The sequence below is a fragment of the Aliiroseovarius sp. ABM4_368 genome (assembly GCF_056161205.1).
This window is the reverse complement of record NZ_JBSWYR010000003.1, coordinates 1-111421: the sequence shown is the minus strand read 5'-3', so window position 1 is coordinate 111421 and position 111421 is coordinate 1. Positions and strand designations below refer to the sequence as shown.

Annotated in this window: 107 protein-coding genes, 3 tRNA genes and 3 pseudogenes (1 of these 113 cut by a window edge); 46 read left to right on the top strand and 67 right to left on the bottom strand. The window is 58.7% G+C overall.

Annotated elements, in window-relative coordinates; genetic code table 11:
- From ACXAH3_RS09895 to ACXAH3_RS09800, 20 genes are all read right to left on the bottom strand, one after another.
- Window positions 1-229, bottom strand: the 5' portion of a protein-coding gene (locus ACXAH3_RS09895; RefSeq protein WP_474861921.1) for a glycosyltransferase. 860 nt of this gene lie to the left of the window's left edge; only the first 229 of its 1089 coding nucleotides appear in the window; it begins with the start codon at window positions 227-229; the stop codon falls past the left edge of the window.
- A 4-nt stretch (window positions 230-233) separates the two neighbouring features.
- On the bottom strand, window positions 234-1262 hold the full coding sequence (locus ACXAH3_RS09890; protein WP_474861920.1) for a glycosyltransferase family 2 protein: 1029 nt from the start codon (window positions 1260-1262) through the stop codon (window positions 234-236).
- Complete coding sequence (locus ACXAH3_RS09885) at window positions 1259-2221, bottom strand: NAD-dependent epimerase/dehydratase family protein (protein WP_474861919.1); 963 nt, start codon at window positions 2219-2221, stop codon at window positions 1259-1261. The genes ACXAH3_RS09890 and ACXAH3_RS09885 overlap by 4 nt, the downstream gene beginning before the upstream one ends.
- A gap of 8 nt (window positions 2222-2229) precedes the next feature.
- Window positions 2230-3474, bottom strand: coding sequence for a class I SAM-dependent methyltransferase (locus ACXAH3_RS09880; RefSeq protein WP_474861918.1), 1245 nt, complete (start codon window positions 3472-3474; stop codon window positions 2230-2232).
- The gene (locus tag ACXAH3_RS09875) at window positions 3471-4574 is read right to left on the bottom strand and encodes an acyltransferase family protein (protein ID WP_474861917.1); all 1104 of its coding nucleotides are present in this window, start codon (window positions 4572-4574) and stop codon (window positions 3471-3473) included. The genes ACXAH3_RS09880 and ACXAH3_RS09875 overlap by 4 nt, the downstream gene beginning before the upstream one ends.
- Window positions 4571-5776, bottom strand: a complete 1206-nt coding sequence (locus ACXAH3_RS09870; protein WP_474861916.1) for a DegT/DnrJ/EryC1/StrS family aminotransferase — start codon at window positions 5774-5776, stop codon at window positions 4571-4573. The genes ACXAH3_RS09875 and ACXAH3_RS09870 overlap by 4 nt, the downstream gene beginning before the upstream one ends.
- A gap of 22 nt (window positions 5777-5798) precedes the next feature.
- Complete coding sequence (gene rfbG, locus ACXAH3_RS09865) at window positions 5799-6923, bottom strand: CDP-glucose 4,6-dehydratase (protein ID WP_474861915.1); 1125 nt, start codon at window positions 6921-6923, stop codon at window positions 5799-5801.
- 8 nt (window positions 6924-6931) lie between these two features.
- Complete coding sequence (rfbF, locus tag ACXAH3_RS09860) at window positions 6932-7738, bottom strand: glucose-1-phosphate cytidylyltransferase (RefSeq protein WP_474861914.1); 807 nt, start codon at window positions 7736-7738, stop codon at window positions 6932-6934.
- 114 nt (window positions 7739-7852) lie between these two features.
- Complete coding sequence (locus tag ACXAH3_RS09855; RefSeq protein WP_474861913.1) at window positions 7853-9502, bottom strand: ArnT family glycosyltransferase; 1650 nt, start codon at window positions 9500-9502, stop codon at window positions 7853-7855.
- Complete coding sequence (locus tag ACXAH3_RS09850) at window positions 9499-9927, bottom strand: GtrA family protein (RefSeq protein WP_474861912.1); 429 nt, start codon at window positions 9925-9927, stop codon at window positions 9499-9501. The genes ACXAH3_RS09855 and ACXAH3_RS09850 overlap by 4 nt, the downstream gene beginning before the upstream one ends.
- Window positions 9924-11153, bottom strand: a complete 1230-nt coding sequence (locus ACXAH3_RS09845) for a glycosyltransferase family 4 protein (protein ID WP_474861911.1) — start codon at window positions 11151-11153, stop codon at window positions 9924-9926. Before ACXAH3_RS09845 ends, ACXAH3_RS09850 begins: the two co-directional genes overlap by 4 nt.
- A gap of 5 nt (window positions 11154-11158) precedes the next feature.
- The gene (locus ACXAH3_RS09840; protein WP_474861910.1) at window positions 11159-13294 is read right to left on the bottom strand and encodes a polysaccharide biosynthesis protein; all 2136 of its coding nucleotides are present in this window, start codon (window positions 13292-13294) and stop codon (window positions 11159-11161) included.
- A 641-nt stretch (window positions 13295-13935) separates the two neighbouring features.
- On the bottom strand, window positions 13936-14760 hold the full coding sequence (locus tag ACXAH3_RS09835; protein WP_474861909.1) for a sulfotransferase family protein: 825 nt from the start codon (window positions 14758-14760) through the stop codon (window positions 13936-13938).
- Window positions 14761-14764: 4 nt separating this feature from the next.
- Window positions 14765-15937, bottom strand: a complete 1173-nt coding sequence (locus tag ACXAH3_RS09830; protein ID WP_474861908.1) for a glycosyltransferase family 4 protein — start codon at window positions 15935-15937, stop codon at window positions 14765-14767.
- A gap of 16 nt (window positions 15938-15953) precedes the next feature.
- Window positions 15954-17183: a polysaccharide biosynthesis/export family protein gene (locus ACXAH3_RS09825; RefSeq protein WP_474861907.1), complete on the bottom strand. Its 1230-nt coding sequence runs from the start codon at window positions 17181-17183 to the stop codon at window positions 15954-15956.
- On the bottom strand, window positions 17180-18523 hold the full coding sequence (locus tag ACXAH3_RS09820) for an O-antigen ligase family protein (protein WP_474861906.1): 1344 nt from the start codon (window positions 18521-18523) through the stop codon (window positions 17180-17182). Before ACXAH3_RS09820 ends, ACXAH3_RS09825 begins: the two co-directional genes overlap by 4 nt.
- A complete protein-coding gene (locus ACXAH3_RS09815) occupies window positions 18520-19875 on the bottom strand; it encodes a lipopolysaccharide biosynthesis protein (RefSeq protein ID WP_474861905.1) in 1356 nt (451 codons plus the stop codon). The genes ACXAH3_RS09820 and ACXAH3_RS09815 overlap by 4 nt, the downstream gene beginning before the upstream one ends.
- The gene (locus ACXAH3_RS09810; protein WP_474861904.1) at window positions 19875-21317 is read right to left on the bottom strand and encodes a hypothetical protein; all 1443 of its coding nucleotides are present in this window, start codon (window positions 21315-21317) and stop codon (window positions 19875-19877) included. The genes ACXAH3_RS09815 and ACXAH3_RS09810 overlap by 1 nt, the downstream gene beginning before the upstream one ends.
- Window positions 21277-23139: a GumC family protein gene (locus tag ACXAH3_RS09805; protein WP_474861903.1), complete on the bottom strand. Its 1863-nt coding sequence runs from the start codon at window positions 23137-23139 to the stop codon at window positions 21277-21279. Before ACXAH3_RS09805 ends, ACXAH3_RS09810 begins: the two co-directional genes overlap by 41 nt.
- Window positions 23140-23326: 187 nt before the next feature.
- Entirely contained in the window at window positions 23327-24466 is a 1140-nt protein-coding gene (locus tag ACXAH3_RS09800) for a glycosyltransferase (RefSeq protein ID WP_474861902.1), read from the bottom strand.
- Between the two features lie 201 nt (window positions 24467-24667).
- On the opposite strand from ACXAH3_RS09800, the gene ACXAH3_RS09795 reads away from it, so the two are divergent.
- From ACXAH3_RS09795 to ACXAH3_RS09725, 15 genes and pseudogenes are all read left to right on the top strand, one after another.
- Entirely contained in the window at window positions 24668-25279 is a 612-nt protein-coding gene (locus tag ACXAH3_RS09795; protein WP_474861901.1) for a sugar transferase, read from the top strand.
- Window positions 25276-26193 carry a methionyl-tRNA formyltransferase gene (locus ACXAH3_RS09790; protein ID WP_474861900.1) on the top strand — a complete coding sequence of 306 codons (918 nt, stop codon included), beginning with the start codon at window positions 25276-25278 and terminating at the stop codon, window positions 26191-26193. The genes ACXAH3_RS09795 and ACXAH3_RS09790 overlap by 4 nt, the downstream gene beginning before the upstream one ends.
- Window positions 26190-26894 carry a PIG-L deacetylase family protein gene (locus tag ACXAH3_RS09785; protein ID WP_474861899.1) on the top strand — a complete coding sequence of 235 codons (705 nt, stop codon included), beginning with the start codon at window positions 26190-26192 and terminating at the stop codon, window positions 26892-26894. Before ACXAH3_RS09790 ends, ACXAH3_RS09785 begins: the two co-directional genes overlap by 4 nt.
- An 11-nt stretch (window positions 26895-26905) precedes the next feature.
- Window positions 26906-28069 (top strand): DegT/DnrJ/EryC1/StrS aminotransferase family protein, encoded by a 1164-nt coding sequence (locus ACXAH3_RS09780; protein WP_474861898.1) that lies wholly within the window; start codon window positions 26906-26908, stop codon window positions 28067-28069.
- 11 nt (window positions 28070-28080) lie between these two features.
- Entirely contained in the window at window positions 28081-28899 is an 819-nt protein-coding gene (locus ACXAH3_RS09775) for a metallophosphoesterase family protein (RefSeq protein WP_474861897.1), read from the top strand.
- Between the two features lie 167 nt (window positions 28900-29066).
- Window positions 29067-30275 (top strand): aminopeptidase P family protein, encoded by a 1209-nt coding sequence (locus ACXAH3_RS09770; protein WP_474861896.1) that lies wholly within the window; start codon window positions 29067-29069, stop codon window positions 30273-30275.
- 356 nt (window positions 30276-30631) lie between these two features.
- A complete protein-coding gene (locus tag ACXAH3_RS09765; protein ID WP_474861895.1) occupies window positions 30632-31732 on the top strand; it encodes an ABC transporter ATP-binding protein in 1101 nt (366 codons plus the stop codon).
- Window positions 31733-31847: 115 nt separating this feature from the next.
- Window positions 31848-32954, top strand: a complete 1107-nt coding sequence (locus tag ACXAH3_RS09760; RefSeq protein WP_474861894.1) for an extracellular solute-binding protein — start codon at window positions 31848-31850, stop codon at window positions 32952-32954.
- A 116-nt stretch (window positions 32955-33070) separates the two neighbouring features.
- Window positions 33071-34345, top strand: coding sequence for an ABC transporter permease (locus ACXAH3_RS09755; RefSeq protein ID WP_474861893.1), 1275 nt, complete (start codon window positions 33071-33073; stop codon window positions 34343-34345).
- Window positions 34346-34350: 5 nt separating this feature from the next.
- Window positions 34351-35202 (top strand): annotated as a pseudogene (locus tag ACXAH3_RS09750) (ABC transporter permease); the annotation flags it as partial.
- Between the two features lie 238 nt (window positions 35203-35440).
- Window positions 35441-36073: an ATP-dependent Clp protease proteolytic subunit gene (locus ACXAH3_RS09745; RefSeq protein ID WP_474861892.1), complete on the top strand. Its 633-nt coding sequence runs from the start codon at window positions 35441-35443 to the stop codon at window positions 36071-36073.
- Between the two features lie 176 nt (window positions 36074-36249).
- On the top strand, window positions 36250-37518 hold the full coding sequence (gene clpX / locus ACXAH3_RS09740) for an ATP-dependent Clp protease ATP-binding subunit ClpX (RefSeq protein WP_474861891.1): 1269 nt from the start codon (window positions 36250-36252) through the stop codon (window positions 37516-37518).
- A gap of 183 nt (window positions 37519-37701) precedes the next feature.
- Window positions 37702-38073, top strand: coding sequence for an NADH:ubiquinone oxidoreductase subunit NDUFA12 (locus ACXAH3_RS09735; RefSeq protein ID WP_474861890.1), 372 nt, complete (start codon window positions 37702-37704; stop codon window positions 38071-38073).
- Window positions 38074-38118: 45 nt separating this feature from the next.
- Window positions 38119-38577: an outer membrane lipid asymmetry maintenance protein MlaD gene (gene mlaD, locus ACXAH3_RS09730; protein ID WP_474861889.1), complete on the top strand. Its 459-nt coding sequence runs from the start codon at window positions 38119-38121 to the stop codon at window positions 38575-38577.
- Complete coding sequence (locus ACXAH3_RS09725) at window positions 38574-38933, top strand: DUF2155 domain-containing protein (protein WP_474861888.1); 360 nt, start codon at window positions 38574-38576, stop codon at window positions 38931-38933. The genes mlaD and ACXAH3_RS09725 overlap by 4 nt, the downstream gene beginning before the upstream one ends.
- Here ACXAH3_RS09725 and aat read toward each other — a convergent pair.
- From aat to ACXAH3_RS09700, 5 genes are all read right to left on the bottom strand, one after another.
- Entirely contained in the window at window positions 38897-39490 is a 594-nt protein-coding gene (aat, locus tag ACXAH3_RS09720) for a leucyl/phenylalanyl-tRNA--protein transferase (protein WP_474861887.1), read from the bottom strand. The two genes, ACXAH3_RS09725 and aat, sit on opposite strands and share 37 nt — an antisense overlap.
- 63 nt (window positions 39491-39553) lie before the next feature.
- Window positions 39554-40906: an acetyl-CoA carboxylase biotin carboxylase subunit gene (gene accC / locus ACXAH3_RS09715; protein ID WP_474861886.1), complete on the bottom strand. Its 1353-nt coding sequence runs from the start codon at window positions 40904-40906 to the stop codon at window positions 39554-39556.
- Between the two features lie 10 nt (window positions 40907-40916).
- Window positions 40917-41420, bottom strand: a complete 504-nt coding sequence (gene accB / locus ACXAH3_RS09710) for an acetyl-CoA carboxylase biotin carboxyl carrier protein (RefSeq protein ID WP_474861885.1) — start codon at window positions 41418-41420, stop codon at window positions 40917-40919.
- Between the two features lie 128 nt (window positions 41421-41548).
- Window positions 41549-41995, bottom strand: coding sequence for a hypothetical protein (locus ACXAH3_RS09705; protein WP_474861884.1), 447 nt, complete (start codon window positions 41993-41995; stop codon window positions 41549-41551).
- Between the two features lie 117 nt (window positions 41996-42112).
- Window positions 42113-42655 (bottom strand): LuxR C-terminal-related transcriptional regulator, encoded by a 543-nt coding sequence (locus tag ACXAH3_RS09700; protein ID WP_474861883.1) that lies wholly within the window; start codon window positions 42653-42655, stop codon window positions 42113-42115.
- A 120-nt stretch (window positions 42656-42775) separates the two neighbouring features.
- On the opposite strand from ACXAH3_RS09700, the gene ACXAH3_RS09695 reads away from it, so the two are divergent.
- Window positions 42776-44281: a class I adenylate-forming enzyme family protein gene (locus ACXAH3_RS09695; protein WP_474861882.1), complete on the top strand. Its 1506-nt coding sequence runs from the start codon at window positions 42776-42778 to the stop codon at window positions 44279-44281.
- Between the two features lie 66 nt (window positions 44282-44347).
- Here the strand turns inward: ACXAH3_RS09695 and ACXAH3_RS09690 are convergent, their stop codons facing one another.
- Entirely contained in the window at window positions 44348-44632 is a 285-nt protein-coding gene (locus ACXAH3_RS09690) for a glucose-6-phosphate isomerase (RefSeq protein WP_474861881.1), read from the bottom strand.
- A gap of 291 nt (window positions 44633-44923) precedes the next feature.
- On the opposite strand from ACXAH3_RS09690, the gene ACXAH3_RS09685 reads away from it, so the two are divergent.
- The 8 genes from ACXAH3_RS09685 (at window position 44924) to ACXAH3_RS09650 (ending at window position 53721) form a co-directional block, all read left to right on the top strand.
- On the top strand, window positions 44924-46264 hold the full coding sequence (locus ACXAH3_RS09685) for a short-chain fatty acyl-CoA regulator family protein (protein ID WP_474861880.1): 1341 nt from the start codon (window positions 44924-44926) through the stop codon (window positions 46262-46264).
- Window positions 46265-46379: 115 nt separating this feature from the next.
- Entirely contained in the window at window positions 46380-46748 is a 369-nt protein-coding gene (locus ACXAH3_RS09680; RefSeq protein ID WP_474861879.1) for a response regulator transcription factor, read from the top strand.
- Window positions 46749-46755: 7 nt separating this feature from the next.
- Entirely contained in the window at window positions 46756-47046 is a 291-nt protein-coding gene (locus ACXAH3_RS09675) for a hypothetical protein (protein ID WP_474861878.1), read from the top strand.
- Window positions 47046-49784 (top strand): ATP-binding protein, encoded by a 2739-nt coding sequence (locus tag ACXAH3_RS09670; RefSeq protein ID WP_474861877.1) that lies wholly within the window; start codon window positions 47046-47048, stop codon window positions 49782-49784. The genes ACXAH3_RS09675 and ACXAH3_RS09670 overlap by 1 nt, the downstream gene beginning before the upstream one ends.
- 45 nt (window positions 49785-49829) lie before the next feature.
- Window positions 49830-50810, top strand: coding sequence for a FliM/FliN family flagellar motor switch protein (locus ACXAH3_RS09665; RefSeq protein WP_474861876.1), 981 nt, complete (start codon window positions 49830-49832; stop codon window positions 50808-50810).
- Between the two features lie 74 nt (window positions 50811-50884).
- Window positions 50885-51211, top strand: a complete 327-nt coding sequence (locus ACXAH3_RS09660; RefSeq protein ID WP_474861875.1) for a TraR/DksA family transcriptional regulator — start codon at window positions 50885-50887, stop codon at window positions 51209-51211.
- 81 nt (window positions 51212-51292) lie between these two features.
- Window positions 51293-51505 carry a hypothetical protein gene (locus ACXAH3_RS09655; protein WP_474861874.1) on the top strand — a complete coding sequence of 71 codons (213 nt, stop codon included), beginning with the start codon at window positions 51293-51295 and terminating at the stop codon, window positions 51503-51505.
- Between the two features lie 131 nt (window positions 51506-51636).
- Window positions 51637-53721: a 3-hydroxyacyl-CoA dehydrogenase NAD-binding domain-containing protein gene (locus ACXAH3_RS09650; protein ID WP_474861873.1), complete on the top strand. Its 2085-nt coding sequence runs from the start codon at window positions 51637-51639 to the stop codon at window positions 53719-53721.
- Between the two features lie 44 nt (window positions 53722-53765).
- Here the strand turns inward: ACXAH3_RS09650 and ACXAH3_RS09645 are convergent, their stop codons facing one another.
- On the bottom strand, window positions 53766-53981 hold the full coding sequence (locus ACXAH3_RS09645; RefSeq protein ID WP_474861872.1) for a hypothetical protein: 216 nt from the start codon (window positions 53979-53981) through the stop codon (window positions 53766-53768).
- Between the two features lie 153 nt (window positions 53982-54134).
- On the opposite strand from ACXAH3_RS09645, the gene ACXAH3_RS09640 reads away from it, so the two are divergent.
- Window positions 54135-54392: a DUF2312 domain-containing protein gene (locus ACXAH3_RS09640; protein WP_247094318.1), complete on the top strand. Its 258-nt coding sequence runs from the start codon at window positions 54135-54137 to the stop codon at window positions 54390-54392.
- A 44-nt stretch (window positions 54393-54436) separates the two neighbouring features.
- Here the strand turns inward: ACXAH3_RS09640 and ACXAH3_RS09635 are convergent, their stop codons facing one another.
- Window positions 54437-55315 carry a hypothetical protein gene (locus ACXAH3_RS09635; protein WP_474861871.1) on the bottom strand — a complete coding sequence of 293 codons (879 nt, stop codon included), beginning with the start codon at window positions 55313-55315 and terminating at the stop codon, window positions 54437-54439.
- 87 nt (window positions 55316-55402) lie between these two features.
- On the opposite strand from ACXAH3_RS09635, the gene ACXAH3_RS09630 reads away from it, so the two are divergent.
- A complete protein-coding gene (locus tag ACXAH3_RS09630; protein ID WP_474861870.1) occupies window positions 55403-57064 on the top strand; it encodes an ABC transporter permease in 1662 nt (553 codons plus the stop codon).
- Window positions 57065-57110: 46 nt separating this feature from the next.
- Window positions 57111-57186 (top strand) — tRNA-Thr (locus ACXAH3_RS09625).
- A gap of 55 nt (window positions 57187-57241) precedes the next feature.
- Here the strand turns inward: ACXAH3_RS09625 and ACXAH3_RS09620 are convergent.
- The 8 genes from ACXAH3_RS09620 to ACXAH3_RS09585 all read right to left on the bottom strand — a co-directional run bounded on the left by ACXAH3_RS09620 (window position 57242) and on the right by ACXAH3_RS09585 (window position 66750).
- Window positions 57242-60598, bottom strand: coding sequence for an error-prone DNA polymerase (locus ACXAH3_RS09620; RefSeq protein ID WP_474861869.1), 3357 nt, complete (start codon window positions 60596-60598; stop codon window positions 57242-57244).
- Window positions 60595-62088 carry a Y-family DNA polymerase gene (locus tag ACXAH3_RS09615; protein WP_474862317.1) on the bottom strand — a complete coding sequence of 498 codons (1494 nt, stop codon included), beginning with the start codon at window positions 62086-62088 and terminating at the stop codon, window positions 60595-60597. The genes ACXAH3_RS09620 and ACXAH3_RS09615 overlap by 4 nt, the downstream gene beginning before the upstream one ends.
- Window positions 62030-62596, bottom strand: coding sequence for an ImuA family protein (locus ACXAH3_RS09610; protein ID WP_474861868.1), 567 nt, complete (start codon window positions 62594-62596; stop codon window positions 62030-62032). Before ACXAH3_RS09610 ends, ACXAH3_RS09615 begins: the two co-directional genes overlap by 59 nt.
- A 104-nt stretch (window positions 62597-62700) precedes the next feature.
- The gene (locus tag ACXAH3_RS09605) at window positions 62701-63555 is read right to left on the bottom strand and encodes a ferredoxin--NADP reductase (protein WP_474861867.1); all 855 of its coding nucleotides are present in this window, start codon (window positions 63553-63555) and stop codon (window positions 62701-62703) included.
- Between the two features lie 68 nt (window positions 63556-63623).
- Entirely contained in the window at window positions 63624-64034 is a 411-nt protein-coding gene (locus tag ACXAH3_RS09600) for a DUF934 domain-containing protein (RefSeq protein ID WP_474861866.1), read from the bottom strand.
- Complete coding sequence (locus ACXAH3_RS09595) at window positions 64031-64771, bottom strand: phosphoadenylyl-sulfate reductase (RefSeq protein WP_474861865.1); 741 nt, start codon at window positions 64769-64771, stop codon at window positions 64031-64033. The genes ACXAH3_RS09600 and ACXAH3_RS09595 overlap by 4 nt, the downstream gene beginning before the upstream one ends.
- Window positions 64761-66431, bottom strand: a complete 1671-nt coding sequence (locus ACXAH3_RS09590) for a nitrite/sulfite reductase (RefSeq protein WP_474861864.1) — start codon at window positions 66429-66431, stop codon at window positions 64761-64763. The genes ACXAH3_RS09595 and ACXAH3_RS09590 overlap by 11 nt, the downstream gene beginning before the upstream one ends.
- Window positions 66424-66750, bottom strand: coding sequence for a DUF2849 domain-containing protein (locus ACXAH3_RS09585; RefSeq protein ID WP_474861863.1), 327 nt, complete (start codon window positions 66748-66750; stop codon window positions 66424-66426). The genes ACXAH3_RS09590 and ACXAH3_RS09585 overlap by 8 nt, the downstream gene beginning before the upstream one ends.
- Window positions 66751-66890: 140 nt before the next feature.
- Here ACXAH3_RS09585 and ACXAH3_RS09580 point away from each other — a divergent pair, with 140 nt between their 5' ends.
- Window positions 66891-67352 carry an Lrp/AsnC family transcriptional regulator gene (locus ACXAH3_RS09580; protein WP_474861862.1) on the top strand — a complete coding sequence of 154 codons (462 nt, stop codon included), beginning with the start codon at window positions 66891-66893 and terminating at the stop codon, window positions 67350-67352.
- A 99-nt stretch (window positions 67353-67451) separates the two neighbouring features.
- Here ACXAH3_RS09580 and ACXAH3_RS09575 read toward each other — a convergent pair whose 3' ends face one another.
- The gene (locus ACXAH3_RS09575; protein ID WP_474861861.1) at window positions 67452-68627 is read right to left on the bottom strand and encodes a cytochrome P450; all 1176 of its coding nucleotides are present in this window, start codon (window positions 68625-68627) and stop codon (window positions 67452-67454) included.
- Between the two features lie 81 nt (window positions 68628-68708).
- Here ACXAH3_RS09575 and ACXAH3_RS09570 point away from each other — a divergent pair, with 81 nt between their 5' ends.
- The 8 genes and pseudogenes from ACXAH3_RS09570 to ACXAH3_RS09535 all read left to right on the top strand — a co-directional run bounded on the left by ACXAH3_RS09570 (window position 68709) and on the right by ACXAH3_RS09535 (window position 75059).
- The gene (locus ACXAH3_RS09570) at window positions 68709-69038 is read left to right on the top strand and encodes a hypothetical protein (protein ID WP_474861860.1); all 330 of its coding nucleotides are present in this window, start codon (window positions 68709-68711) and stop codon (window positions 69036-69038) included.
- A gap of 24 nt (window positions 69039-69062) precedes the next feature.
- Window positions 69063-69662 carry a hypothetical protein gene (locus ACXAH3_RS09565; protein ID WP_474861859.1) on the top strand — a complete coding sequence of 200 codons (600 nt, stop codon included), beginning with the start codon at window positions 69063-69065 and terminating at the stop codon, window positions 69660-69662.
- Window positions 69622-69813: a hypothetical protein gene (locus ACXAH3_RS09560; protein ID WP_474861858.1), complete on the top strand. Its 192-nt coding sequence runs from the start codon at window positions 69622-69624 to the stop codon at window positions 69811-69813. Before ACXAH3_RS09565 ends, ACXAH3_RS09560 begins: the two co-directional genes overlap by 41 nt.
- Window positions 69814-69906: 93 nt before the next feature.
- Window positions 69907-70416 carry a sensor histidine kinase gene (locus ACXAH3_RS09555; protein WP_474861857.1) on the top strand — a complete coding sequence of 170 codons (510 nt, stop codon included), beginning with the start codon at window positions 69907-69909 and terminating at the stop codon, window positions 70414-70416.
- Window positions 70413-71656: pseudogene (locus ACXAH3_RS09550) on the top strand (sigma-54-dependent transcriptional regulator). The gene ACXAH3_RS09555 and the pseudogene ACXAH3_RS09550 overlap by 4 nt, the downstream one beginning before the upstream one ends.
- 233 nt (window positions 71657-71889) lie before the next feature.
- Window positions 71890-72891, top strand: a complete 1002-nt coding sequence (locus ACXAH3_RS09545; RefSeq protein WP_474862316.1) for a DctP family TRAP transporter solute-binding subunit — start codon at window positions 71890-71892, stop codon at window positions 72889-72891.
- Window positions 72892-73003: 112 nt separating this feature from the next.
- Window positions 73004-73664: pseudogene (locus ACXAH3_RS09540) on the top strand (TRAP transporter small permease).
- A 3-nt stretch (window positions 73665-73667) separates the two neighbouring features.
- Window positions 73668-75059, top strand: a complete 1392-nt coding sequence (locus ACXAH3_RS09535; RefSeq protein WP_474861856.1) for a TRAP transporter large permease — start codon at window positions 73668-73670, stop codon at window positions 75057-75059.
- Between the two features lie 121 nt (window positions 75060-75180).
- Here the strand turns inward: ACXAH3_RS09535 and ACXAH3_RS09530 are convergent, their stop codons facing one another.
- From ACXAH3_RS09530 to ACXAH3_RS09500, 7 genes are all read right to left on the bottom strand, one after another.
- The gene (locus ACXAH3_RS09530; protein WP_474861855.1) at window positions 75181-75375 is read right to left on the bottom strand and encodes a YgaP family membrane protein; all 195 of its coding nucleotides are present in this window, start codon (window positions 75373-75375) and stop codon (window positions 75181-75183) included.
- 78 nt (window positions 75376-75453) lie between these two features.
- Window positions 75454-76113: a Crp/Fnr family transcriptional regulator gene (locus ACXAH3_RS09525; protein WP_474861854.1), complete on the bottom strand. Its 660-nt coding sequence runs from the start codon at window positions 76111-76113 to the stop codon at window positions 75454-75456.
- 25 nt (window positions 76114-76138) lie between these two features.
- Window positions 76139-77011, bottom strand: coding sequence for a 3-hydroxyisobutyrate dehydrogenase (mmsB, locus tag ACXAH3_RS09520; protein ID WP_474861853.1), 873 nt, complete (start codon window positions 77009-77011; stop codon window positions 76139-76141).
- A 10-nt stretch (window positions 77012-77021) separates the two neighbouring features.
- The gene (locus ACXAH3_RS09515) at window positions 77022-78050 is read right to left on the bottom strand and encodes an enoyl-CoA hydratase/isomerase family protein (RefSeq protein WP_474861852.1); all 1029 of its coding nucleotides are present in this window, start codon (window positions 78048-78050) and stop codon (window positions 77022-77024) included.
- Complete coding sequence (locus ACXAH3_RS09510; RefSeq protein WP_474861851.1) at window positions 78050-79201, bottom strand: acyl-CoA dehydrogenase family protein; 1152 nt, start codon at window positions 79199-79201, stop codon at window positions 78050-78052. Before ACXAH3_RS09510 ends, ACXAH3_RS09515 begins: the two co-directional genes overlap by 1 nt.
- Window positions 79202-79341: 140 nt before the next feature.
- A complete protein-coding gene (locus ACXAH3_RS09505) occupies window positions 79342-80475 on the bottom strand; it encodes a carboxylate-amine ligase (protein WP_474861850.1) in 1134 nt (377 codons plus the stop codon).
- 129 nt (window positions 80476-80604) lie between these two features.
- Window positions 80605-82104: a CoA-acylating methylmalonate-semialdehyde dehydrogenase gene (locus ACXAH3_RS09500; protein WP_474861849.1), complete on the bottom strand. Its 1500-nt coding sequence runs from the start codon at window positions 82102-82104 to the stop codon at window positions 80605-80607.
- Between the two features lie 189 nt (window positions 82105-82293).
- Here ACXAH3_RS09500 and ACXAH3_RS09495 point away from each other — a divergent pair, with 189 nt between their 5' ends.
- The 4 genes from ACXAH3_RS09495 (at window position 82294) to ACXAH3_RS09480 (ending at window position 85112) form a co-directional block, all read left to right on the top strand.
- Complete coding sequence (locus tag ACXAH3_RS09495; RefSeq protein ID WP_474861848.1) at window positions 82294-83190, top strand: LysR family transcriptional regulator; 897 nt, start codon at window positions 82294-82296, stop codon at window positions 83188-83190.
- A 92-nt stretch (window positions 83191-83282) separates the two neighbouring features.
- A complete protein-coding gene (locus ACXAH3_RS09490; protein ID WP_474861847.1) occupies window positions 83283-83717 on the top strand; it encodes a CBS domain-containing protein in 435 nt (144 codons plus the stop codon).
- Between the two features lie 164 nt (window positions 83718-83881).
- Window positions 83882-84373: a pantetheine-phosphate adenylyltransferase gene (coaD, locus tag ACXAH3_RS09485; protein WP_474861846.1), complete on the top strand. Its 492-nt coding sequence runs from the start codon at window positions 83882-83884 to the stop codon at window positions 84371-84373.
- A gap of 280 nt (window positions 84374-84653) precedes the next feature.
- Window positions 84654-85112 carry an MmcB family DNA repair protein gene (locus tag ACXAH3_RS09480; RefSeq protein WP_474861845.1) on the top strand — a complete coding sequence of 153 codons (459 nt, stop codon included), beginning with the start codon at window positions 84654-84656 and terminating at the stop codon, window positions 85110-85112.
- 6 nt (window positions 85113-85118) lie between these two features.
- Here ACXAH3_RS09480 and ACXAH3_RS09475 read toward each other — a convergent pair whose 3' ends face one another.
- Entirely contained in the window at window positions 85119-85328 is a 210-nt protein-coding gene (locus tag ACXAH3_RS09475; RefSeq protein WP_432447823.1) for a DUF6324 family protein, read from the bottom strand.
- A 106-nt stretch (window positions 85329-85434) separates the two neighbouring features.
- Here ACXAH3_RS09475 and ACXAH3_RS09470 point away from each other — a divergent pair.
- Window positions 85435-85511 (top strand) — tRNA-His (locus ACXAH3_RS09470).
- Between the two features lie 24 nt (window positions 85512-85535).
- Here the strand turns inward: ACXAH3_RS09470 and ACXAH3_RS09465 are convergent.
- On the bottom strand, window positions 85536-85865 hold the full coding sequence (locus ACXAH3_RS09465) for a DUF6476 family protein (protein WP_474861844.1): 330 nt from the start codon (window positions 85863-85865) through the stop codon (window positions 85536-85538).
- Here ACXAH3_RS09465 and ACXAH3_RS09460 point away from each other — a divergent pair.
- The 3 genes from ACXAH3_RS09460 (at window position 85864) to rpoH (ending at window position 89457) form a co-directional block, all read left to right on the top strand.
- Window positions 85864-86898 carry an RluA family pseudouridine synthase gene (locus tag ACXAH3_RS09460; protein WP_474861843.1) on the top strand — a complete coding sequence of 345 codons (1035 nt, stop codon included), beginning with the start codon at window positions 85864-85866 and terminating at the stop codon, window positions 86896-86898. The two genes, ACXAH3_RS09465 and ACXAH3_RS09460, sit on opposite strands and share 2 nt — an antisense overlap.
- 32 nt (window positions 86899-86930) lie before the next feature.
- On the top strand, window positions 86931-88379 hold the full coding sequence (gene cls, locus ACXAH3_RS09455) for a cardiolipin synthase (RefSeq protein ID WP_474861842.1): 1449 nt from the start codon (window positions 86931-86933) through the stop codon (window positions 88377-88379).
- Between the two features lie 181 nt (window positions 88380-88560).
- Window positions 88561-89457, top strand: a complete 897-nt coding sequence (rpoH, locus tag ACXAH3_RS09450; RefSeq protein ID WP_474861841.1) for an RNA polymerase sigma factor RpoH — start codon at window positions 88561-88563, stop codon at window positions 89455-89457.
- 55 nt (window positions 89458-89512) lie between these two features.
- Here the strand turns inward: rpoH and ACXAH3_RS09445 are convergent, their stop codons facing one another.
- The 16 genes from ACXAH3_RS09445 to ACXAH3_RS09370 form a co-directional block, all read right to left on the bottom strand.
- Window positions 89513-90304 carry a PaaX family transcriptional regulator C-terminal domain-containing protein gene (locus tag ACXAH3_RS09445; RefSeq protein ID WP_474861840.1) on the bottom strand — a complete coding sequence of 264 codons (792 nt, stop codon included), beginning with the start codon at window positions 90302-90304 and terminating at the stop codon, window positions 89513-89515.
- A gap of 7 nt (window positions 90305-90311) precedes the next feature.
- Window positions 90312-92339, bottom strand: a complete 2028-nt coding sequence (gene paaZ, locus ACXAH3_RS09440; RefSeq protein WP_474861839.1) for a phenylacetic acid degradation bifunctional protein PaaZ — start codon at window positions 92337-92339, stop codon at window positions 90312-90314.
- A 35-nt stretch (window positions 92340-92374) separates the two neighbouring features.
- Window positions 92375-93133, bottom strand: a complete 759-nt coding sequence (locus ACXAH3_RS09435) for a Phenylacetic acid catabolic protein (RefSeq protein ID WP_474861838.1) — start codon at window positions 93131-93133, stop codon at window positions 92375-92377.
- Window positions 93134-93143: 10 nt separating this feature from the next.
- Entirely contained in the window at window positions 93144-94208 is a 1065-nt protein-coding gene (locus ACXAH3_RS09430) for a 2Fe-2S iron-sulfur cluster-binding protein (protein ID WP_474861837.1), read from the bottom strand.
- Window positions 94209-94228: 20 nt separating this feature from the next.
- Window positions 94229-94690 (bottom strand): 1,2-phenylacetyl-CoA epoxidase subunit PaaD, encoded by a 462-nt coding sequence (paaD, locus tag ACXAH3_RS09425; RefSeq protein ID WP_474861836.1) that lies wholly within the window; start codon window positions 94688-94690, stop codon window positions 94229-94231.
- Between the two features lies 1 nt (window position 94691).
- On the bottom strand, window positions 94692-95453 hold the full coding sequence (gene paaC, locus ACXAH3_RS09420; protein ID WP_474861835.1) for a 1,2-phenylacetyl-CoA epoxidase subunit PaaC: 762 nt from the start codon (window positions 95451-95453) through the stop codon (window positions 94692-94694).
- Complete coding sequence (gene paaB / locus ACXAH3_RS09415; protein ID WP_142852462.1) at window positions 95453-95737, bottom strand: 1,2-phenylacetyl-CoA epoxidase subunit PaaB; 285 nt, start codon at window positions 95735-95737, stop codon at window positions 95453-95455. The genes paaC and paaB overlap by 1 nt, the downstream gene beginning before the upstream one ends.
- 11 nt (window positions 95738-95748) lie before the next feature.
- Window positions 95749-96741, bottom strand: coding sequence for a 1,2-phenylacetyl-CoA epoxidase subunit PaaA (gene paaA, locus ACXAH3_RS09410; protein WP_474861834.1), 993 nt, complete (start codon window positions 96739-96741; stop codon window positions 95749-95751).
- A gap of 2 nt (window positions 96742-96743) precedes the next feature.
- Window positions 96744-97946, bottom strand: a complete 1203-nt coding sequence (gene pcaF, locus ACXAH3_RS09405; protein ID WP_474861833.1) for a 3-oxoadipyl-CoA thiolase — start codon at window positions 97944-97946, stop codon at window positions 96744-96746.
- Between the two features lie 177 nt (window positions 97947-98123).
- Window positions 98124-99059 carry an AEC family transporter gene (locus ACXAH3_RS09400; protein WP_474861832.1) on the bottom strand — a complete coding sequence of 312 codons (936 nt, stop codon included), beginning with the start codon at window positions 99057-99059 and terminating at the stop codon, window positions 98124-98126.
- The gene (locus ACXAH3_RS09395; protein ID WP_474861831.1) at window positions 99056-99877 is read right to left on the bottom strand and encodes an MBL fold metallo-hydrolase; all 822 of its coding nucleotides are present in this window, start codon (window positions 99875-99877) and stop codon (window positions 99056-99058) included. Before ACXAH3_RS09395 ends, ACXAH3_RS09400 begins: the two co-directional genes overlap by 4 nt.
- A complete protein-coding gene (locus ACXAH3_RS09390) occupies window positions 99874-100677 on the bottom strand; it encodes a TatD family hydrolase (protein ID WP_474861830.1) in 804 nt (267 codons plus the stop codon). Before ACXAH3_RS09390 ends, ACXAH3_RS09395 begins: the two co-directional genes overlap by 4 nt.
- A gap of 16 nt (window positions 100678-100693) precedes the next feature.
- Complete coding sequence (locus tag ACXAH3_RS09385) at window positions 100694-101821, bottom strand: DNA polymerase III subunit delta' (protein WP_474861829.1); 1128 nt, start codon at window positions 101819-101821, stop codon at window positions 100694-100696.
- Entirely contained in the window at window positions 101818-102447 is a 630-nt protein-coding gene (tmk, locus tag ACXAH3_RS09380) for a dTMP kinase (RefSeq protein ID WP_474861828.1), read from the bottom strand. The genes ACXAH3_RS09385 and tmk overlap by 4 nt, the downstream gene beginning before the upstream one ends.
- Window positions 102448-102453: 6 nt before the next feature.
- Window positions 102454-103656, bottom strand: a complete 1203-nt coding sequence (locus ACXAH3_RS09375) for a D-alanyl-D-alanine carboxypeptidase family protein (RefSeq protein WP_474861827.1) — start codon at window positions 103654-103656, stop codon at window positions 102454-102456.
- 63 nt (window positions 103657-103719) lie between these two features.
- Complete coding sequence (locus ACXAH3_RS09370) at window positions 103720-104637, bottom strand: SPOR domain-containing protein (protein ID WP_474861826.1); 918 nt, start codon at window positions 104635-104637, stop codon at window positions 103720-103722.
- 198 nt (window positions 104638-104835) lie between these two features.
- Here ACXAH3_RS09370 and ACXAH3_RS09365 point away from each other — a divergent pair.
- Window positions 104836-104925: transfer RNA gene (locus ACXAH3_RS09365), tRNA-Ser, on the top strand.
- A gap of 115 nt (window positions 104926-105040) precedes the next feature.
- Here ACXAH3_RS09365 and ACXAH3_RS09360 read toward each other — a convergent pair.
- The 5 genes from ACXAH3_RS09360 to ACXAH3_RS09340 all read right to left on the bottom strand — a co-directional run bounded on the left by ACXAH3_RS09360 (window position 105041) and on the right by ACXAH3_RS09340 (window position 108951).
- Window positions 105041-106117 (bottom strand): tyrosine-type recombinase/integrase, encoded by a 1077-nt coding sequence (locus ACXAH3_RS09360; RefSeq protein WP_474861825.1) that lies wholly within the window; start codon window positions 106115-106117, stop codon window positions 105041-105043.
- A gap of 41 nt (window positions 106118-106158) precedes the next feature.
- Complete coding sequence (locus ACXAH3_RS09355) at window positions 106159-106623, bottom strand: helix-turn-helix domain-containing protein (RefSeq protein WP_474861824.1); 465 nt, start codon at window positions 106621-106623, stop codon at window positions 106159-106161.
- Between the two features lie 6 nt (window positions 106624-106629).
- The gene (locus ACXAH3_RS09350; RefSeq protein WP_474861823.1) at window positions 106630-106830 is read right to left on the bottom strand and encodes a helix-turn-helix domain-containing protein; all 201 of its coding nucleotides are present in this window, start codon (window positions 106828-106830) and stop codon (window positions 106630-106632) included.
- Window positions 106831-106896: 66 nt separating this feature from the next.
- A complete protein-coding gene (locus tag ACXAH3_RS09345) occupies window positions 106897-107730 on the bottom strand; it encodes a hypothetical protein (RefSeq protein ID WP_474861822.1) in 834 nt (277 codons plus the stop codon).
- Window positions 107731-108951 carry a hypothetical protein gene (locus tag ACXAH3_RS09340; RefSeq protein ID WP_474861821.1) on the bottom strand — a complete coding sequence of 407 codons (1221 nt, stop codon included), beginning with the start codon at window positions 108949-108951 and terminating at the stop codon, window positions 107731-107733.
- Between the two features lie 919 nt (window positions 108952-109870).
- Between ACXAH3_RS09340 and ACXAH3_RS09335 the strand changes: the two genes are divergently transcribed.
- Window positions 109871-111421, top strand: a 1551-nt coding sequence (locus ACXAH3_RS09335) for a hypothetical protein (RefSeq protein ID WP_474861820.1), incomplete at its 3' end; no start/stop codon positions are given.

Genomic DNA, 111421 nt, shown 5'->3' with positions numbered 1-111421 from the left:
GTTGGCGCAGACGTTGGAATTGGCTTACCGGGGCATTCATCTTGGCATCGGGCTCTAGAACCGTCAGCGTGACCTCGGGTGCATAGCTGTAATAGGTGCCATCCTTGGGGGCACGCATGGCGGCGACCTCGACCTGATCTCCTTGGGCGATCCGGTGGTTGGCAATCATCGCGATGATTTTCTCGGCGCCGCCGGTGCCGAAGCCGCCCTGAATGAAGAGTATGCGCAAAAACCTATCCTACGATCTTGTTGATAAGGGTTTCCGTATCGGGTTCCGAGGTGGTTTCGGCGTTGACGCGCGACCTGAAGGCCGGTTTCCCCGCGTGGTCTGGGTTGTTCAATTCGGCCTCGATCAGGGGGCGGTGCAGGTCTTTGGACTGCATGAAAATCCGCCCGATATATTCGCCAAGGATGCCAAGGAACATGGCGTTCAGCGTCATGGACAGCAACAGAAGCACGGTGGTGGTTGCGAAGCCGGCGGGCCAGTCCTGCCCGAAGACAAGCTTGGCGATGATATAGAACATCATCAGAAGGAAGGTGCCCAGCCCGACAATCAGGCTGATATAGGACGCCAACCGAAGCGGCAAAAGCGAATGGTTGATCATCCCATCGATGGCCAAGGAGAGCATCGCACGGAATGGGAATTTCGACTCGCCCTCAAGCCGGGCTTGCCGGTCATATTCAAAGCCGATCTGGCTGAAGCCCATGCCGCTGATCAATCCCCGTACGTAAGGCGATCGGTCATCGACGCGCTTTAGCTCGTCCAGAATGCGCCGGTCCGTCAGGCGAAATTCGCCCGCGTTCCTGGGCAGGTCGTCGTCGCTAATCCGGTCGATGAGCATGTAGTAAAACCGGCGTGCAAAGGCAGTGATGCGCCCATCCGGCAGGCTGCGGCGCACGCCATAAACCACCTGATTTCCCTGCTTCCACAAATCCAGCATCTGGGGGATAAGCTCGGGCGGGTCTTGCAGGTCGCAATCCAATTGGATCGAGCATGCCCCGCGCGCCGCGCGATATGCCGTCAGAACCGAGGCCTGATAGCCGACGTTCTTGGAAAAACGGATCACCCGCACGTTCGGGTCGTTCTGGGCAATCTCGGACAGGATCGTGAACGTGTCATCGTCCGAGTGGTTGTCAGTGAAAATGATCTCGGGCTCGTAGCCGTCCAGTTCGTCGAACACCGCCAACACGCGGTCATAGGCCCGGCGGACGTTCGCCTCTTCATTCAGGGCAGGGATAAGGATCGATACAAGCGTGGTCATGCTGATCTCCTGTTCGTGGGGCGAGGACGACTTGCCTGCGCAGTTTCAACCAACATGGCGATTCCGGTGTCCAAGTTGATCGTGGGCGACCATCCTAGCAGCTCCTGTTGCGAGGTCGGGGCGATCCGAAGTTCGACCGCTTGATCATCCGGCTGGTCTTTGAACGTCGCAGTATCGGCCGAGGCGCCCATGGCGCTGATAACGGCAAGTGTCACTTCGCGCATTGTTGGCGCATGACCAGTTCCGATATTCACAACAGAAGGCATGGCGTCAGTTACTTCGGCCATACGCAGAAGGGCAGCGACCACATCATCCACATGGATCAGATCACGCCGGTCTTTCGGGCGCGCGATGGTGATTGGCTCGCCTGCTACACACGCTTGGATCAGTGAGGGCAACAGGAAATCCGCCGATTGCGCAGGTCCATATGTCAAGGCCAGTCGCGCGGTCGAGACCGGGAAAGGCAGGCGGGCGCGCGCGCCATTCAGGAACTGGGTTCCCGCCAACATGGACAGGCCATAGGCGTTTGCGGGTTGTTCGCGATCGCTTTCGTGAAAGGGGGCGGCGATGTGGCCGTATTCTGCGATGGTTCCGGCGCGGACAAAGCTGATCGGTGGTGTGGCAGCGCGGGTGCAAGCGGACAGCAGTGCCACAAGGGGGGACAGGTTCTCGTCCAGTCCTTGTTGTAGGTCCGAAAGGTCGGTTTCGGCTGTGAACCGGGTTCTGGACCCAAGGTGAAATACGATCTCGGGGCGGGTCTGGGCCAGACAGGCGTCCAGTCGATCCTGATCGGTCAGCGTAACGCGCTGAATATCAAGACGTGTGGCAATGTCTGCCACACGTTCCAGCGTCGAGCTTGGGCGTGCAAGAAATGTCACCTCATCCCCGCGCGTAACACATGCGCGCGCAAGGTGAGAGCCGATAAAGCCCGTGCCGCCAGTGATCAGAACCCGCGCCATCCCGTCACCTATGGCACAAGACGCGGCATCGGCAGAGGCACGATGAACTTGCCGCCGCTGGCCTCGAAATCGGACATTTGCTCGCGGATTTCGTCAAAGAAGTTCCACGCGAGGACCAGAAGATAGTCGGGTTTACGCTCGGCTACCACATCGGGCGACAGGATCGTAAGACGTGTGCCTGGGGTGTAAAGCCCCTGTTTCAACGGGTTCTTATCAACAACAAAATCAAGCGTCTCGGCACCGATGCCGAAATAGTTCAAAAGCGTGTTGCCCTTAGCGGGCGCGCCATAGGCGGCAACGGTTTTGCCCTCGGCTTTGATGTCAGCCAGCATGGCCTTTAGCTGACGCCCCAGCTCGTCCACCCGTTCGGCAAAGGCTTCATAGGTCGCGCGCTCGGTTAGCCCAGCGGCGTCTTCCTCGGCCAGCATTTCGGCCACGATCGGGGCAGGGTCCTGCCCAAGGCTGGCGCGCTTCATGAAGACGCGCATGGACCCGCCGTGAACGGGCAGTTTGGTGACGTCCACCACATCCATGCCGCGCGATTGACCAAGGCGAACAATGGACAGCAGGCTCAGCTCGGACATGTGCTCGTGATAAACGTTGTCGAACTGGTTGGTCTCGACGATTTTCTTGCCCCACGGGACCTCGATTACGAAAACACCGTCATCGTCCAGAAGAACCCGCACCGCATCCATGAACCCGTGCAAATCATCAATGTGGTTGAACGTGTTCGTCGTGGTGATGACCTTGGCCGGCCCCTTGTCTTTCAAAACAGCCCCGGCGGTTTCCGGGTTGAAATAGGCGGTCAGCACATCCACGCCACGCTCTTTCGCAAGCGGGGCAAGGTTGGCGGCTGGGTCGATGCCCAGAACCGTCGCGCCAGCTTTCACGGCGTGGCCTAGCATCAGGCCGTCATTGCAGCCCACGTCGACAATCAACCCGCCCTTTGCATAATCGCTGGCCACCGCAGCTAAACCCGCGAAATGCTCGTGCATCGTGGCCGCGCCCGAGGGGACATAAAGGTAATCTTCGAAAAACGCGTCGGGCACTTGATCGGCCACCTGAATAAGTCCGCAATCCAGACAGGCTTGGGTGTTCAGTTCGAACGCCGGTTGGCGCTGTTCTGGGTCAGCGGTCTTCGCAAACATGTTTGCAGGAGGATGCGCGCCCATCGGCAGAAAAAGAAACAGGTTCTTGGACCCACATGTACGGCACTGGGACAGGGTCGAAGCGGGTTTGGATTGCACATTCATGAGAGCGTTCCCTTTTGGATAATTTTCGGTCGAGTGGCCCAATTCTTGGCCAGTTTTTGTGGGTATTTTTCAAATAGGATAAAAGAAATATGGGCCGCTACGATCGACAGGATTAGCGTGACGATGCCGAACACCACGACGCTGGCCCAAGCGTTGTCTGAAAAGAAACCAAGCTTCTGAAACACCACCCGCATTGGCATGTAGATATAGGGATGCACCAAATACAGGCTATAGCTGATCGTCCCCAAATATTGCGTCCATCGGGCCGATAGAAGCCGTGCGGTGACGCTGTCCTTTTCCACGGCAAAAAGGAAATAAAGGAAGGTCAGCGCCATGCAGATCAGGGTTATGGGCTCGCGCATCTCGCCTGCGCGGAAATCGAAATGCGCGCGGGATGCGGCATAGCCCAAGGCCACCGCAGCGATGACTTCCAGAAGTGGGCGTGCCGGGAGCTTTTGCACGAATTGCCGTCCATGCAGAATGAACACCAGAATGCCCGCAACGAAGTACAGCGATTTCGGGAAAATGACCAAAAACGCGACGGATGCCAGCGCCATGATCGTCTGAAGCCCGCGCAGCTTTTGTGTAATCGCATATGCACCCAGACCGGCGAGGCAATAGAACATCATCTCGTAGGTCAAGCTCCAAGCGTTCGGGGTCAGCTGTTCCGTCCCCGCCAGCAAGTTTGTGAAGCTCAGCGCATAAAGGATTGTTGGCAGATTGTTCAGATCGGGTTGCAGGTTAGTGATGGCGTTCCCTGCGATGAAGATCAGAGAGAAGACTAGAAACAGCGGATAGATCCGCAGCATCCGACGCCATGCGAAATCACGCGGCTCGTACCGAAACGCGCTGGGCAGGATCACAAAGCCCGAGATCGCGAAGAACAGATAGACGAAGAAGGTGCCGAAGTTCCAAAGCGGCTCGGACACGGCGATATACGCCGCGTTATCCGCATAGATATGTTCGCCCGTGCCGCCGACGATATGCGCAAACAAGACCATTGCGGCGGCCACGCCCCTCAACCCATGAATGCCGGTGTTCTGGCCGCCTTCATAAGGCAGCCAGTCCGGCAATCGGTGAGGGGCGCGGGGGGTGCTCATTGGGCGGCAACCCCCTGATGTTGACGCGCGAAACCGGTAAAGATTTCATGCATGTAGTCCATATGCGCTTGTGTCAGGCCGTGGTGGACCGCCAAAAGCACGCCGCCTTTCATCACCTCATCCGCAACCGGATATCCCGCCGGATCAGTTTTGCAGGTGACGTTCTGCATGGCGGGTTGGCGCAGGATGTTGCCAGTAAAGACCGGGCGGGTCTGGATATCAGCTTTCTCCAGATGGATCTGCATATCGCGCCGCGTGAAAGGGGCACCGTCGCGTATGGTCACCGGGAAGGACAGCCAACCGGTGCGGCTGTTGGGAAGTTGATCGGGCAGGATGAACCAATCTTCATAGGCTTTGAAGAAGGCCATATGAGCGTCGAAATTCTTTTCACGCTCGGTGATGTTGTGATTCAACTTATCCAACTGAACCAGTCCGAATGCCGCGCTGATCTCGGACGGCTCAAGGTTATAGCCCAGATCCTCGAACAGGAATTTGGCGTCATAGTCGATCCCGTCCACTTGTACGTTAAAGCGGTTCTCGATGGTCTCGCTTTCGACAAACAGGGACGAACTGCGACCCCATGAGCGCAGAAGCAGCGCCCTGCGGCCGAGTTCCTCGTCATTCACACACAGCATACCGCCATTGCCCGCGCCGTTGATCACATGCGAGCCATAGAAGCTGGTGGTCGAAACATCCGAATACTTGCCGGTGCTGTTCGCTCCGATCGTGGCGCCCAGCGTATCGGCGCTGTCTTCGATGACCTTCAGCCCGTGGGCATCGGCCAATTCACGAATGCGCACCCAGTCGGGCAGGTTGCCGATCAAGGACGGGATCATGACGGCCGAGGTGTTGGGCGTGATCATCCGCTCAATTGCGTCCACGTCGATGTTATAGGTGCCGGGGGCCACGTCCACGAAAGCGGGGATCAATCCCTGACGTACCAAAGGGGCCACGGTGGTCGCGAAAGTCAGGGCAGGGGTGATCACCTCGCTGCCTTTGGGCAGGTCCAGGATCTCGACCGCCAAATAGTTGGCGCTTGATCCCGAGTTCACCATGATCCCGTGATTCTTGGCGAACAATGCCGCCACGCGTTCCTGCATCTTGCGCACACGCGGTCCCATTTGAGTCGAGGTTTTCAGGACTTCGACAACGGCGTCGATCTCTTCCTGTCCATGAACGGTTTGGCCATAATTCACTCGCATAATAATCTCCCTCTCTCTGGCGCTATTGGGCAGCCAGTGATTTTGTATTCTGTGATGCCCCAGACATAAGCGCACCGTATTGCGCGATTTGTGCCAAGGTAAATTCTTTCATGTTTTCATTTGCTTGATGGGCACGGTACCAATCGACGGTCATGCCCACGGCGTGATCCAGATCCAGTTGCGGACGCCAGCCCAGTCCGGTTTGCGCTTTGGTGCTGTCGAGCCGCAGAATGCCAGCCTCGTGCATTTTGGGGTCCGCTTCGCCAAATTCGAATTGCGGGCCACCTTCGCCCCAGCTGTCCTGCATCAGCGCCGCCAACTCTTGCACATTTACAGTGCCCGAGACGTCAGGGCCGAAATTCCATGGACCCGCGAAAGGCGCCCCGTCAGACAGAAGCTGTGCGGCCAAGGCCAGATAGCCCGAAAGCGGCTCCAGCACATGTTGCCACGGGCGAATGCTGGACGGATTTCGGATCTGTACGGGTTGCCCCGCCACTGTTGCCCGCACGATGTCGGGGATCAGACGATCTTCGCCCCAGTCGCCGCCGCCAAATACGTTGCCCGCGCGAACTGTTGCCAGTTGCGGTCCGTCCTCAGCGTTGAAGAACGACCGCTGATAGGCTTGCGCGACCAGCTCGGTCGCGCCTTTCGAGGCACTATAGGGGTCCGAGCCGCCCATCGGGTCATTCTCGCGATAGCCCCAGCCCCATTCGTTGTTCTCGTAACACTTGTCGCTGGTCACAACGACAACAGCTTTTAGGGACGGCATCTCGCGCGCCAGATCCAGCACATGGGCTGTTCCCGACACATTGGTCGCGAAGGTCGCAGAGGGTTCGACATAGGACCGGCGCACGAAAGGCTGCGCGGCCATGTGGATCACCAGATCAGCGTCGATATCGCCCGCCTGCGCCAAAAGCGCTTCGCGATCTCGAATGTCGATCAGGCGACTGTCCATGTCACCTTCAAGACCAGTCACATCAAACAGGTTCGGACCCGGTTCGGGCGCAAGGGCAATGCCCGTCACGCGCGCACCAAGCTGCATGAGCCAATGGCAAATCCATCCGCCCTTGAAACCGGTATGACCGGTGACAAGAACGTGGCGGTCTTTGAACGCGCCGCCGAAATCAGAAGGGACAGCGCCGGACATGTTGGACCTCAAATCGCAAGGGCCGTGATGTCGTTCGGCAGCTCTTCGTTGAAGCGCATCCAAGGGGGCGTTTCCTCTTCGCACAGCTCGTTCAGAGTGTTGCGGTCGCGGATCGTGTCCATCGGATGCCAGAACCCGTCATGCTTGAAGGCCATCAGTTCGCAATCCTGCGCCATCTGGGTCAGGGGAGATTGTTCCAGTGGTTCCATGTCATCGACGAAATAGTCCATGACCTCGGGCTCAAACACGAAGAAGCCACCGTTGATCCAGGTGTTACGACGGCGAACCTTCTCGGTGAAGGCTTCCACGCGGTCACCGGCCAGTTCGATATTGCCGAAGCGGGCAGGGGGCTGCACTGCGGTCACGGTCGCCAGCTTGCCGTGGGATTTGTGGAACTCGATCAGCGCATTGATGTCGATGTTTCCGACCCCATCCGAATAGGTGACCATGAATGGGCCGGGCTTCAGCCATTCCTTCAGGCGACGAATGCGCCCGCTGGTCATGGTCTTGGGACCGGTGTCCACGACGGACACGTTCCACCCGCCGGGCTGGGCCGGGGTCAAGTCCATCTTGCCACTGTCCACAGCCACAGTAATGTTGTTGGCAATCAGGTGGTAGTTGGCAAAATACTGCTTCAGAGACAGGGACTTATAGCCAGCTGCCACGATGAAATCATTGTGGCCAAAATGGCTGTAGATATCCATCACTCGGGTGATGATCGGTCTGCCACCGACTTCGACCATCGGCTTTGGAATGGCGACTGTTTCTTCTGCCAAACGCGACCCAAGGCCGCCGGCAAGCAAGATCGTTTGCATAGTGTGTTCCCCCTTTTTACGAAGTTTGAACAGGTGTGTGTTGCGTCCCCGTAAGAGCCACCCTGGGTACGCGGGTTTGAAAAGTGATTTGGTTAAATGTTTGCAGGATAGGGATCATTCAGAAATCTCCCCGGGTTGAAGAAAAACGCGGCCCTCGCCATAGCGATTGTTCAGGCCGTCGATAGAAACCTCGCGATAGCCATGCGCAGTGGCATAGTCCAAAAGCGGCTCCTCCAGCGTGGGCTCATAGCCCAGAAGGAAGGCAGCAGGAGGTTCCTTGTCGAAAACAGATGCGATCTGATCGGGTCCGGCCATCACGTAATGCTGGGCCAGTTCAGGATCGGTCATTGGCGCGATGCGATAGGCAAACTGCCCCGTGGCAAGCTCGGGGTATACGTCCAGCCCGACTTCCAGCGGATAGATTGGCAAGAAGGTTGCGACCTTGCCGTTAACAATGCCTCGGTTCAACATCTCGGCCCTTAGTGCCTGCCCGCCGGCGTTCATCTTTTGCGGTGTTGTCATGCCGACGCCCAGCGTGGTGCGCAGGTCTGGGAACAGCCACGGAACGGCGGTCAAGACGCACAGGATCGACGCGGCGGCCAGCACGGGGCGCGCATTGTTGCGCTGCGCCCATGAAACACGGGCCAGCACCAAAGCGGCCAACACCGGCAGCACCACAAGCGGCGCGATATAGTATTGCGAGAAGCCGGGCGTGGGCGTGAAGCTCATCATCATAGTGGTCGCAAGCGTGCCCAAGACGACCAGAACCGGTCCCATCGTGTTCTCTTCCGGGTCCAAGTGCCCACTTGGCACGACAAATGCCATCCAGCCAAAACACAGGATCACGAACCCAATGATCAGCGGCACGCCTTCTAACCAGACGCCATAAGCAAGCTGCGCCTTCGCGCCCAATCCCAGGGCCAGATCCGGCTCGGTCAGGCGATTGACCTCCCAATAGGCGACATGGGGGCCGGTGTGGAATTTGACGATGTGAGCCAGGAAAAGCTGCGGATCGCTAAGCAGCAGGACGAACAGAGGCAGCGCGCCGACCAAACCACCGATCAGGATTGGCAGGGCAACGCGGCGGGCGCGCTCGGCAAAGGACAATGTGGTGGGCAGAAGGAACGCAGCGATGGCAACTGGCGGAATGAAAGCCACAGCGCTGACCTTCATGCCGGTTGCAATCGACAGGCATAGACCCGAGGCAAACAGCCGTGCTGGGCGCAGGCGCTGGTCTTTCACCTCGATCAGGAACAGGCCAAGTCCGGCAAGGGCGAAGGGCAGTTGCAACAGGTTGTTGGACGCCGCCATGCCGGGTTCGTTCATCAAGGGATGGCAGGTCAGGACTGCAACGGCGGCAAATAGCGACATGCGCGGCGAGTCTGACAGGCGCAAGGTGATCCAGCTGGTCACGCCCGCCAGCATCAACCATGCGGCAAAGATTCCCAACCGGGCAGAGAACAACAGACCTCCGGCCCCGAACAGCAGGTCGAAGCCACGGAAATACCACGCGGAATAGGGGACGTGATTATAAAACACGTCGCTGTAAAGCGTCAGGTCATCCATCAAACGGGCCGGGGGGACGAACATCATTTCGTCCCGACGCAGCCCATATCCCATCAAGCGGCCATAGACAGCGGCCAGCAGGACCGCAAAGCCGATGGCAATCGCGATTTGCCCCATGCGTCGGGCGACGGGATCGTCCAGTGTCTTGCGTCCGGTCGCGCCCGAGCTGTCGGATTTGAACATATCAGCCACGCTCATGCCACGTCCTTTCCGCCGTCTGAACCACCCTGCAGGGCGGCCGAGACCAGCTTGAAGGACAGAAGCACCGTGGGGGCCAAGGCGATGGCTTGTGCCAGATAAGCGCCTGCGCCAAAGCCCATGAGCAGTTTCAACAGGACCGCGTTGAACAGATAGACGGCCACATAAGCTGCGACGTAATGGGGGAAGCGGCTATAGCCGCGTGTGCCAAACACAAAGCGCCCATGGGTCATGTGGTTGAACACCACGCCAATGGCGAATTGCAGTGCCAGTGCGACTTGCGGGTGTGCGCCCGCGAAGACAAATGCCGCATAAACGGAATAGCCAAAGCCCGTGTTGACGACCCCCGCCAGCAGGAACCGCACGAAGCGATTGCCGTGTTCGGGCGTGTTACCCGATGGGGTGGGGGCCGCTGCGCGGATCATGACGCAAGCCCTGTATAGTCCAGCCCCTTGGGCAGGCTCTCTTCCGGGTTAAGGGGTTCGACCCCCATGTGCTGCATCAGGATCGAATTGACCAGATGCACGTCATAGGTCCGACACGCGTGATCGCGCGCGGCCTTGCCCATGGTCACGGCAAGGGAAGGATCATCGATGAATTTCTTCATCGTCTGCGCAAGGGCGTCCGCGTCCCCTTGAGGAAATACCAGACCAGACACGCCGTCTTGGGTGGCTTCGCCACAACCGGGGGCGTCTGTGGTGATCACAGCGCGTCCACTGGACATGGCCTCAAGGATCGATCGCGGGACGCCCTCACGCAGCTCGGTCGGCAAGACAAAAACGCTGCACTTAGCCAGATACGGACGTACGTCGCGTGTCTCGCCTAACCAGTTGACCAGCCCGCTTTTTTGCCAATCGGCAAACAAGTCGGGGTCAATGGCGTCAGGGTTGCTGTCTGCCGGTCCCAAAATATCGATGTCACATTCATGCCCTTGGGCACGAAGAATTTCGGCGGCTTTGCCAAGGGTCAAAAGCCCCTTGCTGCGCAAAAGCCGCCCGATGAACAGAAATTTTACACGCCCCGTCGGAACAGGCGTAGGTGTATAGCGTTTCGTGTCGACGCCGGATCCGGGCACGTCTGCCAGAGGCACGCGGTCCGGGATTAGATGAAAACGGCGGATATCGCGTCGGTCCGCTGCATTATAGCAAAACGCGCCGTGGATGCGGCGAAGGGCGGCCCGGTGCAGAAGGATCGACAAATCCCGCACGCGCTTGCGTCGCCCAGTGGGGTTTTCTTCCATGAAGCTGTAGCCCAGACCGGTGAACAGCGCGTAGCGATGCGGCACGCCTGCGATCTGCGCGGCAAGGCTGCCATAGATGTTCGGCTTCATGGTGTAGGAAATCACCAGATCGGGTTTTTCGCGGCGAAAGAACCGCACCAGCGCCCAAAGCGTTCCCAGATCGCGCACAGGATTGGTGCCTGTGCGGTCCATCGGAATGGGGCAGGGACGCACACCGTTGTCGCGCAGGGTTTGGGCGGTTTCGTCGTCGATATCGGCGGCAGCGGCCAGAACCTCGTACCCGTTGGCGGCTAGCCTGCGGATCAGGTCGAGGCGAAAGTTCACCAAGGACCATCCCAAGCTGCCAAGAACCACCGCCTTTTTAGAGGCACCTTTCTTGGTCATTTCATGCATATCGGCTGTGCTGGACATGGCGTTTACTCGCCCGCCCAAAGGCGGGGTTCCGAACCATCCCGGATCTCGGCTTGACGCTTCGGACCCGCAACCGGGGCCGGATAAGACGGACGACGAGAGGCAATGCAGTGGACATTCTCGCGCGGGGTGGCATCCGCATGGTCGCCATAGCCCGGAACAAGGTCGATCAGCTGGCGGCGCACGGCGGCTTCGTCGCCCGCACGGGCAGCGGTTTCCAGCGCAATAATCGCCGATCGCAACTGGGCCATCGGAACACCGTCGGGCAACGCGCTGTCGACGGATTCGATGCCGCTGTCGCGACGCTCTTCGGCTTTGTCGAACAGCTCTTCAAACAGTTTCTCGCCCGGACGGATGCCGACAAAGTCGATCTCGATATCGCGATAGGGTTCCAGCCCGGCCATGCGGACCATACGCTCGGCCAGATCGACGATCTTAACCGGTTCGCCCATGTCCAGAACGAAGATTTCGCCCAGACCCGAGTTGCGCGCCAGACCCTTGGCCGCGGCCACAACGGTCAGTTGCACGGCCTCGCGGATGGTCATGAAGAAACGCTCCATCCGGCGGTCGGTGACAGTCAACGGGCCACCTTCACTGATCTGTTTCTGGAACAGCGGGATAAGCGATCCGGACGACCCCAGTACATTGCCGAACCGGACCGAGAAGAAGCGCGTTTGTCCTTTCGCTTCAGGGCCTTGCTTCTGGAAGGTGATGCGGTCCTGCGCTTGGGCGTAGAACTCGGCCACGCGCTTGGTCGCGCCCATTACGTTGGTGGTGTTCACCGCCTTGTCGGTCGAGATCTGGACCATCGCAATGGCCCCCACTTCGCGTGCAGCATCTGCAACGTTGCGCGTGCCGACGACGTTGGTCAAAACGCCCTCGCAGGGGTTCAATTCGACCATGGGCACGTGCTTCAGCGCAGCGGCATTGAAGACCAGTTCAGGCTTATAGCGTTGGAAGATCGACTGAACGCGCTGGGCATCCCGGATACAGCCGACATGCACCTGACGGTTCACATCGGGGTAGTTTTTCCCAAGATCCATGTCGATCGAATAGGCATTGAATTCGCAATTGTCCAAAAGCACCAGAAGCGACGGATTGAAGGATGCAATCTGGCGCGACAATTCGCTGCCAATGGATCCACCAGCACCAGTGATCAGCACGCGGCGGCCTTCGATCATCTTACGAAGCAAAGAGCGTTCCACAGCCTTTTGCGGGCGGTTCAGAATGTCTTCGGGCTGAATCGCGCGCAGCTTGATTTCGTTGTCTCCTGCTTGATCCAAAGCGGGGTCCGCCAGACCCGGCAGGCGCGAGACCTTGATCCCGTTCGAAGTCGCCCAGGACAGCAGTTCGAAAATGCCCTTATTGTCGAAATGGGAAACATCTTCGGTCAGCAAAAGCTGTTGCGGGGTGCGGTCGCAGGCCTCGAGCGCCTTGATTGCGCGCTTGGGCTCGCGGATCGACCCTAGAATGGGCGCGTTGTGGAAATGCAGCCCGATGGCGCCGGTTGCATCATCAATGATGCCCACCGGGACATAGGTCGAGTTCGACCGATCCAAGGACCGCAGGAAAAGATCGCAATTCGTACCAGTGCCCAACAAAGCCACGGGGATTTGTTCTTCCGCGATGCGGTTCGCGCGTTTGGTGCGGCGCAGCATTTCACGGTGACGCGCGACAATGCGCAGCGCTCCGGTGAACGGGATGGTCGCCAAGAACTGGATAATGAAGATCGAGAATGTGATCGGAGCCAAGGCTGGGATTTGCGCAGCAATCAGGATCTGAATGCAAAGAGCCACCAAAGCCCCGTGCGAGATCAACATGACATCGTTCAAGGATGTCGACCGCGAATGTCGTCTGTAAAACCCGGTCACCGTGAAGATCACGAAATTGACGATGCCCGCCAAAAGCATCATCGGAACCATCACTGCCATCCATTCGGATGTGACCGCTCCGCCCTGTGACAGGCTGATCGCAGCGAACACCGCAGCGGCCGAGGCAACGATGTCCCCGATAACCAATTTATGGTTTGCACACAGCTCGATCTTCTTTTGAAGAAGCCAGTGCTTCAGTGTGTCTTGTGCTCCTGTACGAGCAGACGCCGAGTCTTCCCGAGAAGACCCAAACCCCATTCCATCAAGCATTTTAAGAACCTTCCCCGGCTCCGAGATAAAAATCATTGTTCAAATTTCGTGACGCTTCAGGGGCGCACGACAGGAAATTCATACGTTTCGAGAGGTTGAACCGGCTAACATTTTCCAACACGGAAAGGCTGGATTATGTCAGCCCAAGTTTGATTCAATCAGTTTGTTCAACACCTCGTTCACTCACTACTTATGCGCTCTCGCATCCAAAACTTTTACTGCGCCAAAATCTGGCAAACACTTGTCCGCGCTTGAAATACGCACGAACATACATTTGGGGCGGAGAGCACGGCACAAAATTCTTTTGCTGTTCGAAACAGACCCACCCCTGGAAGCCCCGACTGGTGTCGAAACGTAACCTGTTTCCTTGTCTTCCAATGTACCGCACTAATCGCCGCATTTCTAACAATTTGTAGGCATCTATTGTTTCTTTTTTAGAAACACATATTGATTTCAGGCGCTTAGGTGGGGTTTTAAGTGTGGGATGCGAAATTGGATACGACGCTTCATCTAAAGGGTGTAAAGTTGGCGTCAAGAAAAGCGCCTATAAGCAGATTGATTCACGTTAAATGCAATCACTGGTAGATATGTGGAGAATCAATTGGCTTGAAACGAATTTGGGGATCACTTTAGTGCTGAAGCTATCTCCAAGGCGGGGTGAACGCGGGGGCCAGTTCCTTCAGCAGTGCTTTGTCGGGCTGATAGAATGCCTCCATCTCTCGCTTCAGGTCATCGGGAAGCGCCGGATAGGTGAAAGGCTTGGCGACAAGATTGCGCAAAGTGCTGACAGGCGGCCGGTTGCGGATCGGGTCAAGCAGTGGCCGCAGCGGAGCCAGAAGACGCCGAAGCGGCGCGGGAACGGCGGCTGCGTGTTTGTCTTTTACCTTTTCGCGCAGGGGCGGGGTCAACTGCCCGGAATAACCGATATGATCCGCAACCCATTGCAACTGCCGTTCGGGGTTGGTGGCCACATCCTCGAACGCCAAAAGCAGGATCTGTTCACGCGCAAACAGTGCATAGAAGCGTTGCAGGTGATGGCCGTACATCCCGTCATGCAGGAACCGTTCCGTCCCGGCCTTCTGCGGATCAAGGTGACGGCGGATGTCCTCGTCTACCTCGCCCCGGCGCAGAAGCATGCAGTAATCCGAGTACGCCCGCTGAACCGGATCGCGCATCTGCACGATCATCTTTACATCAGGATAGGCCGCATGAATGCGCGCGGCGGCCTCGGGCTGGGTCATGTACGAGTTCGATTTCTCGCCCACGATATCGCCGGGCTGCGCGCCGTCAAATTGCGCGTTGAACCAGTCATATCCCCGCTCAAACTCGCGCGAGAAAAAATGCAACTCGGGTGCGGGCATGAAGATGCCGGGCGAGGCTGACAGGGATTGCTGTTCCCACGTGGTGGCGCATTTGGCGGCACCGATTATCAAAAAATCAATGGAACGAGGGGTTATGTCTTTCATCGGATCAATCCGTATTCCCAGCTAAAACATCATAAACAGCAGTCGTTTTGGCCACATGGACGTCCAGCCCATATTGCCCACGAACATCTTTTTGCGCGGCGGCGGCGATACGGGCATACAGGCTCGGATCTTCGATGAGTTCGCGCATAGGTGCGGCAAAGGCGGCGGCATCCCAAGGGGCTACAAGATACCCGGTTTCGCCGTCGATGATCGCCTCGGGGTTGCCGCCGTGGCGGGTGGCGATAACGGGTGTGCCCAGATGCATTGCCTCGATCAAAGTGCGTCCGAACGGTTCGTCCAGCGCAGTGATCAGAAGGGCGTCCACCCCGGCCATCGCAGGTGCCGGGGGATCGCGAAAGCCCATCATGTGCAGGTTCGACGACAGGCCAAGTTCAGCGGCGCGATCCACACAGGCTTGATCAATGTCCGAGCCTTCGGCCTCGACCCGGCCAAAAATCAGCCCATGCACAGGGCGGTTGGGCATCGCGTCGCGCACGGCCTTCACTGCATCCACGAAATGCACCGGGCGCTTTCGATCGTTCAGTACGCCGAAATAGGCCAGAAGCACGCTGTTGTCAGGCACGCCCAGCTCGGTGCACAGGGCTTTGTGGCAGGGCGCGCGATCGGGGATGTCAGGATCCAGATCAAACGGGCTGCGCACCACCTGAAACCGATCATCAATTGACCGGACGGGGCGTACGGGGCGCGAGAACTCGGATACGGACAGAATGCGATCTGCCAGCAGAGGCGCGATGAAGTTGGCACCCTTGGCGTCCGGCCCTTGCCGGTGATGCCAGATGAACTTGCAGCCGGCCAGCTTGGCGGGCAAGCTCCAAGATCCATGCATCCGGCCATCATTCGTGTGTACGATGTCGATCCGGTTTCGCTTTAGATAGCGCACCATCTGCGGGACCGAGTGCAGAAGAAACCCAAAGCGCGAGGCATCCTGCGGGCTGCGGCTGTGTTTGGGGGCGATGATGCGCGGGGTTTCCAGCACCTCATATTTCAGCCCCATATCCGAGATATAGGCCCCCAACGCTCCTGCCTCGCGGTGAAGGGCTATTACGGGTTCATAGCGGTCGGGGTTAAGATTTCGGATCAAGCCCAAGGCCGAGACATGGCTGCCCCCAATCGTAGCGCCCCCGACGAAGGGATAGAAAATGCGGATTTTACTCATGAAGAACCTAAAAGAATTACTGTGAATTGGTGGTCAGGGTTGCCGAACGTGACACTTCTATTGTGTCTCCTGGGCTTAGAAAATCAGTTGGGGCAATGGTCAGGGTGACCGGCGCGTTGTCAATCATGCGGGTGACGCGATATTCGGTCAGGCTTTCAGCCAAGGGGTCGGGTACGGCCAAGCCGCTGGCGACGGCTTGTGCGCGCAAGGCTTCTGCCGTGGCAAGTCGGATGTCCAAACGCGCCAGATCGCGGTCCACCCCGTTCAACTGTTCAAGGGTGTGAGCGCGGGCGTCATCGGTCAGGGCCAATGTGTCACGCTCGGCGCGGTTCAACTGTTGGCGGGCGGTCAGGCGGGCGATTTCAAGCTCCAGTTTTTTGCTTTCCAGATCGTTCAGTGCCGTGGTCAACGCATTCACCCGCGTGTTGACGGTCAGACCGCGTTGCTTGAGCGAATTGACATCGGCCAGTTCGGCGGATGTGCGCTCGATCTGCTCGGACCGCAGCGCGATTTGCGCGGTCATTCGGTCGATCTGTTCGCGCAACACCGCCTGCAAATCACGAAGCCGTTCACCTTGGGCCGCGCGGGCTTTTTGTGTTGCGTCCAGAATTTCGCCTTCGATCCCACGCGGACGAGGGCGGACCGGAGCATCCTCCAGATCTGCGACGCGGTCCAGATCGTCCAAGTCTGCTACCAATCGAGCGCGCTCTGCTTCAAGGGCCTCGATTTCGGCTTCAAGACCGCGAACTTCCCCACCTAAGCGCATCGTGTCTTGAGCAAAAGCGCCCGCATTGGTGGGTTGTAAGCGGATCAATCCGCTGGCCAAAGCCAGCGCTTGCTGCGCGGTCAGGCCGGGGCGAAAGGGGTAAGAACCGGGCGCTGTGACATCTCCCAGAACAAATACCGGTTGGTGAGCCGTTATCTCAATTCCGACACGTGGTGCCGGTGAAATCCCCAACTTGCGTTCGATCTCAAGCTCGATTTGATGGGCAAGTGTGTTGGCGGACTGCCCCACGGCACTTAGGCTGCCGATCAGGGGCAGCGACAGCACACCCTCGGTTGAGATGCGATAGTCGCCAGACACGCCATCCATCACTGTAAAGGCGCTGCGGTCCCCATCCCAGCGCAACACGCGCAGGCGCAGCTCGTCATGGGCATGAAGCTGATATTCCGACGCTCGCGCGGGATCTGGCACTGCGATCACAGCAAGCATCAAAGTCAGAACAAGCGATAAGGTGCGGATCATGGGCGGACTCTTTTATTGCGAAGGACCGAGATTTGAGGGCTAGGCGGACGGTGGCGTCGTGTAGGGCTTTGCAACGTGGCGGCCGTCAGTGAAAACAGCAAGATCCACGGTACGTTCCAGAACCGGGCGAAGAAGGTCGGGAACATATTGAAGGCCACGGCATAGATGATCAGGACCGTTAGCGTGATTGCCCAGACCATCCGGTTTGCGCGCTCGACGATAGCCATCCAGATCAACACGATGCCGGAAATGAAGAAGCCGATCAGCCCCAGCATCGAGATCATGCCACCTTCGACAAAGGCCAGCAAATAGGTGTTGTGTACCGCCGCGTGGTGAGAGCTGACAGTGCGGAACTGCTCGACCCCGAGACCCAAGAAGATGGTGTCTTTCATGACGACAAAGGCTTCTTGCATCAAAAGCGCACGGTCCGAGAACGTCCCGGCCTCGGACAGGTTGCGATCCAGAAGCGGGTTCAGGACGCGCTCTTGGAAGATCGCTGGCATGAAGTTATCGCCCAGCAGGACCATCAGACCGGCAATGGCGATGAAGGCCGCGGCCGAGAAGGGCAGGTATTTGAACGGGCCAACGATGGTGATCAGAAGCGCAACGCCAAGGATGGTCGCAACCAAGCCCGATACCGACCCTGTCAGCATAATCCCATAGATCAGGGGGGGCAGGCTTAACAGCACAGTGCGCACTCTAAACTCGCCCATTTTATAAAGGCCTAACACCAGCACAATGGCGATGGCCCCATGCACGGCGCATTCGTTTTCGCGCTGGATCAGCGATCGCATCCGGCCCGAGCCAGACACCAGCATCATGTTGGGATTTTCAACAAAGTGGACGACATAAGCGCCGAACACCATCACAAAAATATAGGAGGCAACCAGCAGTTTCACCAAGGCGATGGTTTGGGCGTATGATCTGCCACCCAGGATCATCGGCAGCACCAGCAGCGAATAGCCGTATTGAGCGAATGTGTTGGGCAGGGCCAACGGGTTGCCGTTCACGACCGAACTGACGGTCAGCCCGCCCATGAAGGCGAAGAAAGACATGAACCAGAACGCGGTGGCCGGTCCGAAGAACTTGATGCTCAGCGTGCGACTGGCCAGCATCGAGATAAACGCCATCAAGGCCATAATGTCAGACGCTGTGACATAGATCGAGCTAAGCTTAACGTGGTTCATCGGGGCCAACACCACCGCGGCGGCAACCAGAAGTCCGGTGGGGGTGGCAAGGCCCGAGCTGGCCAGTCCAAAAGGATCCATGCGTGCGCGGAGCGGGTGGCCCCCTGTGGCCTGTGGCGTTGACGGCATGGCAAGTGTCCGACGCGCGGTCATGACGTCACCTCGGATTCCACGGGTGCCGGACTTTTGGTTTTGGCATCCAGTGATTTGATCACCAGCCATCCACATGCGCCCAGCCACAAGGCGTTGCTGAGAAGGTGGCTCAGGGCGGCTCCGTTCACCCCGAAAGTGGTGACAAACGGATAGATCAGCAGGAAGAACATCGCTGCCGTTGCCGCGCCAATCCACATCAGCTCGCGGTCACGACCAAGGCTTAGCAGGACAGGGCCAAGGATGACGCCCGCAAGGAAAAGGGCAACGGCGACAGCTTGGATGGATACGACGGGGGTGGCTGCGATGAAGGCCTCGCCGAAGGCGGCGTTCAGGATCGGGCTGATATAGATCAGGGTAGGGATTAAGCCAGCCAGCAGGACGGCACAGAAGCCGGCACTGACCCAAAGAGCGGTTTTGCGAATGCGGGCAAAGTCTCCGATCGCAGCAAGGCGGCTGAATTCAGGGAAGATCGCCTGCTTGATCGGGCGGCCAAGGCGGATGGCGGCATCTCCGCATTTGCGCGCAATGTGATAGTGGCCAATGAAGACCGGCGCGACCAATGCACCCAAGATCACAACGTCCAGACGTTGGGTGGTCTGGCGCAGGATCACGGCAAGGTTCGAGTTCCACATAAAGCGCAGGAAGCCCCGGTTCTGGCGCAGTGTAGAGATCAGATCCCCGAATACTGGCCTCTGACCACGCTGCTTCATCTCGCGACGGCCATAGAAATAGGCCAGCAGCCCCTCGGCAAGGCTGAACAACACGAAGATGATCACGAAATGCAGCAAAGAGCCTCCGATCAGCCACGCGATCACGGACAACGCCAAGCGAAGAAGGGCTGTGCCAGTGTCGATCTTGGCCAGCAAATCGAACCGGTCATAAAGGCGCAGCAAGGCCACGCCGGTGGCGCGCAGCGATAGAACGACAGCCAGCGCGCCCAAGGACAGAAGTTGCGCGGCACTTCCCTCGAGCCCGATGGATCCGGCGACAAGAGGGGCGATCACAAGGATCAAGGCGGCGGCGGCCAGCCCTCCGATCACGTCCAACACCACGGACAGCCCCACCAGCTTTTCAAATCGCTCGGTGTCCTGTTCTTCTAGCGCCACACTGCCGTATTGGATCACCGCTTGCCATGGTTCGAAATGCACCAAACGGGCAATGATGCGGGCAAATGCCTCGATCAGCGCCAAAGCGCCCAGCCCAGCCGCGCCAAGCGCCCGCGCTGTCACCGCCAACGCGATCATGCCCAAAACCGCCATCGCAATCTGAGAGGAAAAGATCCATTTCAGATTGCGAAGCAGCCGTTGGGCGATCTGGTCGTTTGGCAGGAATTGGCGCAGGCGCTGGATCATTAACGATCTCCGGCCAAGGTTGCCAACCAGGTTTCTACATGGCTGAGTGAACTGCCTGACGGGCGCGCCCAAGGATTGTTCGGGTTGTTGGGCGACAGGCCGGTGGTTGACGCTTCATAGTGATCGGGCAAACCGTCCCCGTCGCTGTCCGGGGTCGGTGGAACCACGGGCAAATCCGGCCAGCCGCCGACTTCTTCCGGGTGGTTGATCACGTTTCCAAGGCATTTAAGCGTGTCATTGATGACCTGTTTGTCCAGCCAATCCAAGTGCACTTCGCCTGGCATCCGGTCACCAGCATGGGTCAGGATCTTCAAAAGCGTTTTCTTGCTTTTGAAAACAGGGGCTGAGAATGGGCCCGAGGTCGGAATACGCCGCGCCTTGGCGGTTGTGTTCATCACTGCAAAGCTGCGCGAATTACACCCTGCCGCCGCGCCGGTTTTATTGTCGAACGACATCAGTGACACTTTCCGCTTACGCTTCCATTCAAAGACCTGAACCGCTTCGGGTGTCTTGCCTGACGTGCTTCGCCCCGTCAGGGCGACATTGCCGCCGTAGATGATTTTCAAATCGCCCAGCAGGTCATAGAATTCGCCGAACTGGCTGATCGGGTTGTAGAAGACGTTGTTCAAGATTTCGATCGGTCCGACATCTGTGCCCTTTACGTCCGGCATCCGGTCGCGGTGGTGTGCAAAAAGGTTGCGCGCAATGGTGATCCGGCCACAGGTGTTGGTTTTTTTCGCATGCGAACAGATCAGCGCACCCTTCGAGTGCTTGCCCTTGGGATGCGTACTGCGATCCAGGCTGAGCGCAAGAATGCTGTCTGCCAGAGTGACATTGGCGACTTTCGCACCCGAGACGTGGATGTTGAATGTCTCATCTGTGGCAAAGGCCATCGAGAGGTTGCCGAGATAGACCTTTGTCGAATTCTCGACCGTTATTGCATCCACATTGGCCGAGGGCGTGCGGCTGGGGCCGGGACGAATTTTCAGAAAGCGGATCACAACTTGGCGGGCGTTTTTAACCACCAAGGGCGTCAGGATCGAGTTGCGATTGCGCAGCTGGATGCCTTTGCCCGGTGCGGTTTGGCCCGCGATATAGATGTTCGAGCCGACCCTGATCGGATTGTCCAAAAGGATCGTCCCTGAAACCCGGAAGACACACACACGCGGCTGGTTTCCGTTATTGGCACAGGCGCGCAGGCTGCCGGGGCCGCTATCCGCCAAGGTGGTCACCTCGACGATGTCACCGCCTTTCCAAGCGGTTGCCTTGGCTCCATAGCCAATCGCGCCCGGAAAGGCGATATCTGCGGCCTGTGCGGGAAGCGCGGCCGCGGCACAACCAAAACTGGCAGCGATAAAGGCAACGGTTGGTCTTAATCTCGTCCGCTGCCGCTTGGGGCGATTATGAATAATATCCTTCGCCATAGTTATAATATTGAGCATACCCACCATATCCCAATCTTTGATGTCTGCGCGTGTCAACGTCGTTGATCAGGGTCGCCGTAATCGGCAGACCATCCCGTTTCAAACGTTCAACTGTATCTACAAGCACGTTTTCTGGCGTGCGACCCCAACGAACCACTTGCCAGATTTCGTCCGCAAGCATGCCGATGCGGACAGTGTCGTCCACGACCAGCACGGGCGGCGTATCAACAATCACTAAATCATATCTATCACGTAATTTACTTCTTAGCGCTGCTAATTGTTGGCGCTGCTCTTTCAGGTTGGACCCACTGCGCACATCCAGCGACAGGAAATCCAGCCCTTCGATCATTTTGCCGTCCAAGGCGACGGGGCCGGGGGCGACCTTGTCTTCAAGAACATCAATCAATTTTGCGGGCTTGGTGTTCGCCTCAAGCAAACGCGCCGCGGCCTCGCGGTGGCTGTCCATGTCGATGACCAAGGTGCGCAGCCCATCCAGTGCGGCCGATACCCCAAGGGCCACGGTCACGGTCGACTTTCCCTCATGCGGAAGGCCCGACGTGATCATTACAACCCAGCCTTCGTTATTGTCATCAAACCAAAGCCCTGTGGCCCCGCGCACCGCCTGAGCGAACATAGTATGCGGTTTTGCGATCAGGTATTTCGCGACGCCCTTTCGGCGCAAAGCGCCCGCATTCCGACCGATCCGCGGCAGGAAGCCGGCATTTGGCAGGCCGGAAATCCGCATGGTCTGCGTTTCGCTCCAAATCCGGCGGTTCATCAGGTCCAGAATAAGCGCGACCACAAACGCCAGAACCAGCCCGCCGACCGCTGCAATAACCAGCGAGGCCTTCTTGTTCGGCCAAGACGCAGCCACAGGTGGGCGCGCAACGGAAACCTGCCGCGCCCCTTGCGAGACTAGATTGATCTGGGTCTCAAGTTCGTTCAGCTTCTCGATGGCAGTTTGATAGCGCAGGCGCTGTACTTCGAGCAGACGCTCGCGACGCATCTGGGCCAGCTCGGCGCGGGTGCGTTCTTGCAGCTCGGCGTCGACACTGGCGAGTTCGCTTTGCAGACGTTCCGAATCTTGACCTGCCTCGGCCGTTTTGAGGAATGTTGTCAGATATTGAACCTGCGAACGCAACCGGTCCGGAAGCTGTTCATCATCCAGCTTGTTTTCGCGTATGAAATCAGCCAGCTCAACCTCGGCCAGCGTCAGTTCTTCGCCAAGCGTTTCGACCCGGTCGCGCAGGAATACGATAGATTCCGATACGTTCTCGCGCTGTTCAGAAAGGCTGTTTTCGATATAGACTGCGGGAATGGCGTTGGCGATATCGGCAGCAAGCACCGGTGCATTTGCAGTGGCGATAATGTCTATGGCCAGACTTTCGCCGGATCGAAACACCACATACGAGGCTTGGATCTTGTCTAGAACCTGTTCCTGATGCAGGGCCGGGGCAATTGGTTCCCCGTTCGAGGTTGGGGACACGAAGCTTGCGTCACTATAAAGGCCCAGATGCACCGCCAGTTGGTCGGCAAAGGCGCGCGACTTCAGCACGTCCATCTCGGTTTCGATGACGGCGCGCGATAGCTCGAAGCTTTCAAGCTGTGTATCTGTCTGACGTACTCGCGTATCAAGCCCGGTCAAAACCAGCGTGGCCCGCGCGGTGAAACGTTCTTCCAGTCGGTCCACAACGAAATAGGTCGCGGCAACCACCGCGGCTACGATCAAAACAATCAAACGTAGATGCCGACGCAGGATCAGCCAAAAGCCGTCCAGTCCGATCCGATCAAAATCGTTCGAGACACCATCGTCGCTTCCGATTTGCGCGTCGATCTTCATGCTTTAATCTCCATTCGGGTCACGACTGTTTCCGAATGGCGAAAACACGATGACGACATTCGCCTGGAACTCGTCATGTAACCCCTATCAACTTTACTTGCCGCCTTTCGACGGGCCACCCCAAAGTCATCCACTTTCCTAATTACCCCCAAGGAAAGGGACGTCGTTTTAAATTTGACCTCTGCGCTTAAATTTCTGCAGAGATTGCACGGCGATAAGCCGCATAATGACGATCGACATAGATATCTGTCGAAAAATTCCGAGACACGCGTTCACGCGCCAGCTTTCCTAAGGTTGCCCTAGCGATAGGCCCTTCGTCAATGAGTTCTGCAACTGCAAACGCTTGTTTTTCTGGCTGGGCAGGTGGAACAACACGACCTGTGTCGCCGACAAGCATGGCGCAATCGCCCACATCGGTAACAACGCAAGGCACTTCGGCGGCCATCGCTTCGGATACGGCAAGGGGGAAAGCTTCGCCCCAAGCCGACGACAAAAGGAAGATGTCAAAGCCCGGCACAATGCGGTGAATGTCGGGACGTGTGTCGATGATGCTAACCCGATCCGCAATGTTCAGATCCCGCGCGGCTTGGTCCGCTGGACTGCCGCGATGGCCTTCGCCGACAAGCACGGCGTGAACGTCATGGCCCATGTCCACCAGCTGTGCCGTGGCTTTCACCATCGCCACGTGATCCTTCATCGGATGGCTGCGCGCCACGTTCCCGATGATCAGGCGGCCCTTGGGAATGCCTGCGATTTCGTACAAGCGGGCACGGGCGTCAGGATCGGGTTTGAACACCTCGGTATCGACGGCGTTCGCAATCAGTTCGACCCGGTCAGGGCAGAACCCTATCGCCTCGTGCTGTTGTTGTGACACGCCCGAGCAATAGGTGATCAGCTCGATCTTCTTCGACAACGCCGCCATCATTCGGACCACCATCTGAGTCGAGCGTTTCTCGTTGTTGATATCCTGTAGCGAGTGATGCACCGCCCAGACTTGCGCGGCGCGCCTGCGTTTGGGCAGCAGCTTCATTCCGGCCCATGCTGCAAGGCAGCCGTGATACATCCAGCCATGCACCACATCCGGGCGAGCGTCCCTCAACTGCCGCCGCAGGCGCAAAAGCGCGCCAAGCGTGATCCGACCGGGACGCAGCCCAAGATCGGTCACCTCGATCCCCAGCGCCTCGATCTGAGAAGCGACTGCACCAGGGGGCACCATTGATATCACGGAATGCGACTGCGCATCATCTTTCAGAGCGGACAAATAACGTTGCAACATAATTTGAGCGCCGCCGACATCCGTGGTTGTGACGACATGAATAACTTTCATGGGCCGAGCTTGCATGGAATCTGAATGTCTGGCAAGTTTCATTCATTACGTATGTGCATGTTGGGGCAGGATTTTCTCGTTATACGCGTTTTGGGTGTCGCACCGGGGTAAGTTGCCCGATTTTAATGCGACATTTGCGTCCGTGGGGGGCTCTGACATAAATTCTTTCTGCCTGATTCAGGCCCTTGATATTGGACTGACATGAATCGATTGCTCGAGATTCTGATCTGCCTGTGCCTTCTGGTGATCGCCGTGCCGATCTGCGCGGTGACCTATGTGATTGTGATCGCGACGCTGGGCCGCCCGGTGATGTTTCGTCAAACGCGCGCAGGGAAGGGCGGGGTGCCTTTCGACGTGGTTAAGTTTCGCACCCTGACGGATGAGCGAGACGAGAATGGCGACTGGTTGCCGGACGAAGATCGCCTGATTTCGGCGGGGAAATTTCTGCGCCGCACTCGCTTTGACGAATTCCCCCAGCTGTTCATCATCCTTGCAGGCCGTATGGCCTTGGTCGGCCCGCGCCCCTTGATGGTGGAAACCGTGCAGGGGTTTGGAGCTGAAGGCGTCACTCGTGGGTCGGTTCGGCCCGGTCTGACCGGCTGGGCTCAGGTCAGTGGAAACACCGCGCTAAGCGATACGGAAAAGCTGAAGCTGGACCTTTGGTATGTGGCCCATCGCTCGACCGCGTTGGACTTCCGCATTATGGCTGAAACCATCGGGGTTGCGCTGTTTGGCGAACACCGGCGCGAGGATCGGATCGCCGAAGCCGCGAATTGGGGCGCTGCCCCCACGGGAAAGCAGGCAAACGCATGAAGACCGTATTTGTTGGTGCCGTTGAGGGCTCTTTGAAGGCACTGAATGCGCTGTGTGACGCCGGGCATATCCCCGAGATGGTCGTGACATTGCCGCCCGAACTGGCCCATCGCCATTCGGACTATGCGGACCTTGCGCCGGTGGCCAAGGCGCATGGTTGCACGTTGCATCTGACCCGCAAAAGTGATTCAGAGGAAACCATCGCTGCCATCCGCGCGATCGAGCCTGATTTGGTGCTGGTCATTGGCTGGTCGCAGCTCTGCGGAGCTGAATTTCGCGCAGTGCCAAAATTGGGTTGCATCGGCTATCACCCCTCAGATCTGCCGAAATTGCGGGGTAGGGCGGTTCTGCCCTGGACGATTCTCTTGGGTGAGTCGACCATCGGATCCTCGCTTTTCTGGCTGGGCGAAGGCGCAGACACCGGCCCGATTGCCGCCAAAGCGCGGTTCACCGTCGATCCCGACACGATCAAAGTGCGCGAGCTTTATGATCGGCATATCGAGGCTTTGGCGGATATGCTGCCCCCCTTGATGGATCGTATCGCGGCGGGCGATGTGCCCCGCGTGCCGCAAGACGAGGACGGGGCCAGCACTTGTGCCCTGCGTCGACCCGAGGATGGGCTGATCGACTGGAACTGGCCCGCCGACGACATTCACCGCTTGATCCGAGCGGCGGGGCCGCCCTATCCGGGCGCGTTCACCTATGCTGCGGATGGCACGAAACTGGTCCTGACGGATGTGCGATATACGCCGCGCAAGGGCTATTATATCGGGATGCCCGGACAGGTGCAGGCCATCGAGGGCCGCGTGTTCACCGTCTATTGCGGTGATGGGAATTGCGTCGATATTTTGGATTGGACCGGGGGGGACACTCCCCCGAAAATACATACGAAACTTGGAAAGAATTTGACATGAGCACGCTTGCATCCTCTGCCTTTGGCGGCGACCCCAAGGCCCCCGTTCTGGTGGTGGCCCCGCACCCTGATGATGAGGTGTTGGGCGTTGGTGGCACCATCGCGCGCCTCGCAGATGAAGGGCGCGAGGTGCATGTGGCGGTTGTCACCAAAGGCAGTGCGCCGCTTTACACAGATGAAATGATCGCCGCCGTCCGGGCCGAGGCCCGCGCCGCCCACGATTATCTGGGCGTGACCAAGACGCATTGGCTGGATTTCCCCGCCGCCGAATTGGCCGAGCACCCTCATGGCGGGCTGAACGCAGGCCTTGGCAAGCTGGTGCGCGATCTGGCACCGGGGCTGATCTTCGTCACCCATCCCGGCGACATTCACATGGATCACCAGCTGTCCTTCCTGTCGACACTTGTCGCCAGCCGTCCGCATCAACAAGACTATCCGACCACGATCATGGCTTATGAGACTCTGTCTGAAACCAACTGGAATGCGCCCTATCTGACGCCTGCATTCGTGCCGAACGTGTTCATCGACGTGTCCGACACGCTGGACCGCAAGCTCGAGGCATTTCAGATGTTCGCAAGCCAAGTGAAAGAGCCGCCGCATGAACGCTCGGTCAACGCTTTACGCGCTTTGGCGACCTTGCGCGGAGCCACCGTTCACCGCCATGCAGCCGAGGGCTTTGTCCTTGTGCGCAGCGTGATCTAAGGAAGCCCACCATGTCCAACTGGCCCGTATTTGATGAAGACCAAATCGCCGCTGTGACCGAAGTCCTGCGGTCCGGCAAAGTGAACGCGTGGACCGGCCCCGACGTGCACGCGTTCGAGGACGAGTTCGCCGAATGGTTCGGCGTCCCCCACGCCATTGCGATGGCAAACGGGACGGTCACTCTGGACGCGGCCTTGCATGTGTTGGGCTTGTCGGAGGGTGACGAGGTCATCGTCACGCCGCGCAGCTTCATCGCCTCGGCCAGTTCAGTGTCCCTGAAAGGCGGGGTGCCGGTCTTCGCGGATGTCGACCCGGATAGCCAGAACATCACCGCAGACACCATCGCGCCTTTGATCACGCCGCGCACCAAGGGGATCATCCCCGTGCATCTGGGCGGATGGCCCTGCGACATGGGTGCCATCATGGATCTGGCAAAGGCGCATGATCTGTGGGTGATCGAGGATTGTGCTCAAGCTCACGGCGCGATGATCGGCGATCAGAACGTTGGCAATTTCGGCACCTTCAGCTCGTTTTCCTTCTGCCAAGACAAGATCATGTCGACGGGTGGCGAAGGCGGCATGTTGACCACAAATGACCGTGACCTCTGGTCAAAAGCGTGGAGCTTTAAGGATCACGGCAAGGATTATGACGTGGTGTTCAACACCGCGCACCCTCCGGGCTTTCGGTGGCTGCATGGGGCCGGGCCGGGGACGAACCTGCGCATGACGGGTCCGTCTGCGGCCATCGGGCGGGTGCAGTTGAAACGCCTCACCGATTGGCGCGCGCACCGTACGTCCAACGCTGATATTCTGGCGCAGGCCTTGTCCGGGCTGGACGCAATCCGCGTGCCGGATGTGCCAGACGACATGACCCATGCGTATTATCGGTTCTATGCCTTCGTCCGCCCCGAGGCGTTGAAAAACGACTGGAACCGCGATCGCATCATCGCTGAGGTCTCGGACGCGGGCTTCCCCATCTTCTCGGGCAGTTGTTCCGAGATCTATCGCGAAGGCACCTTCACGCGCTATGGTTTGGGACCAGACGCGCCGCTTCCGGTGGCGCGCGAACTGGGCGACACCAGCCTGTGCTTCCTTGTGGACCCGACATGGACGGCGGAGCGCACGCAGGATCTTGGTGACTGTTTGCAAACGGTGATCGGGAACGCGACCCGTTAGGAAAGGACGAAATGGGAAAACTGCTGGACGGCCTGTTTCGGAAGTTTGGGGGCGGCGCCGAGTTCGACGCGCCGCTGGTACCGGATCAGCCCTTTCTGGTGATCGGAGACATCCACGGGCAGCTTGATGCGCTGGATACCACGCTGGATCAGATCGCCGCTGATCCCGATCACGCTGATCTGCCGCTTGTCTTCGTTGGGGACTATATGGATCGCGGCCCGCAAAGCGCGGGGGTGTTGCGCCGGGTGATGGCGTTGCAGGCTGATGACCCGCGCGACGTCATCTGTCTGCGTGGAAATCACGAGCAAATGCTTCTGAGTTTTCTGGACAACCCGCCCCTGAACGCCCCCGTGTGGTTTGCGAACGGAGGCGTCGAGACTCTGAGCAGTTTCGGCGTCGGGGTCTCGAAACTGGATATGCGCGGGGATCGCGTGTTGATGGTGCGCGAGCGGTTGAAGCAAGAGCTGGGCGAGACCGCATTAAATTTCCTGCAAACGCTGCCAACCCGCTGGCAATCCGGGAATGTCGCGGCTGTTCACGCGGGGGCCGATCCGGCAGTGCCGATCGCGGATCAACAGGATGACGTCTTGATCTGGGGCCACGCGGATTTCAGGTCTCAACCCCGGCAGGATGGGATTTGGGTGGTGCATGGCCACACGGTTGTGCCTGACGTGAAGGTCCGACAGGGGCGGATCTCGGTCGATACTGGGGCGTATCAAACCGGGGTGCTTCCGGCCGTATTCGTGTCTGCCGATGGCGTGCAGGTTCTGGGACAGGGTGGCCCGCAGCAAATCTGGCCCGAAAACATGGACGCACACCAAGCCAGTTGACAGAACTCCCTTTGGTGGCCACTAATCGTCCATCCGCAGCGATGGCGTCGCTGCCCTGTGTGCCACATGCACACCGGTCCGGAGATCAACTGCCCTGCACGCCGGGGAGTTAGGTTGGCCGGGCATTTCCTTACACATCCCGGCCTCGGAAGATGGAGAGATGTGATATGCCACGCCCTCAATACTTTGTTTGTGAAAACGGTGAAAAAGCCCCGCTGCCCTTCTCGGACGCGGAATACGAACGTCGCTTAGCAGGTCTACGCAAGATCATGGCCGCGCGCGGTGTCGAAGCCGTTGTCTTCACCTCGATGCACAATATCGCCTATTACTCGGGCTTTCTATATTGCGCGTTCGGTCGGCCTTACGGGCTGGTGGTGACGGCGGATCGGTCGACCATCGTGTCGGCCAATATCGACGCGGGCCAGCCGTGGCGGCGCTGTTATGGTGAAAACGTCATCTATACGGATTGGGAGCGCAACAACTATTGGCGCGCGGTTAAGAACCTTGTCGGCAATGCCAAGTCGATCGGGATCGAAGGCGACCATATGACCTTGGCGCAGCGCGGTCTGGCGGAAGAGTTCTTGTCAGGAAGTAGCTTCACAGACATTGCAGCCGACACGATGCAGGCGCGCATGGTGAAATCCGCCGAGGAAATCGCCTTGATCCGCGAAGGCGCACGCATTGCCGACGTGGGTGGAGCTGCCATTCACGATGCGATCCGCGTCGGGGCCCGCGAAATTGACATTGCCATGGCCGGGCGTGACGCGATGGAGCTTGAGATTTCGTGCGCCCATCCCGACAGCGAACTCCGCGATACGTGGGTTTGGTTCCAGTCTGGCATCAACACTGATGGGGCGCATAACCCGGTCACCACGCGCAAGCTGGAAGGCGGTGATATCCTGTCGCTGAACACCTTCCCAATGATTTCGGGCTATTACACTGCGTTGGAACGCACTCTGTTCGTTGGCGAACCTGATGCGGAAAGCCTGCGCCGCTGGAAGGCCAATGTTGCCGCGCATGAGCTTGGGATCAGCCTGATCAAGCCCGGCGCGACCTGCTCGGGCATCACGGCCGAGATCAACAAGTTTTTTGAAAGCGAAGGACTGCTGAAGTATCGTTCGTTCGGGTATGGGCATTCGTTCGGCGTCTTGTCGCACTACTATGGTCGCGAGGCCGGGCTGGAGTTGCGCGAAGACATCGACACGGTGCTGGAACCCGGCATGGTTGTGTCGATGGAGCCGATGCTGTTCCTGCCCGAAGGCACAGCAGGGGCTGGCGGATATCGTGAACATGACATTCTGGTGGTGGGCGAGGATGGAGCCGAGAACATCACCGGCTTCCCCTATGGGCCAGGTCACAACATCATTTCGCGATAGAGGCTGATTCTGGCGTGAATTTCCCATTTTGGGTCGTGAATGCACTGACCTGAGGGTGCGATATCCTCAGACTAAAGCGAAGACCCGGGCGACAGAGCTTTTTCTTGCACAAGAATTGCGCCTGTTGCCCGGTCACCAATCAACCGCTTTGCTCAAGGTCGAAAAACGACATGGTCAAGCAACAAAAAGAAGCGAGTTTGCGTGTTCTGATAGGTAAGCTTTGGGGTGTAATGCACACACAGAAAAGCACAATTAATCATCAGGGGGTGTAAAAACAGTCGAATTGACTGTTGTATTCGCAGATTTCTTCGTGTTGGCTGGTGCGTGAAAAAAAGAACATAGACCAGGGGGGTCACTTGGCTGAAGCTGTTTCCGACGACGGATTTGTCGTTTTTGATCGTGTCCAAAAAAGCTATGACGGGGAGACGTTGGTCGTAAAAGACCTGAACCTGTCGATTGCGAAGGGCGAGTTTCTTACCATGCTCGGGCCGTCGGGGTCTGGGAAGACCACCTGCTTGATGATGTTGGCCGGATTCGAGACTGCAACCCACGGTGATATCCGTCTGGGTGGCCAGCCGATCAACAACATCCCGCCGCACAAGCGCGGTATTGGCATGGTGTTCCAGAACTATGCGCTGTTCCCGCACATGACGATTGCCGAAAACTTGGCCTTCCCACTGGAAGTACGCAAGATGGGCAAATCCGAGCGCGAAGAGAAAATCAAACGCGCGCTGGATATGGTGGAAATGGGCGCCTTTGGCGGCCGCCGTCCGTCGCAATTGTCCGGTGGCCAACAGCAGCGTGTTGCATTGGCCCGTGCTTTGGTGTTCGAACCCGAGCTGGTACTTATGGATGAACCGCTGGGCGCGCTGGACAAGCAGCTGCGCGAAAAGATGCAGTTCGAAATCACGCACCTTGCGCATAGTCTTGGGATCACCACGGTCTACGTCACCCACGACCAGACCGAGGCCCTGACCATGTCGGACAACGTTGCTGTCTTTGATGATGGCCGCATTCAACAGCTGGCCCCGCCGGACTTGCTGTATGAAAAGCCCGAAAACAGTTTCGTTGCGCAGTTCATCGGTGAAAACAACACCTTGGAAGGCGTTGTGACCGAGATTTCGGGCGACACATGTGTGGTGCGTCTGGACGACGGGGAAGAGCTGGACGCCACCCCGATCAACGTCTCGGAAGTGGGCGAGCGCACTAAGGTGTCGATCCGCCCGGAACGCGTTGAATACAACAAAGACCGCCTGCAGGAAGGCGCCCATACGCTGAAAGCAGAAGTGCTTGAGTTCATCTATATGGGTGACATTTTCCGCACCCGCCTGCGCGTCGCTGGCAATGACGAGTTTATCATCAAGACCCGCAACGCCCCCGATGTCGAGCGCCTGAAACCGGGCCAGCAGATCGAAATCGGCTGGTTGCCGCAGGATTGTCGCGCGCTGGACGCGTAAACGAATTTGCTTCGGGGGCGTGACGACACGCGTCCGAGCATAGAGCCAGGGGATTGTGTGCGACCCGTCATGCAGTTCCGACCAACCAAACGGGATAACTAGGGAGAATATTAGTATGAAACTTGCGAAGTTGTTTCTGGCCAGCTCGGCCCTGACGCTTGCCGGTAACGTGGCAACCGCCGAGGACATGGCCAATGAACTGACGCTGGTGTCCTGGGGTGGTGCCTATCAGTCCAGCCAGATCAAGGCCTATGTCGAGCCGTATCTGGAAATGCACCCAGAGGTGAAAGTCACTTGGGACGAAAGCTCGGCTGAAGCTGTGGCAAAGCTGCGCGCCATGAACGAAGCTGGCAACGTCACTTGGGACTTGGTTGATGCTGTTGCGTCGGACTCGATGCGTCTGTGCGACGAAGGTCTGGCCGAAGAGCTGAACCATGATGAAGTCTTGGCCGCTGCACCTGATGGCACCTCGGCTTCGGACGACTTTGGCGACCTGCTGGTCTCGGACTGCTTTGTGCCGCAGATCGTGTACTCGACCACATTCGGCTATCGCACCGACTTGGTTGGCGAAGAAGCTCCGTCTTCGGTTTGCGATATCTTTGATCTTGCAAAATACCCGGGCAAGCGTTCGCTTCAGAAGCGCCCGATCGATAACGTTGAATGGGCACTGTACTGTGATGGCGTCGCCAAGGACGAAATCTATGACGTACTGGGCGAAGACGGCGGCATGGAGCGTGCTCTGGCCAAACTCGACACCATCAAAGACAGCGTCGTCTGGTGGACTGCCGGTGCTGAAACGCCTCAGCTGCTGGCTGACGGCGAAGTTGTGATGGGCTCGACCTTCAACGGTCGTTTGTTCTCGGCCATCGCCGAGCAGAACCAGCCGATCGGCATGCTCTGGGATATGCAGTCGTTTGACCTTGACGGTTGGATCGTTCCTGCTGGTCTGCCCGCAGACCGCAAGGCACGTGTCATGGACTTCCTGAAGTTCGCCACCGACACCCAGCGTCTGGCAGATCAGGCCAAGTTTATCTCGTACGGTCCGGCCCGTGCATCGTCGGCCCCGCTGGTTGGCAAGCACGCCGAACTGGGTATCGACATGGCTCCGCACATGCCGACCGACCCGGCAAACTCGGGCAACGTTCACGTGTATGACTACGAATGGTGGGCAGACAACCGTGACGACCTGAACGCAAAGTTCGAAGCTTGGCTGGCCAAGTAATTTGAACACGAAGGGGGTCTTTGGACCCCCTTCACCCCCCCCCATTTTATCTATCTGATTTGTTTGTCAATTTAGCTGACTGAAACCAAGAAACGGCAACAGCCGACAGGGAAGATATGAGCGATACAACTGATACCGGCGGCCCGGTTCTGGCCGCAGATGGAACGCCGCTGAAGCGCAGCCTTGCGCGTGCGCTCCGCCGACAGAAAATGCGAGCGTTGCTGCTGATTGCACCCCTGTTGCTGTTCATTCTGATCAGTTTCATCTTGCCCGTTGCCGATATGCTGTATCGCTCGGTGAAAAACGGGATCGTTTCAGACACGCTGCCGCGCACTGTTGTGGCTTTGGCTGACTGGGACGCCAATAGCGGGGATCTGCCGTCCGAGGCAGTCTATGCCGCGATGGCGGCGGATCTGAAAGATGCGGCCGAAGCCAAGACCCACACCAAGGTCGGCACCCGCCTGAATTATGAAAACCCCGGCATCGCGTCCTTGTTCCGCAAGACAGGGCGCAAGGCCAAGAAGTTTGATATTGAGGGTGTAAGCTCTTGGAAAGACGAACTGATCGACATCAATGAAGACTGGGCGGACGCCGACAATTGGCGCACCATCCAGACCTATTCGCCGCCTGTTACTGCGGGGTATTTCCTGAACGCTGTGGACATGCGCGTGGGCCCTGACGGGGCCGAGATGCGCCCGGAAGCCGAGCGGATCTATATGAACCTGTTGGGACGTACGCTGTGGATGTCGCTGGCGATCACCGTCTGCTGCATCTTGCTGGCTTATCCGGTGGCGTGGATTTTGGCGAACCTGCCGATGCGTCAGGCAAATATTCTGATGATCCTCGTTTTGCTGCCCTTCTGGACGTCGCTTCTGGTGCGGACTTCCGCATGGAAAATCCTGCTGCAACAACAAGGCGTGATCAATGACATCCTTGTCTGGATCGGCCTTGTGGATGACAGCGCCCGATTGGTGATCATCAACAACCAGTTCGGTACGATCGTGGCGATGACCCACATTCTGCTGCCGTTCATGATCCTGCCGATGTATTCGGTGATGCAAACCATCCCGCCTACATATTTGCGCGCGGCGAAAAGCCTCGGTGCAACCGATTGGACCGCGTTTTGGCGCGTCTATTTCCCGCAGACAATTCCGGGCATTGGCGCGGGTTCGATCCTCGTGTTCATTCTGGCGATTGGGTACTACATCACGCCGGCATTGGTCGGGGGCACGAAAGGCACGTTCATTTCGAACCAGATTGCCTTCCACATCTCGAGCTCGCTGAACTGGGGCTTGGCCTCGGCGCTGGGCGCCATTCTTCTGGCGGTCGTTCTGGTCCTGTACTGGGCCTATGACAAGATCGTCGGCATTGACAACGTGAAGCTGGGGTAACGGACATGGCACTTCCTCCATATGCAAGCACCGGCCAGCGGGTCTGGCACTATACGTTCCGCGTGATCTGTGGGCTGATCTTTTTCTTCTTGATTGCCCCCATCGTTGTTGTGATCCCGCTGAGCTTTAACTCGCAGGACTTCTTCACCTTCACGAAAGAGATGCTGAGCTTCGATCCGGCCGGTTATTCGCTGAAGCACTATCGTGACTTCTTCTCGAACCCGGATTGGCAAGACGCCTTGTGGAACTCGGTCAAGATCGCGCCTGCTGCGACGCTTTTGTCCGTGTCGCTGGGCACCTTGGCGGCCATCGGTCTGAGCCAGCCGCACGTCCCGGCTCGTCGCGCCATTATGGCCACCCTGATCTCGCCGATGATCGTGCCGTTGATCATCTCGGCGGCAGGGATGTACTTCTTCTATTCCCGCATCGGTCTGGCGGGCACTTACTGGGGCGTTGTTCTGGCGCACGCAGCGCTGGGCATTCCCTTCGTGATCATCACCGTGACCGCCACGCTGGTGGGCTTTGACCGCTCGCTGACGCGTGCGGCTGCGAATATGGGTGCTGATCCGGTGACCACATTCTTCCGCGTTCAGATGCCGCTGATCCTGCCCGGCGTAATCTCGGGCGCGCTGTTTGCCTTCATCACCTCATTTGACGAGGTTGTGGTGGTGATCTTCGTGGGCTCAGCCAAGCAACAGACGTTGCCATGGCAGATGTTCACCGGCCTGCGTGAGCAGATCAGCCCAACCATTCTGGCGGTTGCGACGATCCTTGTTGTGATCTCTATCGCGCTTTTGACCACGGTCGAACTTCTGCGCCGCCGGTCCGAGCGTTTGCGCGGGATGTCACCGGGGTGATAGGTCCAAAAACACAGAAAAAAGATCAGGCGCCCAACCGGCGCCTTTTCTTTTGCAATTTGTTGTCTGAGCGACGCTAAGGGAAGGATTTTGTTAACCGTTTTCCGGCATCCCTGTTTGAAATGTGTTCCACTGTCCGGGGCGGGATGTTTTCGGCCCCTTGCAGCCCCCCAAACACAGGACTAGGTTGGCATAAGATGCCCAGAACGGGCTTTGGCGCGAAGAGAAAGCAGGCGACATGCACGATCCGATTGATACCTATATGAACACCCTTGTCCCGATGGTGGTTGAGCAAACCTCGCGCGGGGAACGGGCTTATGACATTTTCTCGCGCCTGTTGAAGGAACGGATTATTTTCCTGTCCGGCCCGGTGCATGACGGCATGTCCAGCCTGATCGTGGCGCAGCTTCTGCACCTCGAGGCTGAGAACCCGAACAAAGAGATTTCGATGTATATCAACTCGCCCGGTGGTGTGGTGACCTCGGGCCTGTCGATCTATGACACGATGCAATACATCAAACCCAAAGTGTCGACCTTGGTGATCGGTCAGGCGGCGTCGATGGGATCGCTGCTGCTGGCAGCTGGCGAAAGCGGCATGCGTTTCTCGCTGCCCAACTCGCGCATCATGGTGCACCAGCCGTCGGGCGGCTATCAGGGGCAGGCGACGGACATCATGATCCACGCCCAAGAAACCCAGAAGCTGAAGGATCGCCTGAACGGGATTTACGTCAAGCACACGGGTCAGAAGATGGAAGCCGTGGTTGACGCGCTGGAGCGTGACAACTTCATGGACCCGCAGGAGGCCAAGGATTGGGGCCTGATTGACGAGATTGTGGAAAACCGCGCCAAAAGCGACGACGCTGAAGCGTAAATAGATCGTGAAAGGCCCGCCAAAGGGCCTTTCAAAATGCTGCCCGAAAGGCCTGTTACAGGCCGTTCAAAAAGCTGATTGTGCATACCTTATCCCTGGCCTAAGCTGGGGATAGGGGCAAAAGACAGCCCTGATGGGCTTAACGGGGTCGGAATTCGGCCTAATAGGACTGAACTATGGCGAATAATTCCTCTGGCGACAGCAAGAACACGCTCTATTGCTCGTTTTGTGGCAAAAGCCAGCACGAGGTGCGTAAGCTGATCGCGGGACCGACGGTGTTCATCTGTGATGAATGTGTCGAACTGTGCATGGACATCATCCGTGAAGAAACCAAGTCGTCGGGGCTGAAATCCTCGGACGGGGTGCCGACACCGCAGGAAATCTGCCAGGTTCTGGACGACTATGTGATCGGGCAGGGGCATGCCAAGCGCGTGCTGTCTGTGGCGGTTCACAATCATTATAAGCGCCTGAATCACGCTGCTGCCAATGGCGACGAGATCGAGTTAGCGAAGTCCAACATCATGCTGATCGGCCCGACCGGTTGTGGTAAGACGCTGCTGGCTCAGACTCTGGCGCGTATTCTGGACGTGCCCTTTACCATGGCCGACGCCACCACGCTGACCGAAGCCGGTTACGTAGGCGAGGACGTGGAAAACATCATCTTGAAGCTGCTTCAGGCGTCTGAATACAACGTCGAACGCGCGCAGCGCGGCATCGTCTATATCGACGAGGTCGACAAGATCACCCGCAAGTCGGACAACCCCTCGATCACCCGCGACGTGTCGGGCGAGGGTGTGCAGCAAGCGCTGCTGAAGATCATGGAAGGCACTGTGGCGTCGGTTCCGCCGCAAGGTGGCCGCAAGCACCCGCAGCAGGAATTCCTGCAAGTGGACACGACGAACATCCTGTTCATCTGTGGTGGTGCTTTCGCAGGTCTGGACAAGATCATCGCGCAGCGCGGCAAAGGCTCGGCGATGGGCTTTGGCGCTGATGTGCGTGAGAATGATGACCGCGGCGTGGGGGAGCTGTTCAAGGAGCTCGAGCCCGAAGATCTTCTGAAATTCGGTTTGATCCCAGAATTCGTTGGCCGTCTGCCGGTGATTGCAACGCTGGAAGATCTGGATGCGGACGCTCTGGTCACCATCCTGACCGCGCCGAAGAACGCCTTGGTCAAGCAGTACCAACGCCTGTTCGAACTGGAAGAGGCGCAGCTGACCTTCACCGAGGATGCGCTCAACGCCATTGCCAAACGCGCCATTGAACGCAAGACCGGTGCGCGCGGTTTGCGCTCGATCATGGAAGACATCCTGCTGGACACGATGTTCGACCTGCCGGGGCTTGAGAATGTGGACGAGGTTGTCGTGAATGACGACGCCGTGAATTCTGACGCGAAACCGCTGATTATTTATTCGGACACTGCGAAGGAAGAAGTATCCGCCAGCTAACGGTTCGGATTGATTCCCAAAACACTGAAGAAGCCATCGCCTGTGCGGTGGCTTTTCCATTTCTAGGCTGACCTGATGCCAAACTGGCCTCAAATCGCGCAAGGATCGCGGATTGAAAGGCAAAGCTCTGGACCTTCGCCCCGGCTTGGGCCATATCAAAGGTAAGAAATTTCGGAGATCGACATGCGGCTTCTTTCGCTTCTGACATGGTACCACAGTGAGACGATCGGAACTTGGCTGTTCACCCGTCGCAAAGGTGTGAAAGTCGGAGAAGACGATCAGGGCAACGTCTTCTATCGCAACCAAGACGACAGCCGCCGCTGGGTGCTTTATAACGGTGAACCGGAAGCAAGCCGCGTCAGCCCCGAATGGCATGGCTGGTTGCACCACACGTTCGACAATTGCCCGGAAGATAAGCCGCTGGCGCATAAGGATTGGGAAAAGCCGCATCAGGACAATCTGACAGGAACAGCCATGGCCTATGCGCCTGTTGGTTCCCTGCGTCAGGCCGCCCCGGCCGAGCGCAGCGATTATGAAGCCTGGCAGCCCGAGTAAATCGCGCAAGTCGCCGACCAGCCCCCGAAATCAGGGACATTTCGCATGAGCAATAGCCATACAACCGAAGTCGTCACAGGCAGCATCGTGCTGGCTGTTGCCGTTGGGTTCCTACTGTATGCGGGCCAAATTGTTGGCCTGTCGGGCGGGGGGGCGACGGACAGCTATACCGCGTCGTTCCGCACGGCGGACGGTATCTCGATCGGGACGGATGTGCGTCTGGGTGGTGTCAAAGTGGGCGCGGTGACTGACATTACACTGAACCCTGAAACGTTCCGCGCGGATGCGGATTTCACCGTACAGTCGGATGTGGCGCTGCCGGAAGACACCGCCATAATCATCTCGTCCGAAGGTCTTCTGGGGGGCAATTATGTCGAGCTTTTGCCCGGCGGATCGCCCTTCAACCTAGAGCCGGGCGCCGAGATTGAAGACACCCAAGGCTCCGTCAGCCTTGTGCAACTGCTGCTGAAATACGTCGCCGGTGGCGAGGATAGCGCCGAGTGATCCGCGCTGCATTCACCCTGACTGTCGCCCTGCTTGCGGCCAGCGCCGCTTGGGCCGAAACCGCCAAAGCGCCGGGCGCGCATTTGCGTGGGTTGGACAAGGTGTCGGGCACTCCGATGGACTTCAAGATGAATGTGGGCGACACGGTCGAACTTGGCCGTCTGCGCGTTACGCTTGGCGAATGCCGCTATCCAACGGATAACCCATCTGGCGATGCCTTTGCGTGGCTGGTCGTGCGGGATGGCAATGCCGAAGAAACCACATTCGAGGGCTGGATGATTGCATCCTCGCCCGCGCTGAATGCTTTGGATCACCCGCGCTATGACGTCTGGGTTTTGCGCTGCGCGACCGAATAAGCGTCGGGCAGGGGGCGACCTGTTAGATCAGCCTGAACATCTAGCGTATTCTCCAACAGCTCATGATAAGCGGCGCGCGGGATTTCGACCGCGCCCAGACTGGCAAGATGCGGGGTTAAGAACTGCGTGTCGAACAGTGTGAAACCGCAGCCTCTTAGATGGGTCACCAGATAGGCCAGCGCGATCTTCGACGCGTCCCGGCGGCGCGAGAACATGCTTTCCCCAAAGAACGCCCCGCCCAAGGTCACGCCATAGACCCCACCCACCAGTTCGTCGCCGTCCCAAAGCTCAAGCGAATGGGCATGACCCATCCGATGAAGTTGCTGATAAAGCGCGAAAATCGTGTCGTTGATCCAAGTCTCATCCCGGTCGGCGCAGGCTTCGACAGTCTGTGCGAAGTCGCGGCTCAACGTAACTTTATAGGGGGTGCGACGGATCGTGCGGGCAAGGCTGCGCGAGATATGAAACCCGTCCAAAGGGATGATCCCGCGAAGCCTTGGATCGACCCAGAAGACCTCGGGATCGTTGCGGCCTTCGGCCATGGGAAAGACGCCCATGGCATAAGCCTTCATCAGCAATTCAGCGGTGAGAGGGGGAGGAGTGGGTTGGGCCAATGGCCCTTACCCCATGTTTTCATCCAGCCAGCGTTCCAGCCAGTGGATATTGTAGTTACCCGATTGGACGTCGGCCTCGGCCAGCAGCATGTCAAACAGCGGAACCGTGGTTTCGATCCCGTCGATGATAAGCTCGCCCAACGCGCGGCTCAGGCGCGCTAGCGCCTCGGGTCGGTCGCGGCCATGCACGATCAGCTTGCCGATCAGGCTGTCATAGTAAGGCGGGATCGAATAGCCGTCATAAAGCGCGCTGTCCATCCGTACTCCCAGCCCGCCGGGGGCGTGATACTGGGTGATCTTGCCCGGGCTGGGGGTGAAGTTCGGCAGACGCTCGGCGTTCAGACGAACCTCGATCGCGTGACCATTTACTTCCAAATCCGACTGCGCAAAGGACAGCTTGTTGCCTTCCGCCACAAGGATCTGTTCGCGGACCAGATCGACATCGAAGATGTACTCGGTGACCGGGTGTTCCACCTGCAAACGGGTGTTCATTTCGATGAAATAGAACTCGCCATCTTCATAAAGGAACTCGATCGTGCCAGCGCCGGAATAGCCCATTTCGGCCACGGCGTTTGCGCAGATCGTGCCGATCTTCTCGCGGTTTTCAGGGCTGATCGAGGGGCCGGGGGCTTCCTCGAATACCTTTTGGTGACGACGCTGGAGCGAGCAGTCGCGCTCGGCCAGATGGACGCCGCCGCCTTGACCGTCGCCAAAGACCTGCACTTCGATGTGACGCGGTTTCTGGAGGTACTTCTCCATGTACACTTCGTCATTTCCGAAGGCGGCTTTTGCTTCCGAACGGGCGGTGGAAAAGGCGGTTTCGATGTCGGCTGCGGTCTCGGCGACTTTCATGCCGCGACCGCCACCACCGGCGGTGGCTTTAATGATCACCGGGTATCCCATTTCGGCCGCGGTTTTGCGCGCGGTTTCGATGTCGGGTACGCCGCCATCGGATCCGGGAACGCAGGGAATGCCCAGTTTTTTCGCGGTATCCTTGGCCGTGATTTTGTCACCCATCATGCGGATGTGTTCAGCCGAGGGGCCAATGAAGGTGATTTCGTGATCTTCCAGCGCCTGAACAAAGGTCGCGTTTTCCGACAGGAAACCATAACCGGGGTGCACAGCTTGTGCGCCGGTGATCTCACAGGCTGCGATGATCGCCGAGATCGAAAGATAGCTGTCTGTGCCGGCGTTTGGGCCGATACAGACGCTTTCATCTGCCATACGCACATGCATCGCATCGACGTCAGCGGTCGAATGCACGGCAACGGTTTTGATGCCCATCTCGCGGGCAGCACGGATCACGCGCAGTGCAATCTCGCCCCGGTTGGCAATCAGGATTTTATCGAATTGGGCCATGATACGCGCCTTATTCGATGATCATCAGCGGCGCGCCAAATTCAACCGGCGAGCCATCTTCGACCAGAATGCGAGTCACTTTACCCGCGCGCGGGGCGGGGATCTGGTTCATCGTTTTCATCGCTTCGACGATCAGTACGGTCTGACCTTCGGACACGGTATCACCCACGTTTACGAAGGCAGGCGAACCGGGTTCGGCTTGCAGATAGGCGGTGCCAACCATGGGCGACGGAACGGCGCCGGGATGGCTGGCCGGATCGTCCGAAGCAGCAGCGGGGGCCTCAGCGGCAGGGGCTGCTGCCGGCGCGGCGGCAACTGCTGGCGCGGGGGCTGCGGCTGCAACCGGCGCTGCGATTTGTTGAACAACTTCTTTGGCGCGGCTGACACGCACGTTCAGGCTGTCATTTTCGCCATAGTCGCGCATGACTTCCAGCTCGGTCAGGTCGTTTTCCTGAAGCAGTTTCGCCAGTGCTTCGATGAATGCCACATCGGTTTCGTGATTTTTCTTCGCCATGGGTCCTCGCCCTAGATTTGCTGCCTGTCTATCTATGCAGGCTTTGTGTCTTTGCAATGCTTATAAGACGCTACGTAAGGGGAGAAAAGCAAGAAGGGCGGCGAAACTGGAAATTCGCCCGAATTTTGTCAGGATTTCGGAACCGCCTTGGGGAAATCGGGTTTATCAGGCAGGGTCTGCGCGTTGGACTGATGGATCGCGGGTGCGTCCGGCTTATTGTCGTCTTCTAATGCGTTAACAGAAGCGGGTGTTCGGTCTTCCGACAAAGTCCGTTCCAGCTCGATCTGCGCTAAACGTTGGTGCAGCTCGCGTTCCATCTCAAGTACATTCATCTGAAATGTGGGGGGGGGGCCGACGGGTTGGTCTGGATCCAGAGGCTGGGCAACAGTGTCGCGCCTGCCATTCTTGTTCAGGTTTTGCGCGTCGCCATGTGACCGAGCGTTGTGCGAATCCGCGCGGGCTTCGCCAGCAGCGGGCGATTTTTCGACGCGGCTCGGGTCAGGGGCCGGTCGCGTCGGTCTTTGCGCCATCAATGTGGCTTGCGCCCCCAATGAGGACGGTAATGTAAATTCCATTTTAAGCTCCGTTATCTGCGGAGCCCCCACCATTTGAAAACGTAACCGGCCAAAAGTTTCCAAAGGCTTAAAATTCTTAGGAAGTGTTCACCAAGGTTAACGCAGCCTTGTTGTGTCTTAAATCGGCATGCCCGAGAATTTCGCCACAAGCTCGGGCAGTTTGCGGGCACCAAACTTCTGCAACAGACGCGCACGATGCGCTTCGACCGTGCGATAGCTAAGCCCCAACGTCAGGCCAATTTCCTTAGACGTTTTGCCCTGACAGGTCAGGATCGCCACATCGCGTTCGCGCGGTGTCAGCTCGACCACGGGGCGTTCGGCGGACAGATCCGAGAAGCTCCAGACCCCTTGCCGAAAGGGGTCATCGGGCGTCAGGCTGGTGCCGCGGACCCGACACCAAAACATTTCGCCATCCAGACGGCGCATGATGCGTTCGTCTTCATAGCGCCCGGTTTCCCGCAGGATGTCGCCACCCACGCGCGCCACTTTTTCATAGTCTTTCAGGGACGGGTACAACCGTTCCAGTGGCATATCGCGAAAGCTGTCGACCTCGGCCCCGAAGATCTCGGCAAAGCGCAGGTTACATTGGCGCACGATCCTGTTTTCGGTCAGCGCAAGCCCCGTGGGCGCGTTCATGAAGGCAAGATCCATCTGCGTCATGACCCTATCCTGCCAAAGGTTTCACGATATTACAAACAGTTGCGTAGTTTTACGGGGCTTGTGCGGGAGGGGGTTATCTGCCGATAGTTGTATGGTCGATCATGGTGAAAGGGAGGTCTCATGAATCTGGCACATTGGCTTGAGCGTACGGCGCAAGTGCATGGCGACCGGCCAGCGGTTCTTCGTGGACCCGATCAGGTCTTCACCTATGGCCAGTTTTTTCGGGCTGCACAGGGACTTGCCGCTGGACTTGCGGCGCGCGGCATAGGGCCCGGGGACCGGGTGGCGCTGTTCATGAAAAACTGCCCTGAATATCTTCTGGGCTTTTACGGTGTTTGGGGACTTGGCGCGGCGGTGGTGCCGATTAATGCCAAGCTTCACCCGAAAGAGGCCATGTTCATCATTAAGAATTCGGGCGCGAAGCTGATCCTTGCGACGGATGATCTGGCAAGGGGGTTGGCCGAGGTGACGGATGTTCCGTTGATCCATGTCGAGCATGACGAGTTCACTGCGCTGTGCGATCACGCCCCGCTGCCGGTTGCGACACGCGCGGACACGGATTTGGCGTGGTTGTTCTATACCTCGGGCACCACCGGGCAGCCTAAGGGCGTTTACATCAGCCACGGGATGATCCGCTCCACATCGCTGTCTTATTTGTTGGATTGCGACGAAGTTTCGCCAGATGATGCGGTGTTCTACATGGCGCCGATGAGCCACGGCGCGGGCATATATGCCCCCATCCACGTGGCCCGAGGGGCGCGGCATATCACCCCCGCTTCGGGCGGGTTCGACGAGATCGAGCTCTTGGACGTGGCCGAATCCCAAGGCCCACTTCAGATGTTCATGGCCCCGACGATGGTGCGGCGGTTTACCGATATTGCCAAGGCAGCGGGAAGGCGGGGTGAGGGGATCAAAACCATCGTCTATGGCGGAGGTCCGATGTATCTGGCCGATATTGAGGATGCGGTTGATTGGTTCGGACCGCGGTTCGTCCAGATTTATGGGCAGGGCGAATGCCCGATGGCGATTACCGCCCTGTCGCGCGACGATGTGGCCGATCGCACGCATCCGCGATGGCGCGAACGTCTCGCTTCAGTTGGGCGGGCACAAAGTGTGGTCGAGGTTCGGATCGGGGACGAAGCCGGGCAGCTCTTGCCCCCCGGTGAAGTCGGCGAAATCATGGTGCGTGGTACGCCCGTTATGCCGGGCTATTGGAATAATCCCGAAGCCACCGCGAAAACGCTGGTGGATGGCTGGTTGATGACCGGAGATATGGGATTTCTGGACGAGGACGGCTATTTGACCATGCGCGACCGGTCGAAGGACGTGATCATCTCGGGTGGGACGAATATCTACCCGCGCGAGGTGGAAGAAGCGCTGTTGACCCATTCAGATGTGTACGAGGTCAGCGCAGTTGGGCGCCCCAGCGCCGAGTGGGGCGAGGATGTTGTGGCCTTCGTCGTGTTGGCCGAGGGTGCGGTGCTCGATGAAGCCGCGCTGGATGCACATTGTCTGGCCAATATCGCGCGTTTCAAGCGGCCCAAAGCCTATTTCGTAGTGTCTGAGCTGCCCAAGAATAACTATGGGAAAGTGCTGAAAACCGAGCTTCGCAAACTGTGCACGTAAACGCTCTACACATAAAGAAAGGCGCGCCGTTTCGGGCGCGCCTTTTTGCTTTGTAACCTGTCTGAATCAGACCGGGCAGGGTGCCTGACGGTAGGTGCCGTCGCCGTTCGAATAGGCGCACATGTTGGTGTGGTTGTTGCGGGCCACCATGATACCAGCAGCTGCACCAGCCAAAGTCGTCAGAACGGTCCAGTTCTTGTTGGCGCCGATGGCGTTTGCCGTGATCAGGCCAGCGCCGATCCCAGCCAGACCACCAGCGATGGTTTTTTCCTGATCGGTCAGCGGGCGGCTCATGCAAGCGCTCAGCGCCAGAGATGCCACACAGGCAAGGGTCAATACGGATTTCTTCATGTTATCCTCCTGGATGAAAGGCTGTTTTCATACTCTTTCTAGGCGATTTACAGGTCAAGGAAACTTATCAGCGCATTCATGGCTGAACCCGGCGGGATTTCGCCAATACGAGTGTGCAGCGACGGGGCGCGGAGCTACAGTGCTTGTTAATTTGTGCTTTCCCTTAGGGGCGGCTTTGAAAAAAATTTGGTAACAGGTTATAAAAGCGAAATCTTTTTGTAAACTGCACCTGCCGCTTACTGATCGGTTTGAAAACGCCAAGAAAGCCCACCCCAAAGAAAGCAGTCCCCTATGCCGCATTCCAGACTAACCGGAAGTCGAATTCGCGAACGCAGGCTTGTTATGGGGATGAAGCAGGCGGCCTTGGCCAAGGCGGTTGGGATCTCGGCAGCTTATCTAAACCTGATCGAACATAACCGCCGTCGCGTTGGCGAGGATTTGGTGGACGCAATCGGCAAGGCGTTGAAGACCGATCCGGCTGTACTGGCCGAAGGGGCCGAGGCCGAACTTCTGGGCGCACTCAGCGAAGCGGATAAGCGGTTGCCGCAGGCACAGGCCGAATTGGACCGGTCCGAGGATTTCGCCGGTCGCTTTCCCGGCTGGGCGTCGTTGGTCATGGCGCAAAACCAGCGGATTCAAGAGTTGGAGCAGATGGTCGAAGCGCTGTCCGATCGGCTGACCCATGACCCGGAACTTGCCGCGTCCCTGCACGAGGTGATCTCGGCGGTGACGGCGATCCGGTCGACGGCGGCCATTTTATCGGGCGGGGGCGAGGTCGATCAGGAATGGCAGGACCGTTTCTTGCGCAACATGCGCAACGAGGGGATGCGACTTTCGGGTGCTGCGCAAGGCTTGGTCGAGTTTCTGGACGCGGGTGCCAGCGAAGAGGTCGTCCCCATCGGCCCCGCCGAGGAACTCGCCACCTTTCTTGAATTGCACGACCACTATTTTCCCGACTTGGAACACCCGGCCGCATGGCAGGAACAGTCGCGTGATCAGGCCGTTGCTGCGGTGATTTCCGACAGCGCCGCCTTGACTTCGCGCGAGGCGCAGGACATGGCGCGCCAGTTTCTGCTGCAATATGTGACTGACGCTGAAGCGATGCCAATGCAAGAATTTCAAACCGCGCGCGAGGCGCATGGTTGGGATCCCGTCGCCTTGGCGCGTACGTTTAAACAGCCCTTACCGTCGGTCATGCGCCGGATCGCTTTTGTGCCCTCGACGAAAGACGGCGCGTCTGCTGGTGTGATCAGCTGCGATGGGGCAGGGGCTTTGGTGTTGCGCAAAACCGTGCCAGGTTTCGCGCTGCCGCGTTTTGGCGCGGCTTGCCCCTATTGGCCGTTGTTTCAAGCGCTCTCGCAGCCCGAACGTCCGATCCGTGCCGTGGTGCGCCAGCCGGGTGGGGCACGGCGTCGGCATGTGTGTCAGGCCATTTGCGTGCAACGCGATGCGCTGTCCTTCGACCAGCCACCAGCGCTTGAAGCCTTCATGCTGGTACGCGAGCTGGACGACGCATTGGATGGCGAGGCCTTGGCGCGCGCCACGCCGGTGGATGTCGGGTCGGCCTGCCGTGTCTGCCCGCTTCCCGATTGTGCGGCACGGCGCGAGGCGACGATCCTGTCTGCGGGATAACGTTCTAAGGCTTTAGCCAGAGGTTGAATTCTTCCGTGTTTCGCTTGATCGCGGCGGGTTTCTTGGCAATAGTTGCTGAAGGCTGCGGGACAACTGCGGCCAGGGGGAGGGTTTCATGACAAAACAGGTGCTGGTTATCGAAGATGAACCAAACATCGCCGAGGCCATCAGCTTTATCCTAAGCCGCGACGGCTGGAACGTATCGACCCATGACAACGGAACCACGGCGGTGCAGGCGGTAAATGACGTCCAGCCTGATGTATTGATCCTTGACGTGATGCTGCCCGGCAAGTCGGGCTATGACATTCTGCAAGACCTGCGCAGTTCTGACGACACCCGCGCGTTGCCGGTTCTGATGCTGACCGCAAAGGGACAGAAAACGGACCGCGAATTGGCCGAGCGCTTGGGTGTGAACCGGTTCATGACCAAACCTTTCTCGAACACAGAAATGCTCAGCAATCTGCGCGAGCTGGTCGGGGGGTGATAGAGGCATGAGGTCTCCGCGTGAACCTTTGTTTCTTGCCCGCCAAAGTTATCGCCGGCGCCGGATCGAGGACGCCGCGCGGCTGTTGCCCTTGCTGGGCGTAATCCTGTTTTTGTTGCCTTTGATGGTCGGCGGAGCGATCGGCTCGATCCGCCTTGCCTATGTCTTTTCCGTATGGTTCGGGTTGATCGTGGCGGCGATGTTCCTTGCGCGCCATTTGGGGCGCGGCGGGCAAGCGCCAAGGGGCGCCCGATTTGAACCGCTTGCGAAATCCGACGACGCGGCAGGGCGCGATTGATGCTGACCTTCAATACTCTGGTCGGCGTTTGTTTCATGTATGTGTTCATGCTGTTCCTTGTGGCCTTTGTCGCGGACAAACGCGCGCGGCGCAGCAAGGTGCGCTTCTTAAGCTCGCCCATGATCTATACGCTGTCGCTTTCGGTCTATTGTACCGCGTGGACCTTTTATGGCGCAGTGGGGTACGCGGCGCGGTCGGGGCTGGAATTCGTCACCATCTATCTGGGTCCGACGCTGGTGATGATCGGCTGGTGGTGGTTTTTGCGCAAACTGGTGCGGGTCGGTCGCAGCCAGCGTGTCACCTCGATCGCTGACCTTGTGTCGTCTCGCTATGGCAAGTCGAACCTCTTGGGGGTGCTTGTCACGCTGATCGCGGTGATCGGCACCACGCCCTATATCGCCCTTCAATTGCAGTCGGTGACCCTGTCCTTTGCCGTCTTTGCCCGCGACCGGTCCGCCGGCTGGGCCGTGCCGGATCTGGATCAAACCGCCATTTGGGTGGCCGGAGGGCTGGCGCTTTTCACCATCCTTTTTGGCACCCGCAACCTTGATGTGAATGAACGCCACCACGGCGTCGTCACCGCCATCGCGGTTGAGGCCGTCGTCAAGCTGGTCGCGCTGTTGGCCGTCGGGATCTTCGTGGTCTGGGGCGTCGGTGGCGGGCAACAGGGTATCGCAGCCGCGATGAAGGACGCCATTCAAGCCGCCCCCGAAGGTGCGTGGGAGCTGCAGGGCGGGCGATGGGTCGGCCTGACATTCCTGTCCGCCGCCGCCTTCCTGACTCTGCCGCGCATGTTTCAGGTTTTGGTGGTCGAAAACGTGGACGAACGCCAATTGGCGACGGCGTCTTGGGCCTTCCCGCTTTATGTGTTTTTGATGAGCCTCTTCGTCATCCCCATTGCCGTGGTCGGACTGGCTTTGTTGCCGGAAGGCGAAAACCCGGACCTGTTCGTCCTGACCTTGCCCTTGTATTTCGAGCGCGACGGGCTGGCGATGCTGTCTTTCCTTGGCGGCTTCAGCTCGGCCACTTCGATGGTGATTGTCGCCTCGATCGCGCTGGCGACGATGGTATCGAACCACATCATCATGCCGATTTGGCTGTCGACGCGACTTGGGGGCGGCGCATCTGAATATCGCGATGCCCGCCAGATTCTTCTGTCCGCGCGCCGCCTGTCCATCGTTGGCATCCTTGCGTTGGGCTATCTTTATTACAGCCTGTCGGGCGGGGGGGCCGCGCTGGCGGCTATCGGGTTGATCTCGTTTGCGGGGGTGGCGCAGGTGCTGCCTGCCATGGCAGGGGGGCTGTTTTGGCGCGGGGCTTCGCGCAGCGGAGCGGTTGCCGGGCTGATAACGGGGTTTGCGATCTGGGCCTATACGCTGTTCCTGCCCAGCTTCGGCGAGGCCGGCGTGATGAGCGCCTCAATGCTGGCGCATGGCCCTTGGGGGATCGCGGCATTGCGTCCGCAATCCTTGTTTGGCGTAGACGGGTTGGACCCGGTGGTGCATGCGGTGTTTTGGTCTCTGATCCTGAATTGCGCCGTTTTCATCTTGATCTCGCTTCTGTCCTTCCCCAGCCCGATGGAACGTCTGCAAGCGGCGCAATTCGTGAATGTTCTGGACCATTCGGGCCCGTCGCGCGGCGCCAGTTTCAGCGCTGCCACCGCGGAAGACCTGCTGGTAATGGCGCAGCAAATTATGGGGGCGGATCAAGCGCAGTCGTGGTTTCAAGCGCAGGCGGAACAGCAGGGGAAACAGGGCTATCTGCCGGATACGACACCGGATTTCATCGGGCGGCTGGAACGCGAGTTGTCGGGGCTAGTGGGATCCGCCACAGCCCATGCCATGATCGCGCAGATCCTTGGCGGGGCGACGGTATCCGTGGATGATCTGTTGGCCGTGGCAGATGAAACTCAGCAAATGCTCGAGCAGACCTCGCTGATGGAGGCCAAACAGCGCGAGCTGACCACAACCGCCCGCCAGCTGTCCGAGGTGAACGAGAAACTGACCCAGCTGTCGATTCAAAAGGATGCATTCCTCAGCCAGATCAGCCACGAATTGCGCACGCCCATGACCTCGATCCGGGCGTTTTCCGAGATCCTGAGGGACGGTGGCGCGGATGATCCCGAGGCCGCCGCCCGCCATGCCTCGATCATCCATGACGAAAGCGTGCGTTTGACACGGCTTCTGGACGATCTTCTGGACCTCAGCGTGCTGGAAAACGGGCAAGTGCAACTCTATCCCAAGCGCGAGGACATGCGCGCGGTTCTGGACCGTGCGGTGGCGGCCACAAGCTCGGTCATTGACCAAGAAGAGATGCATGTCCACCGCAATCGGTCGGACGAAGGGGTCGCGCTTTACACCGATACGGACCGGTTGGCGCAGGTGTTTATCAACTTGATTTCGAATGCCGCGAAATACTGTGATGCCAATGGCAAACGGCTGGCGATCCGGGTGCGCCAGCGCGGTGGGCAGGTGCAGGTGGATTTCGTCGACAATGGCAGCGGTGTGCCTTTGGAAAGCCAGTCGATGATCTTCGAGAAGTTCTCGCGCCTGTCAGATCAGGCGGCTGCCGGCGGTGCGGGTCTGGGGCTGGCCATCTGTCGCGAGATCATGGACAAACTTGGCGGCGATATCACCTATCTGCCCGGCCAAAGCGGCGGCGCGTTTCGCGTGACCCTTCCGGTCAGCAGCCCGTCGGGAATTCCGTACGAGACCCGCGCGCGCGTCAATCATTTATAAACCTTGTCTTGGCAGTGTCGGGGCGATCTATCGCTTGGAACAGACATGGCCGATCCAGACATACTCAGCGTGTTGCAACGCAAAGCCGGGGCAGGGCGACCACCTTCGGGGATAAGCCCACTGACCGCGACGGGTGCGTTGGGGAATGCCATGCGGCGGGCCGGACAGGACGTGGCCGGGATCCCTATCGCGGCGCAATCCGTTATCGAAGATAAGGCAGTGCTGGATGGGGTGCTGGGCGATCTTCCGGATCAGGCATTGCTGTGTCTGGTGGAAGGGCCAGACAGTGCGTTTGGCATGATTATTCTGGACCCGTTGCTGATGGCGGGCTTGGTCGAAGCGCTGACCATTGGCAAAGTATCACAAGGTGCGGGGCCAGAACGTGCGCCTTCGCGCACAGATGCAGCGATCTGCGCAGACTTCGTAGATCACACGCTGGAGTGTTTCGAGGTCGAGGTGCAAGAGGCCGGTTTGGACATCGCGCCCCGTGTGACCGGTTTTCGCTATGCGATGCCGTTCATGGATCCACAAGTGATCCCATTGACGCTTGAAAATGTGATCTATCGCACTTTCCGGGCCGAGCTGGACCTTGCGGGCGGGGCGAAACATGGCGCTATGACGCTGATCTTGCCGCACCAGCCGCCCGCAAAGCCCAACCAAGACGCGGGCCATGATGCGAACGGCCAAACCATCGCCGATGTGGCGATGACTTGCCAGGCCGAACTGCGTGCCGTGCTGCATCAGGTGCATCTGCCGGTAAGTGATGTCGCGAAGCTGGAGGTTGGGATGGTGATCCCGGTGCCGCTGCACGCAGTCGGCCAGGTCGATCTGTTGGACCTTGAAGGGGGCGTTGCGACCACATGCCAGCTGGGCCAACTGCGGGGTCAGCGGGCGTTGCGCATTGGACCCGCCGCACCGATGGATATCAGCCCAGTCCCCAGTTTAACACCCGCATCGCCAGCCAAGCCAACGCCTTCTCCGGGCCCGGAGCCGGCAAGTACACCAGCCGATCTTCCGGACCCGTAAAGCCTGGATTTGCTTGACCTGTATCAATGCAGCGCTCGTTGTCACGCTTCAAAATCGTGCCAAAGGAGAACACTATGGTAGATGTGAACAGGTATCGCGAAATTCTGAACGCGCGCATGAACGAACTGGACAAGCGCCTTCACGAGATTGAAGATGAACTGGACAGCCATCAGTCGAAAGACTGGGAAGAACTGGCCGTCGAGCGTGAAGAAGACGAGGTTCTGGAAGGGTTGGGCAACTCTGGCCAGACCGAGATTTCGCAGATCAAGGCCGCTTTTGCCCGGATGGACGAAGGTGAGTTCGGGTATTGTGTCGAGTGCGGAAACGAGATTTCGCCCGAACGACTGGACGTTCTGCCGCACACCCCGTTCTGCCGCGACTGCGCAAGCAAACACGTTTGATAACAATGGCCATCAAATAGGGGGCGGTAACCCGGCGGGCCGAAGGTCTTGCCGACAGATAGACAGAAATGGGAGGACACCATGGCGTTTGAAGAACTGAAAGCCTCGATCAGCTTGATCTTGGACGAAATCGCGAAACGGCCCGACGACCGTCACGTATTGCAAGAGCAATTGCGCGAAAAGATTGCCGAGCTGGAGACGCTGGGCTTGCCGGTGCCAGAAGGTATTCGCAACTTCGAGGACAGGTTGGAAGACGACGACGCGGACGATCTGTTCGATAACTTGCCGATCTGACAGGCGGGCATGCGCCTTGAATTGTGGTAAGTCCGACCGATTGGTCGGGAAAGTTGTGGCGAGAGCCTCAAGACCCATTGACAAGGACGCCTTTGATCTGCCCCTTGAAGGCAACTGATCACGGAGGAACCATGTCCGAGCCTGTCACCCTGCGCGTCGAGAACTCTGTCGCTGTCATCACCATTGATAACCCGCCGGTGAATGCCCTAAGCCATGCGGTTCGGACAGGACTGAGCGACCAGATAAAGGCAGCGATCTCGGACGATGCCGTGAAGGCGATTGTGTTGGCAGCAGACGGGCGGACCTTCCCAGCCGGTGCTGACGTGCGTGAATTCGGACACCCGCGCGCAGCACCGATCCTTTCCAGTGTTTGCAATCTTCTTGAAACAAGCCCGAAACCGACTGTCGCGGCTGTGCATGGCAACGCGCTAGGCGGTGGGTTCGAGTTGGCGCTGGCTTGCCATTACCGCATCGTTCTACACAGCGCCAAGCTGGGCCTGCCCGAGGTGAAACTGGGTGTGCTGCCCGGTGGGGGCGGCACGCAGAGAGTGCCTCGGATCGTAGGGGCAGAGGTCGCTTTGGACCTGATGTTGACCGGCAAACCCCTTTCCGCGCCCAAGGCGTTTGATTTGGGATTAATTGACCAGATCGCCGATGCGGATCTCGTCAAAGCGGCCATCGAGATGGCGCAACAAGTTCTTGCAAACGGCGGCAAAACCCGCCCGACCCGCGATCGGACCGAAGGCTTGCAGGATCACGTTGGCTTTGCCAACGCCATCGCCACCCGCCGGGACAAGATGAAAAACGACCCCCAGCCATCGGTCGCGCGGATCATTGATTGTGTCGAGGCGGCTCATATCCTGCCCTTCGAGGCTGGAATCGCCATGGAGCGCGCCGCGTTTGATGATTGCGAGACCGGCCCGGAAGCAACTGCCATGCGCCATGCCTTCTTCGCCGAACGCCGCGCCGCGAAAGTGCCCGAGCTGAAGGGCGCTACCCTGCGCAAGGTCAACTCGATTGGCGTGGTCGGGGCAGGGACCATGGGATCTGGCATCGCAATCGCTTGTCTGGATGCAGGATTTCCGGTCGTTCTGGTCGAGCGCGATCAGGAAGGGTTAGAGCGTGGCGTTCGGCGCATCGTTAAAAACTATGACAAATCGGCCGCCAAGGGGCGCATCACGGCCGCCAAGGGCGAAGAGCGTCTGTCGCGTCTTAACGGCACCACCGACATGCAGGAATTGGCCAAGGTCGATCTGATTATCGAGGCTGTTTTTGAAGACGAGGACGTAAAGCGGGGCGTGTTTGCCCAACTGAACGAGGTGATGAAGCCCGGTGGTATTCTAGCGACCAACACGTCTTATCTGGATATCGACGCGCTGGCGACGACGATCTCGCGCCCGCAGGATGTGGTCGGGTATCACTTTTTCTCGCCCGCGCATATCATGAAACTGCTGGAAATTGTGGTCGGAAAGAAGACTGATCCGAACGTCGTGGCAACGGGCTTTGATCTGGCCCGCAAGCTGCGCAAAGTGCCGGTGCGCGCCGGGGTGGCCGATGGGTTTATCGGGAACCGCGTTTTGGCGGCTTATCGTCTGGCGGCGGATTTCATGCTGGAAGATGGCGCGACGCCCGCGCAGATCGATGCTGCGATGCGCGCTTATGGCTTCCCCATCGGGCCTTATCAGGTTTTGGATATGGCTGGGTTGGACATCTCGTGGGCGCGGCGCAAACGTCTTGCTGCGACACGCGCGCCGGAAGATCGTTATGTCTCGATCGGCGATAAGATCTGCGAAAAGGGTTGGTTTGGTCAGAAATCCGGGCGTGGATACTACATCCATGATCAAGAGGGCGGACCGGTCGAGAACCCGGAGGTGCTGGCCATAATCGAAGAAGAACGCCGCATCCAAGGGATTACTCCGCGCACCTTCTCGCAGCAGGAGATTCAGGATCGCTGCCTGTATGCCATGGCGAACGAGGGCGCGCGTCTGGTGTCAGAAGGGGTCGCCTTGCGCCCGTCTGATGTGGATGTCGTGTTGCTGTATGGCTATGGCTTCCCGCGGTATCGGGGTGGCCCGATGATGGCGGCGGATCAGGTTGGCCTTCTTACTGTGAAGACCGCGCTGACCAGTTGGCGGGCGGAAGAGCCGCGTTTCTGGGCGCCGTCGCCCTTGTTCGATGAACTGATTAAGAATGGTCGCAAATTTGGCGATATGTGAACGCGTGGTTTGAAATGCAGGGGACGCACAGTCCCCTTGCGATCTCAGCCCAGCGACACGCCAAGAATTACGCACATTAGGCCCAGTACCGACAGGCCAAGTGCGCCCATGTTCAGCGCCATCGCCTTTTGAATGCGTGCGCGCAACTGGGCGTCTTCCAACCCTTCGCGCTTGGCTTTCATGACCTTCAGCGCACTGGCGACCAGCCCGATCAGGCCGATAACAGACATGATTGCACCTATGATGATCAGCCAGTCCATGGTGGTCTCCTTCTTGGTTTCCTTGCGCCTACCGCGCGGGATGCCGCTGTGCAAGCCCTCTCAGGTCTTGAAGGCGCTCAACTGTCGGGCTAAATCGGGTTTCAACAACGCCTGTCACCATCCGCGGGCAATCATCACAGGTAAGAGGCCCCCATGGACGATCATCAGACCCAAAGCAGCTATCGTGTCACCGCAGACGAACTTCGCCAGTTCATTGAACGCATCGAGCGTTTGGACATGGAGAAAAAGGACATTGCGGACCAGCAGAAAGAGGTCATGGCCGAAGCGAAAGGCCGTGGGTACGACACCAAGGTCATGCGCAAGGTGATTGCGCTGCGCAAGCGCGACGCCAATGACATAGCCGAGGAAGAAGCCGTGCTGGACATGTATAAGGAAGCCTTGGGCATGTAAGCCCAACAGGCAATTGACTGAAAGGGGCCCCGCGGGGCCCTTTTTTATGCGCTCAGCACAGTGACGCCGGGAATGTTCGCGATGTCTTTCAGATCATGCTCATAGTTCTCGGTCAGTTCGTCGACCAGATCCTGCGTCCATCCGGGCAGGCCAATCTCGTGCTCGACCATGCCGTCTTTGGCGAATTTATCAAGGAACGCCGCCAGAATACGGCGTCGGTGAAGTTCGGACTGGAAGGGGTTTTCCCGCAGATAGGTCCGCAACCGTGTCATGCCGTCCGGCTTGGTGATCTGTTCAAACACATCCAGACTTCCCCGCTCCAGCTTGATAGGATCGTCCAACCCCGCGATTTTGTGCATCACATCTGGCCAGATTAGCGGCGTATCTTCGTTGCACCACACGGTGATCGGCGTGTCCGGGTTTGCTTCGCGAATGGCTTCGATCACGTCCGCCCAATAAAGATCACGTGGGTTTGCTGCCCCCAACATCACCGCGCGTTTTTCATCGTTCAGGTGGGACGCAAGATCCGGCATGAAATTCGCGATATTACTGATGCCGATAAAAAAGCTGACCTCGTGATCAGGAAAAACGTTGCGCATCCATGACGTATTGCGCGCGGCCAACGGATAAAGATGTCCGCCTTCGATTGCACGGTGGTGGACGCCCAAAGAATGCTGATGCCCAAGGATGATGCGCTCAACCTCGTTCGAGTCAATCAGCTCGTCAATCAGCATGTCTTGCGTGTCGGTACTGGCAACGCTGCCTTTCAGCTTGACCATGATCTGACCCAACAGCCCCCGATACCGCGTGGGGCCGGGTACTGCGACCCCTTCCGCGAACAGCTGATTTGCGTTCTTCAGAAGCGATTTCGTCAGAAGGTCATCGTCCGTGCAATGTGCGCCGAGGTGGATCGCGATATTCATGTGCCGCCTGTGTTTTGCTGCCCTGCCACAGTGAAACATACTGAGGATTTCTGGACAGTTAAACTAATTTCAGGTTAAAGCCGAACCATGGTTGAGCAAAAGACTCGGATAGGTGCCACGATAGGCGCTTGGCATTGGCTAAATGTTTGGTCTGCCGGGGCGATTTTGATTGCCGCGCTGGTGTTGATGCCGATTGTCTCGATCCTTTGGCTGGCCCTTACGCCCGAAGAAAATGCGTGGCCACATCTGATGGCGACGACCCTGCCGCGCTATGTCAGCAATACGCTGATCATTTCGCTGTCCGTTGGGGTTTTGTCGGCCGCTGTCGGGACCGGGGCGGCGTGGCTGATCACCATGTATCGCTTTCCCGGCGCGCGCTGGTTGGAATGGCTGTTGCTGACGCCTTTGGCGATCCCGGCCTATGTCGGGGCTTATGCTCTGGTGGACTTTCTTGAATACGCGGGACCGCTTCAAACCGGTCTAAGATCTGTGTTCGGCTGGGAAAGCGCACGCGACTATTGGTTCCCCGAGATCCGCTCGCGCTGGGCCGCGATTGTTGTGCTTACTGCGGCCTTAAACCCCTATGTGTTCCTGCTGGCCCGCGCAGCCTTTCGCGAACAATCCGCCGACGCCTATGAGGTCGCCCGTGCTCTGGGCGCCGGACCCTTTGCCCGCTTCTGGCGCGTGGGCCTGCCGTTGGCGCGCCCCGCCATCGCCGCTGGCGTCGCCATCGTGATGATGGAGACCGTGTCCGACTTCGGTGTCGTTGACTATTTCGCTGTGCAGACCCTGACCACCGGCATTTTTACCGTCTGGCTGGAAAGCCACAACGCGGGCGGTGCGGCGCAAATCGCGCTGGTCATTCTGGGTTTCGTCTTCATCCTTGCCGCGCTTGAAAAACTCGGACGTTCCCGCAGCCGTTTCTATCGTATGTCCCGCCAAAGCCGCCCCGTGGAACCGCGCCGCCTTGGCCGTTTGCCCGGGCTTGCCGCCTTGGTGCTTTGCGCCATGCCCTTTGTCATCGGCTTCGTATTGCCCGTTGCGGTGCTGTTTTCGCACGCGCTGTCAAAACCGGAATACTGGCTGTCGAATGGGCTGTTCTCGGCCTTGCTGCACACGCTGACGGTCGGATCGGTGGCCGCACTTGTGACCGTTATGGGTGCGCTGTTTTTGGTTTATGGGGTGCGCCTGTCCGGCAGCGCATTGGCGCGCAAATTGATGCCCGTGACCACGATTGGTTATGCCGCGCCCGGAGCCGTGCTGGGCATCGGAATTCTGATCCCTGTGGCCGCCGCAGACAACACGATGGCGGATGGCGTTCTGGCATTGACTGGCTGGGATCCTGGCCTGGTCATGACCGGCACCGCCTTTGCCGTGATCTATGCCTATTGCGTGCGCTTCTTTGCCATCGCGCAAGGTGCCACCGATGCCGCGATCGAGCGTGTCTCGCCCAACATCCCAATGGCTGCGCGATCTTTGGGCCGCTCAGCCCGTGGCGCCCTGTCCGAAGTCTATTTCCCCCTGATCCGTGGGTCCGTCGGCACCGCGCTTTTGCTGGTCTTTGTCGACAGCGTGAAAGAGCTTCCGGCAACCCTGCTTTTGCGTCCATTTAACTACGGCACTTTGGCCACGCGCGTCTATGAACAGGCATCCTTGGAACAGCTGGGCCAAGCTGCCCCACCTGCGCTTATGGTCATCGCCGTTGGCCTCTGCGCCGTCGCCCTGATGGCCCGCGCCAGCCGCCGTTGAATTTTGCTTGCACCTTCCGAAAGAAGCAATTAGATCGTGCCCGAGTGCCCCTATAGCTCAGCTGGTAGAGCAACTGATTTGTAATCAGTAGGTCCGCGGTTCGAGTCCGTGTGGGGGCACCATTTCCACCTTCTTCCGCATACGTGCCGTGGGTCGCCTCTTAATGCCGTCCAGCCGCTAATGAAAATCCCGGCTGGGAAACAGGCGTTTAGCTTGGTCGCGCGGGTGCATGGCGCGTGCGGGATAGCGGGCGGTTTTGGGGGTGTCGTCGGTGCGCGCGCCTTCGGTGGTCAGGGCTTCGGGCATCGGATGGCCCAACTCGTAGAGCTTGTATGACAGGTCAGTGATTTCCTGCGCGATCAGGTGCACGACGATGCCTTCGCGTTGCAGATAGCCTGTGACCTGCAACAGCCGTGCGCCCATGACGATGCGACGATGCTGTTCGTAAACCTTGGGCCAGACCACCACATTGCAGACGCCGGTTTCGTCCTCCAGCGTCAGGAAAATCACGCCCGAGGCCGTGCCGGGGCGTTGACGGGTGATGACAAGGCCGCAGACTGCGTGGCGACCTAACGGCACCTGTTGCAGGGTGTCATGGCGGGTCAGGCCGGGGATCTTGGGGCGCAAAAGCTCCATCGGGTGGGCGCGCAGGGTCAGGCGGGTGGCGACATAGTCCTCGACGACTTCTTCGCCCAGATGCATGGCGGGCAGGGCGACGGATGGTTCGTTGATGCTTTCGCCGTCAATCGGGTCGTTGAAAAGCGGCAGGGGCTTGGGGCTTTGGATCGCCTTGACCTGCCACAGCGCGTCGCGCCGGGTCAGGCCCATATCGGCGAAGGCATCAGCCTCGGCCAGACGTTCCAAGGCTGCCGGAATCAGTCCCGCGCGCAGCCACAGCGCCTGCGGGTCCGGGTATCCGTTCCCGCGTGCCGCCACGATCCAGCCCGCGTCTTCCTCGCGAAACCCTTTGATCTGGCGAAACCCCAAACGAAGCGCCAGCGTGCCGTCCGGGCGGCGTTCCAGCCTGTTGTCCCAGTCCGAGTGGTTCACGCAAATGGGCCGCGTTTCGACCCCATGTTCGCGGGCATCGCGCACGATCTGGGCAGGCGCATAAAACCCCATGGGTTGCGAGTTCAAAAGCGCGCAGGCAAAGACTGCGGGGTGGTGGCATTTCATCCAGGCTGAGACATAGGCGAGCATGGCAAACGCCGCCGCGTGGCTTTCGGGGAAGCCGTAATCGGCAAAGCCTTCGATCTGGCCGAAACAGCGTTCGGCGACGTCTGTGCTGTAGCCGTTTTTCAGCATGCCGGTAACGAACTTGTCGCGATATTGCCCAATCGTGCCCATCCTCCGGAACGAGGCCAGCGAGCGGCGCAGGTGGTCGGCCTCTTCCGCGGTGAAGCCCGCGCCGACCACGGCGATCTGCATGGCTTGTTCCTGAAACAGCGGCACACCAAGGGTGCGGCGTGTCACTTCTTCCAGTTCGGGGCCGAAGGGCTCGGGTTGCTCAAGCCCTTGGCGACGCTTGATAAAAGGCTGGACCATGCCGCCCTGAATGGGGCCGGGGCGCACGATCGCGACCTCGATCACCAGATCATAGAAGGTGCGCGGCTTCATCCGGGGCAGGAAGTTCATCTGGGCGCGGCTTTCGACCTGAAACACCCCGACCGCATCGGCAGAACATAGCATGTCATAGGTGGTTTTGTCTTCTTGCGGGACGGTGGCGATGTTCAGATCCTGCCCTGCGAATTCACCCAGCAATTCAAAGCTCTTACGCAGGCAACTGAGCATCCCCAGCCCCAGAATATCCACCTTCAGAATGCCCAACGCGTCGATGTCATCCTTGTCCCAGCAGATGACGGTGCGGTCCTCCATCGCGGCGTTTTCGATCGGGGCCAGTTCGTCCAGCCGCCCGCGCGTGATGACAAACCCGCCCACATGCTGAGACAGATGGCGGGGGAAGCCGATGACTTCGCGGATCAGGTGGATGGTTTGCATCAGGCGGCGGTCTTCGGGATCCAGCCCCAGCTCGCGGATCCGGTCCAGATCGACGCCGCCATTGCTCATCCCCCAGATCTGACCCGATAGGCTGGCAGTCACGTCCTGCGACAGGCCCATCACCTTGCCCACCTCGCGGATGGCGGCGCGGCTGCGGAAATGGATGACCGTGGCACACAGCCCGGCGCGGTGGCGGCCGTATTTCTGGTAAATCCACTGGATCACCTCTTCGCGGCGTTCATGTTCGAAATCCACGTCAATATCCGGCGGCTCGCCCCGGTATTTCGAGATGAAACGCTCGAACACCATCGAGATCATGTCGGGGCTGACATCGGTGATGCCCAGAAGATAACAGAGGATCGAATTGGCCGCCGACCCACGCCCCTGACACAGGATGCCCTGCGATTTGGCGAATTGCACAATGTCATGGACGGTCAGGAAATAGGCTGGGAAATCAAGCTCTTTCACCACGGCCAGTTCCTTAGCCATCAGCGTGTGCGCGCGGTCTGGGGCGCCATTAGGGTAACGGCGTTCCAGCCCCTCGTGTGCCAGCCGTTCCAACCGGGCGAAGGGGGGCTCGGTCGTGTCTTCTTCGTGGGGGTATTCATAAGACAGCTCGCCCAGATCAAAGCTGCACCGATCCGCGATTTCCAGCGTGCGGCGGATCGCGCCGGGGTGGTTGCGAAACAGGCGGATCATGTCGGGGGCGGGCTTGATGCGGCGTTCGGCGTTTGGAAGCGCACGGGTGCCGATCTGGTCGATGGTGATATGCTCGCGCATGCAGGTCAGCACGTCCGCCAGTTGCCGACGGCTGGCGTGATGCATCAGCACATCCCCCACCGCAACCATCGGGGCCGAGGCGCGGTGCGCCAGTTCCGAACAGGCTGTCAGATAGGCCTGATCGCTTCCGTCATAGCGGGGCGCGGCCCCCAGAAAGACGTGATCGGGAAAGCGGCGGCGCATCTGCTGGATCTCGGACACGGCCTGCTTGAACCCCTTTTGCGGCAGGGCGATCAGGATCATGCCCTTGCAGGCCTCCAGCATGTCCTTGGTGTAAAGGATGCATTGGCCTTTCTCGGCCCGGCGCTTGCCCAGTGTTAGCAGGCGCGTCAGGCGCTGATAGGCGGCCCGGTCGCGGGGCAGGGCGACCCAGTCCACCGTGCTGTCCTGCAAGATCAAACGGCACCCGGAAATCAGCTTTGGAAGCTGGACGGTGTCCGGCTTGGCAATCGGGGTCTCGGGGCCGGTTTTCTGGCGCGATGACGCATCCATCCGCTGCTGTGACTGGATTTTCACCGCCGCGTCGGCCTCTTGCCTGAGTTGCTTCAAGGCAGACCACGCGCGCACAACCCCGGCCAGCGAGTTGTGGTCGGTGATGGCGATGGCAGACAGCCCAAGCTCGGCGGCGCGGACGATCAGCTCTTCGGGGTGCGAGGCACCGGTCAGGAAGGTGAAGTTCGTGGTAACACACAGCTCGGCATAGGAATTGCTTTGCGTGTGCAAGCTGCGCAGATGGGGCGTGTTGGGCGGGGTCATGCGAATTCCCCCTGTACGAACCAGCCCGGGTTTTGTGGCGTATAGAACAGCCACAGCCTGCGGCCTTGCGTGGTCTCGACCCGCCAATAATCGCGCAGGCCCGCGCGCCAGTTGTCATCGGGAAGCCACCATTCCGGCGCGATACGCTCCGGCCCCGTGGCACGTCCGGTGGTCAGCGACATACGCCGCCAGCGAAAGCGTTTGGGCGGCTGTGGGCCTTGGCCGGCAATCGGTTCGGGTGGGAACAGCGTCAGGGGACGGGGTTGCGTGCAGGCCCATGGCCCGCCGCGGGTAGCTTCGGAATAGGCGACGGGGGCGATCAGGAAACTGCGTTCGGGGATGTGGCTGTCGGCGGGCAGGAACCGTTGGATATTCTCAAGCCCGATCCGCGCGCCGATCCGGGTGACGAGGTCTTCAAGCTGTCCCGCGCTGCCGTTTTTCGTGGTCGAGGCGTGGGTGATCTGCTGGGCGCGCAGGGGTTCGACTTGGGTGGCGTGCAGGCGGAGTTGGTCAATGCCGTAACCTGCGTCAACCTCGGCCAACCCGCGTTCAAAGAGCGGCAGAATGCGCTGCGGGTCATGCAAGGCGCGGGCCAGCCGTAGTTCCACATCCTGACTGTCCTGATCCACCCGGCGCACCGTGACTGTCAGCACCCGCGCGCCCATCTCGTGCGTTTGCAGCTTGGCGCAGAGTTGCTCCAACAGGCGCGAGACGCCCGCCATCACGTCCCCGATCAGGCCAATGGGTTCGGGCAGGGTCATGCGGACCCCGAAATGGGGCGGATCGGCCAGTGGAGTCACGTCCTCGGGCTGATGGCCAAGGGCTTGATCCAGCCGCATCAGCACATCCGGCCCAAAGCGCCGCGCAAGGGGCGCGCGGGCGGTGCCCGCCAGATCGCCGATCTTGCGCAGGCCCAGCCGTTCCAGCGCGGTGGTGGTTTTCTCGCCCAGCCGCAGCGCCGCCACCGGCAGTGTTTGAAGCGAGGGTAGGGGGTCGCCTACTGGGGCCACACCCTCGCCAAAATGGGCCAAGGCCCAAGCCGCGCCCCGCGTGTCGGCCATCCCGATTTGCACCGACAGACCTGCGCGCATCAAACGCATCCGCATGTCGGCCAGCATCCGGTCTTCGCCGCCGAACAGGTGGGTGGCTCCGGTCACGTCCAAAACCAACCCATCCCGCCCCTCAAGCCCAACCCACGGGCAATAGCGCGTGGCCCAGCGGCGTAGAAGATGCAGGAAGCGTGCGTCCTGTGGCAGCTCCACCGGGGCGGTTTGCAGATCCGGGCAAAAAGCGCGCGCGTCAGAGAAGGGCATACCCGCGTGCAGCCCCTGTTTCAGCGCTTGGGCATTCAGGCAATACAGCCGATCCGTGTTGCTGGTTTTCTGGGTCAGGGCAAAGGGGCCATCCAGCGGGCAGCGGCGCAGAACCCGGTCACTTGCCAACCGGGGGAACCACAACGACACGACGCGACGCCCGATCCCATCGAACATACCAAACACCCAATGTTCCTGATTTGTTCTTTTTAAGCTCCCACCGATGCAGAGTCGAGTCTTCGCCGCCATAATCCGGATCAAAAATCGGCGCGCAGTGCCAGCGTGTCTCGGCGGCGTTGCTGCCCATGCCTTCGGGAATAATCGCCAGCCCCGTGGATCTCCCATCGCGGGCGGCCAGTTGTAAGCGGCGACCCTCGGTCAGGCCAAGGGGTTTGTGCAGGGCCATCACAACAAGCGGAACAGCCCCGTCGCGCAGAGCTTCTTCTGCGACGGCCAAGGATTGCATCTGGTCCTTGGTGTTGCACAGGGCAAAGTCGGCCGGGTCGATGAAGGGAGCAAAGCCGTTCGGGTTTATCTGCGCCGCATCCCATCCGCCGCGCACCCACAGGCAGGGCCCGCCCAGACGCGCAGCCAGTGCGAAGGCGAAGACCGGCGCGCCGGGGCCGTACACTTCATGCGTACGGGTCTTGGCGGGGGGGAAGTGAGGCCGGTCGAGAATCTGCATAAAGCCAGAATATCACCGAGTCTCCAAAAGGAACATACGCAGAACAAAACCGCCCGCGGCACGGGGCAGCGGGCGGAAAATCTGTCAGCTGTGGTAAGCGTGGATTAGTCCAAGAACGCCTTCTCGACCACATATTGCGCAGGCTTAGAGTTCGCGCCTTCCTCAAGCCCGTACTCCTCGAACATCTCTTTCAGTTCCAGGTTAAAGGCCAGGTTGCCGCAGATCATCGCGCGGTCATGTTCAGGGTTCAAAGGCTCGACGCCCAGATCCTTGAACGCCTCGCCCGAACGCATCAGGTCAGTGATGCGGCCCATCTTGGGGCTCTCTTCGCGGGTTGTGGTCGGATAGTATTTGATCTTCTTCCAGAAGCCTTCGCCGATCACTTCGTTCAGAAGCTCATCGTCTTTCAGGTTTTCGATCAGGTTGGCACCATAAGTCAACTCGCCCACTTCACGGCAGGTGTGGGTGATGATGATCTCGTCGTAATCCTCATAGGTTTGCGGTTCACGCAGAAGCGAGGCGAAGGGGGCAAAGCCGGTGCCGGTGGCAAAGAACCAAATGCGCTTGCCGGGCAGCAGAGCGTCATGCACCAGCGTGCCAACAGGCTTGGGGCGCAGAATGATCTCGTCGCCCACCTTCAGGTGTTGCAGTTTCGAGGTCAGCGGCCCGTCCGGAACCTTGATCGAATAGAACTCCAGCTCTTCATCCCAGCTGGGCGAGGCGATGGAATAGGCGCGCAGAAGCGGTTTTTGCTTTCCGGTTTCCGGGTGCGGGTCGCCCATCAGGCCAATCATCACAAACTCGCCCGAGCGGAAGCGCAGGCTGGCAGGCCGCGTGCAGCGGAACCTAAACAGGCGGTCGGTGTAATGTTCAACTTCGGTCACCGTCTGCGCATCGGGCAGGGTGGGAACCGGTTTTACTTTGGTTTCAGCATCCATAACGGGCGTCACTTCATTCATAAGCGTCAGCAGGGCACAATGCCCGGCCCTTTCCTGTAAAAGTATATAGGAGGGTTGCGAAGACCGGTCTAGCCGGTCATCCGCGACCTATAGTCATAGGCTTTCCAGTCCGCCCGGAACTGCCATTCAGCTTCTGGTTGGCGCTGTGCCAGCTCGTCCGAGATTTCGACCTCGTCAAAGCCAGACCGACGCGCCATCGCGTATTGATCCGAGATCACGTGGCCATGGGCACGCAAACGTCCAGTGAAGCCCAGAAGGCGCAGCTGACGGCCCAGCGTGAAGCCGCGACCATCGGCGAAAGATGGAAAGTCGATGCGGATGGCAGGCACACCCACCATTAGGTCAGCCAAAGCCGCCGGATCGGTGTCCGAGGCAATGTGCAGACCGCGCGTGTCATTGGCCGCACGCTCGTCCACGGTAGCGAACCCTTCGGCCCAGTCGTCACGGGCAAAGCCGTTATCGGTTACAATCACACTCATGCTTCTGCTCCTACGCGAACCATTTTTCCGTCGACAAAGTGAATGCCGCATTCCGTCTTCTCGGCCCCGCGCCAGCGTCCGGCGCGCGGGTCTTCACCGGGTTTCACAGCCGACGTACAAGGTGCACAGCCGATTGACGGGAAGCCGCGTGCGACAAGCGGGTGCTTGGGCAGGCGGTTGTTGATCAGGTAATCCTGCACGTCCGATGCCGCCCAATGGGCCAGCGGGTTGACCTTCAGCAGACCATCCTCAGCCTCAAAAAACTCCAGATCAACGCGCTTGCCGCCCTGAAAGCGTTTGCGTCCAGTGATCCAGCCGTCAAACCCGTTCAGGGCACGGTCCAGCGGTTCGACCTTTCGGACTTCGCAGCAGGCATCGGTGTCAGCCAGATGCAGAATGTTGTCCGGGTCACGGGCGAACAGAGCCTCGGGATCAGGATGCACAACACGCACATCCGTCAGGCCCAGTTTTTCAGCCACTTCGACCTGATAATCGAGCGTTTCCTGAAACAGCATCTGCGTGTCCAGAAAGATCACTGGAACCGTGCGGTCGACGTTGGCCACCAGATGCAGCAGTACAACGCTTTCCGCGCCAAAGCTGGACACCAGCGCAAGCGAGCCAATGGTGCTGTCCGACAGTGCCCGTTCCACGACAGACGTCGCGGAATGGTGCTTGTAGCGTTCGTTCAGGTCAGCCGCCCGTTCTTCCGCAGGGGGAAGGGGGATTTCAAGCGGCATTGGACTTATCCTCTTCCGGATAAAGCGCGGCCTTAAACGGTGCTTCGCCAAGACGGCGGAAGGCGTCGATAAAGGTTTCGCTCTCGTCCTCGCGGTGCTCAAGATAAGCATGCACAAGACGTTCGATGGCTGGGACGATCTGGTCATAGGCAAAGCCGGGGCCGGCGCGTTTGCCAATCACAGTGTCAGGACCAGCGTCACCACCCAAGGTGATCTGATAGTTTTCGACGCCCGCGCGGTCCAAACCCAGAATGCCGATATGGCCCAGATGGTGGTGCCCACAGGCGTTGATGCAGCCCGAGATCTTGATCTGCAGATGGCCGATATCGTGCTCGATCTTCAGCTCGTCGAAACGCTCGGCAATCTCTTGTGCGACGGGGATCGAGCGGGCCGTCGCCAGCGCGCAGTAATCCATGCCGGGGCAGGCAATGATGTCCGAGATCAGACCGGCATTCGCCGTGGCCATGCCATGTGCACGCAAGGTTGCGAACAATGCAGGTAGATCCGAACGGTGCACATGCGGGAAGATCACGTTTTGCTCGTGGCTGATGCGGATGTCGCTGTGGCCGAACTGTTCCGCCAGATCAGCAAGCACGCGCATCTGGTCGGCGCTTGCGTCGCCGGGCGTGGCGCCATGCGCTTTCATCGAGATCGTGACGATCCCGTATCCGTCTGCACGGTGGTCATCCACGTTGGTGTCGCTCCACGAACGGAAGATCGGATCGGCGTCGCGCGCGGCGTGATAGCCGTCCAGCGAGGCGGTCTTGAAATCGGGCGCAGTGAAGTCAGCGGCGATGCGGTTGAAATGTTCTTGATCCACGCCGGAAAACAGCGGGCGCAGTTGGGCAAAGCGGGCCTCGACCAGTTCATGGATCTTGTCGATCCCATTCTCCATCGTGGTGATCTTGATGCGCGCTTTATACTTGTTATCGCGGCGTCCCAGCGTGTTGTAGACACTGACGATGGCCTCGACATAGGGCAGCAGATCGGCGCGGGGCAGGAAGTCTTTCAAGACCTGACCCACGACGGGCGTGCGGCCAAGGCCGCCGCCGACGAGGATCTGATAGCCTACGTCGCCCGCTTCGTTTTTTACGATGCGGATGCCGATGTCATGCGCCTTTGTGACAGCGCGGTCAGCTTTCGATCCGGTCACGGCCAGCTTGAACTTACGCGGCAGGAATTGGAATTCCGGGTGGTCGGTGGACCACTGGCGCAAAAGCTCGGCTGTGGGGCGGGGATCTTCAACTTCATCCGCAGCAGCACCCGCGAAGTGGTCTGCGGTCACGTTACGGATGGTGTTTCCCGAGGTCTGGATGGCGTGCATGCCCACATCGGCCAGCGCGTCCAGCATATCCGGAATGTCCGACAGGCGCGGCCAGTTATACTGAATGTTCTGGCGCGTGGTCCAATGGCCATAACCCTTGTCCCAACGCTCACCGATCATCGCAAGCTGACGCATCTGGCTGGGGTTCAGCGAGCCATAGGGGATCGCGACCCGCAGCATATAGGCGTGCAGTTGCAGATAGACGCCATTCATCAGGCGCAGCGGTTTAAACTCGTCTTCGGTCAGCGCGCCCGAGATGCGGCGACCGACTTGCTCGCGGAATTGATCCACGCGGTTGCGTACGAAACCTTCGTCAAAATGATTGTAATCATACATTGGCCACGGCCTCCGGTGCCGATTGCTGTGTCTGTTTGCCGTGGAAACGGTTCGACGGGCCGGTGGCGCGGAACGTTTCACGGAAATGAGTGGGGACCGGGCCGGTGGGGCCAGCCGCTGCGTCTGCCAGGTAAGGGCCAACGGCCACGCCGGGCTCGGCCGTAGCGCGTGCCAACTGAGCGTTTGCCTCGGCTTCATCTTCGATCAGCCACGCCATACACATCTCGCGCACCCATGACCCATTATGGGCCAAATAGATCACGTCGCCTTCGATCAGGTCGTTGGCGGTTACCACTTTAGGGCTAAAAGGGCGGGGCATGGCATGTCCTTTCCGGTTGCGTTCGAGAGATATATAGGACATTTTCCCATTATTTCGCGAGGTGTCGCGGCAAATAAGGAATGTTGTTTCGGTTTAGGCGTCAGCTAGAACGCTTGGACCAGAAGAAGGGAAAAAGCGGAATGTCTGTTCGGCTGGACGAGATCGACCGGAAAATCCTGCGCGAGCTTCAGCGCGATGCAGGGCAGTCTTTGGACGTAATTGCCAAAAAGGTGGGGTCCTCTAAGACCCCAGTTTGGAACCGGATTCGCAAAATGCGCGAAGGTGGCGTGATCGGGCAGAACACCATGGTGATGGATGCCGATAGCCTTGGATTTGAAGCCTGTTTCTTCGTTTTGATCCGAACGTCCGAGCACGAGGCCGATTGGCAAGAGAAGTTCCTGGCCGCGCTGCGCGCACGCCCCGAGGTAATGGAAGCACACCGATTGGCGGGCGAGATTGATTATATCCTGAAAGTCCGTGTGGAGAACGCGCGCGCCTATGACGAGTTCTATCAGGCGCTGATCTCCGAGGTGAAAATCTTCAACGTCACGGCGCTTTTGTCGATGGAAGAGATCAAGTTTTCTACCGAGTTGCCGATCTGAGGCCACGGTGGCTCACTTTGTGAGCCTAAGGGGCTTTGCCCCTTGCGCCAAATCTGTGATTTGACGCTACCCCAAGGTATTTTTGGCAAGAGGAAAGTGTTAGGTCTTTACCATCAAGGCTGAAAGCCCGTGGAAGTGATAGACATTCCCGTATTTCGGCGGTGTAGTGATGGTCAGGTTGGGGCAGCGGTCAAACAGGATTGGAAGGGCGCATTTCAGTTCGAGCCGTGCCAAGGGCGCGCCGATGCAAAAGTGAACGCCCGCCCCGAAGGCGGTATTTTGTTGGACGCGGCGGGTTGGGTCAAACACGTTTGGGTCATCCCACATATCCGGGTCGCGATTGGCGGCACCCAGCAAAAGTCCGATCTCGTCCCCACGTTTGAAGTCCTGCCCATAGAGCGTTGTGTCTTCGTAAACGTGGCGGGTGAACATGTGAAGCGGAGGATCGAAGCGCAGGGTTTCTTCGATTGTGGCGTCAATCGCGTCGGGCGATAAAGCCTCTGCCGGAACCTTTTGTTCCAACAGAGTTTTCACCGCGATAGCCAGTGCGTGCACTGTGGCCTCGTGCCCTGCATTCAAAAGCAAGATACAGGTGGAAATCAGTTCGTCCGTAGACAGTTTTTCGCCTTCTTCCTCGGCTTGGATCAGCTCGGTGATCAGGTCGTCGCGTGGGTCTCCGCGCCGCTGGTCTACATAATCGCGCAAGAAAGCAACGAAAGCTTCGGTTGCTACAATCGCGTTATCCTCGTCCGCGCGGGTGCGGCGCGCTTGGTACATAGAAACCATGGCATTGGACCAGCGCAGCAGATCATCGGCGCGGGTCTCGGGGATGCCAAGAAGGCGGCAGATTATGATCACTGGAATGCGCGAGGCAAATGCGGGCAAGAGGTCGAATTCGCCATGAGGAAAACCGTCGATCAATTGGTGCGCCAGCGCGTCTATCTCGGTCCCAAGGGCGGCGATCCGGCGCGAGGTAAAGGCGCGCAGCACTAGCTTGCGCAGCCGCGTGTGGCGGGGGGCTTCAAGTTCCAGCATCGAATGTGCTTCGACGGCATAGAACGGGGCCAAGTGGTCGGGGATTTCGCGTGGCTTTACCGGTTCACGCCCGAACCGACGATCCCGAAGCAGCGCGTTGACGGTACGAAAGCTGACCGCCATGGGCAAGTCGTAGTCTTCCCAGAAAAACATATCACCTTCCGTGCGAGCACGATCATAGAAGGTATAGGGGTTCTGGATAAATTCGGGATCTGTTGGGGATTGGGTCAGGCGCTTCATGCGCGCATGTTCTTTAAAGCGGCTGGTCAATGCAAGGGGCCTTTCCTATGCTGCCTGCATGTTGCGGTTTCTGCATACGAAATGGATTTTCCCTTTCTTCTTGGGACACTGATGATCAGCGCCGGGGTCTGGGCGGTGGCGTGGCGGGCGGCTTTGGGGCCGCTGGCAGAGCAAGCCTCGTCCGAACTGGAGCTGGCCTCGGACCAATTGACGCGACACTTGTTTCGCTATCGGGAACTGGCGGTCGTGTTGGCGCGCCACCCCGTCCTGCAAGCGCAACTGAGCAACGAGATTGAAGACGCGCAAGCAGCGGACGAGTTGCTTCAGGCGATGGCGGATATGACTGGGGCGCATCAGCTTTTGCTGGTCGACGACAGCGGGCGCGTTTTAGCGGCCTCGCACCTGACGTAGCAGCAGTTGGACCCGGATAGCCCGATGATCCATCGGGCGTTGACGGGCGCGCTTGGATCGGAAGCCGAATTTCAAGCCGTGGGCGATACGGGTTTGCGCCGCGTGTTTTCCTTTGCAGCACCCGTATTCGGTGAGGATGCGACGGGCAAGGGCGCCGTGATCGCCCGCACCAATCTGTTGGATTTCGAGGAAAACTGGCCCTCGACCGCCTCGGCGCTGTTCTTCACCTTGAACGGTGCGCGGGTCTTTGTGTCTAACCGTTTGGATCTGGTCAGCGTCCCCCGTCCTGCTGATCGTTTCTTGAACAACAGCGCCAGCCATTGGACCGGGCACGAGGTCTGGGCGATCGAAGCTGGGCCATATCTTCCTGATCGCGCGCTGCATCTGACTCGCGATCTGTCCACAGTGGGGCTGAGTGGCGAAATCCTGTTGGACACAGCCCCCGCGGAACGAAGCGCAGCCCTTCTGGCAGCTATTGCGGGGGCGATCTGTTTGGGGGTTGGGGGCTGTCGGCGAACGTCGCCGCGCCCTGAACGAACGCTTGAGGATCGAGGCCGCCGCCAACGCAAGGCTGGAAGCCCGCGTGGCCGAACGCACACATGCGCTGTCGGAAGCGAACCTTGAGTTGCTGCGCGAAAACCGCGAACGGCGCGAGGCCGAAGCCGCCCTGAAAAAAGCGCAGGATGATCTGGTGCAGGCGGGTAAACTGTCGGCGCTGGGCCAGATGTCGGCGGGCATCAGTCACGAGTTGAACCAGCCTTTGATGGCCATCTGAAGCTTTTCCGAGAACGCATCGCTGTTTCTGGAGCGCGGGCACGAGGCGCAGGCTGGGCAGAATCTGAGCCGGATTTCCGAGCTGTCGCATCGCATGGCGCGGATCATCAAGAACTTGCGCGCCTTTGCCCGCAATGAAAACGAGCCGATGGGCAAGGTTGATCTGGGGCAGGTGGTGCCGACGGCGGTCGAGTTGACGGAACCTCGGCTGAAGGCGGATGGGGTCACGTTGGACTGGGTGCCGCCAGCCACGCCAGTTTTTGCCAAGGCTGGTGAGGTGCGGTTGTCTCAGGTTTTTGTGAACCTGATCAATAATGCGGCGGATGCAATGATGGGGCAGGACGACCGGCATATTCGGATTGTGATCAATGATGGGAAGACGCTGTCCGTCACGGTGCGCGACACTGGGCCGGGGATCGAAGACCCTGACCGGATTTTCGAGCCATTCTTCTCGACCAAAACGGTTGGTGAAGATGGCATGGGGCTGGGGCTGTCGATCTCGTACGGATTGGTGCAGAGTTTCGGGGGCGACATCCGTGGTCGCAACTGCGAAAGCGGCGCGATGTTCACGGTCGAGTTGCCTTATTGGAAGGACGCCGAATGACGCAGACGGTGCTTTTGGTCGATGACGACATGATGGTGCGCGAGGCGCTGGGCCAGACGCTTGAACTGAATGGCCTGACGGTGATTGCGGCGGGCAGCTATGCCGAGGCGAAGGACCATCTGCATGCTGATTTTCCCGGCGTCGTGCTGTCGGATATTCGGATGCCCGGCAAGGACGGGTTTGCCTTGTTGCAACAGGCGCAAACTGTGGATCCCGAATTGCCCGTTATTCTGCTGACAGGCGAAGGAGACATCCCAACAGCGGTGCGTGGTATGACAGAAGGGGCTTTTGATTTTTTGGAAAAGCCTTGCGATCCCAAAACGTTGTTGTCCGTGATCGGGCGTGCTTTGCAGACCCGGATGCTGGTTTTGGAAAACCGCGCGCTGCGGGTCAAGGCGCAAACGGGCGACGCCGCGGCGCGTCTTTTGATTGGCGAAAGCGCGCTGGCAGAAGATCTGCGCGCGCAGGTGCGCGCCGCTGCCGCCACCAAAGCCGAGGTTTTGATTGGTGGCGAACCGGGTTCGGGCACGTCCAAGATAGCCGAGGTGTTGCACCTTTTTTCAGGCGACGCCACGCGCCCCTTTATCAAGTTGGCAGCGGCAGGGCTGGGGGCCGGGGATCTTCTGGCTGGGGTGCAGCGCGCCGAGGGGGGGGAACCCTGTTTCTCGACGAAATCGGGGCGCTGGACGCAGGCGTGCAGTATCATTTGCTTGACCTGCTGGAACAGCCCGGCAATTGGCGCGTTGTGGCGGGAAGCTATCGCGATCTTGAAGCCGAACATCAAGCCGGTCGTTTTAACGCTGACCTCTACTATAAGCTGGATCTCATTCGCATCCGTGTTCCAGCCCTTCGCGAACGGAAAGAGGACATTCCGTACCTGTTTAGGCACTATGTCTCGATCTCGTCCGAGCAAGCGGCTCTAAGTCCGCCCGAGATCGGTCAAGACACCATCGCGCAACTGATGGCGCAGGATTGGCCGGGCAATGCGCGGGCTTTGATGAATGCCGCCATGCGCTTTTCCATGGGGCTTGGGCTGGCGCCGATTGACGGCCTATAAGATGGGGCCGGTCTGGGGCTGGCCGAACAGATGGCACAGGTCGAACGATCGCTTTTGGTAGATGCGCTAAAGCGTCATGGGGGCGGGGCGACGGCGGCCGCGAAAGAACTGAAACTGCCGCGCAAGACGTTCTACGACAAGCTGGCGCGGCACGGGATTCGGCCCGAGGCGTTCCGCGACTAACTGTGCGGATTTTCGCACATATCGCCCGTGGGTCTGTGTGAAATTCCGCCCACTCGATCTGCGGGGGCGATTTTAGAGCTGCATCACAGTTCAGCAACGCCATGAAATTTAATGTTAAATTTTGTGGTGGATGGATCTTCCCGCGCTCCCCTTGGCGTGGTCACAAACCCGTAAACCAATAGGGCAGTCGCCCGAAACGGGCGCGTTTTTCTATCTGTCTGGGAGGACACCACATCAAATTCCTGACCATGGCCGCCTCGGCCCTTGCCAACGCTGCATCCGTCACGACCGCCCAAGCGGCGTGCGATGACGGCGAGATCGTCATCAAGTTCAGCCACGTCACCAACACCGACAAACACCCGAAAGGGATTGCCGCATCGCTTTTGGAGCAGCGCGTGAATGACGAGATGAACGGCAAAGCCTGTATGGAGGTCTATCCGAACTCGACCCTTTACAATGACAACCAGGTTCTGGAAGCGATGCTGCAAGGCGACGTTCAACTGGCCGCTCCGTCGCTGTCGAAGTTTGAAGCCTTCACCAAGCAATTCCGCATCTTCGATCTGCCCTTCATGTTCAAAAACATGGAAGCCGTGGACGCGTTCCAGCAGGGTGAAACCGGTCAGGCGATGAAAGAGTCGATGACCCGTCGCGGCCTTCTGGGTCTGGCCTTCTGGCACAACGGGTTGAAGCAGTTCTCGGCCAACAAGCCGCTTGAGATGCCGACCGATGCCGCTGGCCTGAAGTTCTGTGTCCAGACCTCGGACGTGCTGGTTGCGCAGATGGAAGCGCTGGGCGCTTCGCCGCAGCCGATGGCATTCTCGGAAGTATACGGTGCGCTGCAGCAGAAGGTTGTGGACGGTCAAGAAAACACCTGGTCGAACATCTATGGCAAAAAGTTCTTCGAAGTACAGGACGGTGTGACCGAGACCAACCACGGTCTGTTGGACTATATGGTCGTGACCAATGTGGACTGGTGGGAAGGTCTGCCGGCTGATGTGCGCGACCAGCTGGCCACCATCGTCGAGGAAGGCACCACCTTCCGCAACGGCGAAGCCTTCGCTGTGAACGAAGCCTCGAAGCAAGCGATCATCGACGCAGGCGGCACCGTGCGCCAGCTGACCGACGAACAGCGTGCAGCACGGCTGGAAGCGATGAAGCCGGTTTGGGCTCAGTTTGAAGCCGATGTAGGGGCTCAAAACATCGTAGAAGCCCAGAAAATCAAAGCAATGTACTAAGCGTTTCGGTCGGGGCGGGCCGCTGCCTGCCCCGACGCCACTGATCCCCGGCCCCGGCCAGACGTGACCCGTCTTTCGCCCGCGCGGCCCAACCTCATGGAGAGGAACCACCATGAGTTCCAATACACATAACACCAAAGGGTTCGAGGAAACGGCCATCGCGTTGCTTCTTGGCCTGATGGTGATGATCACTTTCGTCAACGTCGTCCTGCGATACGTCTTCAACAGCGCCATCATCTGGGGGCTGGAAGTCACCCTGATCTTGTTTGCTTGGCTTGTGCTTTTTGGCGTGAGCTATGGCGTGAAAGTCACCGCCCACCTTGGCGTCGACGCGCTGACCAACATGCTGCCTGCACGCGCCCGTCGCATTGTCGCGCTGATCGCCGCAGCCGTTTGCATCATCTATGCCTTCTTGCTGCTGAAAGGCGCATGGGATTACTGGGCGCCCTATGCGGCACTTGACCGGACCTCGGGTCGCTGGTTCCCGACCGGCTTTTGAAAAGACCCGAGATCAAGCATGGTACATCACAGATCAGGTGCCTATGCCCGAGGTTCTGCGCTTTCTGGAAGGCATGATCAATCAAGGCGAGACCTATGACAAACTGCCCCGCGTCGTGCCTTACACAATTCTGCCCGTTGGGGTTGGATTGCTGCTGTTCAGATTCCTGCAAGCCACAATGCGCATCTGGCGCGGTCAGCAGGACTCGTTGATCGTCAGCCACGAGGTCGAAGACGAAATCGACCAGATCAAAGACCATCAGTTGAAGGAGTAACCCATGGACGTCGTATTCCTCTTTGCCATGGTGATTGGCCTTCTGATGATTGGTGTGCCGATCGCGGTTGCGCTGGGCATGAGCTCGATCATCTTCCTTTTGGTGTTCTCGGACACCTCGCTGGCGTCAGTGGCGCAGAGCTTTTATCAGGCGCAGGCCGGGCACTATACGCTGCTTGCGATCCCGTTCTTCATCTTGGCGTCGTCTTTCATGTCGACGGGCGGGGTGGCCGCGCGGATCATCCGCTTCTCAATCGCTTGTGTGGGACACTTCCGGGGTGGGTTGGCCATTGCAGGCGTCTTTGCCTGTATGCTTTTCGCCGCGCTGTCCGGATCGTCCCCCGCAACTGTGGTTGCCATCGGGACAATCGTTATCGCGGCGATGCGTCAGGTGGGATACACCAAGGACTTCGCCGCTGGCGTGATCTGTAACGCTGGTACGCTGGGCATCCTGATCCCGCCGTCGATTGTGATGGTGGTTTATGCTTCGGCCGTTGAAGTCTCGGTCGGGCGGATGTTCCTTGCGGGCGTCATTCCCGGCCTGATGGCAGGCCTGATGCTGATGATTGCGATCTACGTTATCGCCACGATCAAGGACATGCCCAAGGGTGAGTTCGCTGGCTGGCGCGAGATCCTGTCCAGCTTCTCGGACGCGCTGTGGGGCTTGCTTCTGATTGTGATCATCATGGTCGGCATCTATGGCATCCCGGGCGTCACCGGCGCGCTGTTCACACCCACCGAAGCGGCGGCTGTGGCGTCGGTCTATGCGTTCATCGTGGCCTGCTTTGTCTATCGCGACATGGGACCGTTGGCCGATACGGGCGAGGGCAAGAAGACCTTGCTGCAAAAGCCGCAGGCTCTGATCACCGCGTTCTTCCACAAAGACACGCGTGGTACTTTGTTCGAGGCCGGTCGCCTGACCATTACCCTGATGTTCATCATCGCCAACGCTTTGATCCTGAAGCACGTTCTGACAGACGAACAGATCTCCCAGCAGATCGCCAACGCGATGTTGTCGGCGGGCTTTGGTAAGATCATGTTGCTGATCATCGTGAACGTCATCTTGCTGATCGGTGGCCATTTCATGGAACCATCGGGCCTGATCGTGATCGTGGCACCCTTGGTCTTCCCGATTGCCATCGAATTGGGCGTCGATCCGATCCATTTGGGCATCATTATGGTGGTGAATATGGAGATCGGGATGATCACACCGCCCGTGGGTCTGAACCTGTTCGTGACCTCGGGCGTGGCTGGAATGCCGATGATGAAGGTCGTGAAGGCGGCAGCGCCGTTCTTGGCTGTGCTCTTTGTCTTCCTGATCCTCGTGACTTACGTTCCGTTCCTGTCCACATGGTTGCCGACCATGCTGATGGGACCAGAGATCATAACGAAGTAAAAGCCATCCCCCTCCAAAAACAAACAGCGCCGGGCCCCAAAAGGTCCGGCGCAAACTTTTCCACTCGCTACTAAAACCTGTCTATCGAAGGAGTGTTGAGATTCTCTGAAAGAAACCTGACCTAATTCTTAAGTTTGCAGGTGTTGATTCCGAAGATCGAATAGGCCGGGCAGGACCCCAGCGCACCAGTGACCAGCGGCACGATGCCGATCAGTGTCCAGATCGGACCGCCAGCGAAGAAATACCAGCCCAACAGTGCAAGACCCGCGACAACGCGTAGGATACGATCCAGATTACCTTCGTTACGTTTGAGCATGATGAACTCCTTTCCTTGTCTGAACCTTTGCTAGCAAGGCGCGCAAAGAAAGGCATGTGACGTGGTCACATTGGGCGTTTAAAACGCGGTTCCACTCACAATCGCGTTCAATGCCTTGCGGTCCAGAATGGTCACCACCCCGCGTTCATGCGCTACCGATCCGGCATTTGCCATCTTGTCCAAACGACGCGAAATGACCTCGCGCGCCGTGCCAATTGCTGTCGCCATCTCGGCCTGCGTCATGTGCAACGCGCCATCCGGGCCGGAGCGGTCCAGAATAAGCGCGGCCAGCCGTGCCTCGACGCTCATGAACGATACGTTTTCGATCAACTGCATCATCGACTGCATCCGCTCGGCAAAGGCGCCGAACACCAGACGCCGAAAACCGGGCGAGCTGTCTAGTAGGGCGAAGAACACGTCGCTTGGGATCAGAACCAAACGGGCAGGGGTCTCGGCGGTGGCTTCAGCAGTGTAGTCATCACCGCCCAACAGACCCAGCGTTGACTGGATGCAGCTTTGCCCCGGTGCCACGCGATACAGCAGAATGTCACGCCCATTGGGACCGATCAGGTTCACATCAACCTGTCCGGACAGCATGACGACATAGCCCTTCACGGCCTCGCCGTTGCTGAACAGAATGGCCCCTTTGGGGACCTCCATCGGGGTCAGTGTGTCCAGAAGTGCTCGGGCTGGCGCGTCCAGCCCGGCAATTTCTTCGGTGTGTTCGGTCCAACTCATATGCGCAAGCTAGACCGAACGCGTCTTAGCTGCGACCGCGTTTTTCAAACCGCGGCAACATGGCCGAGAAATCCATGCCCAGCCCGTTTTCGTTTTCGACGAACTGCGTGTAAAGGTCCGTGGCCGCTTGACCCATCGGGGTGTCCGCATCCGCAGCTTCGGCGGCTTGTTGGCTTAGGCGCAGGTCTTTCAGCATCAACTCGGCTGCAAAGCCGGGCTGATAGTCATTGTCTGCAGGCGACTGAGGTCCAACACCCGGTGCAGGGCAATATGCGTTCATCGTCCAGCTGTAACCTGACGAGGTCGACACGACGTCGAACATTTTCTGGCGATCCAGCCCAAGCTTGTCGGCCAGCGCGAAGGCCTCGCAGGTGCCGATCATCGTGATGCCAAGGATCATGTTGTTACATATCTTGGCGGCTTGACCCGCGCCGCTGTCACCGCAATGCACGGCTTTCTGGCCCATGATGTCGAACAGTGGGTCCGCCTTGGCAAACGCCTCGGCCGAGCCGCCCGCCATGAAGGTCAGCGTGCCGCCCGAGGCACCACCAACACCGCCTGATACCGGGGCGTCGACAGGCAGAAGGCCAGCGGCTGCGGCCTGTTCGGCGACAGCGCGGGCGCTTTCCACATCCACTGTCGAGCAGTCAACAAAGGCTGCGCCTTTATCCATCGCGGTCACGATTTCATTTGCAACGGCGCGCAGGATTTGGCCGTTGGGCAGCATGGTCACAACCACGTCTTTGCCGGCTGCCGCTTCGGCACCCGATGCGGCCAGCGCCACACCCTCGATCGCGACCGGGGCCATGTCAAAGCCGGTGACTTCGTGTCCCGCCTTCGCCAAGTTCGCCGCCATCGGGCCACCCATGTTGCCCAGTCCGATAAATCCGATTTTCATGAGATTCTCCCTAGAATGTCAGTTTCTTGTCGCCCAAGGGGGCAAGCATATGTTCGACTGCCTCTTGCGGCAGGTTTTCCATGTCGTGTTCCCAGTTCGGGGTGCGATCCTTGTCGATCACAGCGGCGCGGATGCCCTCGACCAGATCGGAATGTTCAAGCGCTCGATAAACAAAGCGGTATTCCAGTTCGAGCGACGCGCGCACGTCACGTGTTCCAGCCATCCGATGCAGCATCTCGACTGTGCAGGCCATCGACAGGGGCGAGTTTCGGCCCAAAAGTTCCAGCGTGTTCTCGGCGAACTGGCTGTCTTCAGCGCGCAGGGATGCGACGATCTCGCCCAAGCTGCCGCAACCGAAATGGGTGTCGATCATCGGCTGCATCGCTGACAGGTTGCCCGGGATCGGTGGGATCGCGGCGTCATCAATATGGCTAGGATCTCCGGTACGGATCAGATCCGCTTTCAGCGCGTCCCATTCGGCCTGACGTATCACATAGTCGGCAAAGCCCGAATGGATCGCGTCGCCCGGCGCAAGCCGCGCGCCGGTCATGCCGATATATTCACCCAACCGTCCCGGCGCATGGGCCAGGATCATCGATCCGCCCACATCCGGCACCAGCCCAATCCCGCATTCCGGCATCGCCATACGCGAGGACCGCGCCATGATGCGGTGCGAGCCGTGGCAACCCACGCCGACGCCACCACCCATGGTGAAGCCCTGCATGAAGCTGACCACGGGTTTAGGGAACTCAAACAACCGCGCGTTCATACGGTATTCATCGCGCCAGAAGTCTTGCGCACGGGTGTGATCGCCCGACAGGCCGATCTCGTAAATCTCGCGGATGTCACCACCGGCACAGAAGGCGCGGTCGCCTTCGGCATCGATCAGGATCAGCGCGACATCATCGTCATCGGCCCATTTGATCAGGGCTGCATCAATCGCCAAACACATGTCATAGCTGAGCGCATTCAGCGCGTCCGGGCGGGTTAAAGTGATCCGCCCAGCCTTGCCTTCTTTACGGATAGAGATGTCAGACATTAGCCGCGGTCGCGTTCTGCCAACAGTTGACGGCCCACGATCAGGCGCATGATCTCGTTCGTGCCTTCCAAGATCTGGTGCACACGCAGATCACGCACGATCTTTTCGATGCCATAGTCTGACAGATAGCCATAGCCGCCATGCAGTTGCAGACAGCCATTGGCCACATCGAAAGCGGCATCCGTGACCATCAGCTTCGCCATAGCACAGAACTTGGACGCATCATGCGCGCCATTGTCCAGCTTCCAGGCGGCCTGACGCAGGAAGGTGCGGGCGGCTTGCAGCTTGGTCTCGTATTCCGCCAGACGGAACTGCAGCGCTTGGAATTGGTCGATGGTTTTGCCAAACGCCTTGCGCTCGCCCATATATTGAAGGGTCAAGTCCAGCGCTTTCTGGGCCCCACCCAGCGCGCCGGCCGAGATGTTCAGGCGTCCACCATCCAGACCAGCCATTGCATAGGTAAAGCCTTTGCCTTCCTCACCCAGCAGGTTTTCATGGGGCACGGTGCAGTCGTCGAACTGCACTTGGGAGGTCGGCTGTGCTTTCCAGCCCATCTTGCGCTCGTTTGCGCCAAAGCTCAGACCCGGTGTGCCAGCCTCGACGACAACGGTCGAAATGCCCTTGGGACCGTCTTCGCCAGTGCGGCACATGGTGACGTAAACGTCCGAGTAGTTGCCGCCCGAAATGAACGCCTTGTTGCCATTCATCACATAGCCCGCATCGGTCTTTTCGGCACGGGTTTTTAACGCCGCCGCGTCGGAACCCGAGCCGGGTTCGGTCAGGCAGTACGAGAACACCTTTTCCATCGAGCACAGCGCAGGCAACCATTTCTGCTTGTCTTCTTCCTTGCCGAACTTGTCGATCATGCCGCCGCACATATTGTGGATGGACAGGAAGGACCCAATTGCCGGATCCGCCATCGCCAGCGCTTCGAAAATCAGCGTGGCGTCAAGGCGCGACAGGCCGGAGCCGCCGTATTCCTCGGACACATAGATGCCGCCAAATCCCAGCTCGGCCAGTTGTGGCCACAGCTCTTTCGGGATGGTTTCTTCGGCCTCCCATTTTTCGGAGTTCGGGGCGATATTTTCTTCCCCAAAGCTCTTGGCCATGTCGAAAATGAGGGTCTGTTCCTCGGTCAGCGCGAAATCCATCTGGTCCTCCCGTCCACGTGTGTGGGTGCAACTTATGGCGCAATCCTTACAGGAGTTTTTCAAGCCTCGTCACAGTTCCGCAGCGTCCTTACGTCAACTTGGCGCTAAGCTATCGTAAAACCACGTAGAAATACGGTATTTTACAGTCCGTCATGGAAGGCGTCGACCAGATGGCGGACCACGTCACGCAGCGCTTCTTCCTTCGGTTTTTCGGCTTGAATGCTGTCTTGGAAAACAGCGCGTTGACGGTCGGCCGCCGTGCCCGCTGCCAGAATGGTACGTGCGTTTTCGATCTCGGCCTGACACCCAAGGGCCTGGGCATCTTCGGCGGTCAGCGCGATAATTTCTTCAAGTAGCGCATCGAAGCCCACAATCTCGCCCAGACCAAAGTCGATCAACCCGCCCGTCACGCCATAGCGCTGGGCCCGCCAGCGGTTTTCGCCGACCAGAAAGTTGTCATAAAGCCTCCAGCGCTGGTTCTTGGCTTTCAAGCGCCACAGCATACGGGTCAGACATTGGATCAACGCAGCAAGCGACAGCGTGTCTTCCAGCCGGGGTTGCACGTCGCAGATCCGCGCCTCGATCGTTGGGAACCGGGCTGAAGGGCGCAGGTCCCACCAGATTTTCGAGCTGTCCTCGATCACGCCGATATCCACCAGCGCCTGAACCGAGCGCTCGTATTCCGACCAACTGCCCAACTGAGGCGGCAGGCCCGTGCGCGGCAGGTTGTCAAAGACTGTCAGGCGATAGGACGCAAGCCCGGTATCCTCGCCCTGCCAAAAAGGCGAGCTGGCGGACATGGCCAGAAGATGCGGCAGGAAATAGGTCAGTTGGTTCACAAGGTCGATCCGCGTGTCGGGATCGGGGATGCCCACATGCACATGCATCCCGCAGATCAGCATCCGCCGCACCACACCCGCCAGATCGCGGCGCAGGTCGTTGTATCGCTCTTTGTTGACGTGGTGTTGGTCTTTCCAATTGGCAAAGGGGTGGCAGGACGCAGCAATCGGGGCCAGCCCGTATTCCTTTGCGTTCTTGGCAACGCACGCGCGCAGGCGTTTCAGGTCATCGCGGGCTTCAGATACATTGGCGCAGACGCGGGTGCCGATTTCCATCTGGCATTGCAGATATTCGGGGCTGACTTGGCCTTCCAGCTCGGCGCGGCAGGCCTCCATCATCTCGTCCGGGGCTTCGCTCAGGGCAAGGCTTTCGCGATCCACCAGCAGGTATTCTTCCTCGATCCCGATCGAGAATGTGGGGGCTTGTCGGGCCATGGCCTTTCCTCCTGTCTGCGTCGCGTAGATCCACTTTGACAAGAGAATGCCGTTTGAACAAGCGGGCAGAGCACCCAAAGCAAAACGCCCCGGCCAATGACCGGGGCGTTTCTTTCACTTGCGAGTGGTTTAATCCATGGCTTTGAAGTTGAACTCGCCGCCTTCTTTGATGCCCGACGGCCAGCGAGAGGTCACGGTTTTGGTGCGCGTGTAGAACTTAAACGCATCCGGGCCGTGCTGGTTCAGGTCACCAAAGCCCGACTTCTTCCAGCCGCCAAAGGTGTGATAGGCCAGCGGAACTGGGATCGGAACGTTGATGCCAACCATGCCGATGTTGATCCGGTTGGCAAAGTCACGGGCGGTGTCACCGTCACGGGTGAAAATCGCGGTGCCGTTGCCGTATTCGTGATCCATGGCGTGACCGATGGCTTCCTCATAGCTTTCAGCGCGAACCATCGACAGAACAGGGCCAAAGATTTCCTGCTTGTAGATGTCCATATCGGTGGTGACGTTGTCGAAAAGATGCGGGCCAACAAAGAAACCGTCTTCATAGCCTTGCAGGCTGAAGTCACGGTTGTCGACAACCAAATCAGCACCTTGCTCCACGCCCGAGTTGATCAGACGCAAGATGTTTTCCTTGGCGGCCGAGGTCACAACGGGGCCATAGTCCACGTCGTCGCCTGCTGTATAAGGCGCGACTTTCAGCTTCTCGATACGCGGAACCAATGCGTCACGCAGTTTGTCGCCGGTCTCTTTGCCCACGGGCACAGCAACCGAAATCGCCATGCAGCGTTCGCCAGCAGCGCCGAACCCAGCACCGATCAGCGCGTCTGCGGCCTGTTCGATATCGGCGTCCGGCATAACGATCATATGGTTCTTCGCGCCGCCGAAACATTGTGCGCGTTTGCCGTTGGCAGTTGCGCGCGAGTAGATATAGTGCGCAATCGGGGTCGACCCCACGAAGGCAACGCCTTGAATGGTTTCGTTGTCCAGAATGGCATCAACCGAGTCTTTGTCGCCGTTCACAACCTGCAGAACGCCGTCGGGCAGGCCTGCTTCTTTGCACAGTTCAGCCAGCATCAGCGGAACCGAGGGGTCACGCTCGGATGGCTTCAAGATCATCGCGTTGCCTGCGGCCAGTGCCGGACCCATGCCCCACAGCGGGATCATGGCAGGGAAGTTGAAGGGCGTGATCGACGCCACGACGCCCAAGGGCTGACGCATGGAGTACATGTCGATGCCGGGGCCAGCCGAGTCGGTGAATTCACCCTTCATCATCTGGGCAGCGCCGATGCAGTATTCGATCACTTCCAGGCCACGTTGAACGTCGCCTTTTGCGTCGGGGATGGTTTTACCGTGCTCGCGCGACAGGGCTTCGGCCAGCTTGTCCATGTCACGGTTCAGAAGACCAACCAAAGCCATCATGACGCGGCCGCGTTTTTGCGGGTTGGTGGCGCCCCAAGCCTTCTGAGCTTCGGCGGCTTTGGCGACGGCGTCGTCCAGTTCGGCCTTGGTGGCAAGGGCAACCTGCGCCTGTACTTCGCCGGTGGCGGGGTTGAAGACGTCGGCAAAGCGGCCCGACGTGCCGTCGACCATCTGGCCGTTGATCCAGTGTCCAAGTTTCTGCATGGTAGTTCTCCCAAATTTCGTGGGCAGGATAGTCTTGCAGAATTGCCGGGAAAAGGGGTAGTTTTCCAAAAGCGTTTTGCGTTTTTGCAAGGCCTTGGCGTGTAAGTGATTGGGGTAAGGGGCGTTGCCCCTCTTGGCCTTTGGCCAATTCACCCAAGGTATTTTTGGCAAGAGGAAGGGGCGACGGCGTTGGACTGGGATGATCTGAAGGTGTTTTTGGCGGTGGCGCGGGGGGAAAGCCTATCGCGTGCAGGCCGTGTATTGAAGCGGGATGCTGCCACTGTTGGCCGGCGGGTGTCGAAGTTAGAGGCTGATCTGGGCCTACCTTTGTTTACGAAGTCGCCTCAGGGGTATGCGTTGACGGATGCGGGGCTGCGTCTGATGGCCCATGCCGAACGGGCTGAACAGGCGGTAATGTCAGGCATTGACGAATTGGCGGGGCAGGTGGGGCAGTTGTCTGGGCAGGTCAGGATCGGCGCGACGGACGGGGTGGCCAGTTTTATCCTGCCGCAAGTATGTGCTGCGATTCAGCGTGATCATCCCAATCTGGAACTGCAGATTGTGGCGCTACCTCGTGTGATCAACCTGTCCAAGCGCGAGGCGGATATGGCGATTACGGTGTCGCCCCCTCAGACTGGGCGGATCACAGTGCAGAAAATCACGGATTATCACCTGCATCTGGCGGCGTCGTATGAGTATCTTAGGCAAGCGCCGCCATTGGAGCGTTTGGCCGATCTGCGCCATCACCCTGTCGTTGGCTATATTCAGGATATGATTTCCTATCCCGAGTTGGATTTTTTAGAGGACCTTGGGGTCGAGAAAACCGCGCTGGCGTCAAACCTTGTGTCGGTTCAGTTGGGGCTGGTGAAGCAGGGTGGCGGGGTCGGTGTGACGCATGACTTCATCTTGCCCTCGACCCCCGAACTGAAGCGCGTTCTAACCGATGAGCTTTCGATCCGGCGGTCCTTTTATTTGGTGCGCCACGAGGGCGACGCGCGGATGGAACGGTTCGCGCGTGTTGGCGAAGAGCTTATGCGCGGCATCCGGGACGAGGTCGCGCGCTTAGAGGGTCCGGTCGGCGGATAGTGCTGCATGCGTAAAGACCTCTTGACATTTTGTTGCGCGCGGGGTGACGCTGGGGACAGAAAAATACAATATATACAGACAGGAGAGCGCCAATGCTCATTCACCAGATCCTCAAAGACAAAAACCTCGAGGGCGTTGCCACGGTCAAGCCGGGCAGCAAGGTGGCGGACGCGGCGCAGTTGTTGTCAGAGAAAAAGATTGGTGCCGTCATTGTGTCTAGAGATGGGGTGCATCCGGCAGGGATTCTGTCCGAGCGTGATATCGTTTCCGAGCTGGGCAAGGTTGGAACTGGGTGTTTGGATAAACCGGTGGATGACCTGATGACCGAGAAGCTGATCACCTGTGCACCGGGCGACCGGGCCATTCAAGTTTTGCAGACCATGACCGAGGGCCGCTTTCGCCACATGCCTGTAATGGAAGGCGATGAAATGGTGGGGCTTGTGTCGATTGGAGATGTTGTCAAAGCACGACTTAAAGAGCTGTCACAGCAGGCGGATGCGCTGAAAAACATGATCATGGGGTACTGATCCGAAACGCAGTGCCAGATTTCCGCGTTGTGGGCGTTTCGAAACAAACTTGTGTCTCAAGTTTATCTCGAAACGCTTTACGTAAGAATACGCTGCACTGCCGAAATTGCTTGCAATTGGGTGCGCCATAATGTTGCGTGCGCCCACTGTAAGGAGACCAGATCATGCGCATCGGATTGTATCCCGGAACTTTCGACCCGATCACTTTGGGGCATACAGACATCATCCGCCGCAGCTGTGCCTTGGTGGATCGACTGGTGATTGGTGTCGCGATCAATACCGGCAAGGGGCCTCTGTTTTCCTTGGAAGAACGTGTCGCCATGGTCGAGGCCGAGTGCGCGAAGCTGTCGGATGAGACCGGCACCGAGATTATCGCCCATCCGTTCGAGAATCTGCTGATCGACTGCGCCAAAGATGTGGGCGCGCAGATCATCGTTCGCGGACTGCGGGCTGTGACGGATTTCGAGTATGAATATCAGATGGTTGGTATGAACCGCGCGATGGATGACAGCGTCGAAACAGTGTTCTTGATGGCCGAAGCGCGCTATCAGGCGATTGCGTCGAAACTGGTGAAAGAGATTGCGAAGCTGGGTGGGGATATCTCGAAATTCGTACCTGCTGACGTGCGCACGGAACTTTTGAAAAAGATGCGCTAAGGCACCGAATTGATGGGGGAAGTGGCGGCCCCACCGCGACCGTCGGGGTCTGAATTCCCGAGGACCTGTATATACAGGTGGGCGCCGGGTAAGTGGACCACGGCCCAAACAGAGCCAGCTCCCTCGGAATTGCTTAAGGCCACCGGAATTTTACCCGCATGTGACGCGAAGGGCAGAAGCCGCCTTGGCCTAGATAGGTGCCGGGGGCGTCGGGCGCAAGGGGAAGTCAGGACGCGCGCGCTGGATTGACAATTTGTTCACTAAATGTTCGATTGACCTTATGACCCTTTCTGAACAATCCCTGATGCCCGGACAATTGCTGGCGCGTGGCGTGTGTCGCCATATGCTGAGCCATGGGTTCGTGACAGTCGAAGAGCTGGTGCCGACGCGCGGGCTGCGGGTCGATGTGATGGCTTTGGGCCCAAAGGGTGAGATCTGGGTGATCGAATGCAAATCTTCTCGCGCGGATTTCACATCGGACAACAAATGGCAGGGGTATCTTGAATGGTGTGACCGCTATTTCTGGGCCGTCGATGCGGATTTCCCGACCGAACTTTTGCCGGAGGAAACAGGTCTGATCATCGCCGACAGCTATGACGCCGAGATCATGCGCATGGGGCCGGAAGACAAACTGGCGCCAGCGCGTCGCAAAGTGATGGTTCAGAAATTTGCCACACATGCCGCGCGCCGGTTGCAGGGCTTCCGCGATCCCGGCGTGGCGGCTTTGGTCAACGTATAGAAAACGTTACTTTTTCTTCGACTTGGCGCTGTCCGCCAGCGCGCGCGCCTGTTTGGCGGCGACCATCAGTTCCTCGGCGATTTCTTCGGCCTCTTCCGGTTCGAAATCCATCGGCAGTTCCACACCGCCACCTTCGACATACAGGCGCACCATCCCGATCGAGGTTGGCCCGATTTGAAGGTTTGCGTCGATGTCACTTTCGTCATTGATGCCCATGTTTGGCCTCCTGAATTTCTTGGGATCGGGTTAGTGCGCTTTCGTGCATTTTTCAACCCGCGACCTCTTGCAAAGCCCCGCGGGTGGGGGTAAACGCATCCAGCGTGCCGACATAGCTCAGTAGGTTAGAGCGCTTGATTGTGGATCAAGAGGTCCCCCGTTCGAGCCGGGGTGTCGGTACCATCCCCCCTTACAGTGCAGGCAAGGTCAGTGAAGATTGATGCGTTTTCGCAGCTGTCCGTCTGTCTCATAGATCAGTATTTCATCGCCCGATACAACGCCGATCCAGTCGCGGCCCAACGTCATGGCATCTGCAGACACGCCTTCTGGCAGGGTGATCTGATCGGGCAGGGGCAGGGTCGTGACCTCGGGCGAGGTCTGAGAGAATCGCAAGACCACAACGGTGATCAGCACGATCATCCCCAGAATCGTTGCCACCGTCATTGCCGTGACAATCGTTTTCAGATAGCGCACGGTGCCAAGGCCCACGCTTTCCTCTAGGGCTTCGTCCAGTTCCTGTTCAGGAGTTTTGTCCATGTCTACCTCGCACCGGATTGTCCGGGTCATCATAGCCGAGAACCCGCCCAAGCGTCTTGATAAGGCGATTGCGCGCGATGTGCCAGAGGAAGCAAACCTGTCGCGGTCCCGTTTGGCCAAGTTGATCGCCGATGGGGCGGTCACGATGGGGGGGCAGGTGATGGATGACCCGCGGGCGAAGCTGGCAGAGGGCGACGAGCTGGAAATCCGGGTGCCCGAGGCCAATGAAAGCCATATCGGCCCCGAGGATATCCCGTTGGATGTGGTTTACGAAGACGATGATCTGATCGTGGTGAACAAGCCTGCCGGTATGGTGGTGCATCCTGCGCCGGGTACGCCCACAGGCACTCTGGTCAATGCGCTGCTGCATCACTTTGGCGGCAATCTGTCCGGTGTGGGCGGTGAAAAGCGTCCCGGTATTGTGCATCGGATCGACAAAGATACTTCGGGCCTGCTGGTGGTCGCGAAATCGGACGCGGCGCATCACGGGCTGGCGAAACAATTCGAAGCCCACTCGGCCGAGCGGCATTATCTGGCGGTCACCCACGGCGCGCCGGATCAGGCGGATCCGCGTCTTGGCGGCATCAAGGGGACGAGCTTTGAGAAGGGCAATATCCTGAAAATCACCACGCAATTGGCACGTCACAAGACAGATCGCCAGAAGCAGGCGGTGCTGTTTTCAGGCGGACGCCACGCCGTGACGCGCGCGCGGATCTTGGAGAGCTTCGGCACGCCTGCACAGGCCGCGCTGATCGAGTGCTGGCTGGAAACGGGCCGCACACACCAGATCCGCGTACATATGGCCCATGCCGGCCACGGGCTGATCGGAGACCCCACCTATGGCGGACGCCGCAAGTTGAACGTGAAAGTCATCGGCCCCGACGCGGTCGAGGCCGCACGCGCTTTCCCACGTCAAGCGCTGCATGCGGCGACGCTGGGGTTTGTGCATCCGGTCTCGGGCGAAAAACTCAGCTTTGAAGCGCCTATCCCAGAGGATATGCTGGCCCTAATCGAAACCCTGCGCGCGGGCTGAACCTCGCGCGCCGAGCGTGAGGCAAGCCGAGCATGTTCGAGATTTCCTGGGCCATCACCTGGGGCAGCACTTGGGCAATCCTTCTGGTCCTTATGGACATCGCAACCATTGCCCGTGCGGTCACGCGCGAGCACCGTTCGGCGGCGTCGCGTCTGGCATGGGTCGTCGTGATCATGTCGCTGCCGTTGGTGGGTGTTATCGCGTATTTTTTCCTTGGGGATACAAGTTCGGATCGGCGATCCGATAGGAAACTCAAAGACTTACGGCGCGAACTTCCCAGAGTACCTAAAGGAGATCTTGCGCCACCTGAACTGCCGTTGTTGTATCGCCAGTCATTCGCACGGGCGGCGTCCGTCAATGGGTTTCAACCCGTGGCGGGCAACCAAGCAAAGGTCACAACTGACAGCGATGAAGCCATTGACTGGCTGATTGCGGACATCGATGCGGCCCAAGATCACGTGCATTTGCTGTTCTATATCTGGCTGACAGATCGCAACGGAACCCGCGTGGCCGAGGCATTGATGCGGGCCGCAGCGCGAGGCGTGACTTGTCGGGTCATTGTGGACGGGCTGGGTTCGCGCGGATTGTTGGCCGATCCCTTGTGGAAAACCATGAAACGGGCTGGCGTCGAGACCGTCGTGGCCTTTGCTTTCCGTTTTGCATTATTTGCAGCGTTTTTTCGGCGTCTTGATATTCGCAATCACCGTAAGATCATCGTGATTGACCATGGCATAACCTATGTTGGCAGCCAGAACTGCGCTGATGCGGCCTTTCTTGTGAAAAAGAAGTTCGCACCCTGGGTCGATATCATGGTGCGCATCACAGGGCCGGTGGCATGGCAGTCACAACGACTGTTTGTCTCGGATTGGATGGTGAATGGTGGGGCAGACATATCGGACGTTTTGCATCGCGAGACACCGGTGCCCGAGGGCGGGTTTCCTGCCGTGGTTGCTGGAACCGGGCCGAATATCAGCGTGCAAGGCGTGCCAGATATGGCGCAAATGCTATTGGCCTCGGCACAGGACGAAGTGGTGATCACCACGCCTTACTATGTGCCTTCTGAGGCCTTGCAGCAGCAGATTTGCGCCACTGCCGTGCGTGGCGTGCGGGTGCGTTTGAACGTGCCGGCCAACAATGACAGCCATTTCGTGGGCTTCGCGTCGCGCAGCTTTTACCGTGCGCTTTTGAAAGCTGGGGTCGAAATCCAGGAATTCCAACCCGGCCTTTTGCACGCCAAGATCCTGACCGTGGACGGGCAGGCCGCTTTGATCGGGTCCCCCAATCTGGACCGGCGCAGTTTTGATCTGAACTATGAAAACAGCATGATGCTGGCAGACCCAGCCATCGTGGGTGACATCGTTGCCAAGCAAGAACTGTTTTTGAACGCGTCTTTGCCAGTGTCGCGCAAGAAGGTTGAAAACTGGTCGGTGGCCCGCCGAGTGCTGATCAACACCGTTGGGATGCTGGCTCCGCTGCTTTAATTTGCATTTGCAACTTTCTGCACGAAGCCGTGAGGTTATGTGTCATCCCCTTACATTTGCGCGCTCAGGCTCATACTTTAGCCAAGAAGAAAACGACACCCTCTTGAAAACCACGTCGTAAGGCTTATCTCGATGTTAAGCCCTTAAACATGAGGGAAAAGGACAGGAGAAGTTTGCCCCTATGAGCAACTACAAGAATTTACCGGCCCCGACGCCAGAAGGCGGTTTGAATCGCTATCTTCAGGAGATTCGGAAGTTCCCGATGCTGGAGCCGGAAGAGGAATACATGCTGGCCAAACGTTGGGCCGATCACGAAGATCGTGACGCCGCGCACCAGATGGTGAATTCGCATCTTCGTCTGGCGGCGAAAATTGCCATGGGCTATCGCGGCTATGGCTTGCCGCAGGCTGAAGTGATCTCTGAGGCTAATGTGGGCCTGATGCAGGCCGTGAAACGGTTTGACCCGGAAAAGGGCTTCCGTTTGGCGACCTATGCTATGTGGTGGATCCGTGCTTCGATTCAGGAATACATTCTGCGTTCGTGGTCGCTGGTGAAGCTTGGCACGACCTCGGCCCAGAAAAAGCTGTTCTTCAACCTGCGTAAGGCGAAGGCGCGCATTGGTGCGCTGGAAGACGGTGATCTGCGACCCGAAAACGTGGCCCGTATCGCCAATGATTTGAACGTCACCGAAGAAGAGGTGATTTCGATGAACCGTCGCCTGTCGGGCGGGGATGCGTCGCTGAACGCGACGGTCTCGAATGACGGCGAAGGCGCGATGCAGTGGCAGGATTGGCTAGAGGACGAAGATGCCGACCAAGCGGGCGATTATGCCGAAACCGACGAGCTGAACGTCCGCCGCGAGCTGCTGGCGCAAGCCATGGACGTTCTGAATGACCGCGAGAAAGACATCCTGACCCAGCGTCGTTTGCAGGACAAGCCGGTCACGCTGGAAGACCTGTCGGGCGTCTATGATGTCAGCCGCGAACGCATCCGCCAGATCGAGGTGCGTGCCTTTGAGAAGCTGCAAAAACGCATGCAAGAGCTTGCCGCCGAGAAAGGCATGATGGAACAAGCCTGATCAGCCTAGCAATAGACTAAACGGCCCTGTGCAGACTGCGCGGGGCCGTTTTCCTTTACAGAGGCAGCTGGTCAATCGGCAGGGGGCCAAGCGCTGCTAACGCCGTTTGTACCTGCCCGCGCACCTGAAGGTCAGGGCAGATTGCTTCCACGGGAAGGTCGGGCAAACGCAGGGCGATACGACGCCATTCATGCAGCAAGACCAGCCGAAGCGCGGCGCGTTCCAATGCGGGAAGGCTGGACAGCTTGTCGAGTTGGAGTTGCTCGATTGCATTTCGCAACTTATCCGAATCTCTTTGCAATTTTTCCGGGGCAAGCCGGGTAATGACCCAAGGCGGCAGAACGGTCTGCGCGTCCGACAGGTGCAGAACATTTGATGTCGCGCTCGGGGCTTTGATGCCAAGGAATAGGCCGGGCAGAAGCTCGGTGAAGCCTTCGCTGATCAAACCGTCAAAGCTATCGTCATCCTCGGATTGCGGGGGCAGGGCGACCAGATGCCAACACTCGGGCGCCGGGCGGGCCGGGCCATAGATCCTGTCCGCCACCGCCTTGGTCTGCGCCAGCCCGTTTTCAGACAGGCGATAGACCGACCGTCGACCGTGCCGCGTGCTTACGATCCAGCCATCCTTGCGCAGGCGATGCAGGGCCACGCGGGTGGCTTCGGGGCGGATGCCAAGGGCTGCCATGATCTGGCCAAGCGCCTGACCAGACACACCGGACGTATCCGCCTCCGGCGCGCCCATCATGGTCAAGTCACCCATCAAGGTCACGATCACCGACCAAACACGCAGATCGCTGCTGTCACGCAGCAGCGTCAATGTATCTGCAAGTGGGCTGGGTTGGGTCATCTTGTTCTCAATATGTGTTCATTGTCAGCAGTTCGTATTCTGCCACCATTTCGTCATCTTGGTTGGTCAGGGTGACATGCCAGCGCACTTCGCCATAGTCGTCCGTACGGCGTGTTTTGGCCTTCACGGTCAGGCGGACTTTCATGCTGTCACCTGCCTCGACCGGTTTCATGAAACGCAAATTGTCCAAGCCGGTGTTGGCCAAAACGGGGCCTTCATTGGGCTCGACAAACAGGCCAGCCGCGAAGGACAGCAGCAGATAACCATGCGCCACGCGGTCCGGGAAGAACGGGTTCCGTTTCGCAGCTTCGCTATCCATATGCGCATAGAACGTGTCGCCGGTGAAGTTGGCGAAATGCTCGATATCGTCCAGCGTGATCTCGCGCGATTTGGTGTGCAGAGTCTCGCCGATCGACAACTCGCCGAACTTGCGCGTGAAGGGATGGGCAGGGCCTTCGACCTCGTTCGACCCCGGCACCCAGCGCCCGCTGATCGAGGTCAGAATGTCCGGGCTGCCTTGGATGGCAGTGCGTTGCATATAGTGCAGCACGCCCCGCACGCCGCCCATTTCCTCGCCACCACCAGCGCGACCGGGGCCGCCATGCACCATGTGGGGTAGGGGTGAGCCGTGGCCCGTGCTTTCTTTCATCGAAGTCGCGTTATTGAAATAAAGCCGCCCGTGGAACGCGCCAGCGCCCATCGCAACCTCGCGCGCCACCTCGCCCGATCCCGTGATAACCGAAGCCACCAGCGATCCTTCGCCCTTATTCGCCAGTTCGATGGCATGGGCGATGTCGCGATATCCCATGATGGTGGATACGGGGCCGAACGCTTCGCATTCATGCACGATGGTCGCGGTGTCGGGATTTTCGCAGTGAAACAGCATCGGCTTTACGAAGGCGCCTGCATCGACGTCACCGGCAAAGTCGTTGTCATCGGGGTTGCCGTAGACCAGTTTGCTTTCGGTCCCAATCGCGGCAGCCTTTTCCAGAACGTCCGCTTTCTGTCCGGCCGAGACCAGAGCACCCATGCGCACGCCTTCGGCACGCGGGTCACCGATCACGGTTTTGTCCAGACGGGCCGAAAGGGCCTCGATCACGTTTGCGACCTGTGCTTCGGGCGCAATGATACGGCGGATGGCGGTACATTTCTGACCGGCCTTCGTGGTCATCTCGCGGTGGACCTCTTTGATGAAGAGGTCAAATTCAGCCGAGCCGGGGGTCACATCCGGCCCCAAAATGGATGCGTTCAGGCTGTCCTGTTCGGCCACGAACCGCACCGAGTTTTTCAGGATATTCGGGTTTGATCGCAGCATGGACGCGGTCTGGGCCGAGCCCGTGAAGCTGACGATATCCTGCGGGCCAAGACGGTCCAGAAGGTCGCCTGTGCCGCCGGAAATCAGCTGCAACGCGCCTTCAGGTAAGATGCCGCTGTCCAGCATTATGCGCACGGCGGCTTCAGTCACATAAGAGGTGGCTGTCGCCGGTTTCACGATGGCAGGGACGCCAGCCAACAAGGTCGGAGCGAGTTTTTCCAGCATGCCCCAAACCGGGAAGTTGAAGGCGTTGATGTGCACCGCAACGCCTTGCAGGGGCGTTGCGATATGCATGCCAAGGAATGTGCCGTTGCGGCTGAGTTGTTCAATCTCACCATCGATATAGACCTTGCCATCTGGCATCTCGCGACGGCCTTTAGAGGCGAAGACGAACACGGTGCCGACACCGCCGTCGATGTCGATCATATGGTCCGATTGCGTCGCGCCCGTGTCAAAGCTTAGGTCGTAAAGCTCTTGCTTATGTTGCCCCAGATGCACCGCCAGCGCCTTCAGCATCTTGGCGCGGTCGTGAAAGCCCATCTCTCGCAGGGCAGGGCCACCTTTATCACGCGCATAGTCGATCATCGCCTGCATATCCAGATCCGCGCCGCCGGCTTCTGCAAGCGGCAGCCCAGTGATGGCCGAGGCGATGGGGTGGGCATTTGTGCCCGGTGCGATCCATTGACCAGCCGCGAAGCTGGAGACTTTCATCAGGGTCATGCTCTGTCCTCTGTTCGTATTCGGATGGGCAGCGCCTAAGGCGCGCTCAGGCCCAGTTTTTCAAGCTGGGTGGCAGCAGCTGCTTCCCATTCCTCGCGCAGTTCCGCGTTGGTTGAATGGCGCAGGCCGAAGGCCTGCAACTGGCTGGCGCGGGTCGACACATCTTTGCCGAAGCTCGCGGCCACGCGGGGCCACCAATAATCGACGCTGGTTTGCAGGTCGTCTTTGTCGGTGCCGGTCTCTATCAAACGCTCTACACCTTCGGCGGCCAGCTCGGCGTGACGGGCCTCAATGGGCGCAACGGCGCGGAAGGCGTCGGCCAGCGGGGCGTAAGAGACGCGTTTAAACTCGCTCATTTGCACACCCACGGCCAGACCCATCAGAAGATTCATGACCACGGCGTCCGCCCAGCCTTGCATCGGGTAGTTGAAGACCGACAGGCGCATGTCCGTGTCGGTGCGCGAGGTACCGATATCGGCGTCGCGCTCTACACGGTCGGTCCACGGGTGATGGTTGGCATAGCGTGCGGTATTTGCGCCGAAATCGCCCATGATCGTCAACACCTTGTCGGCGTTGTCGCTCTTTTCCAGCACGATTTTGGCGGCCGCGATGCGTTCCTTGATGCCCGGGCCTTCGTTGATGATGTCGGCAAATCCGGCAGCCCCTGCCAGCGCGCTGTCCACAAAGGTGGCCATCAGGCGCATCAGCTCGGCGCGATAGCGCGCAGGGACGTTTTCGGGGTTGGTCAGGACACCGCCCTGCGCCAGATAGTCGGTGATGCTCATATCAGACATTGGGGTCTCCTTACTGGTCGAAATCGACGACAACTTTGCCCGACCGGACAAAGCTTTGACACGATAGGACATAGCCTTTCTCGACCTCGTAATCTTCCAGCGCGTGGTTGGTGATCATGTCCACGTCGCCTTCCAGAACCTTGCAGCGGCAGGTCGAACAGACACCGGCCTTACAAGCGTAAGGGGCGTCCATGTCGTTGGCCAAAGCTGCGTCCAGGATCGAGGTTTCTCCGTCCATTGTGATGGTGCGGCTGGCTCCGTCCATCGCGATCACGGCCTCGATGCCGTCGCCTGTCGCTGCCGATTTGCTGGTGGCTTTCTTTGCGGCTCGACCCGGTTGCGAGGATGCGAACAGCTCGAACTTGATCTGTGCGTCGTCCAGACCGTGATCGCGCAGCGCCTTGGCGATGCCCAGCATCATCGGCTCGGGCCCGCAGATGAATGCGGTGTCGACCGATTTGATGTCGATCCAGCTATTGAACAGGGCCGCGCATTTCGCTTCGTCCACCAGCCCAGTGAAGAGGTCAATATCCTGCGCGTCGCTTTCCAGAATATGGATCACGTTGAAGCGGCCCATATGGCGGTTCTTCAGGTCTTCCAGCTCTTCACGGAACATGATCGTGGTCACGGCCTTATTGGCATAAACCAGCGTGAATTCCGAGTGCGGCTCGCGCGCCAGCGTGGTCTTGATGATCGACAGAACCGGCGTGATGCCCGACCCACCGGCAAATCCCAGATAGTGGCGATTGGTGGTCGCATCCAGTGGGATGTGAAAACTGCCCATGGGCGGCATCGCTTCGATGGTCGCGCCTTGGGTCAGCTCCTCATTGGCCCAAGTCGAAAAGGCCCCGCCATCGACCCGCTTGATGCCCACCTGCAATTTGCCATCGTCCAGACCCGAACAGATCGAGTAAGAGCGGCGCAGTTCCTGCCCGTCAAAGTCGCGACGGAAGGTGATGTATTGGCCTTGGGTGAAGTCGAAGGCTTCAGGATCGTCAGGGGTGAGCGTCACCACCACCGCGTCGCGGATGGTTTTCTGGATGTCGGTCACGGTCAGGTTGTGGAAGCGCGCCATTTTGGGTCTCCTCAATGCAGTTAGATGCACTTGAAATAGTCGAAGGGTTCAAGGCAGTCGCGGCATCGCCAGAGCGCCTTGCAGGGGGTCGAGCCAAACTGGCTGGTGCGTTCCAGATTATGGCCGCCGCAATTGGGGCAGCGATCTGGTTCGCCTTTGGGCGAGGGCGGGGCGATGCCGTATTCTTCCAGTTTCGCCTTGCCCTTATCCGTTAGCCAATCGGTGGTCCACGGGGGGGACAGTTGTTGTGTCAGGGTCAGCTTCTCGATCCCGCGGTCGCGCAACGCGGTTTCGATGTCGATATTGATGATCGAGGTGGCGGGGCAGCCGGAATAGGTGGGGGTGACGGCGATATTCAGCATGTCGCCCTCCCAATTCACATCCCGGATGATGCCCAGATCAACCAACGAGATCACGGGGATCTCGGGGTCGGGCACTTGGTCTAGCCAGTCCCAGATCGTATCAACTGACGGCTGACCCATCTTACCAGGTCGCGCCCGGATAGGCGCGCTGCAGCCACTGCATGCTGGTCAGAAGGTGGCCCAGATGCTCGGTGTGCATATACCCGGTGCGTCCGCCCTTGTGATGGAACGTGTCTGTCGGCATGGTCAGCGTGGCTTGGCCCAGAACCTTGCCCACCAGTGCGTCGTATTCTTCACGCAAAGATGCGGGGTCAGGGGCAATGCCTGCCTTGACCATGGCCGCGTCGACCTCGTCCCCATCAAACATCTCGCCCACATAGGGCCAGAGGTAATCCAGCGCCGTCTGCATGCGTTTATGACTTTCCTCGGTGCCGTCGCCAAGGCCAACCACGGTGTCGCCCGAGCGTTCAACGTGATAGGCGACTTCTTTGGACGCCTTGGCCGCAATCTCGGCGACGCGGGCGTCGGACGAAGTCATCAAACGGCCCAGCATGATCGAGGACCACGCGTCAAAAAGGAACTGGCGCATCAGGGTCTGACCGAAATCGCCATTGGGCAATTCGACCAACAACACATTGCGGAAATCCCAGGCGTCGCGCAGGAAGGCCAGATCATCCGCCGAACGGCCTTTGCCTTCAACTTCACCTGCAAGGCCCAGCCAGAACTGCGTCTGGCCGATCAAGTCCAACGCGGTGTTCGCCAGCGCGATGTCTTCCTCTAACACGGGCGCCAGCCCGCACCATTCGCTGACGCGGTGCCCAAGGATCAGGCTGTTGTCGCCCATCCTAAGCAGGAATTCGAAAAGAGCTTTTTGATCCGCCATCACATGTGCCCTACTTCGTCAGGAATATCGAAGAAGGTCGGGTGACGATAAACCTTCGAGTTCGAGGGCTCGTAGAGCGGGCCTTTTTCTTCTGGGGATGAGGCGGCGATGTGCTGGGCTTCAACCACCCAAAGCGACACGCCTTCGTTGCGGCGGGTATAGACGTCGCGGGCGTTCTTGATCGCCATTTCAGCGTCAGGGGCGTGCAGGCTTCCCACGTGACGGTGGCTTAGACCATGCTGTCCGCGGATGAATACTTCCCAAAGGGGCCATTCTTTTGACATGTGATCTCTCCTTATTCGGCGGCTGTGCGTGCAGCAGCTTTCTTGCGGCCATGGGCCAGAAGACCGTCGCGCACCCATGCGCCGTCTTCCCACGCGTTCACGCGTGCTTCCATGCGTTCGACGTTGCAGGGGCCTTTGCCCTTGATGACGTTGAAAAACTCGGTCCAATCCGGTTCTGAGAAATCATGCGCGCCACGTTCCTCGTTCCATTTCAGGTTCTCGTCCGGGATGGTCAGGCCAAGATATTTCGCCTGCGGTACGGTCTGGTCAACAAAGCGCTGACGCAGCTCGTCATTGGTGTCGATCTTGATTTTCCAAGCCAGCGACTGTGCCGAATGCACGCTGTCTTTGTCGGACGGGCCGAACATCATCAGCGACGGATACCAGAAGCGGTTCAGCGCATCTTGCGCCATGCGGCGCTGCGCTTCCGTGCCCTCGGCCATCTTCATCATGATGTCGTAGCCTTGGCGCTGGTGGAAGCTTTCTTCCTTACAGATGCGGATCATCGCGCGGCTATAGGGGCCGTAGGATGTCCGCTGTAGCGGCACTTGGTTCATGATCGCAGCGCCATCAACCAGCCAGCCTACCGCGCCGATATCGGCCCAGTTCAGGGTGGGGTAGTTGAAGATCGACGAATACTTCATGCGGCCCGACAGCAGTTCCTCGGTCAGCTCATCGCGGGTGACACCCAGCGTTTCGGCAGCGCAATAGAGGTACAGCCCATGGCCAGCCTCGTCCTGCACTTTCGCCAGCAGGATCGCCTTACGCTCTAACGTGGGCGCGCGGGTAATCCAGTTGCCTTCTGGCAGCTGGCCAACGATTTCCGAGTGGGCGTGCTGACCGATCTGACGGATCAGCGTTGCGCGGTAGTCATCCGGCATCCAATCCTTGGGTTCGATCTTTTCATCGCGGTCCACGCGATCTTGAAAATTCCGTTCCTCGTCAGACATTTCCTCGCGGGTCTTCACGCCAGTGCCTGCGGTTTTCACCAGTTGAGCATACATGGTCAGATCCTTTCCAGAATAAGGGCAACGCCCTGTCCCACACCCACGCACATGGTGCACAGTGCATAGCGCCCGCCGGTGCGTTTCAGTTGATAAGCGGCGGTCAGAACAAGGCGCGCGCCGGACATGCCCAGCGGGTGGCCCAGTGCAATCGCACCGCCATTCGGGTTCACGCGCGGGTCATCATCAGCCACGCCCAGCTCGCGCAGGGTAGCAAGACCTTGGCTTGCGAACGCTTCGTTCAATTCTATCACATCGATCTGGTCGATGGTCAGGCCAGCTTTATTCAGTGCCTTGCGGCTTGCCGGGACGGGGCCGATGCCCATCACGCGGGGCGCGACGCCAGCGGCTTGCATGGCGACCACGCGGGCCATCGGGGTCAGTTTGTTGGCATTGGAGGCTGCTTCTGAAGCGATCAACATCGCCGCAGCGCCGTCGTTCACACCCGAGGCATTGCCAGCGGTGACGGTCAGGTCAGGGCCGTTCACCCCGCGCAAACCGGACAACTTTTGAGCCGACGTGCCGGGGCGCGGATGTTCATCGGTATCGACCACAATCGCATCGCCCTTGCGCTGAGGGATCGTCACCGGAATGATCTCATCTGCAAACATGCCAGCCTCATTCGCAGCGGCCCAGCGGGCTTGGCTGCGAGCGGCAAAAGCGTCCTGATCTTCGCGGCTTACGGCGTAATCTTCAGCGACATTGTCAGCCGTCTGCGGCATCGAATGCGTGCCGTGCATCTTGTCCATTTTCGGATTCACGAAACGCCAGCCGATGGTCGTGTCATAGACTGCATTGGCACGTGTAAAAGCCGACGTGGCCTTAGGCATCACGAAGGGTGCGCGGCTCATGCTTTCGACGCCACCGGCGATGCATAGGTCATAGTCGCCTGCCTTGATCCCACGCGCGGCCATGCCCACCGCGTCCATGCCGGATGCGCACAAGCGGTTGATTGTGCTGCCTGGAACTTCGACGGGCAGTCCGGCCAAAAGGGCCGCCATACGCGCTACGTTGCGATTGTCTTCGCCAGCTTGGTTGGCCGAGCCATAGATCACGTCGTCAATCGACGCCCAGTCCACGTTCGGATTACGCTCTTTCAACGCTGCAATCGGAAGGGCGGCCAGATCGTCGGCGCGGACGCTTGACAGCGCGCCGCCATATCGACCGATCGGAGTGCGCACCGCGTCGCAGATAAATGCTTCCATATATCCCTCCCAGGACAGGTCGAGCGTGGGCCAGAAGCATGGCGGCGGCTCGAAGTATAGCTGACCGTTTGGTCGAATATATGCCAGATGACGATTCGTCACAACAGATATGTTACGAAAACGGCCTTGCGTCGTTCGAGCGGTAACAATAGGTGTGAATGCGCCTCTATGGGCGGATCAAGACGTGCCTAAAAGGGCAAGCCAGCCCCAGACCGTAAAGATGGACAACGCGGTGCCAACCAGAACTGTCGTGGCCGCGACGCGTTTGCCCACGCCATAGAGGTTCGCAAAGACATACGTATTGATGCCCGGCGCGCTGGCCGCGGTCAGGATGGCTGATCGGAAGGCATCTGTTTCCAGCATGAACGTGCTGCTCAGCCCCCATGTGATCGCCGGATGCAGAACCAACGAAACCGCGCATAGGAAAGCGACGATCTTCAGATCGCCCTCGGGCCGGTACAGGTAAAGCACGCCCCCCAAGGCAAAAAGGGCGGTCGGAAGGGCGGCGCGGCCGACAAGGCCCACGGCCTCGACGAACACGCCGGGCAGGGGAATGCCCGCCAGATTCACCACGAACCCAGCGGCGATAGCCATCACCAGAATGTTGCGGATCATCGAGTGTCCGATCTGGCGCAGAGTTTGCAGCGCGCCGTTGCCTTGCGCACGTGCGATTTCCATCGCGGTGATCCCTATCGCGTAGCAAAAGGGCGCATGGATAGAGATGATGGCATAGTTCCCAGCCAGAGCGTTCGGCCCGAAGGCGCGTTCTGTGATGGGCAACCCCAAGAGAAGCGAATTTGAAAAGAGCGATACAAATCCGAACGCCACAGCGTCAGGCCACGGTCGCCCGAACAGGTATCGTGCGCCCAGCAAACCGGCAAAGAAGCCGGCCAAGGCCCCTGTGTAGAAACTTAGCAGTAAGGGCGCATTGAATTCGGCTTTCAGATCCAGCCGTGCGATGGCCAGAAACAGCAGGCAAGGGATCGCCACGCTTTGGGCGAACTTCATAAGCCCATCAACCGCGTCGTCCGACAACACATTGCGCCAGCGCACAACATAACCAAAGCCGACGACCAGAAAGACCGGCAGGACGATGTCAATCAGCGCGTTCATGGATGCTGAACGGGCAGAACCAACCCATCAAAGGCCGCGATAACGTTGTTTGGGGTCTCGGCCTCGACCGTGGCATGATCCAGATCGATATGCATGTTGGTCACCACCCCCTGTTTGGCCCCGGTGCGTGCAATCCAATGCAGCGCGTCGTCCAGACTGAAATGGGTCGGATGGGGCGTGCGGCGCAGCGCGTCGATGACGAAGGTCTGAAGCCCTTGCAAAACATGGGTCACGTCCTCGGGGATCTCGCTTACATCGGGTAAATAGGCCAGATCGCCGATGCGAAATCCAAGCGCATCCATGCTGCCGTGGCGGACCTCGAACGGGGTCAGGCGGATCGGGCCGCCGTCACCTTCAATCACGACGTCCTCGTCATCACGGATCGCGTGCAGGTCCAGAATGGGCGGATAGCTTGACCCTTCGGGCTGTACAAACGCATAGCCAAAGCGAGACATCAGCGCGGTCTGTGTGGGGCTGTCGGCCCAGACGGGCACGCGTTTGCGCATATTGTAAACAATCATCCGCAGGTCATCGATCCCGTGCATGTGATCGGCGTGGCTGTGGGTATAGACCACCGCGTCCAGCGCACCCACGCCTGCATCCAAAAGCTGGCTGCGCATGTCGGGCGAGGTGTCAATAAGTACTCGGGTCACACCGCCATCGTCACCTACGCGCGTGACAAGTGCCGAGCAGCGGGTGCGTCGGTTCTTGGGATTCTCTGGATCGCAATCGCCCCAATTGCCGCCCAAACGCGGCACGCCGCCGGACGATCCGCAACCGAGGATGGTGAAATGAGTTCCGGGTGACAGCTCGGTCATGCAGACACCTGATAAGCTGCGGCCTTGGAGAACAGCCGCTCGAAATTCGCTTCGGTCTGTGCGGCGAAGTCTTCATATCTGAGCCCGTAAAGCTCGGCCCCGACTTTGGCGGTGTGCACGGTGAAGGCCGGTTCATTGCGTTTGCCGCGATGGGGCGGCGGGGCCAGATAGGGCGCGTCGGTTTCGACCAGAATGCGCTCGACGGGGGCGGCGGCGAAGATCTCGCGCACCTCTTTGCTGCGCGGGAAGGCAGCGATGCCGGACATGGACAGGTAGAAACCCAGATCCAGCGCGGCTTGTGCCAGTTCCGGGCCAGAGCTGAAGCAGTGCATCACACAGTCAAACGCACCTTTTCCGTGTTCCTCGGTCAGGATGCGGGCCATGTCCTCATCGGCATCGCGTGAATGGATGATTAGGGGCAGGCCAGTCTGGCGTGCGGCCTCGATGTGGATCAGCAGGCTTTCAATCTGCACGTCACGGCTTTCGGCAGTATAGTGATAGTCGAGCCCCGTTTCCCCGATGCCAACGAACTTGGGATGATCTGCCAGCGCCACCAGTTCGTCGACCGAGACCATGGGTTCGGACGCCACGCTCATCGGGTGGGTGGCGGCGGCGAAGAAAACAGGGGCATGGGTTTCGGCAATGGATTGCACCTGCGCCAGATTGGCCGTTTTCGTGCAGATCGTGACCATACGCGCGACGCCAGCTTCGGCGGCGTTGGCGATGACCTCGTCCAGATGGCCTTCGAAATCGGGGAAATCCAGATGGCAATGACTGTCGGTAATCTTGGGCGTGCTCATCGGGGGCGTCCTTGCCTCAGGCGGCCAGCTTACCGGCCGTATCGTTGATCCTGAAAACCATATCAAGGATGAGCGCAGCAGGGTCAAGGTTCACCGCGCGCCCATGGCCTGCGCGGGCCGACAATTCTTGCTGCAAACTGGCCCAAGCACGCGCTGCCTGCGGGTGAGGGGACAGTCTGGCCAGACAGGCCGCTTCGCCCGGAGCAGCCTCGGCTTCCGGCTGGAACCCAGCCCCGTGGCGCGCCAGCCGGGCCAAAAACAGGTCAAACAACTGCAAAATCAGCGCGAACCGGTCGGCATTGGCCTTGCCCGTGGCGCTTTCTGCCAGTTTCAACGCGCGGGGGCGGTCGAAATCGCGGGACTGAAAGACCTGAACCAGATCCGAGTAAGTGCCCAGCCCGTTCAGATGCAAAAGCCTCAGCGCGTCACCGACTGATCCTGCGGCCAGTTCGTTCAGGCGCAAAACCTCGTCCGCAGAAGGCGTTTCATCCAGACCGGCCATGACCTGTGCCAGCGCATCGGGGGCCAAGGGCGGCAAACGCAACTCGCGGCAGCGCGAGCGGATGGTCGGCAAAAGCCGTGAGGGCTGGTGGCTGATTAGCAGCAGAACCGCGCCTTCGGGAGGTTCTTCCAGCAGTTTCAGCAAAGCGTTTGCCGCGTTGGTGTTCATCTCGTCTGCGACATCGACTATCACCACGCGCCGACCGCCACCAGCCGACGACAAGGCGAAGAAGCTTTTCAGCTTGCGTACCTCGTCGACGGTGATTTCGTTCTTCAGGCGCTTCGCTTTTTCATCCCAAGGGCGGCGCAGCAGGAACAATCCCGGTTCCGACAGCGCCGCGATCCGATGCGATACGGGATGATCAGGCGAGATGTCGAGCGTTTCCGGGACAGGGGCGGCGAACATGCCACCATCATCCGGGGGCGTGGCCAGCAGGAAGCGCGCGATGCGCCACGCAAGTGTGGCTTTGCCGACGCCACGCGGGCCGGAAATCAGCCAGCCATGGTGCATCCGGTCCGAGTTATAGGCCGTTAGAAACCCCTGTTCCGCCGCGTCCTGCCCGATCAGGCGGGTGGCTTCGCGCGGGTGCGGGGCACCTTCAATCCGGTCGGGCTGCGGGATGTCGTCGGGATCGGTGCTCATGCGTGGGCCTTGATGTCAGCCAGCGCGGTGGTCAGCACGTCAGCGGCGACCACGTCTATGTCGCGGGTGCCGTCGATTACGCGGAACCGGTCGGGATGGTCCCCAGCCAGGTCCAGAAAGCCAGCACGCATCTTGTGTTGAAGCTCGGCACCGAAATCCTCGAACCGTTCCTCTGTGCCGCCACGGCCTTTGGCGCGGGCGTGGCCCAGATCCGGGTCCATGTCGATCAGGAAGGTCACATCTGGTTCGCGTCCGATCATAAGATCATGCAGCGCATCGACCTGCGCACGTTTGTCGCCAGACCGCGTGCCCTGATACATGCGCGTGCTGTCGGCGAAGCGGTCTGTGATGACGATTTTGCCCTCGGCCAAGGCTGGGTTTATCAGGCGCTCCAGATGGTCGCGGCGGGCAGCCGTAAACAAAAGCAGTTCTGTCTCGGCCGACCAACGGTCGGGATCACCTTCCAGCACAAGGGCGCGGATTTCCTCGGCCCCGGCAGAGCCTCCGGGTTCGCGAGTCAGCACCACATCGTGGCCGGCATCGCGCAAAGCATCCGACAGCAGGCGCGCCTGCGTGGACTTGCCCGAGCCGTCGATGCCCTCGAAGCTAATGAATAATCCGCTCATTGTGATTTAGTTCGTCGTGGTCGGCGTTGCGCCGGGAACCACTGCCGGGGGCGGTACGTCGCCACCCATCACCAGCTTAAGTACCTTCTCGGCGGCGGTGGTCAGGCGCTTGGGATAGCCAGCATTTCCAACACCCTGCTCGGCATAAAGCGGAATGACCGTATCGCTCAGTCCATCGCGGCTGATCACCATCTGGGCCAATTCCTGCCCCTGTGCGATCGGCGCTGGGATTGGACCGGTCCAGTTGATCGTGGCGCTGATGCCATCACGTTGGCCTGCAGGGATCAACAGGTTTACATCCTCGGCCGGCACCAGCCCAATCGTTTCGCTGGACCCCAGCCAGACAGGCGCTTCGGCCACACGCTGACCGGCCTTTACGGTGGTCTTCATGGTGAACTGGCGGAAGGCCCAATTGACGATGGCCTCGGCCTCGTCCGCGCGTTCCTTTTCCGAATTCATGCCCGAGATGACAAAGACGATGCGGCGGTCGCCCTGACGGGCCGAACCAACCAGACCATAGCCTGCTTCCTGCGTGTGCCCGGTTTTCAGCCCATCCGCGCCGATCCCAAGGTTCAGCAAAGGATTACGGTTGAACCGGTTGTCCGGGGCGCGGCCCTTATAGTGGTATTCGGTCTGCGAGAAATACTGATAGTAATCTGGGAAATCGACGATCAGATGGCGCGCCAAAAGCGCCAGATCTTTCATCGACATGCGCTGCATCGGATGCGGCCAGCCGGACGAGTTGCCAAAGGTAGAGTTCTCAAGCCCCATGTCGCGTGCGCGATCGGTCATCATGCGGGCAAACGCATCTTCCGTACCAGCCAAACCTTCGGCAACGGCCACACAGGCGTCATTGCCGGATTGCACGATGATGCCTTGCAGCAAATCCTCGACCGTGGGGCGGTCGCCGCGGGTCAGGAACATGGTCGAGCCACCCATATTGGCAGCGCGATCGGACACGCCAAACGGGGTCGACAGGGTCACGCGGCCATCCGCCAGTGCCTCGAACAGCATGTTCACTGTCATTAGCTTGGACATTGATGCAGGCGGTAGGGGCGTTTCTGCGTTCTTCTCCATCAAAACCGTGCCCGTTGTCACATCCAGCACATAGGCCGAGGTCGCGCGCGTTTCGAACGCACGCGCGGGCAGGGCGGCAAGAGGTACCAAAGCCACAAGGGCCGAGATGCTTAGAAACAGGCGACGAAACATGGTCAGGTGGTGTCCTTTGGTTGGTCTGTCTGGGCGTGGCTCCACGATATCGGGCACCCGGATTTAGTTGGTCACGAAATAGGCGTCGGCAAAGCCAAGCCGCTCGACTTTTTTCAAGAGATCAGCACGCTCCGATCTAGACGACGCCGGTCCAGCCAGAACGCGCCAAAACGTCTTGCCGTTCGAGTTGCCCTGCTTGATCGTTGGGATGACCCCAACCCCACGCAGGCTTTCGGCAGTGTTTTTGGCGTTCTGCTCGACCGAGAAGATGCCGATCTGGATAAAGGGCTTTGACAGGTTGCCCGATGGCGCAGGGGCGGCGGGTTTAGGCGCTGCCTCGGGCTTGGCAGCCGCAGCAGCTTTGGCGGCGGGCTTCGGTGCAGGCTTTGGCGTTGATTTCGCCCCAACACGCCGCGTCGTTTTTTCGGTGCGATCCAACGCCGCTTCAGCCGCCGCGATCGGATCATCAAGCGAGGTCTGCGAGATCTCTTCGGGGTTGTCCAAAACAGGTTCTTCTGAGGGCGGGGGCGTCTCGGGCACCTTTTCCTTGCGCAGGGCCGTCACCGTCAATTCTGCGGGCGCACCGGCCAGCAGGCCCAGCTCTTGCGCCGCGTCGGACGAGACCTGCAAACGCGGGCCGGGAATTTCCCGTTCACGGCGGAACAGCGCACCGACCACAAATTTCCCGTTCTCTTTGTTGCGAATGATCACGCGTTCCGGGTCTGTCGCGCTTGGATGCGCGACCCAAACACCACCCAGACTGGGGCGGCCATCCCACAGACCCTTTTCGTTGGCCTGAAAAATATCGGGAGCTTCCACGTCACGTTCTTTCGCCTTACCCTGCTGGGCGGACGCGCGGGCGCTTTCGCTGCCATCTTTGGCGTTCTTCATAAAGCCGGGAAGGTTGGTGTCGTCGCACGCGGCAACAAGGAAGGCACCTCCCAGTGCCATGGCCACTTTAAAGGTGGTCTTTATCGACATATCACGCCCCTAGTATCTTTTACTTTGGATCTTTTGATCCACACTGCTCGGTCGGGGTGCCCCCCGATATTGCCCGCAGTCTAAACACAACAATCGCGCGAGAAAAGACCGGCAATCCCTTCGTTGCCACATGAGCACCTTCCCGCGTGATTTCTGCACTTTCAGAATCGCTCATAGGGCGGTAAGCGTCACTTTGTCGGAGGAGTGGCAGAGTGGTTGAATGCACCGGTCTTGAAAACCGACGTAGGTGAAAGTCTACCGTGGGTTCGAATCCCACCTCCTCCGCCATCGCGCGCCCTTATCATATTGAAATATAAAGAAAATGTGGCGCGTTGTGTGCATCGTTCCCACATATGTTCCCACACTTTACGCGTGTTTGGTTTGGAAAAATCCGCCGCATTCCTCATTCGCTTTCGCCTGTAATCAGTCGCCTTTGGTCATCTCGGCTGATTTGTCCGTAGCTTCGTAGCGTGGTGAGTGGGTCAGTGTGGCCGAGGTTCTGGGCGTTGGCGATGAACTCGGCCACTGTTTTACTGTTTTTCGCAGCATGACGGGCCAGCATATGACGGAATGAGTGTGGGCCATAGGCAGGCAAGCCTACAGCCTCGAAGGCTGTGTTAACGACCCTGCGCACGGGTTCAGTGGTCTTCCAATGGGCGCGGGTGAAGCCACAGGCTTTGAAACCTTCATTGGTTTGCGCTGTCAGTGCGGTGGCTGGAAACAGTGGATCGTCTGGACCGTAGAGCGTCACTTCATCGAGATAGGTCATCCAGTGGCGCAAAGGTGCCTCGGCCTCGCTCAAGTCTTTGGCGAAAAAGGTGTCGATCCGTTTGCCGAACTTAGTGGCCACCTCGCGCGGATTTTGGGTCACCGATTTTTCTGCTAAGTCAACATGCTTGATCTTGAGCGAGGTAAGCGCTTCAACCCGAATGCCGGTAAGGCACAGAAGCGCGAAAATCGCCTTATCGCGCATTTGGCGCGGCGTTTCACCGGGCATGCTGTCCAAGGCTCGTTTGGCTTGATGAAGGCTTGGTGCAGGGCGCTCGGGCGCTGCGCGGGCTTCGGCCTCATCTCGCCGGGAAAGCTGGAAGTAGCTGGCATCGACGGCCTTGATCCTGCGCCGAAAACCCTCTTGCTGTGAAAGCCATAAGGTGAACTCCCGCATCGTGGACATGATTGCGCGGGTTGTGGATTTGGCCAGCGGTTTCCCCGTCGCGCTTTTGGCGTGATCCAGATGTTCCCGAAACCCGACCGCCCAATCAATGTGGAACTTGGCAAAATCTTTACGATTGTTCCACACGTCAAAGCGTTCAAGATGGGCGACCTCGCGATCTAAGGTCTTCTCCGACACTTGCTGTGAGAGCTTTCGAAAGATCAGAAAATCGCGTTTGATCCGTTCATTTTTTTCGTTGATTTGCTTGGTCATTCGAGCCTCCAGTTTGCTCAATTCTTGCCTGTCAAAAACCCCGACAATCGCCATGGGCTATAAGTGGAAAAATAGGGGGGCATCTGTCCGCCTCTTTAGTGTCGATTCTGGGTGCTTGTTTTGTGATCAGCTGCGCTTATGTGAACCGGCTTGCTAACCATCGTCACATCGTAGGTGTTTGAGACGTCAGACAGGCAGTTGTACGCGATGGGTCTGTGCATGATCGTGCCACAGGTTTCACATATTGCTGTAAGCTTGGCGCGTGTTCCGTTGGTCTCGCAATCTACAAGCCCTCCCGCTGGTTTTCGGGCCTCTCGGCACTTCAGGCAGTAAAACTCATCCAGCGACAATGGAGACTTTCGCGCCTTCCTCTGGCTTTTGATAAAGGTGATGAGTGCATCACCGCGCACCAAAGTTGGCCTCTCATCGGTCATGGCGGCCAAGCCTTGTTTGATCCAAGCGCGAATGGTGCGCTCAGAGACGCCGGTGACACCCGCCGCCTGTAAAATTGTATAGGAATGCAAGCGTTTGATACCGCTTAGTTTGGCTAGCTTTGGCATCGGTTCTCAGGCCTCGTGCTTTGCCAGCCATTCGCGGATTGCGTCCACCCGGACAAGCCGCCGCGTACCAATCTTAATGCTGGGCAAGTCGCCCTTGGCCAGCGCCGCGTAAAGCGTTGTGCGCCCGATGCCAGCAAGTCGCGCGGCCTCGTCAGGAGAAACTGCAATAGGGGCGTGTTTCAGGGGTGTTTCGTGCAAGTCTGCCATGGTTCATACTCCATCGTTAGAAGATGTGTGAACCGTGCCGGACGCTGGTTGGATCAAAACAGAGTGTCAGTTTTCATCCAGTTTGCATCCATTCCGAAACTTTGTGACATAACCTTTTACAGTGGGCAGTTTGGGCGCTGAATCATGCGGATATTGCGCGACATAGGCCGCGAGAACCGCTTTTGCCTCCTCGTTCCGCCCTTCTTTGGCTCGTCCGCTCCGGGCACGCTCAGAAAGCATCGATTGTATGCGCTGGCCATGAAGGTTCGGTCGCCCTCCGGTGCGTCTTAACGGTGTGCCTACCGCTTGGTCCACGCTCGCCCGCGCGGTCAAATATGCCGCGTCTGCTTTCAAGTCTAGAATTTGGGGCAGTTTCATTACCGTGGCACTGCGATACGGTAACGTTCCGAAAGCCGTAAGAATGAGTGTGAAGTCGTGCCGAATTTCAGCTCGCAAGGCGCTTTCAAGTGCGTCCAGATCATCACTGCCCAGAAGGCGTGGGTGTAGATAGACTACCGCCCGTCCACCGAGTGTATCCACTAATCCGGCGCGCCACGTTTGTGGGCCAAGTTGTTGCGCGCTTCGTGGATCACACCCAAGAGCAACGCCCATTTGATCCAGCAGGGCTTCAAGGTTAGGGCGCATTGCGACAAGTTCAGCACGTTCAAGCGATACAAATCCAAGGTCGGGGCAATAGTAGCCATAGGATCCCGCCTCGTATTCAATCGCGGCGTCGTGGGGCGTTTCACAGTTCTCGCAAAGGAGCGATTGTACCAAACCATCGCGTTTAAGCAGACCAGCGTCCAGCAAAGCGCCGTAGCGCTCATCCTCGCGAAAGGTTTGCGCGGCGACTTTCCCATTCTGTGAGATGATCTCGCAAAGCAGTGATACGGCGTTCAATCAATCCACCTCGATCACATCTACGTCGTGCGTGGTGGGGGCGATAAGTTTCCACTTCTCCAAGAGGTTCAGAGCCTTTTGATAGTCGGTATCGGTTTTGTTCGGGATCGTCGTGGTGTTGGGAGAACGCAAAGTCACAGTGAGCGTTTTGCGGCGCTTCCCATCCTGCGGGGCCATTCGGATGCGCAACGTTGCAGCGACAATCGTCCAACCGCCTGCCTTGGTCGGTGAAATCCCGCCAAACCGCCGATCAAGAAACTGATAGATCGTTTCGCCATCACCGCGTTTTTCAAATCGGGCGAAGCCGCCACCAGTTGAGAAAAAGTCCAGCGACGACACCTCGACTTCCTCCACGCCATCCGCCGGTTCAACTGCAAAGTCTGGATCAGATCGCAACGTATCCAGCGACACCTCGCGGCGGGGCGCTTCTACAGGTGGTTCCGAATGAGGCGCGAAGTGCTTAGAGAAGGCTTGGGCGTATTCATCGCGGACTTTCTTTCCACCAGCGGCGCATATCTCGACAATGCGTTCGGCTGGGTTGCAGGCGATGCCTACCTCTAAGACCCGCTGAAACACTTGACGTTGCAAGCTATCCGACGCGCCAAAGGTTAGTTCACTTTCTGCTCGGTCTTCCACATAGATCGTGGCCTGAACAATCTCGGTTTCCTCGCCCGTAATGGGGTGAACACGCACGGCCTGATACCAATCCGCCTCGCGCTTGCGATGGGCTGGCAGCTTTAATATTTCAATTGCCTCACCCACGAATGCCGCGCGCGCATCTTCATTTTCCAAGGCCCAAGCCGTTCCATCGTCGTCAAACTGGAATGCAGACCAGTTCCTGCCACCCGTCCGGCGGTTCAGCGAGGCCTGCACAGCCACCCGTTCAAAGGCTTGGGGGTGATCCACCGCAAGCTTCAACAGCACATCTTGCACGCCCTCGAAGCCTTCCAGATCAATTCCCATTGTCGGGCAAACTTGTTCCGCGCTCACCATCACCGCGTCATTGGTGAGGCTGGCCAAATGATCCAGTTCGGCCTTAAGGCGATCTTGCTGGCGGTCGGGCAAATCATCGATCACCTCGTTGAGATCAGCGACAAATGCTTTGCTTCGCCCAGCGCTATTCCAGTCGAACCCCTTGGGCACTTCGACGCCCTTTGTCTCAAGAAAGTTCTTTAACCGCGCGCTGGGCGCTTTGCGTAGAAAACCACTGTATGATGCCATATATTTTGTGCCTAAATTTTTAATAGGGGCTTGAAATGGTGTTTGCGTCTGCACGTGACAAGATGCTGGAGTTTGAAATTTCGGATATCCTTATTTCGCAGTTGATGCGGTTGCACAGCAATTCGAATAGGAATCGTAGTTCATCGTTGTAAACGCGAAGGTCAGGTTTGCACATACTGTCAGCTTTGCAAAGCTTTGCTCGTTTTCTGACAGTGGACCTTCGTGCCATGCGCGGCGTCCTTCCACATTTCTAGAACCAACTGTTGTTAGACATTCTGGCCGTTATCACCACACGGCTAACGAACTTGCCGGCCGGTGCGAAAAACTGCGGTCCTTTTTCGGTTTGCCATAGGTGAGCTGTAACCTTTCCGATCTGAGCATAAAATGACAAAACTGGCAGACAGACGATCATTGCCCACTTGTCGAAACCTGCTTCGAGCAACTAACCCCGACTGCTGTATTTTCAGATTGAGCTTCCCAGTCGACAGCCCCAATCCGGCTATACTACCTTTATCGACATAAAGAGAGCTTACGTGTCAGAGGTGCTTCATGAACAGGTTCCGGCAAAGCGCACTTTCTTTCAATGACTTGGGAGCCGAGAAAACAGGCAGTCACTTGCTCGGCACTGGCAAGAAACTATTCTTGTTAAGTTCGTAACAGCGCGTCCCCCGAGCGCGTATGCGAATCGAGGTCGCAGGCATTTTACCAAGCGAGAGATCCCACGATCCGTTTGTTTTCGGCTGAACGCTTATAGGTCGAGAAATGATGCGATGAAAATGCAACCATAAGTAGCAAGTGCTGGTAATGTAACAGTTCTCCCTTAAATTGTCTTAATTTCGCCGCAAACATTCACTTGTCAGCGAGTGAGTGAATAATGTTCACGTAACGTAATCTTAATGTGTTTGGGGCAGTGGCAAAAATGGGTAAGTTTTTTCTGACCATCAAGGTTATGATCTTGATTGTTCTGGTTTCTGGTAGCGCGGCTTTCGCACAGTCTGCAACCGAGATGTTCGCAGGGGGTGGCGGAACAGCCCCTGCGTCTCCAACCCAAGGCCCAGTGACAATTAATCTACTTAATAACCCGAACAACCCATCCGGAAATACGTCGGCGTCTATATCTGCGCTAACGCCAACGGCGACCCTGCGTGTTCTGAACCAACAATATGCAAATTCGGCGAACTTTGCCTCAAACGGCCTGATGATCGGTGGCACTTTCCCGGGCGACCCTCATGTGGCACCCATGAACTTCTTTGGTGGTGCACAGAACAGCCATTTTACATCCCTTTCTACTGTGACCCCCGGCACCGGTATAAATGCGTCGATCAACCATGCTTTCTTGCTTGAAGCTCAAACCAACGGATTGCTTTTGGGCGGAGCCCCCTCCTCTGGACGAAATTACTTCGCGGATCTGCAACTGGATTTTAACACCCCAGTTTCCAACGTTGTTGTTCACGTCGCGGGGCTGGGCGGTATCGGCGGCGGCAAAAACTTTTCAGCTGAATTGGATTTTGTTTCTGGCTCCTCCATCGGCGCGACCGGAGTCGCGCTTCTGTCTACCAATGGTAATTTGACCGTTTCGGGCGGCTCGATCAATGCGTCAACGCCTTCAAATGGCGGTACCTCGGGCACAAGCTGTAGTGCAGGGGCCAGCGGTGCGGCATGTGGTTCGGTCAGAATTATCGGGGATGCCATCACCCGTGTGTATTTCCGTGTCTATATGGCAAGCCCAGACGCAGTTGTCTGGAACAGCATCAGCGCCGAAGGCTGGTTCCTTGGCGTTTCGGGTGAAACGTCGGACATGACGCCATCATTTACTTCGTTCCCTGCAGCGATCGACAAAGGCACAACCCATACCGGCCTGACGTTGATCTGTAGCAACACCGGTCCGAACTTTGCATATGATGCAAGCTGTGCTCCTTCTGCTTCAGCAGGTACTATTTCGTCGCTGTCTTGCTCTCCAACCACGCCTGCTGATGTTTCGGCTTCAGGGGGATCGAACCAAATTGTATGTACATTTGATTATCTTCTGCCTGTCAGCAGCCCCGAGACATCGATTACGTTCACCGGCCAAACCGGCGCAATCAACGACCGCAATGGTATTGATGTTGGCACAGCTGCCAACAACCAAACGACGACAAATCTGAGCGTGAACATTCCGGTTATTGACGCTGTCAATGACACGCTGGCAGCTGTAAACGGGTTTGCGGGTGGGGATACCGCATCAGTTCTGGACAATGATACGCTGGCAGGTTTGCCGGTTGATCCAGCAGACATCACGTTGACGCCTGGCACAGCGCCCAGCCCAACTGACGGCTCGATCACCATGAATGCGGACGGGACCATCACGGTTGCCCCCGGTACGACGGCAGGCACTTACAGCTATCCCTATACGATCTGTGAGAACTTGAACGGGACGAACTGTGATACGGCCACAGCGACGGTCGTAGTGGACCCAGCCCCGATCGACGCC

What these genes read in the sequence shown, in the direction of transcription:
- ACXAH3_RS09475 (WP_432447823.1), bottom strand. Translation starts at nt 85,328, where the DNA reads ATGGGCATCAATGACGAAAGTGACATCGACGCAAACCTTCAAATCGGG.
- ACXAH3_RS09705 (WP_474861884.1), bottom strand. Translation starts at nt 41,995, where the DNA reads ATGGAATTTACATTACCGTCCTCATTGGGGGCGCAAGCCACATTGATG.
- ACXAH3_RS09795 (WP_474861901.1), top strand. Translation starts at nt 24,668, where the DNA reads ATGAATCGATTGCTCGAGATTCTGATCTGCCTGTGCCTTCTGGTGATC.
- mlaD (WP_474861889.1), top strand. Translation starts at nt 38,119, where the DNA reads ATGAGCAATAGCCATACAACCGAAGTCGTCACAGGCAGCATCGTGCTG.
- ACXAH3_RS09775 (WP_474861897.1), top strand. Translation starts at nt 28,081, where the DNA reads ATGGGAAAACTGCTGGACGGCCTGTTTCGGAAGTTTGGGGGCGGCGCC.
- ACXAH3_RS09690 (WP_474861881.1), bottom strand. Translation starts at nt 44,632, where the DNA reads ATGAAGAAATCCGTATTGACCCTTGCCTGTGTGGCATCTCTGGCGCTG.
- ACXAH3_RS09760 (WP_474861894.1), top strand. Translation starts at nt 31,848, where the DNA reads ATGAAACTTGCGAAGTTGTTTCTGGCCAGCTCGGCCCTGACGCTTGCC.
- ACXAH3_RS09790 (WP_474861900.1), top strand. Translation starts at nt 25,276, where the DNA reads ATGAAGACCGTATTTGTTGGTGCCGTTGAGGGCTCTTTGAAGGCACTG.
- mmsB (WP_474861853.1), bottom strand. Translation starts at nt 77,011, where the DNA reads ATGAAAATCGGATTTATCGGACTGGGCAACATGGGTGGCCCGATGGCG.
- coaD (WP_474861846.1), top strand. Translation starts at nt 83,882, where the DNA reads ATGCGCATCGGATTGTATCCCGGAACTTTCGACCCGATCACTTTGGGG.
- ACXAH3_RS09480 (WP_474861845.1), top strand. Translation starts at nt 84,654, where the DNA reads ATGACCCTTTCTGAACAATCCCTGATGCCCGGACAATTGCTGGCGCGT.
- ACXAH3_RS09635 (WP_474861871.1), bottom strand. Translation starts at nt 55,315, where the DNA reads ATGAATATCGCGATCCACCTCGGCGCACATTGCACGGACGATGACCTT.
- ACXAH3_RS09360 (WP_474861825.1), bottom strand. Translation starts at nt 106,117, where the DNA reads ATGGCGATTGTCGGGGTTTTTGACAGGCAAGAATTGAGCAAACTGGAG.
- ACXAH3_RS09565 (WP_474861859.1), top strand. Translation starts at nt 69,063, where the DNA reads ATGATCCATCGGGCGTTGACGGGCGCGCTTGGATCGGAAGCCGAATTT.
- ACXAH3_RS09385 (WP_474861829.1), bottom strand. Translation starts at nt 101,821, where the DNA reads ATGAGCACCGATCCCGACGACATCCCGCAGCCCGACCGGATTGAAGGT.
- ACXAH3_RS09800 (WP_474861902.1), bottom strand. Translation starts at nt 24,466, where the DNA reads ATGAAAGTTATTCATGTCGTCACAACCACGGATGTCGGCGGCGCTCAA.
- ACXAH3_RS09650 (WP_474861873.1), top strand. Translation starts at nt 51,637, where the DNA reads ATGTCCGAGCCTGTCACCCTGCGCGTCGAGAACTCTGTCGCTGTCATC.
- ACXAH3_RS09350 (WP_474861823.1), bottom strand. Translation starts at nt 106,830, where the DNA reads ATGGCAGACTTGCACGAAACACCCCTGAAACACGCCCCTATTGCAGTT.
- ACXAH3_RS09685 (WP_474861880.1), top strand. Translation starts at nt 44,924, where the DNA reads ATGCCGCATTCCAGACTAACCGGAAGTCGAATTCGCGAACGCAGGCTT.
- rpoH (WP_474861841.1), top strand. Translation starts at nt 88,561, where the DNA reads ATGAGCAACTACAAGAATTTACCGGCCCCGACGCCAGAAGGCGGTTTG.
- ACXAH3_RS09575 (WP_474861861.1), bottom strand. Translation starts at nt 68,627, where the DNA reads ATGAAGCGCCTGACCCAATCCCCAACAGATCCCGAATTTATCCAGAAC.
- ACXAH3_RS09825 (WP_474861907.1), bottom strand. Translation starts at nt 17,183, where the DNA reads ATGATCCGCACCTTATCGCTTGTTCTGACTTTGATGCTTGCTGTGATC.
- ACXAH3_RS09530 (WP_474861855.1), bottom strand. Translation starts at nt 75,375, where the DNA reads ATGCTCAAACGTAACGAAGGTAATCTGGATCGTATCCTACGCGTTGTC.
- ACXAH3_RS09880 (WP_474861918.1), bottom strand. Translation starts at nt 3,474, where the DNA reads ATGAATGTGCAATCCAAACCCGCTTCGACCCTGTCCCAGTGCCGTACA.
- ACXAH3_RS09580 (WP_474861862.1), top strand. Translation starts at nt 66,891, where the DNA reads ATGTCTGTTCGGCTGGACGAGATCGACCGGAAAATCCTGCGCGAGCTT.
- accC (WP_474861886.1), bottom strand. Translation starts at nt 40,906, where the DNA reads ATGGCCCAATTCGATAAAATCCTGATTGCCAACCGGGGCGAGATTGCA.
- ACXAH3_RS09870 (WP_474861916.1), bottom strand. Translation starts at nt 5,776, where the DNA reads ATGCGAGTGAATTATGGCCAAACCGTTCATGGACAGGAAGAGATCGAC.
- paaD (WP_474861836.1), bottom strand. Translation starts at nt 94,690, where the DNA reads ATGGGTCAGCCGTCAGTTGATACGATCTGGGACTGGCTAGACCAAGTG.
- ACXAH3_RS09780 (WP_474861898.1), top strand. Translation starts at nt 26,906, where the DNA reads ATGTCCAACTGGCCCGTATTTGATGAAGACCAAATCGCCGCTGTGACC.
- ACXAH3_RS09515 (WP_474861852.1), bottom strand. Translation starts at nt 78,050, where the DNA reads ATGTCTGACATCTCTATCCGTAAAGAAGGCAAGGCTGGGCGGATCACT.
- ACXAH3_RS09815 (WP_474861905.1), bottom strand. Translation starts at nt 19,875, where the DNA reads ATGATCCAGCGCCTGCGCCAATTCCTGCCAAACGACCAGATCGCCCAA.
- ACXAH3_RS09890 (WP_474861920.1), bottom strand. Translation starts at nt 1,262, where the DNA reads ATGACCACGCTTGTATCGATCCTTATCCCTGCCCTGAATGAAGAGGCG.
- ACXAH3_RS09875 (WP_474861917.1), bottom strand. Translation starts at nt 4,574, where the DNA reads ATGAGCACCCCCCGCGCCCCTCACCGATTGCCGGACTGGCTGCCTTAT.
- ACXAH3_RS09660 (WP_474861875.1), top strand. Translation starts at nt 50,885, where the DNA reads ATGGTAGATGTGAACAGGTATCGCGAAATTCTGAACGCGCGCATGAAC.
- accB (WP_474861885.1), bottom strand. Translation starts at nt 41,420, where the DNA reads ATGGCGAAGAAAAATCACGAAACCGATGTGGCATTCATCGAAGCACTG.
- ACXAH3_RS09855 (WP_474861913.1), bottom strand. Translation starts at nt 9,502, where the DNA reads ATGAGCGTGGCTGATATGTTCAAATCCGACAGCTCGGGCGCGACCGGA.
- ACXAH3_RS09850 (WP_474861912.1), bottom strand. Translation starts at nt 9,927, where the DNA reads ATGATCCGCGCAGCGGCCCCCACCCCATCGGGTAACACGCCCGAACAC.
- ACXAH3_RS09770 (WP_474861896.1), top strand. Translation starts at nt 29,067, where the DNA reads ATGCCACGCCCTCAATACTTTGTTTGTGAAAACGGTGAAAAAGCCCCG.
- cls (WP_474861842.1), top strand. Translation starts at nt 86,931, where the DNA reads ATGTTCGAGATTTCCTGGGCCATCACCTGGGGCAGCACTTGGGCAATC.
- ACXAH3_RS09375 (WP_474861827.1), bottom strand. Translation starts at nt 103,656, where the DNA reads ATGTTTCGTCGCCTGTTTCTAAGCATCTCGGCCCTTGTGGCTTTGGTA.
- ACXAH3_RS09445 (WP_474861840.1), bottom strand. Translation starts at nt 90,304, where the DNA reads ATGACCCAACCCAGCCCACTTGCAGATACATTGACGCTGCTGCGTGAC.
- tmk (WP_474861828.1), bottom strand. Translation starts at nt 102,447, where the DNA reads ATGAGCGGATTATTCATTAGCTTCGAGGGCATCGACGGCTCGGGCAAG.
- ACXAH3_RS09535 (WP_474861856.1), top strand. Translation starts at nt 73,668, where the DNA reads ATGGACGTCGTATTCCTCTTTGCCATGGTGATTGGCCTTCTGATGATT.
- ACXAH3_RS09845 (WP_474861911.1), bottom strand. Translation starts at nt 11,153, where the DNA reads ATGTCCAGCACAGCCGATATGCATGAAATGACCAAGAAAGGTGCCTCT.
- ACXAH3_RS09595 (WP_474861865.1), bottom strand. Translation starts at nt 64,771, where the DNA reads ATGCCGCTTGAAATCCCCCTTCCCCCTGCGGAAGAACGGGCGGCTGAC.
- ACXAH3_RS09745 (WP_474861892.1), top strand. Translation starts at nt 35,441, where the DNA reads ATGCACGATCCGATTGATACCTATATGAACACCCTTGTCCCGATGGTG.
- ACXAH3_RS09810 (WP_474861904.1), bottom strand. Translation starts at nt 21,317, where the DNA reads ATGCTCAATATTATAACTATGGCGAAGGATATTATTCATAATCGCCCC.
- ACXAH3_RS09665 (WP_474861876.1), top strand. Translation starts at nt 49,830, where the DNA reads ATGGCCGATCCAGACATACTCAGCGTGTTGCAACGCAAAGCCGGGGCA.
- ACXAH3_RS09620 (WP_474861869.1), bottom strand. Translation starts at nt 60,598, where the DNA reads ATGACCCCGCCCAACACGCCCCATCTGCGCAGCTTGCACACGCAAAGC.
- ACXAH3_RS09395 (WP_474861831.1), bottom strand. Translation starts at nt 99,877, where the DNA reads ATGACCGAGCTGTCACCCGGAACTCATTTCACCATCCTCGGTTGCGGA.
- ACXAH3_RS09655 (WP_474861874.1), top strand. Translation starts at nt 51,293, where the DNA reads ATGGCGTTTGAAGAACTGAAAGCCTCGATCAGCTTGATCTTGGACGAA.
- ACXAH3_RS09435 (WP_474861838.1), bottom strand. Translation starts at nt 93,133, where the DNA reads ATGTCTGATATGAGCATCACCGACTATCTGGCGCAGGGCGGTGTCCTG.
- paaB (WP_142852462.1), bottom strand. Translation starts at nt 95,737, where the DNA reads ATGTCAAAAGAATGGCCCCTTTGGGAAGTATTCATCCGCGGACAGCAT.
- ACXAH3_RS09465 (WP_474861844.1), bottom strand. Translation starts at nt 85,865, where the DNA reads ATGGACAAAACTCCTGAACAGGAACTGGACGAAGCCCTAGAGGAAAGC.
- aat (WP_474861887.1), bottom strand. Translation starts at nt 39,490, where the DNA reads ATGGGCGTCTTTCCCATGGCCGAAGGCCGCAACGATCCCGAGGTCTTC.
- ACXAH3_RS09700 (WP_474861883.1), bottom strand. Translation starts at nt 42,655, where the DNA reads ATGACGCAGATGGATCTTGCCTTCATGAACGCGCCCACGGGGCTTGCG.
- ACXAH3_RS09830 (WP_474861908.1), bottom strand. Translation starts at nt 15,937, where the DNA reads ATGAGTAAAATCCGCATTTTCTATCCCTTCGTCGGGGGCGCTACGATT.
- ACXAH3_RS09590 (WP_474861864.1), bottom strand. Translation starts at nt 66,431, where the DNA reads ATGTATGATTACAATCATTTTGACGAAGGTTTCGTACGCAACCGCGTG.
- ACXAH3_RS09630 (WP_474861870.1), top strand. Translation starts at nt 55,403, where the DNA reads ATGGTTGAGCAAAAGACTCGGATAGGTGCCACGATAGGCGCTTGGCAT.
- ACXAH3_RS09840 (WP_474861910.1), bottom strand. Translation starts at nt 13,294, where the DNA reads ATGCTTGATGGAATGGGGTTTGGGTCTTCTCGGGAAGACTCGGCGTCT.
- rfbG (WP_474861915.1), bottom strand. Translation starts at nt 6,923, where the DNA reads ATGTCCGGCGCTGTCCCTTCTGATTTCGGCGGCGCGTTCAAAGACCGC.
- ACXAH3_RS09500 (WP_474861849.1), bottom strand. Translation starts at nt 82,104, where the DNA reads ATGCAGAAACTTGGACACTGGATCAACGGCCAGATGGTCGACGGCACG.
- ACXAH3_RS09460 (WP_474861843.1), top strand. Translation starts at nt 85,864, where the DNA reads ATGTCTACCTCGCACCGGATTGTCCGGGTCATCATAGCCGAGAACCCG.
- ACXAH3_RS09615 (WP_474862317.1), bottom strand. Translation starts at nt 62,088, where the DNA reads ATGTTCGATGGGATCGGGCGTCGCGTCGTGTCGTTGTGGTTCCCCCGG.
- ACXAH3_RS09645 (WP_474861872.1), bottom strand. Translation starts at nt 53,981, where the DNA reads ATGGACTGGCTGATCATCATAGGTGCAATCATGTCTGTTATCGGCCTG.
- ACXAH3_RS09555 (WP_474861857.1), top strand. Translation starts at nt 69,907, where the DNA reads ATGGCGCGGATCATCAAGAACTTGCGCGCCTTTGCCCGCAATGAAAAC.
- ACXAH3_RS09785 (WP_474861899.1), top strand. Translation starts at nt 26,190, where the DNA reads ATGAGCACGCTTGCATCCTCTGCCTTTGGCGGCGACCCCAAGGCCCCC.
- ACXAH3_RS09510 (WP_474861851.1), bottom strand. Translation starts at nt 79,201, where the DNA reads ATGGATTTCGCGCTGACCGAGGAACAGACCCTCATTTTCGACATGGCC.
- ACXAH3_RS09695 (WP_474861882.1), top strand. Translation starts at nt 42,776, where the DNA reads ATGAATCTGGCACATTGGCTTGAGCGTACGGCGCAAGTGCATGGCGAC.
- ACXAH3_RS09355 (WP_474861824.1), bottom strand. Translation starts at nt 106,623, where the DNA reads ATGCCAAAGCTAGCCAAACTAAGCGGTATCAAACGCTTGCATTCCTAT.
- rfbF (WP_474861914.1), bottom strand. Translation starts at nt 7,738, where the DNA reads ATGCAAACGATCTTGCTTGCCGGCGGCCTTGGGTCGCGTTTGGCAGAA.
- ACXAH3_RS09600 (WP_474861866.1), bottom strand. Translation starts at nt 64,034, where the DNA reads ATGAGTGTGATTGTAACCGATAACGGCTTTGCCCGTGACGACTGGGCC.
- ACXAH3_RS09670 (WP_474861877.1), top strand. Translation starts at nt 47,046, where the DNA reads ATGCTGACCTTCAATACTCTGGTCGGCGTTTGTTTCATGTATGTGTTC.
- ACXAH3_RS09570 (WP_474861860.1), top strand. Translation starts at nt 68,709, where the DNA reads ATGGATTTTCCCTTTCTTCTTGGGACACTGATGATCAGCGCCGGGGTC.
- ACXAH3_RS09835 (WP_474861909.1), bottom strand. Translation starts at nt 14,760, where the DNA reads ATGAAAGACATAACCCCTCGTTCCATTGATTTTTTGATAATCGGTGCC.
- paaC (WP_474861835.1), bottom strand. Translation starts at nt 95,453, where the DNA reads ATGGCGGATCAAAAAGCTCTTTTCGAATTCCTGCTTAGGATGGGCGAC.
- ACXAH3_RS09755 (WP_474861893.1), top strand. Translation starts at nt 33,071, where the DNA reads ATGAGCGATACAACTGATACCGGCGGCCCGGTTCTGGCCGCAGATGGA.
- ACXAH3_RS09605 (WP_474861867.1), bottom strand. Translation starts at nt 63,555, where the DNA reads ATGAATGAAGTGACGCCCGTTATGGATGCTGAAACCAAAGTAAAACCG.
- ACXAH3_RS09340 (WP_474861821.1), bottom strand. Translation starts at nt 108,951, where the DNA reads ATGGCATCATACAGTGGTTTTCTACGCAAAGCGCCCAGCGCGCGGTTA.
- ACXAH3_RS09430 (WP_474861837.1), bottom strand. Translation starts at nt 94,208, where the DNA reads ATGGCGCGCTTCCACAACCTGACCGTGACCGACATCCAGAAAACCATC.
- pcaF (WP_474861833.1), bottom strand. Translation starts at nt 97,946, where the DNA reads ATGGAAGCATTTATCTGCGACGCGGTGCGCACTCCGATCGGTCGATAT.
- ACXAH3_RS09820 (WP_474861906.1), bottom strand. Translation starts at nt 18,523, where the DNA reads ATGACCGCGCGTCGGACACTTGCCATGCCGTCAACGCCACAGGCCACA.
- ACXAH3_RS09610 (WP_474861868.1), bottom strand. Translation starts at nt 62,596, where the DNA reads ATGCAGATTCTCGACCGGCCTCACTTCCCCCCCGCCAAGACCCGTACG.
- ACXAH3_RS09390 (WP_474861830.1), bottom strand. Translation starts at nt 100,677, where the DNA reads ATGAGCACGCCCAAGATTACCGACAGTCATTGCCATCTGGATTTCCCC.
- paaA (WP_474861834.1), bottom strand. Translation starts at nt 96,741, where the DNA reads ATGTATGCTCAACTGGTGAAAACCGCAGGCACTGGCGTGAAGACCCGC.
- ACXAH3_RS09585 (WP_474861863.1), bottom strand. Translation starts at nt 66,750, where the DNA reads ATGCCCCGCCCTTTTAGCCCTAAAGTGGTAACCGCCAACGACCTGATC.
- ACXAH3_RS09680 (WP_474861879.1), top strand. Translation starts at nt 46,380, where the DNA reads ATGACAAAACAGGTGCTGGTTATCGAAGATGAACCAAACATCGCCGAG.
- ACXAH3_RS09370 (WP_474861826.1), bottom strand. Translation starts at nt 104,637, where the DNA reads ATGTCGATAAAGACCACCTTTAAAGTGGCCATGGCACTGGGAGGTGCC.
- ACXAH3_RS09505 (WP_474861850.1), bottom strand. Translation starts at nt 80,475, where the DNA reads ATGGCCCGACAAGCCCCCACATTCTCGATCGGGATCGAGGAAGAATAC.
- ACXAH3_RS09885 (WP_474861919.1), bottom strand. Translation starts at nt 2,221, where the DNA reads ATGGCGCGGGTTCTGATCACTGGCGGCACGGGCTTTATCGGCTCTCAC.
- ACXAH3_RS09490 (WP_474861847.1), top strand. Translation starts at nt 83,283, where the DNA reads ATGCTCATTCACCAGATCCTCAAAGACAAAAACCTCGAGGGCGTTGCC.
- clpX (WP_474861891.1), top strand. Translation starts at nt 36,250, where the DNA reads ATGGCGAATAATTCCTCTGGCGACAGCAAGAACACGCTCTATTGCTCG.
- paaZ (WP_474861839.1), bottom strand. Translation starts at nt 92,339, where the DNA reads ATGACCCTGATGAAAGTCTCCAGCTTCGCGGCTGGTCAATGGATCGCA.
- ACXAH3_RS09640 (WP_247094318.1), top strand. Translation starts at nt 54,135, where the DNA reads ATGGACGATCATCAGACCCAAAGCAGCTATCGTGTCACCGCAGACGAA.
- ACXAH3_RS09675 (WP_474861878.1), top strand. Translation starts at nt 46,756, where the DNA reads ATGAGGTCTCCGCGTGAACCTTTGTTTCTTGCCCGCCAAAGTTATCGC.
- ACXAH3_RS09735 (WP_474861890.1), top strand. Translation starts at nt 37,702, where the DNA reads ATGCGGCTTCTTTCGCTTCTGACATGGTACCACAGTGAGACGATCGGA.
- ACXAH3_RS09400 (WP_474861832.1), bottom strand. Translation starts at nt 99,059, where the DNA reads ATGAACGCGCTGATTGACATCGTCCTGCCGGTCTTTCTGGTCGTCGGC.
- ACXAH3_RS09525 (WP_474861854.1), bottom strand. Translation starts at nt 76,113, where the DNA reads ATGAGTTGGACCGAACACACCGAAGAAATTGCCGGGCTGGACGCGCCA.
- ACXAH3_RS09805 (WP_474861903.1), bottom strand. Translation starts at nt 23,139, where the DNA reads ATGAAGATCGACGCGCAAATCGGAAGCGACGATGGTGTCTCGAACGAT.